The organism is Haloarcula sp. Atlit-7R, from assembly GCF_003666065.1.
Taxonomy (GTDB): Archaea; Halobacteriota; Halobacteria; order Halobacteriales; family Haloarculaceae; genus Haloarcula; species Haloarcula taiwanensis.
The window spans coordinates 115344-228536 of sequence record NZ_QXIK01000006.1; the positions used below are offsets into that span (position 1 = coordinate 115344).

The following is a 113193-nucleotide window of genomic DNA, read 5'->3' on the forward strand; positions in this document are numbered from 1 at the left end:
ACGAACTCAACAGACTGGTGTTCGCGGCGGATTGCGGCGTCGCCATCAACCCCGCGCTGGTCGAAGGCCAGATTGAGGGCGGTGAGCACATGAGCCTCGAATACGCCACGAGTGGCGACCTGACCTTCGACGAGGACGGGAACCCCGAAGTACTCGGCTTTCGACAGTACGGGATGCCGCGGACGACGGACCACCCAGAAATGGAGACCATTCTCGTGGAAACACACGAACCCACGGGTCCGTTCGGCGCGAAGTCTATCGCGGAACTCCCGACAAACGGGGTCCCGCCAGCGCTTTCGAACGCGATCCGCGACGCCGTCGGCGTTCGGCTGACCGAGCTACCGTTCACTGCGGACGACCTGAAGGCGGCACTCGACGACCAGTCTGCCGATGGTAGATAGGTTTGTTTCGGGCAGTTTTCTTCCGTGTAATATCACACACGGAGTGTTTTTTCGGTGTGTCGAGCAAACTATTAAGAGCTGGTCGGGAAAACCTCGACAGTATGGCGTACATCGGTTTTCTGCTGACAGGGGGTCCCTTCGACAGTGAGCGGTGGCGTACCGCCTACGAACTGGGGCGGGCGGCGCTGGACCAGGGTCACGAGGTGAGTTACTTCCACTACCTCGACGGCGCGCTCGTTCCTGTCGCGGACCAGACCCTGCCGGGCTGTTCGGACAGCGGGCTGTACGACGAGATGCCGACAGAGAAGTTTCAGGAACTTATCGCGGACGGCGCGGAGGTTATCTGCTGTGGACTCTGTGTCGACGCACGCGGCATTGACGCGCCCGCCGACTACCCCGATGGCGTCGAAGTCGGACTGCTGCCGGACCTTGCGGACATCATCGGCGAGGTCGACCGGGTGGTCTCGCTATGAAACAGGATGTCGTCGTCCTGCTTACCCGTGCGCCGTGTGGACGTGTCCATATCCCGGAGGGGCTGCGCGCCGCCCGTGGTATCGCGGCCGGCTTCGACATGCACGACGTGACCGTGATATTCACACAGGACGGCGTGTACGGCGCTCGGGAGGCCGTCGACCGCAACGCGCTCAACATGAGCGGGCATGTCGCCGATCTGGAAGAACAGGACGGACAGATGGTCGCGGACGGCGCGGCGATGGCCGAGCGCAGTATCGAAAAGAGCGAAATCGACGACGACGTGGCCGTCTGGTCGGACGACCGCGTTACCGCCCGCATCCGTGACGCCGACCGAACACTGGACTTCTGACAATGCTGTATCTCATCGACAAACCGATGGCGGAAATCGGGCTGCGTACCGCCGCCGGGGACCCCGAGGCACGCGTCGTGCTGATTCAGGACGGCGTCTACCTCACGCCGGATATCGACGCCTCCGTCTCAGCGGTCGCGAGAGACGTAGACGTGCGTGGCGTTTCACTCCCGCCGGACATCGACCGGATATCCTACGACGACGTGGTCGAGTGCCTCGTCGAACAGGAGGTCAAGAGCTTCGTATGAGTCTGTTCGAACGGCTCGACGAACTGGCCGCGCAGGGAGAACCGGCAGCACTCCTGACTATCGTCCGCAAGGACGGCAGCGCACCGCGAGACGTAGGGGACAAGATGATAGTCACAGGCGACGACGAGTACGGGACCATCGGAGGGGGCACGGTCGAGCATCTCGCCGTACAGGACGCCCGGTCAGTGCTTTCAGGAGCCGACGACCCCGGCGTCCGGACGTACGAACTCGAACCCGGCGGCAACACGGGAATGGTCTGTGGCGGCGAGATGGACGTGTTCATCGACCGGGTTCGCGGGCAGGCACGGCTCTATATCGCTGGCTGCGGCCACGTCGGCGTCGAACTGGCCCCGCTGGCCGAGCGACTGGGCTACGCCGTCACCGTGGTCGACGACCGCGAGGCGTACGCCGATCCGGGGCAGTTCCCCGACGAGACGGACGTAATTCACGGCGGCTACGGCGACGTGCTCGGCGACCTCCCAATGGGGACGGAGACGGCGGTGGCTGTCGCGACGCGAAGCGGGACGTTCGATCAGGAGGCCGTCGCAGCGGCGCTGGACGGTGAGGCCGGCTACGTCGGCCTCGTCGCCAGCGAGACAAAGGCCAATCACGTCCTCGACTCACTCGCCGAATCGGGCTACGCCCGTCGGGAACTCAGCCGGGTCCGAACTCCGGTTGGACTCAACCTCGGCGGGAGCGGCCCGGCCGCCGTCGCGCTCTCGATCCTCTCCGAGGTCACCATGGACCGCCACGACGCCACCGGTAAGCGGTCGACACGACTGAACCTCGACGACCTAGTCGTCGTCCGCGGCGGCGGCGACCTCGGGAGCGGCGTGGTCTATCGCCTGCAGCAGGCTGGCTTTCCGGTTATCGTCACAGAGGTCGAACAGCCAACGGTAGTCCGGCGGGCAGTCGCCTTCGGCGCTGCACTGTACGAAGACGAAGTGACGGTCGAGGGACTCACTGGCCGGGCAGCAGCGGACATCGACGAGGCGCTTGAACTGCTTGCCGACGATGTCGTCCCGGTCCTCGTCGACCCTGAGGCGGCCGTCGCCGACGAACTCAACGCTGCAGTCCTCGTCGATGCTATCATGGCGAAAGGGACGTTCGACACCGGCACGCGACGGGGAGACGCCGACGTAGTGATTGGGATGGGACCCGGTTTCGAGGCCGGCGAGGACGTGGACGCGGTCGTCGAGACCGACCGCAGGCACGAGCTCGGCCGGGTGTTCTACGAGGGGGCAGCGAGCGAGTACGACGGCGAGCCCGGCGAGCGGCGCGGCTACACCCACGAGCGGGTGCTCCGTGCACCGACCGACGGTGAGTGGACCCCCACGGTCGCCATCGGCGATACTGTCACAGCCGGCGATGTGGTCGGCACGGTCGGTGAACTGCCGGTCGAGACAGAGATAGACGGGCTGGTTCGCGGCCTCGTTCACGACGGCCTCAGCGTCAGTGAGGGCACTAAGCTCGGCGACGTCGATCCCCGTGGCGAGTCTGTCGACCCAACGAAGATTTCCGACAAGGCACTGTGTCTCGGCGGTGGGGTGCTGGAGGCAGTGCTCCGGTTGCGGTAGCAGGCTCCTACTTGACGTTATGAACGAACTTCTTCGATAGTCGGGTCGTCAATCGTGACGCCGCGTCCGGCCGTAACGCGGCCGACAGCTCGATAGAACACGCCGGCGTCGTCGAACGCCGATTCGACGGCAGCAGTCGCAGCCGGTGGGACGGAGACGAACAGGCCGCCGCTTGTCTCCGCGCTCTCTCCGTCAGTTAGCCCGTATCCGAAAAGCGTCGAGAGACCGGGCGTTCCTGCGATGACCGGGAGGTGCGTCAGTTCGATACCGACATTCGAGCGGGCGGCCATCACGCGGCTCTGGCCGGCGAGGCCGAAGCCGGTAATGTCGGTTGCGGCGGTTGCATATTCGCGGCACGCGACCATTGCGTCCCGGTTCGTAGTCGTCATCCACGCGATGGCTTCCGAAGCAATACTGTCGAGCGGGCGCTCAGCGGCGTCGGTGACTATCTCAACGAACTGCTCGTCGGTTACGCGGGTCGCCCCCATCGCCGGTTGCGTCCCGAGCGGTTTGGTCAGGTAGAGTCGGTCGCCGGGGCTAGCCCCGTGTGAAGTGAGCAGGGCGTCGGGTCGTGCTGTCGCCGAAATCGCTCCGCCGGCGAAGGGCCACGGACTCATGATGGTGTGGCCACCAGCGATGACGCCGTCCATCGTGTCCAGCGCGTCAGCCATGCCGGCGAGGATGGGCGCTGCGCTCTCGGTTACGTCTCGCGGGAGGCCGAGAGTGACCAGACAGTCGATGTTCTCGACCGCACCTGTAGCGAACGCATCGCTAGCGGCATTACAAGCGGCGATACGACCGAAGTCGTACGGGTCGTCGACGATAGGTGTGAAGAAATCCACCGTCGAAACCAACGCGATATCGTCGGTAAGTTTCCGGGCAGCGGCGTCCTCGCCGATGCCGAACAGCAACGAGTCGTTCTCACCGGTGAGGCCGGCATCGGCGAGCAGCGAATCGAGGTCGCTCTGGCCGACTTTGCAGGAACAGCCGTGGAGTTCCGTGTACTCCGTCAGGCGCGTCGTCTCGTCGTCCGCAGTCGGAGCGTCGGTTCCCACACTCAGGCCTCCGATAGCGACGCCATCTCGGTCACCCGGAGTTCGAGTTCGAACTCGTCGGACTCGCCAGCGGTCTCCGCTGTCGTCACGTCGATACCGTGCGTCGTACACATCCTCCGGAGGTTCTCTTCAGCGGGGGGGTAATCGCCCCGCACGACGAGCGTCTCACCGGTATCGAGATCCGAAAGCGCCTGCCGGACGATAAGCGCCGGACGGGGACAGATTTCACCACGAACGTCTACGCGAGCCATACCGGTACGTGTGTCATCATGTCACAAAAACACTATCGCCGCCACATACCGTTGCCCCGGTAAGCTATTTGTGTGTCTTCCGCGGAGCGACCGTATGCATCTGGCTGCTGCGCTGGGCTTGGGGTCCAGCGCCGCTGTCGCTTTTGTCGGGGCCGGCGGAAAGAAAACCGCGATGGGACAGTTGACGGTGGAGGGCACCGACGAGAGGTACGACGTGGGCTACACGACGACAACGGCGATGCCACCGCCGTCTGACCTGCCGCTGACGCTCATCGATCCGGACGCGTGGCGCGCTGACCTCGAAGCACACGACCCACCAATTGCCGTCGCTCGCGAGGAAGTACCCGACCCGGCGCGAGTTGACCGGAAGGTTCGCGGATTGGAGGCGAGTGTAGTAGAACAACTATCCAGTGTTGGACTGTTCGACTGGCTCCTCATCAAGGCTGACGGGGCACGCAGGCGAGAGTTCAAAGCACCTGGAGATGGGGAGCCAGTCGTCCCGAGCACGGCCAGCCACGTCGTCCCGGTCGCCTCGGTCACCGCCGTCGGTGAACCGCTGACGACGGATGTGGTCCATCGGCCGGAGCGGGTCGCGGACATCACCGATATCAATGTTGGCGAGACGATCACGCCAGACGCTGTCGGAACAGTGCTCACACATCCCGACGGTGGCCTCCGAAACGCGCCAGCCGGGGCGTCTGTGATACCGTTAATCAACAAAGCGGATACCGAGCCACAGCAGCGGACCGCCAGAGACGTACTCACGTACTCGCTTTCACAGACGAAGCGGTGTTCTCAGGGCGTCATCACGTCGTTCACCTCCGATATCTGTGAAGTCGTCTCAGAAGCAGATCTGCAAGAGGCAGAGAGCGATGGCTGACTTCGTGGAAACAGCCAGTCTCGGTTCGAGAGGAAGGTAAGCATGAACTGTCAGGACCATCCCGGAGTCGGCGGTGTTATCCTCGCCGCTGGTCGGAGCGCACGGTATGGACCGGGTAACAAATTGCTGGCGACTATCGACGGAACAGCGGTCGTCCGACAGGTGGCCGAAACCGCCAGCCAGTCATCATTGACGGACGTTGTCGCCGTCCTCGGCTACGAGGACGAGGCTGTCGCTGAGGCGCTCGATGGACTCTCGCTGTCCCACCGCCACAACAGCGATTACGCGGCAGGCCAGAGTGCATCAGTTCGACACGGCGTCGAGTTCGCCCGTTCGGCCGACTGGGACGCCGCCCTGTTCCTGCTTGGCGATATGCCGTTCGTACGCGTCGAAACCATCGAGACACTTATCGAAACGTACCGTACAGGCTCGGCAAGCATTGTCGTTCCCAAATACGATGGGCAGCGGGGTAATCCGGTGCTTTTCGACGGCTGCCACTTCGATGCCCTCGCCTCGGTCTCCGGCGACCGCGGTGGCCGAGACGTCATCGAAGCCAACGAGGAGACAGCGTTCATCGATGTTGCGGACCCTGGCATCCACTGGGATATCGACACTGCTGCAGACCGTGCCGAGTTCACCGACCGCCGCGACGGCCTGTGAATTTAAGATGCTGATGATGGAACTCCAGATTGATGAAACGGATACTCAGCACGACCGATGCTCCCGATGCGGTCGGCGCGTACAGTCAGGCAACGACGAACGGCTCGCTCGTGTTCACCGCGGGCCAGGTTCCGATGACGCCCGACGGCGACCTGCTCGACGACGAACCGATAGCGACACAGGCCGAACAGGCGCTATCGAACGTCGAAGCGGTGCTGGCTTCCGAGGGGCTTACAATGAGCGATGTGTTGAAGGTGACCGTCTATCTCGACGATATCGACGATTTCGAGGCGATGAACGACACATATGCCGGCTTCTTCGACGACGCGCCGCCGGCCCGGAGCGCAGTTGAGGTCGCTAACCTGCCAAAGGGTGTCGGCGTCGAAATCGAAGCCATCGCAACGAGCGAGTAAGGGCACCCGCCGAGGGCCACTCAGGGCTTCTGTTCCTGTGCGGACTTGCGCTCGTCTTCGAGGTCCATCTCCAGCCCCATCGTCGAGGCCCGAGAGCGGACGGCGTCGGCGTCGATAGTCGTTACGTCACCGTGTTCCATGAGGACGTTCCCGTCGACCATCGTGAACCGAACGTCGTCGCCGTGTGCCGCAAACACCAGATGGGAGAGCACGTCGTGCAGCGGCGTCGCGCGCGTGAAGTCCGTATCGAGACCGACGATGTCAGCGCGCCATCCCTCCCGAATCGCGCCGAGTTCCTCGAACCCAGCGGCTTTCGCGCCGTTTCGCGTCGCCATCTCGAAGATTTCTGCCGCCGGCGTCACCGTCGGGTCCAGCTGGTCGACTTTCTGGAGGAGACTCGCCTGTCGCATCTCGGTGAATGCGTCGAGCGTGTTGTTACAGGGCGGGCCGTCGTTGCCGATAGCGACGTTGATACCGCGGTCGCGATAGTCCCAGACGGGCGCGATGCCGCTGGCGAGTTTCATGTTTGATGACGGGCAGTGTGTGACGTGGGTTCCCGTCTCAGCGAGGACTTCGCGCTCGCTCTCGTCGGTCCAGACACAGTGCGCAAGGACCACATCCTCGCCGGTGAGTCCCACCTCGTCGAGCCAGTGGATGTTGCGCATCCCGGTATCCTCTTTCACCGTCTCGATTTCGCTCTGATTCTCACTGGCGTGGGTGTGGATGCGGACGCCGTCGTATTTATCCGCCAGTTCGCGCACGCCCCGGAGACAGGCCTCACTGCAGGAGACGGCAAAACGCGGGGTGACGGCGTACCGGATCCGGTCGTTGTAGGCACCGTGATACTGCTGAATGAGTCGCTCGGATTCGTCCAGTGCGGCCTGTGTCTCCTCTAGCAGGCCGTCCGGTGAGCGCTGGTCCATCAGCACCTTACCGAGCACGCCACGAATACCGATCTCGCCCGCTGCTTCGAAAGCGCGGTCCGCGTGTGCGACCGAGAGGTGGTCGATACAGGTCGTGGTCCCGCTTTCGATCATTTCCAGATAGCCAAGTTTCGCCGCGACCTCCATCTCCGCAGCGGTCAGGGAGGCTTCCATCGGCAGAATGTAGTCGAACAGCCAGTCGAGCAGTTCCGTGTCGTCGGCGATGCCGCGGCCGAGACTCTGTACGGAGTGGATATGGCCGCCGACGAGTCCCGGCAACAACACGTCGTAGGACTGGTGTTCGTGATCGGCGTACTGCGATTCGAGTTCGGCCCGTAAACCAACAGCCTCGATACGGTCCCCGGAGACGACGACCGCCCCGTCCTGCAGGACAGTCTCGGAATCTGCAACGACAGTCCCAGTGAGTAGCATACGTTCTGCAAGACGGTCTCTGTATAAAGAAGGTCCTCATATAGGGGCGACCACCGAGTGCAGACAAGCCGGGCACAGACGTGTGGCACTCCGTGTGTCGCGTGTGGTTCGCGGTGGTCTCACGTTTTCGGGCCGTTTCGTGTCCGTTTCTCACGGGTGATGTATCTGGTGAGTCGGGTCTGGGTACGAAACGAATCCACGCTGGCAAGTCGCTGAACGAGTCGAGTGTTTGTCTCGTACTGCTCAGTAAACAGTTCGGGATACTCAGACAGTAGCCTGTCGCCGGTGTCGATTATCTCCTGGGGGTCGGCCTGCATGGGTGTGAGAATCGCGGAGTATAGCTGTTAACTGCTTTGCTCACAGACGTACCACGGCGTGTCTCATACTGTTGGCCATCCCTCTTGCGGGAGATTTGCGGCCTCCGGGGTGGCGCAATACATCACAGGCCGACGGATGAAAGTGTCAGGTATCCATCGACGGCTTTGGCGGCGTGTGTCGCTTGTGGCGCGTGCTGGCACACCACTGAATCGTACGCTCGACGACAGATTCGCTAACACCGACTTTGTCGGCCACCATCGACGCGGAATAGTCTCTATCAATCGCGAAGTGGAGGATGCTATCGAGAGCTTGCTGGTCTATGCCCAGTTCCGCGGCATCGGTTGCACCAGTGTCTTTCACCGGATGTGTGGACTGGTTGAGGAGGTCCGATGGGACCGCAAGTGCAGCAGCCAGGGACTCGATCTCAGTCCGATAGAGATCGCCAAACAGTGAGAGATCCACGCCGTTCTCGCCGTGTTTCGCAACGGAGCCCAGCAGCCGGTCAGTCCGTGAGACCGTCCCGACGACCAGCTCATTTTTGCTGTTTGCGACGTAGTACTTACACGCCATTCGGACGCGCTCGCTGGCGTTTTGCATCGCCACGAGGTCGTCGGTCGGCTCACCGGTCTCACCGACGGCTCGTTGGAACGCCGTAAGCACTGGCTGCAGATGGATTCGGTGACAGTCGATGTCAAGCAGCGACGCGACGGTTTCAGCCGTCCGGGCAGGTCCTTCGTCGCTTAACTGTACCGGCATCACGAGTCCAGTCACGTGTTCGGCCCCGATGCCGTCGACGGCCAATGCCGCCGCAACCGCCGATTCGACACTGCCGTCAAGGGGCACGACAAGTCCATTGGCCTCCGCGTCGATGAGCTTCTTTTCCAGAAACGCTGGGAGAATCCCCTGTATCCGTCTCGTCGCTGCCGTCGACGTCGCCAATCCGTGTTGCTCACGCGGGAGTTTGAGCGTACGAGGGTGCGTTGATTTACTCACTGCTACGCTCCCGCCTCCGACAGACACACGGAGATGCGACTAACGAAACGCCTGCATCCAACCGGCCTAATCATACTGTGACGTAGGTCACTGGTACGGTATAACTGTTGTCGACAAACGTCATGGGTGTCTTCGGAAGCCTCGATATTCCTTATATCCGACGAGAGAATATCCACTAGGATACCGAGAATGCTACTCAGTGTCGAACCCGTCCGGGTATATGAGTTGAGATGCGCTACACGGTACTCAGAGTGTTGTACAGAGTGCAGATCCCGGATCGGGCGAAGAGGGGGCCTTTCGGAGAGGGCGCTCATCTCGGCTCCCGCCAGACCAGTTCTGAAAGCTATAGTAGCCATTGGAAATCAATACACACCTGATCGCACGATGGCAGTGCGAAGTGTGTAAATCGTTTCAGTGTTACTATAGACCAGATCCACTGGCAATGAGCTAAGACAGGTACCGCGCGGTTCGCTACGTCGTGAGTTCGGTCGTTTCGATGGACTTATCGGTAACAACCAGCTCTCGGTTGACAATCCAGTCGACGAGCGTACTGCTGTCAAGTTGGTCCGAGATGACACCACCGTCCGCAGTGTAGCGTCTGATTTTGTAGGAGTCCATCGCGTTCCGGTTCTCGGTGACAGCTTCGACAGCTTCGATTCGCTCGTCAGTCACAGTGTTGCGATACGTGACGCCGGGAACAAAGCTGACGGTCGGGACAGCAGTCGGACAATCCCAGTCGAACTGCTTGTGGTACTGGTCGAACTGCCAGACAAGACGGGCAGCGGAAGGCTCTGTTTCGACCGTCTCAGTAGTTGCCGTCTTCAGTGTCCGGTCCCAGTAGTCCATCACGCAGGATTTGAGATCCGCCCCGAGCTGTCCCTCGATCATCTTTTGTTCGATTGGATACTGCAACTCGATAGCTACGATGGCTTGGCTGTCAAGGTGGGTAAGACACCGCTGGCACTCCATCTCAAACACAGAAAGGCCAAGCGGCCGCTCGGCTGTGAGATGGACGAGTTCGTTCCCGCAGTTTGGACACCACAGGAACAACACATCGTCGTGACTCCCAGTCAGTTCCGCCAGCACAGTCAGGTCATCGAACGCTTTGTCGATGTCCGCATCCTGTGACTGGGCGGACTCGCCTATCGCAGTATTGGAGTCCTCGTCCGCGTACTTCGCGATTTTGCGGTCTTTCAGTATTGTTTTGATAACCGAATCGTACGATGAATGCGACTCCGCGTCCCGTATCTTTCTCAGCTTTTCTTTTGTCCAGTCTTTTACCCGTATGCTCGCCATTTAGCGGAAAAGTATGCCAAACACCCATAGTTCCTTTGTATAATTGTCCTAAAACTTGAGTTACACCTAGGAGTGTCCAGTCGTTTCTCAGACAACAGCGGTGTGCAGCCGAGCAAGAGACTGGGCGTCGATAATGAGATTCAAGGGCGAGAGAACTCAGTCAGCCGACGCCGCTTTCTCGTTCGCAACAGACCACTGTGTCGGGTCGATCTCGCGTCCGTCGAACGCAGTGTATTCCGGGTACGCAGTGAATACTAGATACTCGGTGCCCTGCCGCAAGTACTCGATGAGGGTGTGCAGATTGTCATCATCGAGACCACCCAGCCCGTCAACGAGCATGAGCGGGACAGTGTCGCTAACGTCGAACGACTGGCGGCCGGCCAGCGCTGCTACAAAGCCGATCAGTTCGAGTTCCCCCTCGCTGAGGGCATCTAAGCTCGCTTCCTGGCCGTCGCGAGCGACCACGATATCGAAGTCAGCGGTGAGGCGAGCCGTTTCGAACCCCGTCCCAAATCGGGAGAGGATGTCCTGCATCGCGGTGTCGAACGCTTCCCGTGACTCACGCTTGGTTCGGTCTTTCCGGTTTCGAAGTTCCGCGAGGTCGTCCCGGAGCGATTCAAGCTCAGTCTCGAGCGTGTCGACGCGGGCCGCTCTCGTTTCGAGCTGCGCCAGCTCGTCGGCAGTGTCTTCGAGCTCAGCCTCGCGGTACTTGATCTCACTTTCGACATCCGAAAGCTCCGCCACAGCCGCATCAACGTGGTCGGAAAGCCGCTCTACGTCCTCTTGAGCCTGTTCAAGCCTGTTTCTGGCTGTATCGAGGCTCTGTTTCCGGTCGGCCAGCGTCGTTTTCAACTCAGCGATATCTTCCTCTAGATCGGCCTTTCGCCGGCGAGCCTGACTAATTTCCTCGCGCTGTGTTTCCAGTTCCTCGACAGTATCTCGGTAGGTCTCCTTCTGTGCGCGAAGCGCTGTGAGTTCGCTTCCGATTGTGTCCAGTTGGTCAGCCAAATCTGCTCGTGTGGTCTCACTGCCGCAGGTCCAACAGGCGACGGTGTCCCCGGCGATATCCCGCTCCACCTCGGCCAGCAAGTCGAGCCGGTCTTCGCTGAGTACCATCTCGGTGGCCGAGTACACAGACTGGAGCACCTCAGCGTCGCGCTCCACCTCCGAGAGCCGTTCCCGCGCCTCCGAGAGCCTGTCTTCAATATCATCGTACTCCGGGATTTCGAGGGCGTCGAGGGCGTCTTTGCGGTCAGAGAGACGCTGTTCCGTCCGCTCGATACTTTGCTCCAGTCGTTCGACGCGGTTCTTGGCCTGATTCTGTTCAGTCCGTGCTTGACTGAGCTGTCGGCGCACGGACTCAGAGCTGTCGTCGCTTCCCGCCTCGTCGTCGATTGTCTCGCGTCTGGCCCGCAGGTCTTCGATTTCGTCTTCCAGTCGTGTCACTTTCTCCTGAACGCTTGGAATCCGCTTTTTCGCTTCGCGAGCCTGCGTGAGTTCCGTTTCAATCTGTTCGCGCTCCCGCTGTAACGTCTCGATCTGTGAGTCGATATTCTGGAAGTCGAGCGGCCGCAACAGCACGTCCTCCAAGTTCTCTCCTGCTCGGACGGCACGGCGGACCTCGTTTCGTTCGTCCAGGCACGCAAACAGTTCAGCGCGGATCACGTCGTACTCGTCACTGAGATACGGTTCACCCCGTCGGACCACGGTACCGTTCTCACGGCTGAGCGTCACATCGTAGGCACCGGTTGGCGTTTCGAGATGCACCGCACCGTCATCCGCCCCTTCAGTCAGTTCAGTAGAAGTGCCAAGGGCCGTCTTGATAGATTCGATGAAGCTCGATTTCCCCTGCCAGTTTGAGCCACGGACAACATTCAGTCCCGGTTCTATCGTCGCCGATCCGTCGAGTATCCCCGCGATTCGTTCGATTTCGATGGTCCAGCTCATGAGTTGTGTGCTGACAGGTTCGCGCTCCGGTGTTGCTTGCAGACGTACCCACGCTCAAGTGCGACAGCAAACGGAACACGGGTCGGACAATCCGGGCATCCGAGTTGTATCTGAGCCTCTATCTCCGCGGTGTCACCGCCGTCGATATCGCCCTTCTTCGCGAGCGAAGACAATGCTGTTTCGGCCTTCTGTTCGGCGACAGTTTTGGCCGTTGCCACACTTTCGCGCTCCCAGTTCTTTGTTGCCTCCCGGGGCTCTTTTTCCCCGTCGAGGCACTCGTTGAGATGCGTCCGCATCGTCCCCCACGAGACCATGTCATTGCGGATCGATGCACCCGGAATGCCAGTCGCCTGGAGTCGCTCTATCAGTTCGTCTCGTTGCAGATCGTCTTTGCCCCGTAATGTCTCGTAGTCACTGTCTATGCGGGTATCGAGGGCGTCACGCCCGTGTTCAGTGTAGACTTGTTTAAGAAGTCGTTTGTTGAACCACGCTGTCAACGACCGATACCCCATTTCGGTTCGGTCATCAGCACCAGTCCAGCGTGCGAGCAGCCCATCGTCGAGGGAGTCATAGACGGGGTCTGCCGACGCCAACGCGTACTTGTCGATGACCGCGTCTACTTTGCAACCGGAGTCAGCAGCCATTGTCCAGTTGTTCCGGCCTGCTCAGTAATAGTTTTTGACGGCGCGTGGCCACAGTCTGCTGTGCGTCGACGCTCCATATAAATAGATACACCCTGAGTGTGTGATTTTGACACTGAGATACAAAAATAAAGACGGAGTTTGTCTGCCAGCCACCATAAATGTAATATATGTGTTATGTATTCGGTAATAAATTTTACCTGATGTGTTAGCGGCACTAGTACACGTCCGCAATACGCGATACCGTATTCGTTTTTCAGTCACCTTCCGCAGAAAGGCTGTATTGAAGACAGACCACCACTCACCGGAAATGGATAATGAAAGGGTACTTTGAGTCTTCCAAGATTTCCAGACAGAGACCGGTCTGAGAGGAGAGGTCGACTAGAGCCACTGGTGCGAAAGTTGTCGTATCCATACACATTCTAAACGATAAGAACTATTCATTTACTTGTCAGGAGCCGACTTTTCCAAGAGAGACAGCTGCTAGCAGACGTAGAATCATGGCGGCGTTGTAACCAAGTCAAACGTTTATACCCTCTGTCTCGTAATTGATGTAGTATGCGGAAGTTGGCCGGTGAAACCGGGCCGGCATCAGCGGACAGTGGGACGGTCGCTTCGAGAATCAAGGTACTGTTAGTCGATGACTACGGGGAGTTCCGGCGGACGACAGCGGAGCTGCTGGAACACGAAAACGACCGTATCGATGTCATCGAGGCCGCAAGTGTCGAGGATGCACTCAGCTACTTCGATTCCGAGTCGATCGACTGCATCGTCAGTGACTACGAGATGCCCGAGACTGACGGGATTGAGTTCGTAGAGACGGTGCGACAGTCTAACGGAGACCTCCCGTTTATTCTGTTGACAGGCCAAGGGAGCGAGAAACTCGCCAGCGAAGCGGTTTCCGCTGGCGTCACTGATTACTTCGTCAAAGGTGGCGGTCCGGAGCAATACGCAGTGCTCACGAACAGAATCGAGAACGCGGTCGAGTCATACCGGTTCCGCCGAGAAACTGCGCGGCTATCACGGATTAACTCACTGTTCCGGGAGATTAATCGGCAGGTACTACGGGCCTCTACAGCAGAGGAAATCAAAGAAGCCGTCTGTGAGATTCTTACCAGTTCGGACGCCTACCAGTTCGCCTGGATTGGCGAGAAGGACGAATCGGGTGATATCGTCCCCACTGCGGGCGGTGGGGACGCCTTCGAATACGTCGAAGCAATGCTCTCTAAATACGGCCGCTCGGCGTTCGACGACGGGCCGTTCGGCCACGCTATCGAAACCGGCGAACATCAGGTGATGTCCGACATCCGGGTCGAATCGTCGGGCCAGCCCTGGCGCGAGCTCGCATCGGAGTACGGTTTCCGATCGATGATCGTCCTCCCGATCCAGTACACGGGATCAGTGCCGAGTGTCATTTCGATATACGCGGACACACCATACGCTTTTGACGAGGCGGAGCAGACCGTGCTGTCAGAGCTTGCGGAAATCGTCGCTGACGGGCTCCATTCAACAGCCACGCGTGCCGAGCTCGAAATGCGCGAAGAGGTCCTGCGGACGATTACCGAAGTGTTCACCACGCGAGAAGGGGCGCTACGAGAACAGATAGCTGAACTCATGCAAGTGGGCCGCAGCGTACTGGGAACCGAGTATGCGACGCTGTCGCAGATCAATGGGATGGAATACGGTTTCGAAGTACTTCAGACACCTGACGAAACGATCTTTTCGGGAGGGACCATTCCGTTGTCAGAAACGCCCTGTGCGAAGGTTATTACGAGAGAAGAGACAGTCGTGATGACAGATGTCAATGCCGAATGTGGCGGCAGTGGTCGAGACCACATATGGGACGGCGAAGTCAATCGGTACCTCGGGACGCCACTCACTGTTGGCGAGAGTATCTACGGGACGCTCTGTTTCTACGGATCTGGGGGCAGCGGAACTGGGTTCTCAGACTGGGACGTGACACTCGTAGACCTGCTGAGCAAGTGGGTCGGAAACGAACTACAGACACAGCGGGCGGAGATGGGCTTTACGCAGTTGTACGAAACGGCAACGGACCTCTTGGGTGTGACATCAGAAGAGGAAGCCGCGAAAATCGTCGTCTCCCGGGCGCGCGATATCATCGGGCTCCCCGAGGTTGTGCTGTATACGTTCGACAGCGATACGAACGCTTTCCGCCCGCTTGCGGCCACGGATACCGAAGGGCACAGAGCGATTCCGGCGGACGACGATAGCCCTGTGAGTTCGGCCTTTTTCGCCGAAGAAACGATAGTACGTGACGAGGAGTCGACCGGTGATGCGAATGAACAGGCCATAGCTGACGGGAAAGCCGTGTTCGTCCCGCTGGGGGACCACGGCGTCCTTCGGGCAGGTGACACCACCGGCGGCGTGTTCGATACCCAGACGCACCGGATTACAGAGCTCCTCGGAGCGACGATTCGAACGGCGTTCGATAGGCTAACCTACGAGACGGAACTCGAAGACAGGCAGCGCGATCTTGAGCAACAGACGGTTCAGCTTGAGCAGATGAATCGGTTGACGGAGCTAAGCCAGAAAATTCACGAGCGAGTGCTCAGGGCAGACAGTCGCTCCGAAATAGAGCAAGCGGTGTGTGATCAGTTGGTCGCGTCAGACATCTGTTCGTTTGCCTGGATCGGCGAATACGAATCCGATAACGATCGAGTCACACCACGGACGTGGGCAGGAACCGACCGTGGTTTTTTGCAAGAATCCCGCACGCCCTCGAATGAGACGCCGCCTCCACCAGCAGTCCAGACAGCCCGGACTAATGAACAGACGCTGAACAACAACATCGCGGACGGCCTCAGGGGCAAAGGGTGGCAACGACGGCTACTGGAACGAGGGTTCCAGTCAGTCGTCAGTATTCCACTTAGCTATCAGCAACTCTCCTACGGCATCCTGACCGTATACGCGAAAACGCCGGACACTTTCGATCTGCCGACACAGTCGGTACTCGAAGAGGTGAGTGAGACCGTCGGATACGCCATTAATAGTATTGAAACGAAGCAAGGGCTCGTCGCAGATCGGGCCGTCGAACTCCAGTTGGAAGCAACGGAGTCCGACGATATCATTCATCGGATCGCGGGCATCGCCGATGCAGAGGTCACATTCGAGGGTATCGTTCCACAGGGAGAGACCAGCTGTATCGTGTTTTTCAGCACTGACGCTTCCCCCGATGACCTACAAGCGTGTTTGGACACCCTCCCCCGACTTGAGCGGTTAGAGTGTTTGACTGATACAGAAGACAGGAGGTTGTTCGAGGCAGCAGTATCGGGAACACAGCTTGCACTGACAGTCGCCGAGCAGGGAGGGGCCCCGCAGTTACTCCGGTCCGACGGTGAGACGCTAGAGATACAGCTTGAGGTCCCACAGACTGTCGATATTCGCCAGCTCATAGCCGAATTACGGCGTTCGTGTCCAGATATCGAGCTCGTGAGCCGTCACAAGCGGGAACGTGGTGTCCAGACCCGCGAGTCATTCCACTCGGAGCTGACGGCACAGCTAACCACCCGACAGTTCGAGGTCCTGCTTGCAGCCTACTATAGCGGGTTCTATCAATCTCCCCGAGACAAGACCGGACAGGAGATCGCCGATACACTCGATATATCACAACCAACGTTTAGCCATCATCTTCGGGTCGCTGTCCGGAAACTACTCGAACAATTGTTTAGCGAAGGTGGAACGACCCAGCATTTAGATAGTTAGCGTCTGTAATTTCAGTTTGCTAGTCTGATAGAGTATATGCTGATACGGTAGCACGTCCATACAAGGAATAATGAGTCTGGAGTGGAACGAGACAGAAACTGTCTTCTGGGCAAACCAGTACGAATCACCGAGTGAAGCGATTGTGACCGCGATAGCAGCCAAAGAATCCGTCACAGAAACGAGCCTCCCGCCGTTATATAATCAGATCGACCCGGATGCCCTCGACGCGCTCGTCACAGGGCGGTCCAACGACGATATACAGATCAGTTTCACATACAGTGGGTACACCGTTCGGATCCGAGACAGCGAGACAATCGAAATCACGCCCACGTAGCTGGCTGGCAACTTCCTACTGTTCCTTCAGCGAGTACATAACCAGTGTCGTATATCCCCGATATATTATTAATAGGATACTACGTAATTTCTGTCTGCTCTCGGTAGAATCTGATAGTGCAGTTCTAATATTTATATATGTATTAATAGAAGCAGATCCAGGGTCTGGTAGTGTGAATCAGAGGGGTGTCTCAACCGAGCACAAACTTACCGTACGGCGCTTTCGCCTTCATACTTACATGTTATCTATACTCAATTTTTGTGATTGCGGCGTGTAGTATAGCGAATACGTCCACATCACAGGTACAGAGATTATATGCTGACTGTGGCCAGTCAGTGACGGACAGAATCCTAGTACGTCATACAAGTAGCTATTTCTTACTGAGGAATTAGAGGGTAACGGGGGTGTAACAAAACGGTACCCCGGGTTTCGTGTATATATGTCGCTCTCGCGGCCTGAACATAAACCAATGCAGCAAGAGAGGTTATGAGCGCACCGATGGCAGAAGAAGAACAAGAGCTCTCGCGCGACCAAATATTCGATATCCTCAGCAGTTCTAGGCGTCGATACACACTTTATTATTTGCGCCAACAGATGGAACCAGTACAGCTGACCGATTTAGCTGAGGAATTGGCCGCGTGGGAAAACGATACAACCGTTGAAGAACTCTCCTCGCAGGCCCGAAAGCGGGTGTACGTTTCGCTGTATCAGACCCATGCTCCGAAGCTGCAAGAGGCAGGGCTAATAACTTATGACGCCGATACGGGTGAGATAGCTCTTCGAGAGGATGCGCCGGAAGTTGAACCGTTCATCAGCAATGGCGATGACGAGTCAAAGTGGTATCAGTACTATGGCGCTGTAGCTTTCTTGAATGCCGTTTTGGTTATAGCAGCGATCGTCGGTGTGCCTCTGCTCAGTGCCGTTAATCCGTTAGTCATCGGACTAGTCGTCATCAGTTCATTTCTCGTGCTTTCTATTGCTCACGCGGTCTCCATGCGCCTAAGAAAAAACAATAAAACCTTCGACATCGGTGAGCCGTGAACGGAACTGTAGGCTGATCAAAAAGACACCCCCCCAAGGGTGTGTTATTCTTCGTCGTCGGCCGCACTGTCCGGCAGTAACTGATCAGGCGACCGCTTGTACATCGGAGTGCTCGCGAATTCCGAGATCCGTTCCATTTCGCTGTCGGAGATATGTTCCGGCATACACCGCTACCTGTAACTGTTACAGTTTAGTAATTGAGTTCATATTTGAGGTAGTCAGCTTCTTCTAGACGGTTGTCAGTTGTCGATGTCCAGAGCATATTTGCATCGGGCTTTCGGAAGTTAGTTATAAGTATCTGAATTCTGTGATCACTGTGAGCGCTTGTCCAGATGTTGGCTGGGGGAGTGGTCATACATATATTAGTAAGGCTGTAATATCTGTTCGTCAGTTACGATTTCGGGTGTCAGCCGCGCCTGGTCTGGTAGATATCAGTGACTTTCTCATGACTTGATTTTAATTTGAAGAGGACGGTAGTGCCTCAACAATTCTTCGTGGGGTCGGCGAAGCCATAGCAAAGTGTCTGACGCCAGTAGGCGTAGCTAGGGAGCTAAGACCGGAGTGAGCCGGAAAGGCGGTGTGAACGAAGCCGCTCCAGCTCACTGTCAAAGTGGAGAGAGCGTTCCGAGTCGACAGCGACTATACAGGGCACGAGCGTCCCTGAGGGGGGTGGTAAGGATTGGGCCGGTGTTGTGGGTGTCGGGTAGCTGCCCTCTCCGTTAGATTCTTACACGCAAGGGTGTATTGTTATAGTTGTGTTATTCTGGCATAGCTGAGCTTACCACCACAACGTACTAGAGCGACAGTAGCTGCTCAGATTGATCAAGTGTCAAAGCCAACGAAGGTACCCACTGACAGTATTTGAGAGGACGTTGTTGGTTTGGAGATTCAGGCGTAACGATTACAGTTAAAATAGCCCGCATGAGATTGTCAATTAGGATCCGTAGATACAGAACTATTGGTATGGATGTACAGAGAAGTTTGAGTGATCCTGTGGCTAAGTTCAGTATCCACATACGTCACAGAACAGTGTCATCCACAGTCCAAACCTAGCGAATAGCGAAGTAATTTGATCTTACTGCCGGGGACTATGAGTTTTGTCGAGTGCGAAGTCGCAGGATAGGCTGGTAAGTAACTGGGTTGTAATTTGCATAAGAATTACGTGTATAGAGACGTAATCTTTAATATAGTAATTACACCTTTCCGAGATATGCTCGATGTCAGCGCGGTAGAGAGAGAGTATAAATATCGTCTTAATATGAGATCAGGACTACTGGACCGGAGTCAGGATTCGCGGTTGACACACAAGTGTTTGAGTTTGTCAATATCAGGACATTTGAATGGAGTAACGACTGAATGATGACCTCAGAGGAGTGGGAGGACGTAGCAACAGACCCGGACTGGGAATCGGACCTAGGTTACGAGATGGAAGAACTCACTGTTGTCAAATCTTCTACAGATTCACAGTTGATATTTTTGCCAGAGCACGAGTCACAACTTGGTGAAGAAGAGTTCATTGTTATTCATTCGGACTCACTTCGAGATTTACGCCGATAGCTGAACGGCGCTGGTGACCGAAAGGATGTGCGGTTTGCTTACATGTGATAAGCTCTGATTAGTAGCAGCATTACAATGTGGCATCTGGGAAAGCGTGTGAGTGATGAAAGCAGTAGTCCTCGCAGCTGGGAGGGGAACACGACTCCAGCCACTGACTGATAACCTTCCAAAAGCGTTAGTCAAGGTAAACGGAGAGCCGCTTTTGACACACTGTCTTGACGAACTCGTTTCACTTGATGCGGACGAGTTTGTTATCGTCGTCGGATATCGCCAAGAGCAGATTATCGACTACTACGGGAACTCGTACGATGGAGTCCCGATAACGTATGTTCATCAGGAAGAGCCTGCTGGGCTAGCACACGCTTTATTACAGGCCGAACAAGAAATTGAGAATGATTTTATGCTGATGCTGGGAGACAATGTGTTTCGAGGAAACCTCGACACAGTCGTGCAACGACAACGGGAGCAACGCGTCGACTGCGCATTTCTGGTGGAAGAGGTCCCGGAGAACGAGGCGTCTCGGTATGGCGTTTGCGTGACGAATAAATACGGTGAGATAACCGATGTGGTAGAAAAGCCGGACGACCCTCCATCTAATCTGGTCATGACCGGCTTTTACACGTTTTCTCCAGCAATATTCAAAGCATGTCGCCTGGTTCAGCCCTCTGATCGGGGCGAGTACGAGCTCAGCGATGCCATTGATTTGCTGATGGACAGCGGAAGAACCATCGACGCCGTTCGTCTTAAGGGATGGCGTATCGACGTTGGATATCCTGAAGACAGAGATGCTGCAGAACAGCGTCTTTCAAAGGAAGCAGCCGCGCCGCCCACTAGCGGCGGGAATATCCAACAATAGCTCCACGTCTAAAGCGCTCCCAAATCACCGTTGTGTTGGTCCCGGTGAGCCGATGGCGAATTGTATGTGATTCGACTCATTGTTTTCGGGCGCCAAATTCAATGATCCAATTTCTGTGGCTTCTCAGTAGTGCCCAAGCTAGAACATCGTACACCACAGCTATTCATACGGGAACTGCTATTGGAAGCACCGTTCAGATTATCGGCCAACAGCACGCGCTAGCAGTAATATAACAAAACAGGAGGGGTGTATTAGCGTAGCTATGTGCGCTAGCTGGGTCCGACAGTTTGTGGGTGTGTTCGTCGTCTGGCTATCGACGACGCTGGGAGGTATGATGTTTATTGGTCGTTGGAACCCGTTATTGTATTACTTGCTCAGCTATGCGGGGTTTCTCTTTGCAGTTGAGCTCAGTAAACCAGATGGCCCTAGGCCGAAGAATCACAGGCGACTACGCTGGGTTTCCATGAGTGGGTTTGTGGTGTTTGTTTACGGGGTTGTATCGTGGGTACAGGCAGTTATTGCAACCATGCCGGCGTAGGCCAAACTCACGAATGTCGTTCCTAATAGTGACAGGTAGACTATACTAATATATTGAAGGCGATATCAACTTCATAGAAGGATTACATGGTATCAGTCAGCGTTGTCATCGCGACACTGAAGCCGCGGGATGAGATTGAAGCAATTCAGTGCCTCGAGCAACAGGCATTCGACGACTTCGAGGTTATCGTCTGCGATGAGAGCCCAGTAACCAGAGCACGGAATGAAGGGATCAGACGTGCCTCAAGCGACAAAATCGTGTTTCTCGATGATGATTCACGAGTCCGACCGGGATATCTTCAAAAAGCCAACGAAGTACTCGAAACAGAGGCGGCCTACGCCGGTCGAACCATTCACCCAGCAGATGATGTATTTGCCCGACATTTCACCGGTCATTACGATTGGGGAGACGATGCGTGCTACGTCAGACACTTCTGGGGGTGTAACATGGGCGTTCACAGGGACGTATTCAGGACCGTCGGTGGGTGGGACGAACAGATGGGGTGGGGTCACGAAGAAAAAGAACTTGCCAGGCGAGTCAGCAGCAAGTTTGATATTCTCTACGATCCCGAACTCATTGTCGATCATCCGTACGCGTCTTCTATTACCGAATACTGGCGGAAGCAGTATAAACTCGAAACGAAGAGTCCATACTACTGGTCAAAGTGTAACATCTCGCGGGCTGATCAACTAAAGAATATTTCCTGTGAAGCATTTGACCCACTGAATTACATCAGAATAACGCCAACAGCTACCGTGGTAGAGGCGGGGAGTACCGTTGCGAAGACAGCTGGGCGTCTTCGAGGGTTCCTTAGTCACCCCCAGCAAGAAGCGGATAGGGGCGAGGTACCAGAGATTGATCGGCCTTCACAGTCCGCAGACCCGTCAGAATAATCTTAGACTGATTCCGTCAGTGCTGGATTGGGGCAACCTGACAGCTACTGCAGCGATTCTATCCGTGGACAAAGTCGGAGGAGATTCTGTGTTAGTCACTCGCCGAAGCCATGTTCACCATATCCATCCTCACCGTATCCACGATAGAATAGCTCCCGCTTCACAAGCACTGCAGTGATAAACGAGAGACCAGTCGCGACGAGGGCAAGAACGGTCCGCCGGGTGGCCTGCTCCGACTCCATGGTCTTGGTCTCATCATCTGAAGGCATCAGTACCGTGGAATAGTCCTTCTTGCTCCTGTAGCTACGCTATGTCGGCGGCTATTTTGATCCATCGTTATCAGGAATCCAATGACGGGGCGCGTTTTAGTAAACAGGCCATACTGTCAGTCATGCTGTAGCATATCCTGCTGTTGATCGCCATGTGGTTTGGACAGGGGCCTAGCTACCACGTATATAGAGGGCACAGAAAGTAAACGCCGACTTGCGGCTGTCGTCGTATGTGTACTTGAGAGGGGAGAGTCAAGTCACGACCGAACATCTACGTAGTTGCTGATATGAGTGTTCTGATTGGGAGTCCGGCAAGTCCGAGTTAGTAGTCATATAACCACACCGTGCGTGTTCCAAAACCCCATGAGATGGGTGCGTACTGATACAGAGTTTCAGATATGGACCCAGTCGTATTAAGAGAGCGGCCGGTTGTTGCAGACTGCCAGAGTTAGCAGTACGAGGTTACTACTATTGGGGCTACTGTCCCACTCTCAACCGATGACGTACACTGTCGCAGTCATTGGGACTGGCGCAGATCCGGACGACCCGGATACCGACGGGTTCGCAATGGCATACAGACATGCAGGCGCGTACAGGCGGCTAGGTTCGTGTGAAATTACCGCATGTGCCGACGTCGTCCCGGAAAATGCCAAGAACTTCGGTGAACGATGGAATCTCCCAGACGGAAACATCTACACAGATACTGAAAAGATGCTCGCTGCTGTCGAACCCGACATCGTCAGTGTCTGTGTTCCGCCCCATATCCATGCACCTGTCGTGATGACGTGTGCTGATAGCGGGGTAATGGACGCGATCCACTGCGAAAAGCCAATGGCAACGAGATGGGAGGACTGTCAGACAATGGTGTCGGCCTGTAAGCGGGCCGGCATCCAACTCACGTTCAATCATCAACGGCGATTCGGGAAGCCCTTCCGGAAGGCCAAGTCGCTGCTTGAAAACGGAAAGATAGGCTCATTAGAGCGAATTGAACTTGGTGGAAAAAATCTGTTCGACTACGGGTCACACCTGTTTGACCTCTGTGGGTATTTCACTGATCAAGCAATGTCGAAGTGGGTGATGGCTGGGATCGAATACAGCGAGGAAAACGTACAGTTCGGGGCCCACAACGAGAATCAGGCTATCGCGCAATGGCGGTATACAAACGGTGTCAACGGGCTTGCATCGACAGGGGACGGTGGCATTGTCGACAGTCATATGCGACTGCTTGGTACAGACGGAGTAATAGAAATCGGCGGCGAGGTTCCCCTACGGCTCCGGACCGGGAAAAGCTGGACAACAATCGACACTGATGGAGAGGATGTGCATGGGCCCAACGAAACAATATTCGACGCTGCAAAACAGAAGCTCAGCGCTCGAATACCGGGAGTCACTGTAGAGAACACAAGACCCGAAACCTATATCGACCGTGCCATTGCGGACACCGTCGACGCACTTGCCACAGGCCGTGAACCCGAGCTTTCAGCAGACAATGCACTGCAGGCGACAGAGCTGATATTCGGGTGCTGGGAATCCGCTCGCCGGTGTGGGCGAGTCGATTTCCCGCTGGAGATCGACGATAACCCGCTGGAGTCGATGGTTGAAAGTGGACAAGTCCTCACCGCTGACAATCAGTAAACCCCAGTACACTCGACCAGTTGCAACCAAGAGGGGGTCGTCAGGAGACGCCCTGATAGTTCAGCGGTGTCGCAGTTATCCCGTTCATAACAAACAGAGGGTATCCAAAGTGTGTAGCAACGGAGAGTCTATGCAGGCACAGCAATGTAGAGTATTACGTCGGCAGAACACATTTCAGTTTAGCAGAGTGGCTCGACACAGACGTTACGAGGAGTTTGGACGACGATGCTAGATAAACTAAAACGGCTGATAAAGCGACTGCTCCCTGCCAGTGACGATGTCATGGAACAGGCTGTCAAAAGTGGCGTTTGGGTCGGCGTCATGAACGTCACTGAACGGGGGTTAGAGTTGCTGTTGCTAGTCATCGTCGCTTCACTGTTGTCCCCACGTGCATTCGGGTTGATGGGAATCGCGCTGTTGACGCTATCCTCACTCAAGAAATTCTCGGAGTTGGGCATCAAGTCTGCTCTGATACAGGCCGAGGAGGACAATGTCGACGACGAACTCAACACGGCTTGGACAATTGAGACAGCGAGAGGGACGGTAATTGGCGTAATCCTGTTCCTTGGGGCACCGTTTATAGCTTCGTTATTTAACCAACCTGCGGCGACCGACCTATTTCGGGTCATCGCCCTTTCGCCGTTTATTGTTGGGTTACAAAACCCTGCTGTCGTCTATTTTCAGAAGAGTCTAGATTTCCACAAAGAGTTCGTCTACAGAGTCAGCGGTGCGGTGGCATACTTCGTCGTCACCGTGGGTCTAGCTCTGTATGATCCAACCGTCTATGCACTGGCAATCGGATTCATCGCCGGCGACGCCGCCCGGTTTCTCGTCTCGTATATCGCAGACGGATACCGGCCATGGCCGTCGTTTGACCTCGATGTTGCAAAAAAGCGGTACAGTTTCGGGAAGTGGGTTACGGCCAATTCGATCCTCTATTTCCTGTACAGTAGAGGGGATGATGCGTTTGTCGGCTGGGCGCTCATGGCGAGTGCACTAGGGTTTTATCAGCTTGCCTACCGGCTTTCGAACGCGCCGGCGACCGAAATCACACAGACAATCTCCAGTGTGACGTTTTCGGCCTATTCGAAGGTACAGAACGATGTCGAGAAGCTCCGATCCGGATATCTCCAGACGCTCAGGATGACCACTCTGGCCTCGTTCCCAGCAGCTATGGGTATCGCGGCGGTCGCACCCGCATTCGTCGAAGCATTCTTCACCCCAGAGTGGCGACCGATGATCCCCGTAATGCAGTTGCTAGCTATCTATGGGCTACTGCGTTCGATGGGTGCGACGATGGGGCCAGTCTGGAAAGCGGTCGGACGGCCAGACTATATTGCTAAACTCTCCGCTGTACGTGTGACTCTCATTGCGATATTCATCTATCCAGCCACAATGATGTACGGAATCGAGGGGACCGCGGCCCTCATTACGGGCGTCTACATCTTCCCGATGATGCCGATAGACACCTATCTTATTTCCCGGACAGTTGAGGCGTCTCCAGTTCGAGTGCTCAGGGAGGTCTCGTATCCACTGGCAGCAAGTCTCGGGATGGCAGCTGCGGTGACCTACGTCTATCAGACAGTGACTCTCAACGCGCCGGTATTGGAGTTTATTCTGATGGTTCTGGTCGGTATCGGAGTCTATGTGGCCCTGGCTCTGGCTCTCATGTTTAGTTTCAATTGGGAAGTCAAGCAGAACCTCGAATCCATATTCGATACGTTGGCGTGATCAAAATGAAACAGGTAATCCAGATCAATTGGCTCGGCGAACGGAAAGGTAAAGCGCGATGAAGCGTCGAACAGTACTTGCTGGTGTCCTCCCGTTCTTACAGGGTGGGCGCTGGTTAGATCAGCTGTTGCTCGTTAATCAAGGTGAGATCGTTCAAAAGCGGTTCGTCGGCATTGCAGAGGGGGAGACGACTGAAATCGCCTCCATTGACAATGACGAGACAACCGTTTCGTCAAAGCACGAGGGTCAGCTTGGGCAATTACCCGAAAAAATATCGACGGCGGTCGCAACTTCGCTGCGGGAAACATACGACTCTGTACAATTCCAAGTCACAGTCGACCACGCTGACGGTGCTATCAACATGTTCAGCCGGACCGGATCGGTAGAGTACCGGGCGTCAAGAACGCTGTACAACGGAGTTACAGTGGGCGACCACATTTCGTTTCAAACATCTCTCCTGAACAGAGACACCATCATCTCGTTGTCGTGTCTGGCAAAGGAAGAAGAGTCGCTACAGCGTCGGTGCCGGGTTGACATCGAAGACCCGACCGGATAACGACAGGAGCGTTCGGCGTCACCCCCGGGTCGTGGACACTGCACAGCGAGGACGAGTCGGGGGCGGCCTATCGCATTTGGATTGGGAGCGGGCCCGGGATTACGGTAGCAAAGTGAGCCGGTTTTAGACGGTATAACAATACGTCCGACAGCGGTCCCACAAGTCAGAGATGTACACGCTGGAGTCTTTGAAACGTGGCCTCGATGAACCACACAAGATTTTCCAGGAGGTCAACCGCCTCTACTATCGCCGACTGCGGACGTGGCCGTACAACCGCGACGGCATCGACGTCTTTGCTAGGGACTGGGACCACCTCCTCATTCTGGATGCGTGTCGCTACGACATGTTCAAGGAGCAGAGCTCGCTTCCCGGGACACTGGAGTCAGTAGAATCGAGGGCCTCCGACACAAAGGAATTCCTCAAAGCGAACTTTCACGGGCGCAAGTTCCTCGATACGGTGTACGTAACGGGAAGCCCGATGTTGCACAGGCATCGAGACAAGGTAGAGACGCGGTTTCACGACATCGTCGACGTGTGGAGGGAGGACGGCTGGGACGAGGAGTACCGGACGGTCCTCCCAGAAACGATGACCGAAGCCGCGATACAGGCGAAAGAGCGGTACCCCAACAAGCGACTGCTGGTCCACTACCTCCAGCCACACTACCCGTTCCTCGGGCCGACCGGACAGGAAAATTTCGACCTAGACAGGCTTAATTTCGAGTGGTACAAGCTCCTCAGCGGCGAAATAGACGTCTCCGACGAGGTCGTCAAGCGTGCGTTCAGGGAGAACCTCGACGTGGTGTTGCCCGAGGTTGAGCGGCTCTTCGACGAGTTTTCGGGGAAGACGGTCGTCACCGCTGACCACGGGCAGGTCATCGGTGAGCGGAGTTTTCCGGTGCCGATAAGGGAGTATGGACACCCGGGTGGGGTGTACGCCGACGGGCTGGTCACGGTCCCGTGGCTGACATACGAGCGCGGCGATCGCCCAGAAATCACTTCTGAGAATCTCGCCGGTTCCGACACGTCCGAACAGGACGAAGAGACCGCCCGCGAGCGACTCGGGCATCTCGGCTACGTGAACTGACTCGAGACCAGGTCGCGTCGTCGCCGGACCGGAACCACGCGACTGAGGCCCGGTAAGCGAGTCGGGAACTGAGGTCGCCAGCGTTACACTCTGCCGCATCTTGCTGTTAATACCTTCTTACTTCTGGTCCTGCTCGGCAATATCGGCTGGCGTTCGATAGTTTTACTGTCATTTTTGTTTGTAATTTTCTTTTAATAATGATATGCAAGATAGATTGCATGGGTGGCAAGTACTTCAAAAGCCACCTAACCCGCAACAACGAATAAAATAGTAAATAGGGATTACCGGAGTGTGACCAACGAAGAACAGAATCGCTCGCACGACAGTGAGGAGGTGTCGCGGGAGGACAGGAGTCCGACAGACGCGACCGTCGTAGACCGCCGCACGTGCCTGAAATTAGCAGGTATTGCCACCGCGGCCCTAGCGGGATGTACCGGTAAAGGTGGTCCTACCACGGGCAGTTCGGCGGCACAGTTCGGCTACGGCGGCGAGCCCGCAGTGACGTCCCAGCTCGCCGCGGTCGACGTTTCGGAGGTGGCCGGGGACGCCAGCGTGGCGAAGTCGGTCAGCAGCCTCGACGTGGGTTCTCGGCTCTCGACGACGCTGTCTCCGGGCTCGTCCGATCTCTTCGCGTTTCGGCCCGACACCGAGGACGTGACTGTCACGTTCACGCCCGGCCCCGACACGGGGCCCGCGGCCCTCGGGGTGTTCAACCCCGACGGTGAACTGGTGTCACAGGCGTACGCGAGTTCGGCGGCCCCGGTGTATCTCCCGGAATCACTCTCTACCAGCGCGACACATTATCTGCAAGTCATGGACGTCGGTCGGGGCGGTGGCGATTACTCGCTGGCCCTCTCGACCGGCACCACGACGCAGTCCCAGTCCCCGTACGAGGGGACGGTCCGGTCGATTCCGGGCCGTATCCAGGCCCAGAACTTCGACATCGGCGGCGAAGGCGAGGCGTATCACGACACGTCCGCCGGGAACATCTACGGGTCCGCCAGCCGGGACACCGACGTGGACATCCGACCGACCGGGGACGAGTCCGGGACGTACAACGTCGGCTACTTCCAGGCCGGGGAGTGGCTCGAATACACGACCGACGTCTCGCCGGGGACGTACGACATCAGCCTGCGAGTGGCGTCGGCGCTCTCGGACGGCCAACTCGAACTGTCCCTCGGCGACCGGACCCTCGCGACCGTCACCGTGCCCAACACGGGCGACTGGACCTCGTGGGAGACCGTCACGGTAGAGGACGTCGAGATAACGGCCGAACAGCAATCGACGCTGCGGGTCGAGGCGCTGGATTCCGGCGTGGAGTTCAACTGGGTCGAATTCGAGAAAGTCGACGTACAAGACCCGTACAACGGGACGGCCGCGACGATTCCCGGCCGTATCCAGGCCCAGAACTACGACACTGGTGGGGAGGGCGTCGCCTACTCCGATACGACGGCCGGCAACGAGTACGACACCGGGTATCGCGACAGCGACGTCGACATCCGGGAGACCCAGGATAGCACGGGTGAGTACAACGTCGGCTACTTCGAGGACGGCGAGTGGCTCGAATACTCCGCCGACGTCTCGCCGGGCCAGTATGACATCAGGGTCCGCGTGGCGACGACCCGTGACGACAGACAGCTGCGGTTCACGCTCGGCGAGCGGACGCTCGGAACAGTAGACGTCCCAAACACGGGCGACTGGACGGCGTGGACGACCGCGACCCTAGAGGACGTGACCATCGACGCCGACGGACAGCAGGTCCTCCGGGTCGAGGCCGTCGGCTCCGGCATCGACTTCAACTGGGCCGAGTTCGTCGTCGCCGGCAACCAGCCGTACGACGGCGTCCCGGTTCTGCCGGGCCGAGTGCAGGCCCAGAACTACGACCTCGGCGGCGAGGGCGTGGCGTACCACGACACCACCGCCGGGAGCGAGTACGACCTCGACTACCGCGACTCCGACGTGGACATCCGGCAGACACAGGACGTCTCCGGCGAGTACAACGTCGGCTACTTCGAGGACGGTGAGTGGCTCGAATACACCGTGGAGGTGCCGGCCGGAACCTACGACGTCGACGTCCGCGTGGCGACGACCCGTGACGACAGGCAACTGCGGGTGTCGCTCGACGGCGAACGGGTCGGCACGGTGGCCGTCCCGAACACGGGCGACTGGACCGCCTGGGAGACGGCGACGCTGCCGGACGTGACGGTCGATTCCGGTGGCGAACACGTCATCCAGGTCAAGGCGGTCGGGTCCGGTATCGACTTCAACTGGTTCGAGTTCCGGGAGGCGACCGAAACGGAGACCGAGACCGCGACGCCGACGGAGACCGAGACGGCCACACCGACTGAAACGGCCACGCCGACAGAGACGGAAACGGCGACGCCGACACCGACGGAGACCGAGACCGCGACCGACGACTTCGGCAGCGAAGGCTACGGAATGGGTGGGTACGGGGGTACCCAATAAGACAATGGCAGAACGATACAACACGCCCGCGGAGGGCACGCTAGACTGGCACGTACCGCTCAACGAGAACTTCAAGAAGCTCGACAACCACGTCGAACTCCGGGACGCCGAATCCAACATGGACCAGTATTCGCCCAGCGCCGGTGCGAAGTTCCTGGCGACGGATACGGGGACAGTGTATCTCGGAGACGGCGACACGTGGAACCCCATCGGGGACATCACACCCTCGTCTACGGGGTCGAAGACCGCCGACGACGGGACGATAATTGCCCCGCCCGGCGACCTCCAGTCCGCAATCGACGACGCGTCGAACGGCGCCGAATGGGGCAAGCGGCCGACCCAGACCGTCCGGTTGGTCTCGGGCGAGAACTACACCGTGTCGGACACGATTAAGCTCCGGCGCGGCGTCCGACTGGAGTGCAACGGCGCCAGAATCGTCCCCTCCGGCGACTTCGACGTCATCGAGATGTACCGGGAGAGCCAGCTCATAGAGCCACATATCGACTCCCGGAACCAGGGCTGGAGTTCGACCCAAATCGTCGTCGGTGCCGACGACGCTGCGAAACTCGAAGCCGCAAACCGGGCCTGGGTCCGGGACGCCTACCTCATGGGCGACAAGGGAGAAGGAACGGGTCTCCAGTTCCGCGGCGGAAGCGGTGGCCCCTGCTCGATGCAGTGGGCGACCGGGACTATCAACGGGTTCAAGCGTGCGATAGACCTGTACGCGGCGGGTGGCGACACCAGTGGTCAGGGCGACTGGTCGAACGGCAACCACTTCGAGGGGCTCATCCGGAACTACGAAATCGGGGTCTCGATGCGGTCGGAAGGTGCAGCCGTCACAGGCAACTCCTTCCGCCTGCAGGCCCAGCCGAACCCGCGAGTCAGTAAATGGCTCTGGTACATGGAAGACGACCCCCGCTCCAGCTCTCAGCGCGGCGACTCCTCCTACGTGAAGAAGGGCAACGCCATGCTGGTGAAGTCCTGGGACAACATCAATTACGAGAAGAACCCGTACTACGACAGCAGTGACCGCAAGCCCCCGGTGTGGTACATCGGGAAGGGCAAGCAGTACGCGAACTCGCTGTACGACTTCGGTGGCCTGATGGGCAACCAGTACATCGTCAACAACGCCGACACCCCCGACAGAAACGGTATTCTCACCGGTCACGGCGGGCACGTAACGGGGACGACGGAGTGGAGCCAGCCGCCGAACTACCAGCGTAACGACAGCCGGAACTGGCACCACGAGTCACGGAACGCGTAACGCGTAACTCGTAATTCGTACCGACCGCTGTCCAGAAGCCCCCGGTTTCAGCTGTTCTCGGACTCCGGGTGCCATCTGCGACTATCGTTTCGGTCATATGCGGGGTTGAACCGGAGCTGTGTCGTTCCAGTGACCTCGCCGCCGTGTGCGGTGAAGATTCCGTTTCGGTCGGGATTGTCGGAGTTGTTCACGATGAACTCGTTTCCCAGCAGACCGCTGAAATCGTAGATGGAGTTCCCGTAGCGGGTCCCTCGGCCGAGATACCATATCGGCGCCCGTCGGTCCGAATCAGAGCTATAGGGGTTATTCGCGTTGTAGTTGTTGACGTCCCACGGGTACACGAAGAGGGTGTTGCCCTTCATCAGGTAGTTCTCGCTGTCTCGGTCGCTTCGGGGGTCGTCAGCCATCCACAGGAGCCATTCGCTCCGCTTGCTGTTTGCCTGTACTTGCGCCCTGACCGTGTTCCCGCTGACCGCCGCACCGTCCGACCGCATGCTAATCGCGACACGGTAGTTCCGAATAGTGCCCTCGAAATGGTTGCCGTTCGACCAGTCGCCCTGACCGCTGGTGTCGCCGCCCGCCGCGTAGAACTCCAGTGCGGTGTCGAATCCGTTGAGTATCCCGCTGGCTGCCTGCATCGAACACGGTCCGTCCTGTCCGCGAAACTGCAAGCCGGTGCCCCGTCCCGGCTCACCGAGCAGATAGGCGTCCTGTACCCAGGCTCGGTTCGACGGTTCTAGCTTGTCGGACTCCCTGGTTCCGACAAGGACTTGAATCGACTGCCAGTCCATGTTCCGCGTGTCGATGTGGGGACGGACTAGCTGTGTCTCACGGTGGAGTTCGAAAACGTTGAAATCGCCGGAGGGGACGATTCTGGCGCCGTTGCAATCCAGCCGGACACCGGATTTGAGGGTGATTGTATCGGATATTTCGTACGTTCGCCCGGAAACGAGACTGATAGTCTGTGTGGGTTGCTGACCGAAGTTGGAGTTCGTCGCGGTCGCATCGATTGCCGCCTGAAGCTCGCCCGGCGGAGCAATCACCGTTCCGTCGGCCGTCCGAGTGAAACCGTTCCGAACGACGTTGACCGATGCGCGTCGCTGCCACTCGTTCCCGTCGCCGATGTACACCTGTCCGGTGTCTGTCGCGAGGTACTTCGCACCGGTCTTCGGCGTGTACTGACTGCGGTTCTCCTCTGTGTCCCGGATTTCGACGTCGCCGTCTATCCGCGAAAAGTTCTCGTTGAGCAGTACGTCCCAATCCTGTGCACCCCGGGGCGGTCGGTTGTACGCGTGGTTCGCTGTGTTATCGGCCACAATATCTGTGTGCAGGACTCCCCGGGTGAAAATTATAATACGGCTACCGAAACGCTGTCCCCGCTATAGATATCCCATCTCTTCGAGATGCTCCGCAGTGGCTGCATCTATGTCGTGTTCGCTGCCGGCTGTCTCGCCCTCGAGAATCGAGTCGATTTTCGACCGGGCCTCGGACGTGTCGAATCCGGGGAGCCCGTACGACGCGTGTCCGGGCGTGAACATCTTGTACGATTCGAAGACACGATTGCCGTGTCGGACCTGTTTCCCGAACGGCTTCTGTAGCAACAGGACGAGGTAGATGAGCGAGGCAGTGACCTGTGACCCCTCCACGAATACGTGACCACCGTTCGCATCCCAGAGACTCTGGATGGTCCGCTCAAATCCGCCGGTCAGCTGGAGCAGCCGTTCGAGCGGGTCGGCAAGGGTCCCGTACCGGATGTGCCGGAGGTGATTGTATCCAGTTTCGCGGTCAGCGCCATCGATAACCCCGTCCGTCTGTCCGATGTCGACGGGGCGTGCCATCGCGTCGGCGACGGTCGGCACCAAGTCGACGTGGTGGAAGAGCCCATCGGCCCGTCCGGGTTCGAGGTCGGGATGGATGAACGTCGTCGGGACGTAGACGACTTCGGGCGTGGCAGCGTGTGTGTGGCCGAAGAACCCGTACTCGCCGAGGAGTTCACCGTGATCGCTCGTGTAGACCACTAACGTGTCGTCGGCGAGCCCGCGCTCTTTCAGGACACCGAGGACACGCTGGAATTCCTCGAACGAGCGTTCCACGCCCTGCTCGTAATCGATTCGTGCCTGTTCGGGTTGATTCGAAATCCTGTCGAAGTATTCGGCGGCAGTCTCGTCCGCGTACTCGTACTGGTCCCACTCGAACCCGTTGTACGGCGCATGTCCGCCGGGACGGCGGACGACGTGGACGAACGGCGGCTTCGCTTCCTCGATAGTCGTCCGCGCCGGAGAGCCGAAGATATCTGCGATGCCGTCGTTCATCCCTCCCTCGGACCCCATCGACGTCTTGTGTGTCTCGATGTCGAAGACGGACCGTACGTCAGGGGGTACTGTGTGTTTGAAACTGTGGATTCCGCTCCGCGGCGGTAACAATCCGGTCAGTAGGCTCCCGAACGACGTCGGGGTATGAGTCGACGCTGCGATGGTCTTGTGCGTCGGCCCGAAATCAGACAGCGTGTCCGCAATCGAATCGTATCTAACAGCGTCGTCGACGTAAATGAGGACGTTTTCGACATCCAAGTGCATTCTATCTGTCCCCAAGACTATCGGGAGCAAAGTAAGAGAGGTGTTAATCAACTGTACGGACGGCGCGCGCGAGGGTTCGAGTTCAAGCCACGATTGCAACTGTAGCGAGCCGACCGGCAGTATTACTAGTCAGTTCCTACTTGTGGATGGTATCCGTCCTGACCCGGTGGAGCAGACTGGCTAGCGTGTGTGCCGCCCTGTAGGTGTACTTCCCGCCGTATGCGACGAGAGCGTACACGAGCCGCGATCTATCAAGTGGATGGTATCGGAGCGCTTTGAGGAGGTATTTTTTTGCATCAGCGTAGTAGCCGTTTTTCAGCGCCTCCTGCCCGAGTGATTCGGTCGTCGCGGCCATGAACGCCCGCTCACATCGCCACCCGTACTCCGCGGCGAGGTCCCTATGTTTTTCAATGAACAGCGGGTACGAGATGTCGCGTTTCTCCTCGAAGTTGTCGCTGATGCTGTCTTCTCCGGTCTTGCGGCGCCGAGTGGTGAGCGCCTCGGGGACGGTTTTGAACTCGCAGTGACGGGACAGGCGCAGCAGCCAGTCGCGGTCCTGCCAGCTCGGGAAGTCTGTATCGGGGAGCCCAGCGGCCCGAACGACATCCCGACGTACCATTAGGGTGGTGAATTCACCGAGGGAGCGACCGCGGAGCATCTCTTCGGTGACGTCCCCCTCCAGCGAGAAGGTGACGGTGCGCACGTAATCGTCGTACACGTACTCGGACCCCGTGTAGACGACACCGACCTCCGGGCCGGCCTCGCGGAACGCCGCCACTTGCTTTTCGATTTTTGACGGGGCCCAGTCGTCATCGTCGTCGAGGAAAGCGATGTACTCGCCCGTCGATTCGCGTATCCCCGTGTTTCGGGCCTCGTTTGCACCTCTGTTTTCCTCGTGTCTGATTATCTCGACGGTCAGTTCGTCGAACGAGAGCGGACTGAGCGTGTCCGCCGCCGGGGTCGGTGAGTGGTCGTCGACAACGACGAGTTCGATGTGGCTGTACGTCTGCTCCTGAACGCTCTGGACGGCGTTGCGAAGGTTTTCTGGACGGTCGTACGTCGGGAGGACAACACTGACGAGCGGGTCGTTCATACCTGTTGGACGTGTTCTGCTGTGTCAGGAGACTCGGTCGAGTGTGCCGTCCGGTGCCACGTCGTGGGCCGGCGTCGCTGTGGTTCTCGTAGTATCTTGACGGTGCAGTGGGCGAGTGTCACTGTAGGTACCCTAGGTCTTCGAGGCGCTCTTTCTTGGTCGCGCTGATGGTGGTTTCGTCCGACGTGCCGCGAGCGAGGCGACCGAGTTCGTCTCGGAGGTCTGTCCCGAGGCGCTCACAGATGTCCGGGTGCATCGACGCGATGTCAATCCGTTCGGTAGGGTCCTCATCGCGGTCGTACAGTTCGGTGTCGCCCGGTGCCTCGATGAATTTCCAGTCAGTGGTTTTAATCGCTCGAAGCGGGCGGTCGAACCGCGTCGCGGTCTCATCGAACGACTCCACGGCCTCCCGGAGCGCATCCATCGACGGCTGCGGGACGAGATACTCGGCGATTGCGCTGTCCCGTACGGGGACGGTTCCGTCTCGGGGAACCAAACTGTGCGTCGAAACGTCCGTATCGGCCGGCGGCTCAGCGCCCGCGAGGTCTGTAACGGTTGGATACAGGTCCCGGAGTTCGACGGGTCCCGAAACTTCTCTATCGTTGAATAGTTCCGGGTATCGGATGATGAGCGGGACGTGAATCAGCGTCTCGTAGAGGCAGTACTGGTGGTCCATCAGCCCGTGTTCGCCGATGTTCTCCCCGTGGTCCCCGACCAGAATGATGGCGGTCTCGTCGAGAATACCCTGTTCGGCGAGTGTATCGTACAGCCGTCCGAGTTGCGTGTCAAGATACGCCAGTTCTGCCTCGTACAGGCTTTTGAATAGTTCTATATCCGCGTCAGTTAGCTCCCGGTCGCCGGCGACGTACTGCCAGGGGTCCTGGTCGAGGTTCGAGACGCGTGACGGGTCGGCACCGTCAGGCAGGTACTCGTCGAGAAAGGGTTCGGGCGGCTCGTAAGGAAGGTGGGGTTCGACGTAGTTCAGGAAGTAGAAGAACGGGTCGTCCGCCGTGCCGTTCTGCTCCAGCCATTTGACCGTCCGTGAGGTAGTGTGGCGTGCCCCATCGTCGTGGCGCTCCGCGAGGAACTTCGCGTAGCCGGTAGTAAGCGCGCCTTTGAGGAGGTCGACCGGGCCTTGCCCCCGAAACACGTCCAGAATGGTGTCGCCAGTCGCCGTCGTGTTCCGGTTGCTGATAACGCTCGAAAGCTCGGGGGCGTCCCAGAACAGGTCCCACTTCATCGAGAACTCGTCGAAGCCGGCATCGAAGCCGAACTCCGGACTTATCCAGACGTTGCCCGAGATGCCCGCCGTTCGGTAGCCTGCGTCGGAGAGTCGGGACGCGAGCGGCTCGGAGTCCGGGTCGAAGATGTGGTTCCCGGCGTGGACGCCGTGTGATGACGTGTACTTTCCAGTGAACATCCCGGCGTGGGAAGGGAGCGTCCACGGTGCAGTGGCCGTCGCGTCAGTGAACGTCGTTCCGTCATTTGCAATACGCGACAGCGTCGGCATCAATCCGGATTCGAGACCCGGAAGCACCGTGCGCGCACGTGCTGTATCGAGAACTATCAACAGCACGTTCGGCCGTTGCTTCGGTGACATTGGCACCCAGTTTTTCACCGACGGGTATAGTTATACGAGGTAAAACCGACCAATCTGCTGCTACTTCGCGTACAGTGTTTCATTCACCGATAGAGTCTGCCGGCCACCGGCGGAAGAATCGCTGGACTTCACAGACGTTCGATGCACAGCCGGTGTACGTAGTCATTAACAAACAGTCAACACCGAATCTGACGTAGTAATGAGCGAGTCAACTACTCCGCCTAATATCATCTGGATTACTCTCGACAGTATTCGCTACGACCGCACTACGTTGGATGGGCACACGCGAGCGACGACGCCGAACATGGAGCGTATCGCCAATCAGCCGGGCGGAGTCAGTTTCAGTAGTTGCATTGCCGCCGCGAACTGGTCGCTGCCGTCGGCAGCATCGATACTCACCGGAACCTTTCCCGAACACCACCGGACGGGCTACGGTACGAACAAGCTTCCAGAGGGCGTCAGCACCGTCGCCGAACGCCTTCAGGAGGCCGGGTATCAGACGGTCGGTGTCTCGGCGAACCATTACTTCAGCGAATCTACCGACCTTTCCCGTGGGTTCGAGACGTTCAAACACATCAATCCGAGCGACCTGTTCAGAGAGGTCGGCCCGCTTACGCTGCTCCGGTTCCTCGGTAACGTGCGGTCCCATTCGGGCGGTCTCAGTACGGAGAAGACGAAACACCGGCCCGACTTCTTCGTCAACGAAATCGTAAAGAAGCAGGTCTCGTCCCGAGCCGGGACGGATGACCCGTTCTTTATATCCGCACACTACCACGGCGCACACCTCCCGTACTATCCGCCGCCGGCGTGGCAGGACCAGTTCGCGTCGGACCTCGTCGAATCGCCACGGGCAGCGAGCGAGCGGGCCTTCGAACACACCGCCGACCTGCACCGAGGAATCGCCAACGTCAGCGAGTTCGGCGAAGCGGACTGGAGCGCTTTGAACGTGATGTACGACACACTCGTCGCGTACTCTGATTCGCTGATTGGAGAGCTCTTCGACCATCTGAAGACGCTTGACTTCGAAAACACCGTGTTCGTCGTGACCGCCGACCACGGTGACCTCCTCGGGGAGTGTGGCCTGCTCGGTCACAAATTCGTCCTTCACGACGGGTTGGTTCACGTCCCGGCCGTCGTACACGGGCTCGATTCAGTGGCCGATAAACAGGACGAACTCGTCCAGCATGTCGACATCGTCCGAACGCTTGTCGAGTGTGCTGGCGGCGATACGACCGGTTTCGATGGCATCGACCTCCGGAACGAACGACGGACAGCGGCACTCAGCCAGCGGGCCGCCGACATCCAGGGCCCACTCTCGGCGATACAGGAGCACGACCCGTCGTTCGATACCGAGTACTTCCACGACGCGGCGCTCAGTTCGCTCCGGACCCACGAGTTCAAATATCAGCAGAGTTCGGAAGGTGACGTGCTGTTCGAACTCCCCGATGAACAGTCAGACGTCTCTATGTCGTACCCCGACCGCAGGGACGAACTCAAGGCGGACCTCCAGCGGCGACTGAGCGAAATCGACAGTCAGAAAGTCGACGGGGAAGCGGCCGGGTTCAGCGACGACATCAGAGACCAACTGTCCGACCTGGGATACTTAGTCGAGTAAGACCGCTCCGAGAGCAGCGTGCCGAGCCGGATTATTCGGTGGTCCCCTCATCCACTTGTGGCGATACTCTCCAAGCTGTGTACCCGCCGTTCACGTATATTTTGTTCGCCGTCGAGTCCCGTTCTAATTCATTTAGATGGGACTCGCCATACCGGAAGAGGAACTCCTGCTGTTCCGGGGTGTAGTGGGAAGCAGTGTGTCGTTTGCGGTCGTACGTCTTCGTCACGAGATACGCACTGCCGTACGTATCCGCCGCCCTCACATCCGGTCCGGTGTATCCCAACGCATCCGGAACGTCGTTTTCCGTAGTGATGCCTCTCGGCCACAGGCGGTCGTGGTTGCTCGACAGCACGAACTCCTTCATTTTGTGTGACGTATCCATCGAGTATACGGGCTCTCCGAGGTCGTAGTTCGTCGACAGATACTGCGTCCCGTCGTACTCAGCGTGGGTGAGATGCCGGTTCGGCTCGTATGCCGCTTGGGCACCTAATCCAGCCGCAAGAAGCACGACGAGTGCGGACAAGACTATCAGAGATGACCGCTGTCGCTCGAAGAGATGGAGAATGAACATCCCGATAGCCACTGCGGCAAAGAGGATGGCGTAGCGTGACAGACGGATGTGGCCCTTGACGACGAGGTCACGGAACAAGAAGAGCACTGCCAGCGTTACACCGGCCATGAAATGTGTCGCGCCAAGGCCCCAGTCGTAGCGGTTGTTTCTGCGGAGGAAGGCCACGAGAACGAGTAGGAGAAAGAGGCCGGCGATCAGGAAGTAGAGGAACACGCTGCCGTAGAGGTCGACGAACTTCCAGGCTAACTGCACCGGAGTGAACGAAACCGACGTGGCTTTCGCCAGTTCCTGGGCCGCCGGGCTCGGACCTTTGTCCGGTCCGAACATGTTGTACATGGACACCTTCGTTTGTCGGAAGCCCTGTAACCAGATGAACTGAAGCGGCAGGAAGAGGGCACCCAGACGGAGACTGAGCGTCTCGATTGAGCTATCGAAGAGGCCTCGGTACAGAATTGAATACGCCGCCGTCACCGTAATCATCCCAATCATGAACAGCGTCGTCATCGGGTGCATGTAGATGACCGCGAGACCCAGCGTAACGAGAAGTAGGAGGTACGTCTTCTCGTTCGTCTGGCGGTACCGTTCGAGTACGAACAAAACGACCGGGAGTAGCATGAAGGACAAGATGGCAGGATGTGCCGAGAGGTGGAACGTGGTGTACAGGAGCGGCGCACCGACTGCTAGTCCGACTGCGATGCTCTCCCGCCGCTGACTGAACAGACGGATGACAGCCCCGATGGCCACGATATGTAGTAGAGTAAACGCGAAATTGATGCCGTACTGGGTGCTCGTCAGCGGAAGGCCCAGCATGTTTAGTTCCGCCATCAGAACGTGTTCGCCGGGATACCAGATGCCGGGGAGGCTCCCGGTTTCGACGATACCCTGGACGTCCCCGAGATGCCGAAGTTTGTCAGCCTCACCGCGTCCATAGAGCTTGTACCCTCGGGCAACTGGCAGGAACGTGTATATGAGGTAATTCGCCAGCAAGAGGGCCAGTCCGTGTCGCCAGAACGTGGTGCCAGTCGTAGCGGCGACAAACAGCAGTACGATGCTGCCGGCTAGTATCGCATAGAAGAGGAGCCAGTACGCCGACGGGAGCGACTCGACAATTGACGTTTCGTATCCCGTCGCCAGTTGGGTGCGAAGAAACAGCGCACCCTCTGCGAGGAGGAGGCCCGAGAGAACGACGGCGAGAGTCGCTTGCAGATGGCTATCGGTAAACCCGACCAAGTTGTCGAGACGGCGTTCGAGATTATTTACGATACTCATCGCTGGTGGAGAGAGATGAAGTCACTACCAGTGACACGGTTCACGTCCGCTTGTTCGGGTTTGTAACAATAAGTAAACGCAGCATAACGGGCCGTCGGCGCGGGTCGGACAGGGTCGGCAGTGCCGCGGACGACAGTGTCGTGCATATCGGTGTCAGGCATCGTTTTCGTATTCTCCGGCGTTGTTCTCCCGTCTCTGTCGGCCGTCGAGAGAGCGATACAGCCGAGTGTAGCGGGAGACCATCTGTTCGACGGTGAACACGTTTCGGACACGGTCGCACCCCTGCTCCCCGTAGCGCTCCCGGGTCGCGTGGTCCGCGAGCTCTCGCATCGCCGCTGCCATCTGTGTTGGCTCATCAGGTGGAACCAACCGTCCGGTCTCACCGTCGAGGACGACTTCCCTCACGCCGTCGATGTCCGTGGCGACAACTGGGCACTCCGCAGTCATGGCTTCGAGGATAGTCACCGGCAGTCCCTCGAAGGCCGATGCAGAGACGAAGGCATCGGCAGCCGCGTAATACCCGTGAATCTCCGGGACGCGTCCGGTGACCGTCACAGCCTCGGACAAGCCCGCGCTCTGGACCTTCTCTCGGAGCGATGCTTCGAGCGACCCCCACCCGACGATGAGAAGGTGTGCCGACGGCACGCTGTCGATGACCTCCCCCATCGCCTCGATGAGCGTCGACTGTCGCTTCTGGGGTTCGTATCGGGCCACGTTGAGATAGAGCGGGTCAGAGTCCGAAAGGCCCCACTCTTGGCGGACGGCACGTCCGTCAGCGGCGTCCACGGAGCCGGCGAAGGCGTCCACGTCAATCCCGTTGGGAATCGTGCTCCACTGCCGACCAGTATCGTGGTGAAAGACCTCGCTCTCACCGGTGAAGGCCGTCTGAACGCCCTCCGAGACGGCAACGGTCCGGGAGTCGAGCGGTCGGGTGAGACGTTCCGCCACCCGCTCGATTGGATGGTAGTTCGCCGGGACGTTGTGCTGTGTGCTCACGATGTGGTCGACGTCGGCCACGGAGCCGACGAGTCGTCCGAGCGATTGTGAGTACGGCAAGTGGCAGTGGAGGATATCGAACGATGTCCGGCGGAAGAACCGGAGCATACGCGGGAGCGAGCGTGGGTCGAACTGCGGGAACTCCCCGACCGCTCCGAAGTCGACCACGCGCGCGCCTGCGTCTTCGAAGTCCGTCCGGAGCGTGTCGTCACCGCCGAAGAAACAGACCGTGAAATCGAACGGTTGGTCTCGCGCTTGCTCGACGAGGTTCAGGACGATAGTCGGTGCGCCGTCAGGCGCGAGTTTGTTGATGAGAAAGCAGACGCGAACAGTCTCGTCCGGGGATTGGTGGGAGGCGTCGTCGTAGCTGTCGGTGCCCGCGGTGGGAGCTTCGTGTGTCGTGTCCGAGCGGCTCATTGCTCGTGCTCCGTGTTCGAGCCGGCGGGTATCACCTGCTCTTCGGCCTGGTCGCTGTCGACCTGCTGTTGGGAGGGCGTCGACGTGGAAATAGTACCGAGGGCCTGTGTCGTCTGCTCGACCGTTTCGGACCAGTCGTATTCTCGCATCACTATCTCCCTGCCGGCCTGGCCGAGCTTTCGTAGCGCATCTCTGTCGTCGAGCATCGAAGACATGGCCTCGGCTAGTGCCGTCGTGTCCCCAACCGGTACCGTCTGGCCAGCCTGCTCGATTACCTGTTCCGTCTGTTCCAGTCGGGTGCTGAGAACGGGCGTGGCACACGCCATAGATTCCATGACGCTTCGCGGGAATCCTTCTGTTCTACTGGCAAGTACAAACAGATCCGCGGCGCGGTAGACCGCCGGCATCTCCTGATACGGAACCCGCTCCAGAAACCGTATCGACTCGCGCATATTCTCTCGCTCGACAATCTGTTCTAGCTTGTCCCGAAGCGGTCCGTCACCGCACAAAAACAGTTTGGCCTCGGGGATGTTGTCTTGGACTATCTGAAACGCTTTCAGAACGTCCCGAGGCCGTTTCCCTTCGACCAGACGACCGACGAAAACGACTGCCGGACCAGTCGCATCGGTTATCCGGTCGTACGTTTTGCCGACTGGCGTGAATCGGTCGACGTCAATCCCGTTGTGGATGACGCGGATATCGGACGAGACACCGAGGTCCCGGAGGCGCTCGCGTTCGAGTGCAGTGTAAGAGAAGAGTACGTCCGCCGCGTTGTATGTGAACCGTCCGACAGTGTTGAGGTGGAACCGCGAAAACCATTCGGGGACTCGTTGCGACATGAGTCCGTGACACGTGACGGCGAGCGGGATGTCGGTCACCCGGCTGTAAGCCGCCGTGAGGTTGCTCGAAGAAAACAGGTGTGAGTGAGCGTGTACCACGTCGTACTCCCGAGCGTTGCGGAGGTACTTCACCGTCCCGGCGAACAGCGCGTTACCGAACAGTTCGATACGCGGCGACAGACGGACGAGGGTGTACCCGGCTCTCTGTTCGGTCTGTGGCAGAGACTGGTCGTTCGAGACGGTCAGGACCGTCACATCGTGGCCCATCTCGGCCTGGTCGCGGCTTAGAGCGTGTATGTGATAAGGTGCTCCCCCAACTTTGTCCGGAAAGATATCTTGGGCGACACGTAGGATGCGCATTCTGTGCAGGACGCTTGCTGTCCGATACTTATTGTTAAGCCTGTGCTTTCCAGGGTATCACAGTCCTAACCGCGTAACTGCTCCGGAGCGGAATTCGCGCGTTGACGAGTTTGTCGCCAAATTCCGTCGTAGTCTCCCGACCAGTTTGCGGACCATCCCACAGCGTGCGGTACGGCAAAGATACGAGAGATGCCTCGGGGTAGGAAGATAGTAAAAAAGCCTACTGACCGAGACGATGTCGATATGACAGGGCAGAGGCCGCTGGCGTTCTACGTTCCGTCCCTGACGGTTGGGGGGGCTGAACGGGTGACGGTGACAATCGCAAACGGGTTGGCCGAGCAAGGGTACGACGTCGATCTCCTCGTCTCGTTTTGTGAAGGCGAGTTCAAGAAAGAAGTGCGAAGCGACGTTCGCCTCATCGACCTAGAGACTCCGTCTATCTCGGGAATCGGTATCGGTGCCGCTGTCCCGGCGCTCCGAAGGTATCTCAGGACCGAAACGCCGAGCATGATTTTCTCGCAGATGACATACGCCAACGATGTCTGTCTCGTCGCACACGGATTGGCCGGCTCCGATGCGGTCGCGGTTCCGACGGTCCACAATACCCTCGGCGTGCAGGACTCGCCGAAAGAGAAGTTCGTCGAGTGGCTCGCGGACCGACTTGCCGACCGAGCGGACCAGTTCGTCGCCGTTTCCGAAGGTGCCGCCGAAAGCATCGTCGAACACGTGGGGGTCAGTCGTGAGGACGTGACCGTACTGCACAACCCGATTCCCGTCGAGGAGGTCCGCATGCGGTCCCGGGACCCGGTCGACCACGAATGGGTCGGCGTTCCGGAGTACGAGGTCGTACTCGGCGTCGGCCGCCTCGAGCCACAGAAGAACTTCGGCTCATTCCTCAAAGCGTTCAAACGGGTACACAAAGCGCGCCCACAAACGCGAGCAATCATCGTCGGTCGAGGGTCTGAGCGTGGCGAACTCGGGCAGTTGGCCCGGGATCTCGGAATCAGCGAGAAAGTCTCGTTTCCGGGCTACGTCGACAACCCCTACGGCTACATGGCCGGTGCATCCGTGCTAGCCATGTCGTCGGTACACGAGGGGCTCCCGACAGTGCTCATCGAAGCGCTAGCGTGTGGCTGCCCGGTCGTCTCGACTGACTGCCCTAGCGGTCCCTGCGAAATTTTAGAAGGTGGCGAAATCGGACCACTAGTCCCGATCGGGGACGATAGCGCCCTCGCAGATGGGATACGTACCACTCTGGCCGACCCACCGGACAAAGAGAGATTAGTCCAACGGGCGCGCGATTTCGCCCCCGAAGCCGTACTTCGGGATTACGAGGCGTTCATTCGAGCGCACCTGCCTACCGCAGCCCCGGCTCACAGAACGGCCTGACTCAAGCAGCATAGCGCCCCTCTGGAGCCTCTGTTACGACACGTCGAGCCAGACGTGGAGTTCCCGGTAGCTGTTCTGGGCCGTGGGCTGTTCGGGGACAGGCCCGTCGTAAAGCAGATACGTCAGTCGTAACCGCTCACCGCTCAACAGGGGTTCGACCGTGTGTTCCTGCCGCCACGTCTCTTCGGCGGCGATTTCGTTTCTGAACGAATCCAGTTGCGCACGCTGGATTGCCTCTCCGTCCTCGTTCGTAGCGACGAGCGTAATCACGACGGTGTACTGTTTGGTTTGCATCTCACGGTTCGTGACCGTGAAATACAGTGTCTCCTGGTCGCCAACCGATATCTCGGACGGATAGTTGTCAGCGACGAGCGTCCCGTTGTCCGCCTCGGTGAGGAGACCGAACTCCGTATATCGCTCACCGCGGGGCGGGTCCAGTGCGACAGCGCCGACGCTGAGTACCGCGACGAGGACAGCGATGGCAACAGCGACCGAACTGAGCTGTATCGAGTCGCCGATATTCGGGGTCTTGGCTCGGTACGACGAGCCGCCAAACGTAGTAGGGGAGGTCTCGTCGAGAGTCGATAGTCGGCGATACATCCCGATACTGGCCGCCAAAAGCGCTATCGACGACAGGGCAACCATCACTGGGGCCGCGGCGATATCCCAGACCGTGTATTCGAGATTCACCCCGACGATAATCGCGAAGGCAATGCTGGTAGCGATACCCAGCAGAAGCGCCTCGGAGCCGAACAACTGCTCGCCATCGAGTGACGAGCGCCGGTGTGGGAACATTGCCACCACCACCGAGTACCCCGGTGCGAAGAACAGAAACGGTATCGTCACCACGATTCGGAGCAGTGACTCTGACAGGAAAGTTGCCGCGAGCGCCAGCACGGTAAGCAGAATGACGGCCACCAGATCAGCCACTCGCAACAGAGATGAGGACCATCTACTCATGCGATACTGTCACCACTGGTCAGATATAAGTAGGAACTACATAATCGGACGACGTATCATCTGAAGAACTTCTTACCGATTCGCCAGAAGAATCCTCGCAGGAGCAGCATAGACAGCTTCGGAACGAACGAACTGTATCTGATCCCACTTGATTCGTCGCCGTAAAACGCCTCCATCGGTACGTCCCGTACAGTCAGTCCATTGGCGTCTAACTGAATGAGCATATCGTTCAGGAACCCGTAGTCGTCAAACAAATCGTTCAGCGAGAGTTGTTCGAGCGCCGTTGCGGAAATCGCAGTGTATCCGTTCTGTGGGTCGCGCATCTTCCAGTGTCCGCTCGCGACCTTTGTCAATATCGTGAGGAGTGCGTTTCCGAAAAACCGCCAGTTGGACATCTGGGCACAGTGGCGTCGTGATATCAAGCGGTTGCCCTTCGCATAATCCGCTTCTCCTTCAACGACTGGGTCGAGAATCTCATCGAGGATGTTCGGATCCATCTGACCGTCGCCATCGAGGACTGCAATCGCATCCATGCCGCTCATAAGCGCGAGCTCGTACCCCGTCTGTATAGCAGCCCCGCGACCACCGTTTGTCTGGTGACGGACCGGGACGATCCGTTTGTCGAGGAACGTCTGGCTTTCAGAGATCGTCGTTCCTGCCCCATCGGCAACAACTATTTGTTCCGCAGAATCACCGGTCACACCTGCCTGTTTCACCTCGGTATCCACGTATTCCTTGATCTCAGTCCACGTGCCATCTGTCGAGCAGTCGTCGATAACGAACACTTGGTCAACGTACTCCGGAAGTGAGTCGATGACGTCACTAATAAATCCCTCCTCATTGTATGCGGGAACAACAACACCGATTGTCGAACCGTTATACACGCTATGTCCCCCCCGAGAATGAGCCGTGTCGCTTCGCTTCTGTCAGTTGCACAGCACAGTCGCATTGCTGGAGGGACTCCGCTACGGTTGACACAGAGTTATCGACAGGTGAACTACTCATCTGGGGTCGGCGTGCATGCCAGACCCACGCGCCAACAGCAACCTCTGGTTCAGTGGTAATCATGGTAGGTCGTAGGGCCGGTCACCGGCCACCAATGGGGCCCTCTCTGACGCCATGTTGGAGAAATTGATCTATTGTTATTCCTTACTTTCCAGGGTTAGCAGTCATATACAGTGACGCATCAAATCGATAAATATCTCATTAGGTCAATCCAAGAAGTGCCTGTGTACGTCGATTACTCGGTAACAGCGAGAGGGAGTTATTCGAATTGATCCTGATACGTCGTTCTGATGTCCGCCTGGCGACTAGCGGTTAGGTTCTCGTACGACGCTCCGTAGGTGTCGTTGGCCAGTTCGTCCCACGACTCGATTCGGTCACCAGAATCAGTCTGGAACTGTGAATCGAAGTCCGCTTCGACCTTCTGTTGTGTTTCAATATCCAATCCAGTGAAATTAAACTTATCGCCAGCTTTCACATCAGCTCCATACTCTTGCCGGGCGATCTCCTCACGCGTCCGCACCTCTGCAGCCGCAAGACCGTCCGCGAACGGCTGCCGTTCATGAATCTCTTCGATCTGGCGCTTCGTCTCGTCGCTAACCTCGTTATAGTAGAGTCCGTACTTATCCTGGGTTATTTCGTCAAGCGAGGCGCGATCGCCCTCAGAGATACTGGTACCGCCGCCGGAACTGCTAGACCCGCTACCGTCCTTTGCCCACGATGGTTTGACCGACATGGCTGTTGACACACGCGCGTCCTCTGAGTAGATGCCATAGACATACGTCTGCAAACCCAGTGGTTCTACGGGATAATCTGTCGAGTCAGTTACTGTGTATTCAATCTCGAAGCGAACACGGGTCGACTCACCAGGTGCAAGCGTAACGTTTCTGTTGACTCCATAGGTCTCTGGTCGGTCGTCGTCATCGCTGTCGATGCGATGCTGGATCGATTGGGTCGCAGTTACGTTGCCAGTGTTCGTTACGCTCGCGGAGAACACAGCCGTATCACCGACGTACAGGACGTTCGGTCCGTCCAGATCCGACACCTCGAAATGGCTGTCCTCCACCGTCATCGAAACGGTCTCCTTGTCAGCAGCAGTCCCGAGCGAATGGTTGTGTATCCCGCGGCTCAAATTCGCCGTGTGCACCCCAATAGACACCGACGCCGACTCATTAGCAGCGAGTGAAACGGAGCGTGAGTAGGTGGTGTTCGTAGAATCACTGCGGAGCGTGACATTGTCGGTACCGCCCACATCGCCGACGTTCTCGACGACTACAGAGACATTGGCAGTTTCACCTTTCGTTACGTTAGCCGGTGCGGTCATGTTCTGTAGCCGGAACGTCGCCGGTTGCTGAACACTGAGGGTCCCGGTCGTTGTTGCGTTCTCCGTGGCGATCTTGTATTGATACTCATCTGGGGCCAAATCAGCAGTGTTGACCGTGGCAGTGCTCACCTGACTCTGGCCGCCCGCAAGCGAGTATACGCTCTCGTTCAAGATTTCGGTATCGAAGTATTGGCCGTTTCGGTCAGTATCGACAGCGAATCGGACGGTCTGGACGCCGCGATATGCACCGACATTGGTCAGGTTTGCCCGGATAGAGGCGTTCGTGCCACGGACGATAGTAGCGTTTGCAGTGGTATCGGCGAGTACAAATGTGGGGGGAGTGAGTACAACCAAATTTCCAGTTGTCTCCGGGGACGACGAGTCACCGACAGCAACGGCGTACGTATACTCTCCGGAACTGAGTTGCTCAGGCTCGACAGTCAGGGTCACTTCTGTCGGTTCAGCTGCCGAAAGCTCGACTTGTTTTGTTGTTACTGTTTCGGGAGACTGTTGCTCCTCGTCGCCGCTCAGCCGTAGCGCTACCTGTTTCGTTGTCGTTTCCGACCCTGCGTTCGTAATTCGAAGGCGTACACGCAACGGCTCGTCCGGCCGAATCTCGGCTGAAGACTGCACAGCGGTGATCTCCAGTTCGTCCTCGCCGGCAGTGGTCTCCGAATCTGCGGGCATATCAGCGAAGCCACCGATTCCGAGCCCTAACGTAGCACCTCCAAGGACCACCAGTCCAGCAACGCATCCAATCAGTAATTTTCCATAGCCTATTGACAACATGCGTACACAGGTATGTTATAAATCATTATTGTTACGGCTGTTATACCCGCTGGTAGACACTCTTTGTATTCAACATCGAAGAGCGGATTCCCGCAGTATAGATCTCAGAACAGGTAGCGTTCGTTTACCACCAGACACGTCCGTCAAAGTGACAGCGTCCAGCATAGTCGTAGTGAGTTGATACCGATCGTTGCTGTCTCAATTAAACGACTGCCGCATCTGGCTCCGCGGAAAACACGCCACTCGTGATACAATCCCTGATATAGTGTAACAGAGTATCACATACGCAAGAGCGTTATATTTGTTGTACATTCCTCCGATGGAAGAGAAGCACGGAGAAAGTTCTAAGCTGATGCGCTCGCACATTCTTGCTAACGCAAGTCCAAGATGTGACGGTTATGCCATGTTCTTCCGTTCGATTGTTTCCCAAATATCGACACCTTTCTCCGTGATATCGTACACGCGCCCTTTTTTTCGATCTTCTGAGACTAGTAAATCAACAAGTTCCGACTCACGAAGCTCTTGTAACGCACGTGAGACATGTGCAATACTCATGTCTCGATCGTCCGCGATCAACGACGGTGTCGCGGGGCCTTCTGACAATCGACGGAGAGTCTCGACTCGATACCGTGAACTGATCACGTAGCTCACTTCATCCCACTGATCAAAGTCTGCCATCGTATCTATTCGTATGCACGAGTGTCCCAGCTACCGTCTTTGGATACAGACTCGTGTACAGGGATATTCCATGTGCCTGTGGTTAATTGTTTCGCTCGTGTCGCTTGGTGTCGCTTCGTAACCATACACCATTCCGGTTGATTACCCTGCATACTGAGTATATGGTGAGTAATACCGTTCTTCAATCTAATTTGTGGATGGTGCGTTTCAACCACTCATTCGACCGTCGGAAGGTTCCTGATCAAATATGGTTACTTCAAAACCGGTAAGGTTGCAATTCCTGAGGACTTTCCCTAGAAGGAGTTCGCCAGAGGCTTCGTATATCGAGGAGGATTTCAGCGATATACCTAGCCGCTCAATTGGGGGTCATAAGATTCCGTTACTTGTACAGCCCACAGGAACACTGGGTATACGCTACGATTTATCTCAGACAATGGGAGGAAGAGAATTGCGGATAACCGCGATGTTATCGCGTTTCAGCGATTGTTACGGTCGTCCTGTTTATCCATCACATCTCACCGCCCACCGAAGCTCTAGCTTACCGAGGATCGTCAAAAATTGACTCAGAGAGCACCGTTACCCCTAGAATACCAATGCAACTACTGACTACCCTTATCGGTAACCAGCAAAAAATTATCTAATATATTACATAACAAAGTATTAAGTGGCAAGGTGATGTTGATTTGAAATGCTGGCTGACAGCGTAACGATCCGTCGATACAGCCGGGGGGCTGTGTGAGCGCGATTCCAGACGGGTGGACGATGTCGCAGCACACAGGAAGTGGGTAAATATGGGAGTCAAAGACACCGCACAAACGGAAGCAGAACCGGAGAGTAAACTAAGCGACGAGTCCGTCCCAGCGCCGAAGGGGAAGGAAAGCAGTGCCGACCAAGCGGCGACGCAGGAGCAGGACGATCCCGATATATCTCTGGATGTCATCTTTGAAGTACTGAAAAACAGCCGGCGCAGAGAGGTCCTCCACTTTCTTCGGGAACGAGACGAACAGGTCTCTCTTGGGGAGCTTGCAGAACACGTCGCGGCTATCGAGAACGAGACCACGACTGATGCGTTGACGTCAAGTGAGCGCAAGCGCGTGTATGTCGGTCTTTACCAGTGCCATCTCCCAAAAATGGACGATATCGGCGTCGTTGATTTTAACCAAGACCGTGGGCATATCACCCTTACGCAAAAGGCCGACGACTTCGAAACGTACCTCGACCGCTCTGAGGATGGCGAGAGCGATCGACAGTGGCATCAGTATTACGCAGCCGTTTCGATGCTGGGCGCAATGGTCCTGGCTGCCTCTGTCGCCTTCTCACTCCCCGGGAACATGGTATTGGGACTGTTCTCCCTAGTCGTAGGTGTTGCAGGCGCGTGTTCCGTGTATCACTGGTCCGTAGAGCGGGAAATGCCGGAAAGCGAGTAGCCGGATCAGAAGCGTTTGGTTCCGCGGCGAAGTTTTTACGCAGTACGCGTGGTGAGTCGGCTATGCAGAACGGTACACTTCATCGCCGGCAACATACGTTCGTACTATGGATGGTTCCGGGTTAGGATCAACAATAATAATATCTGCTCTTGCCCCACACTCCAACCGCCCACGGTCGTATAACCCGGCAGCAGCAGCTGGTGCAGTAGAAACACGTAACATCCGGTCTATCAGAGAGTCATTGTTTTCAATGAAAACAGAGCTAAGCAATGATTGCGGCCGAAAGTCGCTGCAAAGGATGTCTACGACGCCGTCTTTGATTGCCTGAGACGCGTCGGGTCCGTCCCACAGACTCCCACCGCGAACCACATTCGGCGCGCCCATCGCCACGGTCAGGTTTAGCTTGGTCGCACGCTGTGCAACACGGTGAGAGAGCGGATACTCGCTGATGTCCACCCCGATGGCAGCAGCGTTATTTACACTCGCAACAGTTTCATCGTCGTGTGAGGCAACCGGTATATTTCTACTGCTCGCTAAATCTGTGATCTCTCGTGCGCGCGCAACTATTTCTGTGTCTGAAACATTGCTGCGGCGTGTCTCAAGGGTCTGAATGCCTGCCTCAAATTCCTTATCGGGGCAGTCATAGCGTTGTGCGATTGTATTTTCGCCAGCGAACTGACCCTGTCCGGGGATGTGTGAGACAAGAGAGACGAGGTCCCCCCCTGATCGGATTCCCTGCGAGACAGCGTCGACTGCCGCTTCATTTGTTAGCTCACACCGCATATGCAGCCTGTTGTCGACACGAGCACCGGTTTTGCGGTCAAAATCCCGTATCTGTTCGGCGAGGCGACGGGCTAATTCGATACTCCGGTTATCATCTGGAACATCTTCGAACGAGATAGCATGATACTTTGTCGTAATACCTGCACTAGCGTTGGCAATATCACAGCGATCCAGAGCGATAGTCGTGTCGACACGCTCCCCGGCTCTCGGAAAGAGATGCCGTTCAATGTCATCACCGTGAAGGTCAATCAGTCCAGGCAGGACATAGTTACCCGTCGCATCAATATCGGGGGTGTCGTGAGGTTCTGCGTCCACTGAGACAATTTTACCGTCAGAAAACGTCACCGTCCCGTTCTCTATTTTCGCCGTAGGCGTAACAACAGTTCCTCCTGATATCAATGTCTGGTTTGCATTATTACTCATGTTCTATGACTCCCTGTATGATAATCAATGTGGTAACACTTCACTGTCTAAAAGGATGAATATATGCTCACTACGGCTACGCTCTGGCCAGATATAGAGTCTATATTTATATAGAATAGGTTGCTGTAGCTGTAGTTTTACCAGATGGGATACTCGGAGACAAGCCAGTCAGTTGCACTCTTTAATCGTAAAAACGAGGCAGACCACTCCAGCAATCGATCATTACTTGAGTTGAGACCCCGCCCGCAAGATTCGAGACCCAAATGGTATTCTGGACAGTTGCCCACATGTCAAGAGTTTATAGTTTACAAGTCAGATTTATATAATATCATAATAGAGTTCACAAAATGCGCGTAATTCTGTCGAATTCATATCCATTAGGTTACACCTACTCGCATAATACCGTATTAACTGGCCGGAAAAGAGTATTTGACCGGTGATTTCTCACTATTTTTCCGATGATAGGAGAGAGTATAATAGCGCCTATATAAAAAACAAGGTCAGTTGCATCAATATCGCGGTTCCAAATAGTGACCACCCACTCACCGCGATATCAGACGCTATCAAGCAACGTCGTCGAGAACTCATCGTCCACGCGAAGTTGTGTGAGGTCCTCTGTGTTGCTATCACTGACATCAGTACCTCACAAAGCCGGTTAGTTAGAACGTCTGCTTGCTGAAGATGTGTCCAAACACCAGCAGCAAGCAGACAGTGAAATCCACGAAGACCAGCTCCTTAACTTCCTCGTCAACCGCCTTGACGAGGAAGTTTCTCTGAATCTCGCCAACAACGCTGAAATCGATGCAGAGGATATCTACGAGGTCCTCGTCGGCGCAACCGCCGACGGGACCTCGATCTCGACGCTATGCGACTCCAGTGAAGACTCGCCATCGCCGAACACGATCCTCTACCACCTGCGGACGAAGTTCGAGCCGGAACGGCTCGAACGAGTCGCTAACACGCTTCTTCGACAAGATATCGTTGAACTGCTTCCCGAGCAGGTGGAGGTCTGCGCAGACCTCCACCTGCGGCCCTACTACGGGGATGAAGACGACACGGAGAACCTCTATCACTCGGAGGCCAAGCGTGGAACCACCGCGTTCCACGCCTACGCCACACTCTACGCGCGTGTGAAGAACAAACGGCACACGCTGGCGGTACGCCGTCTCGAAGACGGCGACACCGCCAGTAGCGTCCTCGCCGAGTTCTTCGGAGTGCTCGACGGCCTTGACACCGAGGTCAAGGCCGTCTACCTTGATCGCGGCTTCTACGACAGCAAATGTCTCACGCTACTACAGGCACACAACTACGCCTACGTAATGCCGATCATTCGGTGGGGTGAGACGATTCAGCAGGAACTCTCGGAAGGATGGAGCCGCGTCATTCAACACGACCTGACAGGGAAACTCGACGGTCACAGCTGGACCGTCGAGTTTCCCGTCTACATCGACTGTACGTACCTGAATGGACGGTATGATGAGAACGGCGTGGCGCGTCACGGCTACGCCGCTGACGCGCCGTTCATCGAGACTCCACGCGACGCCCGATACCACTACAGCAAACGCTTCGGTATCGAGTCGAGCTATCGCTTGTCCGAGCAAGCGATAGCGACGACAACGACGCGAGATGCGACGGTGAGACTGCTGTACGTCGTGGTGAGTCTGCTGTTGCAGAACGCGTGGCGGTATCTCCACTACGAATATGTGGCGACGCCCCGCCGAGGCGGGCGTCGCCTCTGGTGGTGGCCGTACAAGGAGTTCGTGAATATGGTTCGACGAGCCGCGTGGACGGCCCTCGCGGTGCGTCGGGCCGTCCCCGCAAACCGGCCACCTGACGACCGGTTCCAGCGGTAGTCTTCGACCGAGCAAGCCTCTTCAGAAGTGGCAACGCTGTCGCGTCGGCGGCTAAGCGCCGCCGACAGCGACAGCTCCGCCTTCAATAAGCGCTGCTCAACCGCTACCGGCGACTCACCACAGCAGAACAGGTGACTCAGGTCAGGCTAACTGGCGATGCTTTGTGAGGTACTGGACACGGCGATTGCATGTTCAGAACCCGAAGGTTTTAGCGACCAGCGTTTGGAACAATTCCTATGAAAGACTGGATTGATACATATAACGAGCGTGACTGGCAAACCACCACAGATGGGACCATTCGATACGCACTACTCGGCCTCGGGTGGTGGACGATCGACTTGGCGCTCCCCGCGATTCAGAACTCTGAGTTAGGTGAGGTCACGACGTTCGTCAGTAGCTCAGGCAAAAAAGCTGAACGGCTCGCGGACGAGAACGGCGTCAACCACGGGATCAGTTACGAAGAGTTCCACAACGGGGAAGCTGCCAACGCATTTGATGCGGTCTACATTGGAACACCGAACGCCTTGCATCTGGAATACGCTGAGACAGCCGCAGAATTAGGCAAAGCGATCCTGTGTGAGAAACCAATGGAAGCGTCGGTCGGACGGGCAGAGGAAATGGTCGAGGTCTGTGAAGACGCCGCTGTGCCGCTGATGGTTGCCTATCGGATGCAGACTGACCCCGCTGTCAGGCGCGCAAAGGAGCTCATCGAAGACGGATTTATCGGGGAACCAGTATCCGTATACGGAAACAACAGCCAGCCACTGCTTGAGATGAATCCGGACAAAGACCAGTGGCGTCTCGATCCGGATCTGTCAGGATATGGCACCTCAGTGATGGACTTGGGGATTTACTCGATTAACACGACTCGGTTCTTGCTTGACCGGGAACCACTGGCGGTGCAATCGCAGATGGATTCGTATGAGGAGGCGTTTGAAGACGTGCCCGATGAACGCTCTGGGGCCTTGCTTGCGCTGGAGGACGGTGTCAAGATGGTCACGACCGACAGCCAGAACGCCCACAGTGATACACAGCTGAAAATAACTGGCACCGACGGACAAGTCGACATCCGTCCAGCGTTCCACGGGAAGGCAAAACTCCATCTGTCTCGAAACGAGACCGCAATAACTGTCGAACACGAGAGTTTTGACGCGGAGGACGAAATGCGTGAAGAGTTCGATTACTTCGCTGACCGCGTTCTGACCGATGCCGACATTGGTCCGGACGGCCGCCATGGTCTCCAAGATATGCGAGTCATCCGGGCAATTCACGAAGCTGCAGAGAGCGGTGACGTTGTCGAGTTGTAACTAACTCGTTCGAGTTTTCTACTCCTACCGCTTGTTCATTGGCTCGTGACCCGTTCCCGTGTCAATAACGGCTCGTCTAATTCCAGTCCGGAGTAGATATAGCGCTATCGCAGTATGGTATTTCGAATAAACTTCCGGCTGAGAGGTTTTATACCACCCACTGATCCGGAATTGAATATCAATTTTTGGAGACCCAGTCAACTGAGAGCTGTGGCGAAGGTTGACAAGATATCGGACTCCCCGTCGGGTAAAAAGCTATCACCTAGTGATGGGCTAATAATATAATAACATCTGTACAGGCGTTATATTTCGCCAGCGACCCGACACGCTATCGGCGGATAGTGGTCTGGGGAAGTTTTGCTCTTGGTGATAGCCTACTGAATAGACAGGGCAGCTTCTATACAGATTTAAAATTGGTTATATTTTCAGCTGCAGATATCTCGTTTGAATCTGATAATATATGGAAGTATAAGCACGATATTTCATCATTGAAACCGAATCTACAGATTAAAGTGGGCCGATTTACCCCACATTCTCCAGATACATATATGAACAACGTGTTTGTAATTCTAACACAGAGAATATTGACTTATACTCATTGCAGTGATGGCACGATCAGTCGCTTGCACTGCAAGCAAGTCAGAAGCCATTCTTGATTAGGCCATTACCTTTCGTGAACTAACTGGCACTGACAGTCCGAACTGACTGTCCGGGAGTCATTGGGAACTTCTCTGGTGGGACCGTTCAGTGACTAACTGCGTTATTGAGAGGAGTTGCTCAGAGGACTGCTGTGACGAGCACTAATCAAGAGTTGCAATCGGATCTGCTATTACATCTCCGCCATAGACAGCCATGTAATGCGAAAGTCATATAGGGAGTATTAGGCCAACCTAAATCATGGACGAAACAGGAGATACTGGGAGCTTCACCCGGCGCCACTACCTCTCCGGCAGTGGCTTGCTCCTCGACACTTCGATCGTTGCTGGCTGTTCCGGCAACGGTGCTGAATCAGCGAGGACAGCTACATCAAGCAATACCGGCACGGACGGAGCAGCGCCATCAGATAGCGGCTCATACACTGCGTCGGTTTCCCCTGTCGGAGAAGTCGAGTTCGACTCCGTCCCGGAGAATGTCTTCACGATGTACAATCAGTACGCAGACATGCTAGTGGCACTTAATTGCGATGACGCGATCAATTCGATGTTCGTTCCAGATATGGCCGGTCCATCGATGAGCCACTACTACGAGCGACTTTCGGGTGTCTCTTTTGACTGGGAAGACCTTCCAAATCCTTACGATAATTTCAGTAAGGAGTTTTTTTACAGCCTCGATAGCGACATTCACTTCCTTGACCCCGCATGGGCGATTACCCAGGAGAACTGGGATATGGGCGATATCGAAGAGGTTATCCACAACATCGGACCCCTTTTCGGAAATTTCTATAGCGGAACACACGGTGATCCGCAGGAACCATACAGTGAGGACTACCAGTATTACACGCTGTGGGAGATCTTCGGTCGTGTCGCCACCGTGTTTCGATAGCGAGAGCGTTACGAACAGCTCAGATCCGTTCACGAAGGACTCATACAAACCATCCAGACGAACCTTCCACCGCAGGAAGAACGGCCGACAGCAGTTCGGGTTACACTTGGCGACGGCCAGTTTTGGACGTATCACCTCAACCATCCGGGATTCTGGCTCGCCGACACGCGTCCGCTCGCAGCCAACGACGCTTTCGAGGATGAGACGTGGGACGGTCTCTGGGGTTCGGTTGGCTACGAAACGATGCTGGAGGCAGACCCTGACGTAATCCTCCATCTCTGGGGAATGACACCGCGCTACGACATGGACGACGTCCGGAGGAGACTTGCCACACACAGCGTTGGCAAAGAGCTCACGGCAGTCAAAGACAACCGCGTGTACGCGCACGGGATGAGATACCAGGGTCCGATCATGAATCTCTTCCAGATCGAAATGACTGCCAAACAACTGTATCCGGATGTCTTTGGCGAGTGGCCTACCTACGAAAATGAGGACCACTATCCGGAGATTCCACCGGATGAACAGCTTTTCAGCCGCGACCGCGTTGCTATGATCATTACAGACGAATAATGAAGTCGAGGCGCCTCTGAAAGCTATGGCGCATTCCAATCGTATCGCATGACGAGGTCGTCCTCGTCGATTTCGCTGGCGAGTTTGTCCACGAGCTCGTCCTGTTCGAGATCGCCGAACTGCTCCAGTTCGTAGGGCTTGACCGTCACTGGCGAGGACTCACCCTCGGCGATGCGCTCCTGTAGCTTGGCGACGCCGTAGATGAGTGCCTCGGGGCGTGGTGGGCAGCCCGGGACATGGATATCGACCGGAATGACTTGCTCTGCACCCTTGATCACGTTGTATCCCTCCTGGAACGGGCCACCGGATATGGTACACGACCCCATCGAGACGACGAACTTCGGTTCGGGCATCTGGTCATAGACGCGCTTCATCCGCGGTGCGAACTTCGAAACGATGGTCCCCGGGACGATAATCAGGTCTGCCTGTCTCGGCGATGCCCGGGGGACTCCAGCAGCAAATCGGTCGAGGTCGTGTTTTGTAGCGAGAGTGCCCATCATTTCAATGGTGCAACAGGCAATTCCGAACTGCAGCACAAACATCGAAGAGCCTCGAACCCAGTTCATGAACGCGTCGAATTTCGTGAGAATGAACGGAGACGAGCCAAGGACCTCCCGAAGTGTAGAATTAAATCGGTTCTTCGTGGTTCTGCCGCGGGATATTCGCTGGTCAGACTGTGCGTCGTCCATATTTCGCCGATCACTGCTCATGAACAGAGAAAAATAGCTACTGAGAATGAATACGCAAACTGTCGTATGCACTAGTGTCTTTATACGGGAGCCGTCTCAGAACTCGCCTATGAGATATCTCCGCTTGGAGATCAAGTATGCATCGGAGTATCAGCGTCCGATGCACCGTTTCATGACTGAAAGCGAGGCAATCAAGCGCGAATGGCTCGTTACATGGAAAGTGGGCGTCGAGGACAAGATCGCCTATACATTGTTCTATGTCGTTGGAGACCAGGAGGCCTACGAATCGGCGCTTTCTACGGTTGAAAGCATGGAAAGCTACGATATTACACCCGTTCGGGACGAGGCGTTCTACGCGTTCGTCCGTGGCAGAGAGACTGACCAATCACGGCAGTTCTACACGGCGTTCGAGCAACCAACGCTAATGGTCGTTCCACCGGTTGCCTACCGACCGAACGGGACTGTGTTGTTTGATGTCGTTGGGGAACCTGCTGTTCTCGAAGACGTCCGGAGCGAACTCCCCAACGGAATTACCGTAAATGTCCGAAAAGTCGGTGAATACGATGCCAGTCCCGGAACATTCGAAACCGACCTTACTGCACGCCAGCGCGAGGCTCTCGCTACAGCACGGGAAGCCGGTTACTACGATGTCCCACGAAATGGAAGCGTTGAGGACGTCGCCGAGGAGCTCGGTTGTGCGCCCAGTACCGCGTCGAACCATCTCAGGAAAGCGGAGGCACAGCTTGTCGAACGTGTGTTCCGATGACAACTGTAACAGAGACAGTGCCGTTACACATGAGGAGTTATCGCAGCAAAAGCAGGGGTGTCCCTGATAGACACCACCGTGTCCGGAGTTCTACGCGTTATATGTTAAAGTAGGCGGTGGTGCAGAAGTCCTCACAAGGAAGCGGTAGGACGAATCTGATGTGTCTACGACCAGCTCCGTCCTACCAGATAACGCTACGGTCGAACAGGTCTTCAAAACACTGGACACCGAGACAACGGCACTGTTCGAACAGCTTGATCTGTCGTTTCTTACCGACTATCCCGTGTTCGCCCCCGATCTGAGGGGGCGAACACGGGTTCACGAGCCACCAGAACTGTTGAAAGGCGTCATTCACTGCTTCTACAGCGATATCTACGGTCCGCGTCCGATGGCACGAGAACTTCACAACGAGGATGTCTGGCGGCAGTGTGGCTTCGAGAGTCCGCCGTCCCGGCGGACACTCTCGCGGTTCATCGCTGACTTCGAACTTGTCGCAGAGGACGTGTTCATCGACCTAGTCCACGAGCTTGCCGAGCGGCACCTGCTCGGCAAGCTCTTCCGTATCGACGGGACAGACATTCCCGTCGATCACCGTGACGAGGACGCTGAGTGGAACTACGACCACGCTGAAGACGACTACTATTACGGCTACGGCTGTTGTGTCGTGACCGCCGCTAACAACATCCCCGTCGCAGCAGCGTTCACTCCAGCGAAGAAAGTTGATCAGGAGACGGCGATGCGCGTCACGCGTGACGCGCTCGCCGTCGAAACCCCACGCTGGATGGTCGGTGATTCGGAGTTCGACATGCTGGAGTGGCACGACCACCTGCTGGCGCAGGCGGTCGTGCCGATTGCTCCGTACAACCCGCGGAACACGAACGATCCGCTCGATATTGACTACCGCGTTGAGGAACGGATCAAAGAGCACAGCGACACGGTGCGTCTCTGGCAGAAACAGCTCAAAGAGACATATTCGTACCGCTCACAGGTTGAAACAGCAATCGGCGTCTGTAAGGATCTCGGCCTCGGGACCCCGCGGGTCCGAGGCCGAGTGAGAGTCAAAGCACACGTCTTCCTCGCTCTTTGTCTCCGCTTGGCCGTTGCACTCGCTAATCACTATCGAGGAAACGATGTCGCTAGCCCCACAATCACGCTATGAGAACACTTCTGCCCCACCGCCTGTTAAAGTATAGAAACTCCGGTCGTCGGTGACAACACCACTCTGTCCGCTGTTCTATATCCTGAAAATGGCCCCGTATCGTTTAGATTCGACACCACAATGTCCGCCGTTCCTAAGTGGACTGGAAATCCGAGAGCGTCGCTTCACTGTCGACGAGGTTAGTGACGGATTTGTGAATTCCAACGTCGTCGACGGTCTTCTCAAGTGCTGCGAGGATCATTTCCGGGTCCATCTCGAGAGAATACTCGCGATACGTTCCCCCACGTCGTCCCTCGTTTCGCTCGATTGCTGAGATAATGCCTAACATCGACAGCTCACCGAGATGGTCACGCATTCGGCGTGGAACGAGTGGATCGATTCCCGCCTTTTCGGCGAAGTTCGTGTATCGAGGTCTGATGTCCCGTGTCCGGGCCGGCGTCTTCCCCTCCTGGTCGAGCGTAACCATTGCGTACACGACCAGATGACCGTGTTGGGTCAGTCCCGAGATCCCTTCCTGGATCCGACCGCGTTCCAGAACGTCGCGTGCCTCTCGAACAAGGTCTTCCGAGATCGTGTCGGTGGCTTTGTCGCGAGCCAGATCACCCGTTTTCATCAACAAGTCGAGTGACTGTCGCGCGTCACCCGCATCTTTCGCGCCGTATGCAGCACACAGTTCGATGACACCATCTTCGAGAACGCCATCGTGAAACGCTACGTCAGCGCGTTGTCGCAGGATCTGGATCAACTCCTTTGCGTCGTATGCGGGAAACTGGATTTCCTCTTCACAGAGCGAACTCTTGACTTTTGGGGAGAGATCATCGCGAAAAGAAAAGTCGTTCGAGATACCGATGATACCGATCTTTGCAGAACTTAGATTATCATTCGCTCGCGCACGCGGGAGTTGATAGAGAATGCTATCATCTTCAATGTGATCGACTTCGTCAAGAACGATGTAGATAGTACCGCCACAGGAGTCGAGTTCGGTCCACAGCATATCATACACCGTCGCACGAGGATATCCAGTCGTACTGATCTGACTCGTTTCGTCCCTGAATTCGTTGACGAGTCGGGTAGCGATCTGATAGCTGCTGGAAAGGCCATCACAGTTTAACATCTTCACCGTGAGATCGATATCCTCGTATTTCGCCGCGTCTTCTTCGAGATGGTCGATTAGATACCGCGTGCCAGCGGTCTTTCCAACCCCCGTTTTACCGTATAAAAAAATGTTGTTTGGCTGTTCACCGTTGATTACGGGCTGGAGAGCCGCTCGATACCGATTTAGTTCAGTGTCACGCCCAACAAGGTTCTCAGGCTGATAGTCCTCTCGAAGGGCATCCCGATCTAGGTAAATTTCGGTGTCGCGTTCGAACATCCCCATAGTCGTTGCTTGATGTATTGTAAGGAAGTTATATAAAACCACCCCTGTCCGGAGTGTCCGGAGTGTCCGCTGTTCTTTTCTTTATAAGTAATACGGGGCACCCTCCCACCCCACTATGTCCGCAGTAACTAGGAGAGAAGGGGAGAGGGGGTAGAACCTGATCATAAATAGAGGAAAAGTTTATATCCTCTTACGTAGAACTAAACCGTACCGCAATTTTACAGTCGTATTACAAACCACTACAGTGTTATGTGGTAGGCTGTCTAGACTAGACAAACTACATTCCAACTCAAAAATTGCCGTCTCTGCTTCCCCCTTCCCGCTCTTTTCGAAGAACAGCGGACAAAGTGGGGTGGGAGTCTTCGCTCCGGCCATTTGTCGAATTCATACTTGTTAGCCCCTCTCTGCACACCTCATAGCGGTAACGCAGTTCTGGGACACACCATTGTGTCCGCTGTTCTCCCGTCCGGCCGCCAGAACAGCGGACATCGTGGTGTGGCTACACCGGAATTACACCACAATGTCCGCAGTAATGTGGCGGTATAGAGCTCCTGACACAGCATTACTGCAGACACTGTGGTGTACTCTGTGTCCTGCTGTTTACTTGGCAACTCGTAGTGGCCGGTGCAGCGCTCTCGAACATCCACCCTGCCCACTACTGGACCCAGATCGTCACTGAATACTACTTGCTTTACCGTTCGGTAATAGACTGTTTGCCCGTCATCACGATACCCAACTACCCAACTGATGGATTCTGCTGCCTCCAGGCACTGTCTAGTTCTGAATGACCTCAGCTGGCGTTTTACCGTCGAGTGCTTGGTTTGGCCGTTCGTGGTTGTAGTGGTGTCTGAAGCGCCGTAACCACTGTTTCGCGCTGGATTGACTGCCCCGCCAAAACGAGTGAAAGCGGTCGATTCGCATGGTCACAGTCTGGAACCACTTTTCGATGTGGTTCCGGATTCGGTAGTCGAGCCGACCGCTCAGATCGTGGCGTGAGAGGGCAGTCAGATAGCCGCCAGCATCGACGAGAAACACTGAATCGGCGACATCGTGTTTCTCAATGAGTCGATGCAGGAACGCCGCCGCGGGGTCAGTCCCGCGGCGGCTGAACATGTCGATTTCGAGCAATAATTTCGACTCTGTGTCGACAGCGGCGTAGAGCCACTTTTTCTCGCCGTCAACCTCGATTTGTTTCTCATCGACTGCGACCCGCGACGGCGACGCCGTCGCGGGTCGCTCTGGGCTTCAGACAACGTATGAACCCAGTTCCAGACCGCACCGTGAGAGCGATCGACACCCAGCAGGTCTAAGATAGCGACCGTCTCCCTGATCGACAGCCCCGCCGAGTGGAGACGCACCCCAAATCGCCGGACGGGTGTCGGAGTGCGCTCGTTCTCCCAAACATCTTGACTGTCCTCGTCTAACGTTTCGTTGAGCAGGTCTGCGAGTGTCATGAACACCTCTCGCTACGGCCTGCTCACTTCTCAACCCCTCAACTAGACAGTGCCCGTTAGTCCCTTCTATCAGAGAGATTAACCGAGCGTCGAGATTCAGTACCAGAGAGTCGATATATGGTAATAAATCTACGAGAAAAAGAGTCGTCTATGCGTTCTTATTTTTACTACGGCATATATGTGTGTGTGTATTTTCGTTTTTTGTACTTTTCCTGAAATACGGAATCTATATTTGCCTCTCTCAATTTTGTATCCCAGTATCTCTGCACAGAGTGTAACGGTAATGGCATCTGGAAAATGGCTAATCTACGGCGGTTCCAGATGCCACCTGTTCGGACCAGCTTAGTCATCCTCGGCCGTCGGAGCAATCGGCTCCGTCAAGTCGGTTCCGGATAGCGCGGACGGGCACGCCGAGTGGGTACAGATCGCGTTGATTCTGTACCGTGTCGAACTGGAGAAGAGTCTCCGTGAGACGGAAGCCAATCTCAACGAGATGCCCGGTATTCCCGCCGTGTTCGGCTCTGAGGAGACACCGCATATAGCTCGCTGTGCCGGTGGGAACAAGAGTACCGGATGCGTGAGCTCCGCCGCCTGACTCCCTTCTCCGGACGTATCTAGGAGAGGAATCGACGTCGCCACCGAAACAATGGAGTGAAATAAAATTTTTTGACTTTTCAGCAGATATTGTGAGTGGCGGCTGCTGTGTCTTCTGAGGTCGAAAAAGCCGTTTTTAGCGGCGTAAAATTGTGGATTAGTAACCCTACGACGACGCTATCTTGCGTGCAACAAAATAAGTTCGCGACTCATGTTCGGGAAACCCCTCACCCGGCGGAGGCTCACAAAATACGGGCGAGTTCCCTTGCTGTCAGACTAGGATTGCTCTAGCGGTTCGACCCACCCGGGAGCGCAATCGTGTGTGCCGCCGTAGATCGAGTGGTCGGGATACTGGTCGTCGGCAGCCTCGACAGAGACGATCACGTTGCCGCCGGAACACGAAACTTCTGTAACGGTTTCGACGACTACATCGAGTGGGCCGTCTCCCTCGGTCCAGTCGGCTCGAACGTGGTCGCCTCGGTCGAAGTCATACTCCTCGAAGGAAGGTGCTGTCGTACTCATGCTCTCCTCCGGCTCCGAGGGAGACACAAAATGGCTCGGATACCAGCCAGAGTGCTGATACTGCTTGCCGAGAGAAGAAGAACTGATGACCGAATTGCGGGTCCGGAAACCCGATGGCTGGACAATCGTCTCGTCTCCCGACGCAGTTGCGACAACCTCGGTTGTCGGTGGGAAGGTTGACGGTCAGCTGTGCCTGACTCTTGCCGGCGAACGGGAGGGCGGTCCCCGCATCATCGAAGCCGGTATTCTTGATGTCGGCCCCGAGAGAGCGGTCCCGCTATCTGTGGGACAGCGTCCTCTGGGGCAATCGTTCCGTCACTGCATGGTTGTGTGTATCAAACCTGCCCTCCCTGTGGACCGTCACCCGTCCTCCGTCGGCGTTGCCGTGACGACAAAGGGGTCAGTCTTCAAACCGGTCGCGTCCGGATTGGCTCTAGCGACTCGGTCATGTGTATTGCCGTCTCCTCCATGAAGTCCAGACACTCGTATGACACTTCCTCGTCCTCGGGGCTCATCTGAAGGGTAAATCTGGTTTCGAAGTACAGCGTCCGGCCGTCAACCTCATAGGGGAGATAGGTCCCCCAGAACGTTTTGCTTCGGGCAGTCTCTGTGAATAGAGACGCGGTGACCGCCTCCCCGTTGAACTCGGTCTGGGTCAACTCTTCCCAAGTCTCGGAAAAAATTGCTTGGTCCTGTGTCGTTCCGCGCCCGAATTGCTGGAGGTTGAGTTGGAGGAAGACCCCATCCTGACTGTTTGGTCCGAGCGTGACTATGAATAACCCCTGAGCGTTCTCGTCGAACCTCGGCGTCGCTTCCGACTGGTCGCCGAACACATCTGGGTAGTCACAGGTATACGCGAACGGGCGCTCGCCGGGCTCAAACCGCCGGTAGTCCGATCCGAGGTCTTGACAGACCCGGACACTGCTCCCGTCGCTTCCATCACTTCCGCCGCTACTGTCCGACCCGCCATTTCCGTTCCCGTTCCCACTTGCTCCATCAGCGTTGTTGTCCGTCCCGCCGTTGCTCTCCCCGTCGTCGCCTGCTTGGTCGTCGCCGGAACACCCGGCGAGCCCCCATCGTGACCGCCGTCCCGAGCGAGACAAGCACCCGTCGCCTCCCGTGTCGGTTCCGGCTGGTTCTGTTGTTGCTATCTTACTATATAATTGACAATACTGAAGGAGGGAGAATAAGCCTGTTCACCATCCGTTCTATGATCACCCCGTTTTGCCAGGAAGCAACTCTACTCTAACAGAACACTGTTGTTTAGCCGGAAATAAACCTACCATCGAATAGATTCCGGCTGTTGCCACAGATAGTCGAGCGCAACAGACACTGGCAGGGAGACACGGCCGGTGCGCAGAAAGCAGATTGGTCCGCTTATTCGACGACGATAGCGCCTTTCATACCGACGCCCTCATGCGGGACACAGACGTACAGCACCGTCTTGGCTTCGTCGAAGGTCTGTGTATACGTCGCGCCTTCCTGTGACTTTTGCTCACTCGCGAAATCGGTACCGTGCTGTGCGACGACGTTGTGAGTACTTCCTTGGCCCGTCCACTCCCAGGTGACTGTCGTCCCGCTGTCGACGCGAATCGCTGCCGGACCAAAGCCGAAGTACGCGCCGTTTGCCTCAACACCGACGTTGACTGTGACGGAGTCAGAACCAGTCTTGTCGACGATGCTGTTGTAGTTGTCCGTCTCCGAGAGGAACTCGTCGACAGATGGTGACCCTCCGGTTTCCACAGGCGTGTCAGCCGGTGTCGATTTCGGAGACGGCGTGTCGTCACTCGACTCGGCCACGTCTTGGGCTGTGGAATCGCCGCCACATCCGGCGACAGCACCGGCAACTGCGACCCCCGCAGTGCGCAGGAGTGCCCGTCTGCTGTATGAACTAGTCATTATCAACAGTGTGCACAAGCGAGACCAACTCAATATATGTTTGGGTGAATGAATTATACAATGAGGTTGCAACAGAATTTCGTATTAGTATATACAACAGTGCTGGACAAATTTGAGACGTTTTGGCAGTTATTCCGGAGCTTTCACTCCCTCAGCGAAATCGAAAAGAACTCGAATATCCCGCAATCGCGTCTTGGTCACGATTTTGATAGCAGATAGTGGGATTTTTCGGCAATATCTCCGCAGGCGGAACAAGGAACGGTGAAGAGAAAGTCTAGATAGCGAATTTTAGTATCTCCCCAATATATAAGTGATGTCTGATATCATAATGTGTTACGTCATGTCATACGAAGACATCCGTGACAAAATCAGCGAAACGAGCAGGCGGAAGTTCATCGCTGCTCTGAGCATCACAGCGGGTGCATCACTGGCTGGCTGTAGTATGGGTGGCAGCGATGACGATACGCCGACGTCAGAACCCAAAGCCGCACCAAGCCAGACTCCAGACGAACCAGCGGAACCGCCCGAGCCGCCCGAACCGGACGACCGAATCACGTCCGCGCGACGCATCGGACCCCGCGACGTGAGCGACTTCGGGTTCGAGGACCTGTGGGCCTACCGGAAGCGCCAGGCCGTCGAGGCACTGGTCTCCGACCCGCGTGTCAACGACGTCGCCAGCGACTGGGTCGCCTCCTTCGAAGCATACGACCCGCTGACGAACCGCCTCGACGCGGTCAGCATTCAGGGGACCACCGGGATGGCCGTCGATGGCGGTCCAGACGACACACCGTTCGAGGTCACAGCGAAGAACCGACAGGTCGCTTACGGACTGGTCGACCGAGTGACCGACGAACTCGTCGGGTTGAAAATCAACGACCCGATCGACGTGACTTGGACGCGAGGTGACTGGAACGACACCCAGCGGGCCCGCCACGAGAAGATGCTGGACAAAGAAGAAATCTGGCAACACCTCGAGGGCAAGGAGTGGTACCCGATGGTCAAGGCCGCAGAAATCATCACCAGCTACGGCGATCACGCCCACGGTGAAGCCTCCAACCTCGCGTACTTCGTGATGGACGGGGGTGAACTGAAGGTTGTCAGCGGCTTCATGGACGTGACTGGTGTGGAAGCCGAGTTGCTCGACGTACACATCGTCAACGACTTTGCCGAACACCCGGCCTACAGGATAGCCCAGAACACCGGGACCGTAGGCGAGTCTGTGCTGGGCGAGGTTCCGGAACCGCCGGTGATGCAACGGCCACAGATTACGGCTCCAAACGGCTACCACCGCATCGAAGAGCCACCGAACGAATTCGAACAGGACGGCTGGTCAATAAACTGGAGTGGTCCCCGGACGGTCGGAGCCGAAGTCAGCGCAGACTTCAACGGGAAGCCGGTCTTCTCGCTGACTGCCCCCTACAGCACGTCCACCTGCTACGACATGCCCAAACGAAACGGCCGGAACACCCGCGAGTGGATGTTCCCCGACAACGAGCCGGTCATCAGCGGCGAACTCCTCTACTGGGATATTCACAGTCTCAGTCTCGGCGGTCCCGGAATCCTCGGCAAGACCGAATACCCATCGACACAGAGCCGTCCAGCGGGGTTCAATATCCGTACGCACTACCACACGGGTGCAGTCCAGAACGCGCGTGATTTCCACTCTGGACATCGTTTCGCACCGTACAACTACTACATCAACTACCAGTTCTACGAGGACGGCGTCTTCATGCCGGTGTTCCAACGGCACGGTCCCGGCTACGTCAACGAGTTCTACGAGTACCGCGAGCGCGAGAACGACGGCCCCGCGCAGTACTATTTGGAAAACTGGCTGACGAAGCCGACGCCAGGGACCACAGATGGCGTCGAAACGAAAATATTTGACGGCAACGAGTGGCAAGCTCCCGAAACCGAGTTTTACTTGGGCAGTAACGAGGTGAGCGAAGAGCATCTACTCCGGTTTACAAACCCCGACGGTCCGGAAACCATCGACATCCCACTAGACAATTTGAAGGAAGTCGTTGTTGTCAGGCCGAAAGACGACGAAATCGGTGAGGTGATCCGAGCTAATCCGCAGAACCCGATGCCGGAACTCAACTTCTACCACCCCGCACAGTATGTCGATAACGAACCGATTCAGGGCGAGGAAGTCTTCTTCTGGCTCCTGATGGAAGCTCCCACTGACGAAGTGCCACACGCTTCAGGAATTACGACCTACACACAGATAGGCGAGTTCAACCTCAGCGGTTACTGACCATCGCCCAGGTCCATCGTTATGGATTTCGTCTGGGTATACTCCCGAAGCGTCTCCATTGCCCCTTCTCGACCGATGCCGGATTGTTTGTAGCCGCCGAAGGGCTGGCCTGCCGGCAGACGGTTGAACGTGTTGACCCAGATGTTGCCGGCCATGATGTCATCGGCGATGCGGTGGGCGAACGAGAGGTTGTCGGTCACCACCCCGGCAGCAAGGCCGTAATCGACGTTGTTCGCGCGTGCGATCATCTCGTCGTAGTCGTCCCACTCAAGCATGACCTCGACGGGGCCGAAAATCTCCTGTGTCGCAACGGTGCTATCGGCGCCGACATCCGCGATAACAGTTGGTTCGACGAAACAGCCTTCAGCGAGGATCCCCTCCTCAACAGTGCCACCGCCCCGAAGAATGCTTGCATCTGAGTCTCTGGCGAGGCCGATGTAGTGCAGCGTCTTTTCGACTTCTGCACGGCTGACTTGTGGGCCGATGTCAGTGGATTCCTCAAGCGGGTCGCCCATTCGGAGTTGGCCAACGGCGTCAAGAAACGCATCGACGAACTCGTCTGCGATGCTCTCGTGGATGAACAATCGTGTCCCGGCACTACAGCACTCGCCGCCGTTGAAAAACATCGCGTCAACAGCGATGTCTGCTGCCTCTGTCGGGTCTGCGTCCGGCGCAATGATGAGTGGACTCTTCCCGCCGAGTTCGAGCGTGATGTCACTAATCGTGTTCGCGGCGGCTTTCATCACGCCCTGTCCCACTTCCGTCGAGCCGGTGAAAGCCACCTTTGGAACGCGCTCATGAGAAACCAGCGGCGCACCGGTCTCGGGTCCGAATCCGGTGACGACGTTGACGACGCCGTCTGGTAACACGTCCGCAATCTCGCGCATGTACGTAAGCAGTGAAATCGGTGTCTGCTCGGCTGGTTTGAGAACCACCGTGTTGCCGGCGGCGAGTGCCGGCGCGAGTTTCCAGGTGGCGAGCAACAGCGGGAAGTTCCAAGGGACGACCTGTCCAACGACGCCGTAGGGTTCCCGTCGTGTCTGGATGTGCAACTCCTTATGTGGGACGGTTTTTCCTTCGATATTTCGGGCGGCACTGGCGAAGTATCGGAAGTGGTCGACGGCGAGTTCGATATCTTGGCGAGCTTCAGTAATGGGTTTCCCGTTGTCGAGTACCTCGATAAGCGCGAAGTCCTCGGCGCACGCTTCGAGTCGGTCGGCCATTGTCAGGAGCAACTGCTGTCTCTCCGCCGGCGTGGTCTCTGACCAGTGTTGCTCGTATGCTTCCCAAGCGGCATCGACCGCTCTGTTGACTTCCTCTTTGGTCCCCTCATAGACGCTCACCAGCGACTCACCCGTCGTCGGATCTATGGACTGAAACGTGTCGTCGCCACGTCCGGTAATCCACTTGCCATTGACGAAGTGTTTGAGCGGTCCTGACGGGAGTAGCGATTCAGCAAGCTCCGCGTGCCGGGCCTTGATTCGCAGTGTGTCGATCTCTGAATGAGATGCCATCCTAACCCTACTGATACACCTTGTTCAATGGTGTCTCTACACACACTGCGTAAGCAACTGAAATAAGAGTTCACCTAAATCAAGGCCGAGGTCCTACACGTAATCAGCGCATAGATTCCGGCCCCGGCAGAACCACAAGCGAATGGGGTGGGGTAGTTTACTGATTTACCGAGACGCGGTCAGTCTCCTCATGCTCGCCAGTTTCCTGCTCTGCGTCCCCAAGATACTCCTCGCCGCCCATATCTCGTAGCAGGTCGTTGAAGACGGCTGCTGCCGTCTCGACCTTGTGGACTGTCGGGAACGCCGTCTTGTCTATCTGTGCGATGAAGTCGCCGTACTCCCTGACGAAGTCGTGACGCCACGCCTCACTCTGTTCTGGTGATGCAAATTGCGCGATGAACTGCCACTCGTGGTAGTCGTCCGCGCTGGCAAAGAGCATCACGTGCGGGTCGTCGAGCAATCGTTTGTAGCACCGCTCCCAGTTCTCATCAAAATTCGAATAATGAAAGGCAACTTGAAAAATATAGTATTCGAAGATGTTTTGATTTGGGATTGCTCGCATCGAGAATACATCCTCGTCGCGCATCTCGTTCAGGATCTCGTTCACGCGATTGTGAGAGAGTGAGATATCGAACTCTTCTTCCAAGATGTCACGAAGTTTACTGGCAGGCTTCTCAGGATATTTCACCCTTGCCTTGAGAATAGCCACATCGCGGGGTGAGAGGTCGAACTCGAAATCGTTCCCGTTGCTCATTGTATTCTGTTGGTTCCAGCATGCGGTCGCAATCGCAATAAGTGTTGTTTAACGATACCATGGTGGTAAATATGGGTGATCCGACATATATTGAATCCTTGTTTTCGCAGTTATCGGTCCTCTATTGACGAGATTCGGATATTCAATATCGTCGAACGAATCACTCGTCACCCTAGGAACGGTAATTATACAATTCACTAACTTCCCCCTCAATATGATAAACTCATCTATATGCCTGTATAGTAGTGAATTATAATATAATTTCAATTAACTATTTATTACAGCGTAGTGAATGCTGTCACTGGTGTTTCATGACCACAGACAGTGATGATTCCGCAGAGACGGATAGTGCAATCAAACAACGCCATCGGGACGCCGCTGCAGATACGATACCGGACACCCTCTCGCACTACATCGGTGGCGAGTTCGTCGCTGGCAATAGCCACAAGACAATTGAGACCCGCGATCCGACGACAGATGAGGTACTCGGTGAAGTGCCAGCAGGCAACGCTGCCGACATAGACGACGCAGTAAAGGCCGCACAGCAAGCCTTCGACGGGGGGTGGAAGGACGCCTCGCCGGGAGAGCGTCAGCGCGTCCTCTCGGAGATGGCCCACGCCGTCGAAGAAAACCAGAAGGCCCTCGCCACGCTCGAAGTGCTGGATACGGGCAAGACGATCACCGAAGCGATGGGCGACATGGGACTGGTCATCGACCACCTCACATACTACGCCGCAGCCGCCCGCAACGTCAACGGAGAGACTCGCCAGACGAACGACCTCTTCGACCGGGAGAAACAGGTCTTCACTGTCAAGGAACCATACGGCGTCGTCGGCGCAATCGTACCCTGGAACTTCCCGCTGCTCATCGCCATCTGGAAGCTCGGTCCTGCTCTCGCCGCCGGCAACACAGTGGTTCTCAAACCCTCTGAAGAGACGCCGCTATCCATTCTCAAACTGATGGAACTCGTCGACAACACCGTTCCAGACGGCGTCATCAACGTCGTCACCGGGTACGGTGAGGACGCCGGTGCCCATCTCTCGACCCACGAGGACGTGCCCAAGATCTCCTTTACCGGTTCGACGGAAGTCGGCAAAGAAATTATCCGCAACTCCGCAGAGGACATCAAGAAGACGACGCTCGAACTCGGCGGGAAGAGTCCCGTCATCGTCTACCCTGACGCCGACCTCGAAGAGGCAGTCGAGGCGGCGATGATGGCCATCTTCTTCAATAAAGGCGAGTGCTGTGCCGCAGGGTCCCGATTGTTCGTTCACGAGGATATTGAAGAGCAGTTCCTCGAGACGTTCACCAATGCCGCGTCCGGCATGACCGTCGGTGACCCACTCCTCAAAGAGACGGACATGGGGCCGAAAGTCTCCGACGAACAGGTCCAGCGGACGAACGGGTTCGTGGAGGCCGCCCGCGAGAGCGGTGCAACCATCCGAACCGGCGGCAGCGCACCCGACGACGAGTCGCTCGCCGGCGGTGCGTTCTACGAACCGACCGTTATCGACGATATCGACCACGACCACCCCTCGGTGCAGGAAGAAATCTTCGGTCCCGTCATGGAGACGTTCTCCTGGAGTGACGAGGACGACGTGGTCGAACTGGCCAACGATGTCGACTACGGCCTCGCCGCTGGCGTCATCTCCGGCGACGTGACTAAGGCCCTCCAAACAGCTCGGCGTCTCGAAGCGGGCGTCGTCTGGGTGAACCACTACAACGACGTGTCGGCGGGCCAGCCCTTCGGCGGCTACAAACAGTCCGGCACCGGCCGGGAGAACGCTGCTGAAGCTATCGACGAATTTACACAGACGAAAGCCATCAACGTTAATCTCGGATAGCGCTGACATCCGTCTGTGTCACACGCCTATAATATGGGTTTCGTTCGTTGGCCACGATGAACCAAACAATTATCAGTACCTCACAAAGCATCGGCAGTTAGCATGGTCTGAGTCACCGGGTTTGTTGTGCTCAGTCGTCGATAGCCCTCGAGGAGCGTTGATCGAAGACACGAACTGTCGCTGTTGGCGGCGTTTAGCCGCCGACGCGACAGCGTTTCCACTCAGGCAGACGCTGCTCGGTCGGTGACTACTAGTGGCACCGATCCTCTGGGGACGATTTACGGGGACGGCCCGACGCACCGCGAGGGCCGTTCACGCTGCTTGGCGGATCATATTGCTGAACTCCTTGTCCGGCAACCGCCAGAGGCGATGTCTGCCTCGGCGGGGCGTCGCCACGTATTCGTGGTGAGGATACCGTCACCCGTTCTGTAACAGCAGACTCACCACAATGTACAGTAGCCTCACCGTCGTGTCTCGTGTCGCTATCGCTTGTTCAACAACCTATCGGTCGACGCGATGCCGAAGCGTTTGTTGTAGTGGTATCGAGCGTCGCGTTGAGTCTCGATGAACGACACCTGCTTTCTGATTCGATCCTTGTTCCCCGCTGGCGGGACAGACCCTTGCACGGTCCACGACAGGAGTCTCACGATTGCACCGCTCCGATTGAGTCCGCTCCGGTCCCACACTGGTTGACCGCCGAAATCGCACACCGCAGGGGAACCTATTCAAAACCTAACCTCTTAGAAATTTTCCACTATTCTGCGGCCTATCGTGACCCTCTCTGCTAACTGACTCGGGCCATGTATTCAGTACGGATCGGACCACCTCACTAGAGGATGCCAGGAGTCAACTGCTGAATACAGAGAACGGAGGATGAGTTTCCCAGAGGAGTCCGTCCACTTCGGGACGGACGAGCGGAGCGGGCGATAGGTACGTTGGATGCCTATTTGGCTGTGTGCGCTTTCTGATCTCTTCCGGCTCCGAGGGAGACACAAATCCGCTTGTACGCCAGCCAGAGCGCTGATGGGTTTCTCCGAGACAAAAAGAGCTGATGACTGAATTGCGGGTCCGGAAACCCGATGGCTGGACGACCGTCTCGTTTCCCAACGTAGTTGCGTCGATTTCGGTTGTCGAAGGGAAGGTCGACGGCCTGCTGTGCCTGACCCTCACCGGTGAACGGGAGGACGGTCCTCGCATCGTCGAAACCGGCATTCTCGACGTCGACGAAAATGATGAGCACTTGCTGGAGAATACAGTGTCCCGGACCGAGAACGGGACGAGTGTCGTTTTGGATCGGCTACTACCGGATTGACTGCAACTTCAACTGAGGACTACCGCTCCCATGGAAAGAATCCATTCCGCTCGCGATAGGCACTGATCTGGTCCTGAAACTCTTGTTCCTGAAAGTCTGGCTCATCGCCGTGGATATCCTCCGGTGAGACGCCGTCGGGGAGATGCTCATAGCCTGTGACGTCCTCCGTATTGTCTTCCTGTTCGGGCTCGTGTCGGTGCTGTCCGCACTCCCTGCAGGTCCAGATCAGCCGGTCAAGATGTGGGTGGCACTCGAAGCCGTCCAGCCCGTGAGATTCGTGTCCTGTCACGGCGCCACACTGGCGACAGTAGAACCCGATTCCGACTATCTCCGGTTCGGCTCTTGCCTGATGGCGCTGCACGACACCGGGAACAAGCCAGTACGTGCCATCGTCCTCCCGGAACTCGTCTGTGAACTGCTGGAACTCCGAGCGGTCGGTGACCGGCGACCCGTCCTCGAGATAGATCCGTGGCTGGACGTCGTCCCCATCCCCGTCCCAGTTGGTCTGCTCGTCGGCTGTCTCCAAGAGCGCCTGTCCGGGTTCCGCGTCGATCGTGGTTTCGGTCGGCAGGTCGGGCCAGCCCTTCGTGAGAGTGGCGGCTGGCTCGGTCCCAAATGCTGCTCGACACTTCACCGTTCCATGGGAGACATCCTCGCCGCTCGCGATGCTATCAGACACGGAGAAGGCCGCAGCGCCGAGGGCTCGTGCATGGAAATCGGTGTTCGCTTCGACGAGTGCGAGTACTACCCGCCCGAACGTCCACGCCCCAAGTGGACTACTACCTTGATCGTCGGACGAAGTCTCGGAGACGCCGGTTTGAGCGCAGAACGGACACTGGCGTTCATCCCGTGAGATATCCTGTCCACAGGTTCTGCAGGTACGAGTCTCATCCTCTGTACGGTCGGGATAGCCGGTGGATTCGAGGACTCGTTCCCGTCCGGTCTCCCCCGTTTCAGGATCGGAACTCGCTGCGCCGAGGATATCAGCGGGATCGTACTCAGGATTCCGGTCAGTCACACGCTTGGTTGCGGTCGGCATCGTATTTAAACTCCAGCCCCGAGGGAAGCACAAACCGACAGAGAGCGAGAGTCTTGTTGATCAAGTGAAACAGCTGTTGACCTGATGGTGTTGCCACTGGTTCCCATGCAAGATGTAGAGAGTGCATGCAGCAGGCAGACAACTTCGGGGAAACACTATTTCATAATATTTGAGGGTTACTTGTGTCAACCAGAACCAATCTGTTGAATGTAGGGAAATCAGGCTAATATTGGCAGGAATTCAAAACCGGATCTATCAAAGCATCAATTCAGCGATTTCCACGCGGTAGCGGCCGTGCTGATAACCTCTAATGCATCTTGACTTCCGTTTGCTTCTCCTTTTTCAAAATCCTCCTCAGTCTGTCCCATCTGGTTGGTTACATGCGCGAAGCAAACCACCGGGCGTTCTCGAACGGCCGCGAACGTATACAGTGCTGCAGCTTCCATTTCGACGGCAAGGATTCCTTCTGACCGAGCACGTTCGATTGCGGCCTCCGTTTCCCGGAATGGGGCATCAGTTGTCCACGTTGCTCCCGTATACACGGGACGGGACACTGTTTCACATGCTTCTTCGACCGAAGCACGAAGCTCGTCATCAAGAGTCGCATAGCGACTCGTCGAACAGTAGTGGTGACTCGTTCCTTCATCGCGGAGCGCGCGGTCGATGAGAAGGAAGTAAGGCGGATCGTCCTTGGGCACAATCTGTCCTGAGGAGGTTACGCTTATGAGAAACTGGCAGCCGGCGGCGAACAGTTGCTCCGCAAGTAGCACAGCGAACGACGCTCCAACGGCGCAGCCCACGATGCCGAATTCCTGATCATTTCGCTCGAACCGATAAAGGTCGGTGTGGTAGCCGGGCCACGCTCCATCTATGTGTGCTTCGCCGGTGGCCGTCAGCTGGCGGACGATGTCTCCATCTGGATCGAGGATACAGATTTCCGGAGCTGAGTGTTCTGGGAGATCCTTCTGGCGTCGGGCGTTCTCCAGCGGTGCTTCCGGCGTGAATACAGAGGATTCGTCGAATTCTTTGGCCTCGAAAAGCGGAGAGGAATCCGGATCGGTCGAGTCAGTCATGTAGTTCGTGTTCACGGAACCCGGGCAAGGATATTGTGGTCACTCAGGCAACGTCCCGACAATCGCTGTAATCGCGGCTTTCGATGGGTCTGTGCTCTCGAAGACTTGCTCGTCGGAGATACCCAAGAAGAACTCCTGCTCACCCTCGACGTATTCCAGAATTGTGTCCGCCAATGCCTCAGAATCCCGGTGGACCATCCGCTGGAAGTAGGAACCTTCTCGCTCCAGATTCGATTGAATGTACTCGGAACGTGTGTTCAACACGAGTGCGACGAGAGTCCCCCCAGGAGCGAGTACGCGTGTCGCTTCTGCAAGGACTGCATCGATATCGGGAATGAATTCGAGTGTCGAGACGGAGACGACAGTATCAACGGACGCTGTTGTGACAGGGAGCGTGGTCGCATCGCCGAGTACAAATGATGCAGAAACTCGCTCCCGTGCTGCCCGGATCATCGCCTCCGAGCGATCCACCCCGATTATTTTGTCGTCGGGAAAGCGTTCTTCGAGCGAGCCGATGCCGCAGCCAACGTCCAAAACTCGGTCGTCCGCTCTGACGTGCTGTTTCACGTACGTGGCCTCGCGATCCATGACCGCCGTCCCAAACTCGCTCTCACAGAATCGAATGAAGCTCTCGACGTCGCTCATCTCCTCGCCTCTTCGAGAACGCGTCCGAGTCGATCTTTGACGTACTGGACGTCTTCGCTCGTCGTCTCACGACCCAGCGAGAACCGAACCGCGCCAAATGCTAGATTTGTATCGATGTCCATCTCCATCAGAACCCGCGAGGGAGACCGATCACCGGAGTGGCACGCAGATCCGCTCGACACTGCGATGTCGTGGTCAGCGAATGCCTGAACGAGATCAGCCCCCGAAAATTCAGGAAACTCCATCATCGCATAGCCCGGAAGTCGTCGGTCGGGATGACCGACGAGGGTTGCATCGGTTTCAGTTTGGAGTGTGGCGACCAGTTCATCACGGAGTTCACTCAGTCGTTCTCTCCGGTCCGCCATGTCATCCACAGCGAGCGTAGCAGCTTTCCCCATCCCAACAATCCCTGGGACGTTCTCGGTTCCGCTACGGAGGCCCCGTTCTTGACCGCCGCCGTGAATTATCGGCTCCAGTTCGACGCCGTCACGGACGTACACTGCCCCCACACCCTTTGGTCCGTAGAACTTGTGCGCACTGAGGCTCGCCAAGTCAAGTCCGAGCTCATCGACCTCGATTGGAATCTTCCCGGCTGACTGGATCGTGTCCGAATGGAACAAGACGTCGTGTTTGTCGGTGAGTTCGCCGATGGCTTCCAGCGGCTGGATAACCCCGGTTTCGTTGTTGGCGTGCATAACGGAGACGATGGCTGTGTCTGGTTGAATCGCGCCTGCGACATCGGCTGGATCGACACGGCCGTCCCGCCCGGGAGTCACCCGGGTTACGTCGATACCGTGGTCTTCCAACCAGTTTGCCGTCTCGACCACCGCCGAGTGTTCAATAGTCGTGGTGACGGCATGTTTCCCGTCAGAGGATTCAACGGCCCCTTTGAGCGCGAGGTTGTCTGCTTCGCTTCCTCCGCCCGTGAACACGATGTTCCGGCCACTCGTACCGAGGAGATCAGCGACTGCTGCTCGTGCGTTGCGGACCGCGTCAGCTTTCGGAGGTCGCATAGACCGCCGATGGATTGCAGTAGTGGTCGTCGAGATACGGCTGCATCACGGCGACTACCTCCTCGTTCGGTTCCGTCGTCGCGGCGTGGTCCAAGTAGATCATTAGTAGTGGTTAAGACGCAGCATCAGTTCTTGAGCGCTTCAATCTAAAACTGAGGCGACTCTCTGCCATAATTCGTGGGCTGGGTTCCCTCTTTGGGAGAATCAGCACCGCGACTCAAGCCATCCTGTAACGTAGTTTCCGTATGAACCTCGGAATTATCTTGGAGACGGTGGTCTACTCGGCTACTCTTGATTTGTTTCCACGCGTCCAACCTGTCTTCAAGGGCCTTTGCGTCCTCTCCCTGTCCCTGAAGCTGACGTGCTGTTTCGGTCGAAGCGACTCCCGCGTCACAGACCATGACCAATCCCTCATCGCTCGGAAGATCGTCCAGCGCCGCTAATGCCTCTTCGACATCTCCCGAGAGAAGAACCTCTCTAATTGGTCGATCCTCACTTCCACTAATGTGCTCTTCTTCGTAGTCCTCTTCTGACCGGATATCGACCACACAGACATCCTTATTATTCTCCAACTTTTTTCGAAGCGTTTCGGAATAATCGAAGTCATCTACGAAATGTACCCTTTTAAAAGATAAGAGGGTGGTGACTTCGTTCAATAGGCGAATGACGGCTGTACTCCTCATCTACTGATTCTGCGATGAACACGAATCGTATGGGGCGTTCTAAGACATCCCCATCGGGTAGAAATGTTCACCCCGGTGATTTGGGAGACTAGTCGGCAGCGTGTTCGGACTGTTGAGGCTTAGCTACGCCCAGCGGATCAGCTGTCGAAGTCGCAGTGACCAATCGCAAGAATTGGCCTGCGTTCGTGAGGAGTTTGTTCTCGGCCTTCCGAAGGTGTTCTTCGAAAGTCGAACGAGCGACGGCTGTCTGTTCGGCCAGTTCCCGAAGAGAGGTCTTTCGTGGTTGTTCGTAGTAGCCGCGTTCCAGTGCTAACTGGAGTGCCGCTAGCTGTCGGTCAGTGAGGTCCTCAAACAGTTCACTTGCCGGAGCCAGCATACTGTGGGGGATCTGCGTCTCCGAAATCGAGGTCTTCGAGAGCAGTTCGATCTGCCTGTCGGATCGCAGATCATCGAGTAACTCCCGGATGTCTTCACCGTCGAATGCGACTACCGTGTAGTGTTCCCAGCCTTGGCGGTAGATCGTCGGTGACTGATACAGACAGTTGTGCTCCTCGAACCGGTCGATGATGGACTCTTCCAGCGAACAGAGACACGACTGCGTGACGACGTGATACCCGTCTTCGTCCTCCGATTTATGGAGGACGGTCCCTAACTGACTGATCTCATCGAGTAGCTCATCAGTCGGTGTCGTCTCGGAGGTAATTTCGAGCACTTGGCAGTCGCTCAGCGGCCACTCACGTATCGTCAAATCCGGGTGGTGCTCTGAGATTTCTCGGTACGGACACTCGTGTTTGACCCGTATCGAGGCCTCGTACAGACTCATACAACTAACTTTGGGCTGGTCATAATTAATGGTGCCGGTCATGTCCGGCAGCACCTATATACAAATATACCTTCTATTCAGGAATACCGATGCAGGAGATCACGCCGGAAGAACTCAGCGAACAATTGCGAAATGGTGATGACGAGCCGCTCGTCCTCGATATTCGCCACGAAGCGGATTTCGAGGACTGGCATATCCCAGGCAGCACCAACGTCGATGTCTACGACGAATTAACAGACGACCCTGAGCGAGCCAAGGAAGACCTCTCAGACTTGCCCCGTGACGAGCGAATCGTCACTGTCTGTGCCGCTGGTATCGTCTCTCAAACCGCGACAGAAGTCCTCCAAGAGCTGGACTACGATGCTGTGACGCTCACCGATGGGATGAACGGCTGGAGCCGTGTCCACCGGCACGCGGAGGTGCCTGCCGATATCGATGGCACGCTCGTTCAGGTCGCAAGACCCGGGAAAGGCTGCCTCTCACACGTCCTCATATCGGATGGTGAAGCAGCCGTCTTCGACCCGTCACACTATCTCGACGAATACGAGGCGATCCTCGACGAGTACGACGCCGAACTCGTCGGGGTCTTCGACACGCACGCCCACGCCGACCACGTCTCGGGTGCGGCGGAGCTCGCCGACCGTCACGGCGTCCCCTACTACCTCCATCCGAAGGATGCTCTCGCAATTGACGCGACACCAGTCGAGGACGGACAAACTGTAACAGTCGCCAGTCTCGATATCGAGGCCATCCACACGCCGGGACATAGCATGGGGAGCGTCTCGTTCGACATCGACGGTGCCGCCCTGATCACGGGCGATACACTCTTCCACGAGAGCGTGGGGCGCGTCGAACTCGGTGTCGAAGCGGGAATTGAAGATTCCGACGTAAAGCAGAACGCGGCGACGCTCTACGAGAGCCTCCGACGATTACTGGACCGTCCAGACGACGCATTAGTCCTGCCAGCACACGACCCTGGCTCGCCCGAACCACCGGTGACCGCGACCCTTGCGGAGGTCAAGGAACGGAACGACGACCTCGGCCGCGACCGAGAGGAGTTCGTCCGCGAACTCGCAGCTGACATCCCGGATCACCCGCCGAACTTCGAGCGCGTCAAGCGGACGAACGTCGGACAAGAATCGGTCCCTGCCGACGAACTGGCCGAGTTAGAACTGGGCCCCAACAACTGCGCTGCTGAATGAACCCATGAGTACGGGAACTGAAATCAAACAAGGAATCCGCGAGCACTTCGGACAGTTCTCACTCCACGTCCTGCTGGTGTTCGCCACAGGCCTGACCATCGGGTCCGAACGGACCGTCGTCCCTGTTCTGGGCGAAGAGGTACTCGGCGTCAAATCGTTCCTAGTTATCGGTTCGTTCGTCGTCTCGTTCGGAATCGTGAAGTCGATCCTCAATCTCTACGCTGGCAAATGGGGTGAGGAGTACGGCCGCAAGCCAGTCCTCGTCGCCGGGTGGGCGACGGCACTCCCGCTGCCGCTCATTCTCATCTTCGCGCCCAGTTGGGGCTGGATCACCGTCGGGAACATCCTACTTGGCATCAACCAAGCGTTGACGTGGAGTATGGCAATCAACGCGAAGATCGACCTCGCAGGACCCGACCAGCGTGGCCTCGCGGTCGGCATCGACGAGTCGTTCGGCTACACTGGCGTTGCCGTCGGGGCATGGATTACGGGCGCTATCGCCGGTCAGTGGAGCCTCCGGCCCGAACCGTTCTACTTCCTGGCTGTCGTCGTCGTGCTGGCGTTCCTCATCTCGATCTTCCTGATCAAGGAAACCGTTCAGTACGCCCAAGCCGAGGGAGACGACGACCACCACGACGCAAACTTGCCGTTCAACGAGGTGGTGAAGCGCGCGACCTACGGTGACAAGACGCTGTTCGCTGCGGCGCAGGCCGGTCACATCGAGAACTTCGTGGACACGCTGTTCTGGATTGCCGTCCCGCTGTATCTGGTAAGCCAGGGTCTTGGTATCGCGGCTGTCGGTGTCGTCGTCGGTGTCCACAGCGCGATGTACTTCCTCCAGATTGCGACTGGTGGACTTGCTGACCGTATTGGTCGCCGCCCGCCGGTCATCTGGGGGATGTTCCTCGCAGGTGCCGGCGTCCTCGGAATGGTACTCGTCGAGGGGTACCTCGCGTGGGCAGTCTTGGCCGCGATGTCCGGTCTCGGTATGGCCTTGCTGTATCCGAACCTGATGACTGTGCCGAGCGATGCCGCCCACCCAACGTGGCGGTCTGCAGGGATGGGGGTCTACCGAATGTGGCGTGACTCCGGCTATGCCGTCGGAGCTGTCCTGATCGGACTCTCAATGGAGTTCATCAGCGCCGAAGCCGCATTCTACATGACTGCGATCCTGATGTTCGTGTCTGGTGCAGTCGTGTACGTCTGGATGGAAGAAACCCATCCTGAGTTCGGAGCTCACAAGCCACCTTCACCTGCTCCCACGGAAGCGGCTCCAACTATCTCTCAAGACTAGCTCGGCAATACGGGTCGTCGTGTTTCCAGTCTACATTCGCTTTTTGTTCCGATTGGGATTGAATCGGAGGCGACTCTGTGCTGAGTGTGCACTGTGCATCTTGCACAGCCCGATCTACCAACCTCGAGACAGATACCAGTGTTTTGCTGTCTTCGGTTAGAGCCGGGACCAAGACAGGACGAGTTGGCTACTCGCCGTCCGTGCTGTCCGTCACTTCTGCGATGAACGTGTCCGTTGATCTGTCCAGATCGTACTGGTTGATGAGTTCGAGGGCAGCCAGCGCTGCGCCTGTGTCTACGAGGTCTGCGGCGAGCAACCGTTTGAGACGAAGAGTGCCTTTGTGGGCACGGTCGGAATCTGAACCTCGCATCTGGGAAAATTCCATCAAGAGTCGTCGCCAAGCAGTCGCCGAGCCGGTCACCGTGAGATTCCAGTCCGGGGCTTCATATCTAGAGGACGACTGCCGGCGGTAGTGGCCTTCAAGTCTGTCGAGCAAGTCGTCGATGATCGTGCCCTTCTCAACGGTCCGTCCGTGTATGGCGTAGTCTGGGTCGACGAGATTGCGCCACTCGTCGTAGGAGGCGATATCGTACTCGACAGCTAGCTCGACCTCGACTGTTTCGAGACAATCGGCCTTCCCGGGTTCATTCACGCGCCGAAGTCGATCTGCGGTCCCTTCGGCGCGGACTGTAAGGTCTGGGAACTGCGCTTCGCTGGATGCTGGGTGCTGTTCTCCGGTCTGATCGCTGTTGGTGGTCTTCGATGCCATGGGTACTGTCGGGACGCTCTCACTGGACCGCCCCGCATCCGACTGGGGGTGCAAAAAATTGCTATCGGCTTACGAGATCAATCGCTGAATATAGTTTCTTCACCTAGTCAAGTGAGTGAAACAGCTGTAGCGTGTACCTCCGCACATGGTGGTATCACGTCTCTGAGAGACCTCATCCCACGGCAAATTTAGAGGCAAATTATTTTAGCGACTACCCCGAACCTGTACATATGTCCCACGAAGTCGAAGACGAAACGACAGTGAACGAGAGCTATTCTGTGACGGTCCCAGCAGCGGTACGGAGAGAGGCTGGTGTTGAAGCTGGTGACAAAATCCGCTGGCATGTCGACGATGACGGGAAGCTTTCAATCAAACTCGTCAAGCAACACTATGGAGCGTTCTCACAACTAGAGCCAGTCGACGTAGGCGAACCAACTGATGCCGCTGACGACCACGATCTCATTGCTGGAGACTACTGATGGCCGCGGTTGTTGTCGACGCAAACGTCCTCATCGCTACTCGTCTCTCTCGTGATCAGAATCACGAACGTGGCAAAGCAATTACGCAGGCGGTAGACCAAGGAGTCCTCCCAACAGCGTACATCCTGTGTGACGTGCTCGAAGAGGTCATCAATTATCTTCAGGCAAGGGCTGGGCACAATGTTGCGACTGAAACGCTTGATGCTATCATCGAGAGCAGCGGGTTCTCACTCATACAGAGTTCAAAATCTGATTTCGACACTGGCCGGTCGCTGTTCCGACGCTACGAGTCCCTTTCACTGACTGATGCCATTATTGTCGCAACGATGCAACGAGAAGAGATCGAATATCTCTACAGCTTTGACGACGGATTTGACGGTGTTTCCTCACTCACTCGCCTCACGACACCTGATAACCCGTTTGAGCAGTAGCACCTCTGTCCCGACTACAGGAAAGCTCAGTATACCAATGAGCGCTTATTCGGTCGCTGAAGAAGTGTGATAGGACGCCCCGGAATCAAACGAGGTCAGCTCCTCGATGCGCTCTTCAAGCTCCACAATCTCGTCTTGGAGCTGCTGGACTTCGTCATTGTCAGCATCGCTGGCGACAAGGCGATCTTTCAGCCCCTGAAGCCGGGTCTCTTTGGTCTCCTCGTCAACATCGGCTTTGCGGACGTACTCGGTACTCTCAATGTCATACAGATCCGCCTCTGACAGCTCGGTCACCTCAAGAGCATCGTCCACCTTGTCTCGGTCAACGCTCGTCACGCGCTCACGGTCAATCCCGGCGGCTTCCAGCGCGTTCAGCACAGTCTCCTCGTCTTTGAGCGAGCGTTGACGGCGTGCGGTCCGCTGGACGGAGCCAAACTGCCCGCTGACTGGTTGGTCGTGATGGAGCCGACTCAGGATGACGTCAGCGACCTCTTTCCGGAGGTCGTTGGCACTGCGCTGGACATCCGACAACATCGTGTACAGGTCCACGAGCGTATCCGTCTCGATATCGCCAAACGTGTCGACGTCGTGGCGCTCAAGGGCGTCGGTCAGCAGGAGTGCGTCGCTGTACACTTGCAGATCCGGTTCAGTCCGCTCGGTTTCTTCATCCCCATCACCGGTCGTGGCGATCTGTATCGTGGTTTCGAGGTCGCTTTGTCGGATGATACCGGCGTCTTCGTCAATCTCTATTCGTGGATGAAGCGACCAGACCGTAGCGAACGGCTCGGCATCGGGTGGCAATCGGTCAAGAGCGAACTCTTGATTTGGTTCGTCATGCACCCGCCAAAACAGCGTTTCGAACTGCTCGCGTTGGAGTGGTCGTGTCTCATCCTTTTCGACGTAGTCGATGATGATTCGGTGTTCTTGGGTCTCACTGATCCGGAACGGCGTATGCGAGAGCGGCGTCACCAGCACTGCATCAGATGGGAGTTCATCAGCCTCCTCCAACAGCGTGTGCCAGTTGACACTGAACGACATATTCGATCCAGCACTGCCATCATCAAATGACTACTGCTCACGCGTGCAGACACACCACCGTTTCCGGTGAAAACCACCAGATAGCAGTAGTGTTTACACTCGAAACACGGTGTGGTGTATCTGGGATGTGACCATCCTCAGCGCAGGAATGATCTACACTTTGAGTGGCTCCATCGGCTCGACCTCGAAGGTCAACAGGTGGGACCGGAGTTGGGCGTAGGCCCCGTCGCCATCAGTCGTGACACAGAACCGATTTGACCTTGCCGCACGAGGATTGCCGTCGTTCTCTTGCCACTCTTCCAGCGTGAACTCAAGCGCCTCCAATTCGCTGTCAGCCCCCTCAAAGACGGCCGCGACCGACGGGGTCCCGTGGTTGTCAGCGACGTATGCGACCTTGACAGCGTCGTGGCCGGTGTCAAGTCTCTGCCAGCCATCGAGTTTGTCTGGCGGCTCCTCGGCGAACTGCTCGATTTCGCGCTGGGTCAGTTCGGCTTCTGCGGCGTCGCGCCATGCTTGCTTGATGTCCTCGGCTTGGGACCGCTCGATCTCCTGAAGGACGTCGGTGTCGATACACTCTCTGGCCCACGCAAGCACGGTCTTGGCTTTCTCGTGCCTCTCCTCGGGTTCGCCGTCCAGCTGTCCGAAGTTCATCTCTTGGGGAGACATCAAGAGAACTGACGACCGCCAGTAGCCAGGGTCAGCGTCGCATTCCTCGTCGGCATTGGGAGCCCACGACTCCATCGAGGTCCGGACTTCCTCGTGGTGCCCGAAGCCGGTTCGGACGCCGCCGGCGCGCAGGATTCGCTCCGCGAGGTCGATAGTTCGCTCGCGCTCGTCAGCGGGCGCTTCATCGGGGCGAGTGACGTCGGCGTAGAACGGTAAGCCGACTTTGCTGATGATCGTCTCTTTGTAGTTTGGGATAAGCAGCGGTTCCTCGACGAAGATCGGGTCGAACGGTGGTTCGGTTGTCGGCAACATACTGGAAAGCCTCCAGCCACCGAGGCGGCACAAAATCGCTCGTAAGAGTACGATCTAATAGGCCGCGAATGCAGTGAGTAGTGCTTGATTATGAGCCATTCAGTCCGTCAGTATTCTGACCTCACACTGATTTCCTGCTGGAACCAACCCAAGGACCACACACCACTATTTCCGGAGCTTTTCGATCCGACCAAGATCATTCAGCTAGTACTCTACTCGTCTAGTTGACGGGCTAATAGAGAAGAAACCATCCCCCTCATCCGTCTTTAGCTAAGCGAAGAATCACGTGTCAGCGGTGGCTTATCGAGGCTACTTTTCGAGAGGAATGAGGAGGAGAAGTCTGTGCACAACCCTCGCTCCTCATCGAGAATCATGCGTCGGCTCACTACGCTTTTTCCATCTGAGTTCCTCGAAGAGCACGCCGAGGAACTCGGCGTGGTCGAACGTGAGGGCAAGCTTCAGGTACCAGTCCTCGTGTGGGCGCTCGTGTTCGGCTTCGCCGCAGGCGAAAGCCGAACACTCGCTGGCTTCAGACGCAGTTACAACTCGACAGCTGACGAGACGATCTCTCCCGGCGGCTTCTACCAACGGTTGACGCCATCACTCGTAGAGTACCTCCGCGACCTCGTCGAGCGGGGTCTCGACGAGGTCGCTGTTCCCGACGCTGTTGACGCTGATATCGACCGATTCAGGGACGTGATGATCGCTGATGGAACGGTGTTGCGGTTGCACGAGTTTCTCTCTGATGAGTTCCAAGCTCGCCACGAGGAGCAGGCTGGAGCGAAGCTCCACCTGCTCCACAACGCCACCGACCAGACGATTGAACAGATCGATGTGACTGATGAGAAAACGCACGACAGCGCGCTGTTCAAGACAGGATCGTGGCTGCAAGGACGACTGGTTCTGTTTGATCGAGCGTACTTCAAATACCGTCGCTTTGCGTTGATCGACGAGAACGCCGGCTACTTTGTGAGTCGGCTGAAGCAGAACGCAAACCCGGTGATAACGGCGGAATTACGGGAATGGCGCGGCCGCGCCATTCCCTTGGAGGGCAAGCAGATCCACGATGTGGTCGATGATCTCTCGCGGAAGTACATTGACGTAGAGGTCGGAGCCGAGTTCAAGCGGGGTCAGTACGAGGGAACTCAATCGCTGGATACGAAGCGGTTCCGCGTCGTCGGCGTCCGAATCGCGGACGCCGACGACTACCATCTCTACATCACGAATCTCCCGAGAGAGGAGTTCCTGCCGGCGGATCTAGCAACGGTGTATCGGTGTCGATGGGAGGTAGAAACGCTGCTCCGTGAATTGAAGACGCAGTACGAGCTAGACGAGTTCGACACGAGCAACCCGGATGTCGTGAAAATTCTGCTGTACGCAGCGTTGCTGTCGCTGTTGGTGAGCCGTGATCTGTTGGATCTGGTCACCGAGCAAGCCGATGATGAGATCGTGTTCCCGCCAGAACGCTGGGCGGCGACCTTCCGGTCGCACGCCCAGCTCATCCTCCACGAACTCGGTGAATTCCTTGGCTACTCACCACCACCGCTGTTGGAGCGGTTGATCGAAGATGCACAGAAGATCCATCAACAACGACCGATCTTACAGGAGACGCTCGCTACCGCTACGCAACCGAGGTGTAAGTCTTAGCTAAAGACGAATGCCTCGATCCTGCTGCGAAGGACAGCCTCTACGATGACTCAATCTTTTTTCCACCGTACGACGCACACGGACTCCGTGACATCCTCTCTCGCCGTGCGAGTAAGGCGTTCCGGGACACGTCACTAGTGTACGAGACACCTGCCGGCGAAGAATTCGAGATCAGCGCCAATCTTGACGACAACGACGATAACTCGCTTGCCGACAGTTTCGAGGCTATCGATGCTGACCGGAGCGAGTGTACGCTCTTGCGTATCCACTCGAACGTACTATCTGAAGACGTGATTCCGCTCTGTGCTGCGTACGCTGCACAGGACAAGGGGAGTGCCCGCCAAGCAATCAAGTATCTCCGAAAAGCTGCCGCCATCGCCGAATCTGAGGGTGATTCCCGTGTCGGAGAAGAACACGTCCGAACCGCTCAGGGTGAGGCTGAGCGAGAACTAATCATAGAGGGCATGGAACAACTCACGACACAGGGCCACCTCGCGCTGGCAGCGGTGACAATTCTCGAACTCGGGGGCCACTCCGAGATTCGGACACGTGACGTCTACGACATCTACAAGTCGCTATCAGATCACATCGACGCCGACCGACTAGCCCAGCGACGGATGCGCGACCACCTTATCGAACTCGATATGCTGAGTATCATTCGTGCACGGAAATCTGCCTCCGGATCTGTGGGCGGCGAGGCATATACATTCGAACTTCGCGTTGAGCCATCGACGGCTATCGACGTGCTTGAGGCCGTTTCCCGGTTCGAATCCGTCGACTTCGACGATTTAGCAAAGGAGTGGCTGAACGAACAACAGACGCTAGGGTAGCAGTCGCTGTTCAGATATCGGTAGTCATCTGTGCTATGGTGCCGTCTCCTGTGACAGTTTCGCGCTCACTGGTACTCCCTCGTCCTACGGGGAGTCACAAAATTCTCTGAGACGACACGTTCGGCTCTAGCCGTGAACTTCACTGGGAGTGAGTCCTGCCCGGTATTCCACCCTGTCTCGCTCGTGTTGGCTCCGGTACGCGAGCGTCTGTCCGTTCTCGTACTCAACGACAATCGCATCCTCAAGGCCATTCACAGTCGCTCTCGAACCGTCAGCAGCCCAGACGAGGTCCATCGGTTCCGCTGTTAGCGGGCTCCGGTCTGTCTCCACGGTCGGCCACACACCCCGCGATTTCCAGTATGACCGGATGTGCCGCAAGCTCTGTTGAACCGTCTCCCGTATCGAGAGGTGGTCCGCACTCGCGTAGCCGTGTGGCGAAAAATACTCGCCGTGAAGCGCCGCCAGATGAATCCCGTTCCAGTCGACGCCAACGATATCGGCTGGTTCTTCACCGGTCACACGCGGCTGTGTTAGCTCCTCAATCACTGGATACTGCTTCGTCGGACTCGCTCCCAGCAGCTGCACTCGCTGTCCCCGCCAGTCCACAATATTCGTGTACTCGTCGGCTGTCTGGTCGGAGTAGCCCATCGGGTAGCCTAAGACAATGTCGTCGTCGATCACGTCGATTGCGTCGCGGCACTTCGGGACGATGATAACCTCTGTCCCCGGAAACTTTCGTTTCAGCTCCCGTGCGGCTTGGTTGTACCGGCGCGCCTCCTGTCGGTCGTATGCATCGCCAAGCATCCCGACCGATGGCTCGCATCGCTCGAAGCGCTCAATGTACCGGTCCAAGTCAGGATTCCGAAAGTCGTTGTCTAGAATCTCAATCGGGACGTCGACGTTCCGCAGTTTGGACTGGTAGGTGTAGTCCTCGCGAACGCCGACAGCAAACCCAAGCCGGTAAGCATCAATTACGAACGGTTCCCGGTGAAGGAACCCGATGTACTCAGCCTGCTGTGCATCGCCGACAGCCGCCGCTGACCAAGAGTGTCGCGCCTCAGAAGGCATGAATAACACCGAGCGCGCCCACCGGCGCGCCCAGCTGGCAGGCGCGGCACAAAACGACCCCGCGACTTAAATACGGAGACGGGAAGAAATGTCGAGAAGAATGAAGGAAAGGGGTTACAGCTCTACCATCAATATTATTTTGTTTCTATGAACTCACGAGCTCTGCGGGTACCCAACTCTCGCAATTCGTTAATGAAATCAGGACCTCTGTCAACCTTTGTCGAGCAGTGGTACTGTTTGCCCATCTGAATCCGGTGAACATCAGTCTTTGTGAACTCTTCAGCAGGGAGCTTCCCGTTCTCAACCCATTCATTGACCTGCTCAATGAAGCCAAGTTCCTGATTGAGGGAGATGTTGCCCGACAATTCGTTGCGCCGGTCTGCGATGACCTCGCTCGTTGTCGGTTCGCCTTCGAACGTCTGTGGGTTGACTTGGATGACCCAGAGTTCCTCGGGCTTGCGGTCGGGCGAGAGATTCATCAGGTCGCCCACCGGTGGATTCTGCGAAAACAGGCCGTCCCAGTGGTAGTGGCCGTTGATTTTGACCGCTTCGAACATGTTAGGCACGGCCGCGGAGGCGAGTACCGCTTCGACTGTCACGTCCTCGTTGACGAATGTCTCGAAAACGCCGGCGTTGACGTTGACGGTGCCGACGACCAGTTCCGGCGTGTCTCGCTGGCAGATATCAGGGATTTCCTCGAAATCGATATGGCGTTCGAGAATGGTCCTGATGCGCTGTTTGCCGACTTCCGGTATCGGAATCTGAGACGGGCTGACGCTTGGAATGGCGAATCCGGCACTGTCCATCCGAGAGATGTTCGTCACTAGCGTGTTCATCCACCGGTCCTGTGCACCGCTGACGGTGATATCGTCCCAGATACTGTCCAGTAACTCCACCGCCGCTTCCGGGCCACCAGTGAGGAGTCCGTACCACGTCGCAAGAGCGTTGAACGCGCCGCCGGAGGTCCCGCTGATGCCGACGAGGTCGTAGCTCTCATCGTCCCACTCTGATAGTATCTCCTGCAGGACACCCGCGGTAAACGCCGTGTGGCTCCCGCCGCCCTGACAGGCGATGGCGACGCGTGTCGGGGCTGTGTCATCACTCATACGTGTTCACGTACCCACCGTCGAACAGCAGGTCCCCGCCGCTGAGATGCTTGGCGTGGCTGGAGAAGCCGAATATAAGGAGGTTCGCCACCTCCGCCGGTGTCATCATCTCTTTCGTCCGGGCCTGGCCCAACATTACGTCCTCGATGACCTCGCGTTTCGAGAGACCGCGTTCCTCGGCTGTGTCCTCGATTTGATTGACCATCAGCGGCGTGAGTACGTAGCCAACGCTGACCGAGAAGCCCCGAAGCGTCCCCTCGCCCTCGGCAGCGATGGCACGTGTCAGTCCCGTCAGGCCGTGTTTCGCCGTAATGTAGGCCGGCTTGTCCTTCGTCGCGTAGTGGCCGTGAACCGAGGACATGTTCGCTATCGCACCGACGCCGTCGTCGGTGTCCTCAATGTGCGGCATGGCTGCCTGGGCCATCTTGAACGGTGACCGGAGCATGATATCCAGCAGGAGGTCGTACTTCTCCATCGGGAACTCAGCAATGCTGGCAATGTGTTGCATCCCCGCGATGTTGGCCACGAACCGCAGGGATCCCTCCTCGGCTGCTGCTTCGACGACCGCCTCAACATCGTCGTCGTCAGTCAGGTCTGTTTCGACACCGTGGAAGGCCCCATCGGCGTCAAACGATTGGATGCGGTCGCCGGTCGCTTCGAGACCGTCTTCGTCGATATCGGCCCCGACGACGGTGAGGCCGTTCGCGGCCAGACTCACCGCGGTCGCACGACCGATACCGGAGGCAGCACCGGTGACGATAGCGACGTTGTCCCTCGAAAAATACGGATCGTCTATGTACAGGAAGTCGTCTGGAGTCAGTTCGGGGGCAGTCAGATCCATTTCAGCCTCAGACATTGGCGTTCACGTCATAACTAACGAACCGGGAAACGCATAACTGCATCTCACGTTCAGGTAACGCACTCGCGGCGGTATCGATTCGCTTGCGAGAAGTAGATTACTTATAGGTTAGCGAGATACTATACGTTAGGCGGTAGTATTTAGAAACGTAACCAAGCGAGGTACATACCCGATGTCCACGAAATCAAGCGATACCCACGACCGATTCCCTACGACGGGTCCAGCAACCGACGATTACGACCGGTACACGTCCGTGAAGGTCGACGGCGACGTGATACTCTACGACGAAGACCACGAAGACGCCTGGATTCAGTCGGCCACGACGCTCGCCCTGGAAGATTGGCGGTAATACCCCGTCGAACCATCCGAGAAACCGTATTTTCCTGCTAACGCAAATGTGACCGCTATGGTTCCGATCTCCGTCCACTAGGCGTGACCTGATACACCCGTTTTCGGGCGTCGTATATACAAGCTTGTGCAGTCACGAGCCCCGCGTCTGTCAGCTGATCGAGCGCGCCTCGGACCGTTCGCCGCGGCATCAGCGTCTCGGTCGCCAATTGTTTCTGCGTCAGTCCTCCCTCGTTGGCGAGCGTCATGAAGACGAGTTTCGCGCTGGGCGGACACGCGCGCAGTCGTTCGGCGTGGGTGTCTGAGAGTGTGTCCGGTCGCATTATTAGACGAGGAGTTCGAGTGCGAGGACGATTGCACCGACGATTCCGAAGACGACGCCAAGGCCCGTTTCCATCAGATCACTCGGGATGTACTTCCCGACGCGGGTTCCGATAGCGCCGCCGACAAGCACACCGGGAATCGACCACGCGACGACATACCAGACCGGCGTAGCCGTAAGCGCGTGGACGAGCGCCCCGGCAATAGCGGTCACCCCGAGGACGAACACGCTGGTTGCGACAGCGACGCGTGGTGGGACCCGACACCGGACGATGAGCTGGGTCGTCACAATTTCGGGGAGACCGGCGCTAATGAGGCCGGTAATAAATCCGCCGACCGTCGACAATGCCACACCTGGCGTCCGCCAGCAGGTGTCGTACGTGAACGTCTCGCCGTCCGTGGCCTCGACCGTAGTCGTGCCACGGCCGGTGTTTTTCGCTTTCAGGTACTCCCCCTCACACTCACCGGGTTCGCAGTTTTCGGGGGCCTCGTAGTAGACGAGGAACCCACCGAGTAGGAGCAAGCCTGCGCCGAATATGAGCTTCAGAATCGTCGGATCGACATAGTGGGCCGCGAACGCGCCGACGATGATGGCCGGCACTGACCCCAGCAGGAGCCACTTCGCCGTCTGGAAGTCAACGACCTGCTGTTTTACATAGGAGCGCAGACCGTTCCCCATTCCGAACACCTCCGTCAGGAGGCCAGCGCCAATGGCCTGTGACGGTGTGAGACCGACAACGAGCATGAAAAACGGGCTAAAAAACAGCGCCCCGGAGACACCGGACGACAGGGCCACCGTCGCAAAAACGACTGACGCGGGAAACACCCACCAGTGAGCGAGGAACTGTGCCATCGGAAACCCGCTGACTGGCGGGAGCTGCCCCGAGACAACAGCCATCGCTCCGGCCCCAATGATGCTGAGGGCGATGAACCGATTTCCGGAGACTGGCACCTCCATCAATATCAGGCGAACAACGTCGCGATAGTTTCGTCGTCGGGCGTCCAGCCGACGAACCCCCCACCCTCGAACGGGAGTTCGACCGCGGCCACGTAGTTACACAGGCCGACGTAAAAATCCACAATGAGCCCGATGGCAACGATCTCTGCCGGCGTGTATGCTCTTTCGAGTGCCGAATGAATCTGATCAGTCACGTCGCCGGTCGCGACCGCTTCGGCGTACTGGAGCAGGACGAATTCCTCGTCGGAAAAGCCCGAAAGATCTCCGCCACCAATGGCCCGCATCTCCTCGGTCGTCACGTCCTTGTCGCGAGCGATGTCGACGTGCTGGTGCCACTCGTACCGGGCCCCGCGTGCGCGGGAGACGGCGAGGATGACTAGTTCCTTCTTGCGGGGGGTCAACTGGTCGTACAACGTGTTCAGGTACTCCAGCGTGGCTTCGAGGATTTCGGGGTTGTGCGCCCATACTCGGAAGATGTGTCTGTCCCCGAGGTAGTCATCTGTGAACAGGTAATGGTACTCGTCGGGGATCTCGTCCAGTTCGAGGAGGTCGAGTCGCGTCATGAGTGGTGCAACGAGCGACGGTTCAATAACGGTAGCTCACCCGAGCGTAACGAGGTATGGCGGCTGTGAAGGGCGAGCCACCCGGCAGTGGCGGAACTCAAAACCGGCCCTCCGCCGACTCGTCGGGCGCGTGAAGATTCGCCTTGCCCCACTGTTCCATCGCCGAGATTATCGGTTCCAGGTCGGCCCCGCGCTCGGTCAGGGAGTACTCGACGCGGAACGGCTGGTCGTTGATGACTGTCCGCTCGACAAGTCCCTTCTCCTGTAAGTCTTCAAGGCTGTCCGAGAGGACTTTGCTCGACACACCGTCGACGTGATCCTCCAGTTTGCTGAACCCTGTCGGCCCGTTGTGCAGCAGTCGGTGGACGATGACGGGATGCCACTTGCGGCAGATGAGCGTGGCCGTCGACGTGACCGGACACCAGTCCTCGCCGGCACACCATACCGCCATCTGCTCGGGTGAATCACTCATACATAGTGCGTTGGAGCGCCGGTTACTAATAGTTACCCACGGTAATCGGATAACTGAACATTACCAGAAAGGCAGCGATGGCCCATTCCTCACTTCGGGCTATCGTTCGTCCCCGGAATCCCACGGCCATCGTAGAACTCGCCACCCCACTGGCCGATCCAGATATCCTGGTTCGCGAGGTATAGCGCGCCCTCGGTATCGAACAACCGATCGATGACGGTCCATTCGTCCGCCTCGGTGTCGTACTCGATTTCGGCGTTGTACACCGCGGCCTGACCGAACTCGCCACCGGCCTCTGCGGGCAGTGGTAGCGTGTGTTCAGCTGACTCACTCCGGGACTGCGGTCGCTCGGCACGCTGGAGGCGCCCGCGGTTGAACGTCTGGTTGAAGTAGCGGGCGTAGATGGACTTGACATCCATACCCAAGACCGCATCGGCGGCGTTGACGCCGCCGGTTACGTCGCCCGCGTCACGGGCCGTGATGGCGTAGGTCGAATCGTCCGGCCCTGACGCGAACGTACCGGCGTCCTCGTCCCAGAGTTCATCAATCATATATCCAAGCACATCCCCGGCGGTGTCGGTGTAGTCGACACCATTGAGTTCGGAGGCCCAGACGAGGCCCTGGCCCACCACGCCCTGGGTCGCGGCTTGGTTCGCCGCACCGTTCTCCACCATGCCGTTGCCCGCGAGCGAACTCTCGACGGCGTCGCCAAGGTCGGTGGCGTAGGACGCGGCTTGGTCGGCCATTTCGTCGCTCCCAGCGTGGGTACCGTACCAGGCGATCGCTCCGAGCATCTGGCCGAGGTCGCGTGTAGAGCCCATCTCGACGATGTCCGCCGGAGCGAACAGCGACATCGTTGTTTCGGCCAGCCCATCGGTGAGTTGCTGTATCTTCTTCGGGGGAATGAGGGGCTCCGGGTTCTCGTAACCGAACCAGCCGCCCTTGGCGAGGCTGGTCATGTCTGACATAAACCACAGCATCGCCGAGTGATGGTTCGGGCGGGCAGTGTCGTCGACGACTTTGCCTTTCGCGGGTCGGAACCCGGAAATCAACTCCATGCTCTCGCCTTTCGTCAGCGCACCGTTGCCCTCCGGCCCGCCGCCGATGAGCGTCGCGTTGATACCAATCTGTGCCAACGTCGACAGCACCTCTGAGCGGAACTCCGCTGCGAGGCTGTCCGGCAAAATATCAAAGTGGTTCTCGAAGTTCTTCGCCCAAGTGACGCCCTTGAGGTGGGTCCAGCCAGCCGAGGACGGGCTGACGACGCCCGATGATTTGGACTTGTCCCAAGCAAGTGTCGCTGCGTCCGGGCGGCCGTTCTCACCTGAGAGGACCGGTTGCTCGGTGAAGGATGGGTCACCCTCGGTGAACGCCGCCATGTTCAGGTTCGGGTTCTTCACCGGTGGTTTGTCCGTGTTCGCAGCCTCCAGCATCGCTGGGAATCGCTCGTCGAACGCCTGCTGTTGCTCCTCGTTGTGGGGGAACAGCACACCGTTCCCGCTCATGGCGATGTTCGTGCTCATGTTGTACAGCGAGTACCAGTAAGAGTCCCACGTCGCGTCGCTCCATTCGTAAGCCGCTGTTTCCTGGCCATCTGTTTCTGTCTCGCTGTCGCCGCCACCAGACGTGTCAGTGCTATCTATTTCAGCCGTCTCCGGCGTTTCCGCACCGCCGTCTTCGCCCCCGCTGCAGCCGGCAAGGGCGGTCAGTCCGAGGGTCGCTCCGTAGGTCAGTATCGAACGCCTGTCGTGACTCGTCATACTGGTGTCGAGTCGGGACTACTGTCTCAACCCCGTGTTACCTGTGTGTTATTAAGACGCGTGCCCAACAGAATTATATACGAAAACCAGTCATTTATTGAACAGCTCAGCAAGTCCCCGCTCGGGGTTAAAAATCAGGCCTCTGTCGATGAACTGTCGAATTCCGCCGGGAGGTGCGCAGATATTTGGGCCGTCTGGCAGAGCGCCTGGCGGGTGGTTCGCTCATCGACGGCGTGGGCGGTTTCGGTTCCGAGCGCGAACTCCACGGTTGAGAGGCCGTCGTTTCGGAGCGCCTTGGCGTCCCCGCCGCCGGTCGCGCTCCGGGCGAACGTCCGCTCGCCGGTGACCGCCTCACTCACGGTCTGGACAGCCTCGACCAGTGGCCGCCCTGGGAGTTCGTATGTTCCCTCGCTCCAATCGGTGGACTGTATCTCGACGCCCTGTCGCTCGGCCACGAACGCACGGATTCGCTCCAGCACTGACGCCGTCGGGACGCTCGCCGTGAGGCGGATGTCGATGTCCGCCGTAGCCACCGTCGGTGCACTGTTTACCGCCTCCCCATCGTGCATTGTCCCCAGATTCACGGTGGGGTGCTGGAGCATGGACCTGGCCGCATCCTCGCCCACAGTCGGCGCGTAGTAGGCGACCGACTCGGTGAGTATCCGTTCGACGGTGGGGTGCAGGTCGAACTCGACGGCCTGGAGCTCCGATCGGAGGCTGTCAACGGTGTCGTACAGCCGGTCGTGGCGTTCACGCCGAGCATCGGCCGCGACCCGTGTGCACCTTCGCCCGTCGCAGCGAGCGTGAGCCAGATGCTTCCCTTGTCGGCGACGGCGACCGACGGCCGGGCGGACGTGCCAGTCATCTCGCCGATGAGACACGCCGACGGTGATGACGGAAACGTGTCCAGACCATCCCGGAGTGTCTCGCCGCCACTCGTCTCCTCGTCGCTGCTGAATACGAACCCGAGCGGCACCGCTGGGGTGGTGTCAGTCTCGGCAACGGCCCGGACGACCGCCAGCATCGCGGCGACCGCCCCCTTCATGTCCGTCGCCCTGCGACCATAGATTTCGCTGCCGTCCCGCTCGCCTAGCGGACCGCGTGTCTAGGCCTCGCGGCTGAACGGGACCGTGTCGATGTGACCGTTGAACACTAGCTCCGGCGCTGGCTGCTCCGGGAACCACGCAACGAGCCCGGGGTCGGCCGACGCTGCGCTGAGTCGTTCTGTTTCGAGCCCGGCCTTTGTCACCACCGTCTCGATGTACTCGATTATCTCCGTCGTCGCTCTAGGGGGATTCTGCGTATCAAACGCGAGCAGGTCCAGCGTCGTCTCGACGACGCGCTCGCAGTTGGCCTCGACTTGTGCTGGGAGCGATGGCTGTGACATGAAAAAGCTCGACTGTGATTGCCGGTGTTACAGCGGAATGTACGTGACAGTCGCGCCCAGCACGACGCCGTAGACCAGATAGAAGAACGCGAACATCCCGACCATCTTCGGCTCTGGCTCCATCGCGAGGACGATGCGCATCCAGAATATCGCACCAACCACGGTCAGTGCCAGCCCATAGATGACGGCCCACAGCAGGCTCGTGGTCAGTACCCCGGCCCCAACGCCGAGACCCAGCGCCGTCACGCCGACAGCGAATGCGCCGCCAGCACCAATGCCGTACAGCATGTGTAACACCATCCCCTGCATCATGTACGACTCGGGCCCCTCGTCACCCACGTATTTCGCCCACAGCGCCGCCGTGGGCGGTGGAGAGTCGTCTCCGAGTCCCATCATGAACATCGTCATGACAATCGTAGCAACCAGTCCGCCGACCAATCCGCTGAGTATGCTTACCATATGTATCGTGTTGTTCCGCAACGGCCTTCGGGTTACGTCTGGTAACCCTGTTTCTGTTGGTGAGTAATAAACCGGTTGTAACCGGACCGACAGTCGGTTTCGGTGAGGTAACCCGCTATTGCCAGACAAACCATCCAAATCTGGTCGTAGCCAAGCGGTTATTTGGCTACTCCCGCTAATCGAGGTATGGATATGCAGGACGTGCTGCCGCGGGACGCAATTCCGGGCATCGACAACCCCACCTTCGACACGAGCTACTTCGGGGACCCGGACGACGAGGTCATCGTCGTCGAGGCCGACCCGCCGCGGGCGTATCCGGTCAGAGTGCTCAGCTACCACGAAATCGTCAACGACGTGCTCGAAGCGACTGAGAGTTCGGGGGACGACGAGCGCCCAGTCGCGGTAACATGGTGTCCCATCTGTGCCAGCGCCGTCGTCTACGATCGGACGGTCGATGGACAGACGCTGACGTTCGGTACCTCGGGCAAACTAGCCGACGACGCGCTGGTGATGTATGACCGCGAGATGGAATCGGAGTGGAAGCAACCGCTCGGCAGGGCCATCAGCGGCCCACTCGACGGCCGGGAACTGTCCGTGGTGCCGTCGTCTATACTGACCTGGGCGCAGTTCCGGACGGCGTACCCCGATGGAGTCGTCTTGCAACCAGTTCACGGCGGCCCGGACGATGCCCGCGGGAACTCGCCGCGCGAGGCCTACGACATGACTCCGTATGACCGGTACGACGCCGACCCCGAGTTCGGCCTCCGCGCGATGCGCGGGGAGGGACCACAGCGCACCTGGGACCGTACAGACATAGACGCGAAGACGACAGTCATCGGCATCGTCCACGGGGATGACGCCGTTGCATACCCGGTCCTGCAGATTCGGGCGGCCGAGGGCGTGATAACAGATACCGTTGGCGGCCTAGAGATCGTGGTCGTCGCCAGTTCGGACACGGCGATGCGCGCCTTTGAGAACCCGGGCTACGAGTTCGAACTGCGTGACGAGACACTGTACGGCGACGGAGTAACCTGGGACCTCCCGACAGGACAGAGCAACGACGGCCGCCACCTGGCCCGGGTTCCCTCACGACGGCTGTACGCCTTCGCTTGGCAAGACGACCACGGCACAGAGAGTTTCTACAGCCTCAACTGAACAGATCGCTTGCTGCCGACTGAGAGAGTGCTTCAGCCCTGTGCGGTCGCGACCAGCGACACGTAGCTGATGTCGCCGGCCTCGACGGCGGCTTCGATGGCCTCGATTGCCGATAGTGCCCGCTGACCGCGTTCGCCCATCATGCCGAGCAGCCCTTCGTAATCCACACGGTCGGTCACCCAGTCCTGCATCGCGAGGAGGTCGTCGTGGTGGTCCGCTGTGTCCGCGACTGTGAACCCCGCGGCTTCGACGCGGCCAGTCAGCCGGTCGCGGCTTCGTGCGCCGGTGAGACAGAGCGCATCGGCGGCGGCATCGGGTACGTCCGGTCTGTCGCCATCGACGACGACATCCGAAAGAGCGAGACGGCCGCCGTCCGCGAGTACGCGGTTGGCCTCCGTCAGTGCCGCGTCGAGGTCAGTGAGACAGAGGACGCACTCGGCTAGCAGGACATCGACACTGCCACCTTTGATGGGGAGGGCCATTGCGTCACCCTGTACGGCTCGGTCGGTACTCGGTTTCGGGTCGATGCCGAGGGCGTCTGCGCCGCGGTCCCGGGCCACCGAGAGCGCGTCGCCAGCGCCACAGCCGACGTCCAGCAGCCGCGTCTCCGGGCCGACACCAGCCCGGTCGAGCAACGCTGCCGTCGCCTCGGTCCCGCCCGGGTGGAGCGGCCCCGCAAGCATGGTGTCGAGCATCCCCCACGGGTTCGAGAGTGCGGCGTCCAGCAGCCCCGCCATCACTCGCCCCCACAGTCGTCCGGCGTGCAGCCGCCGTCCGTGGCCGTGCCGTCGCCCTGATAGCCCGCAGCCGAGTCGGCGGCGGGGCGGTCCCCGTCGACGGTGTTCCGGCCGCCCCAGTCGTTCCGGTTCCGGAGAGCGTACTCGCCGGCCTCTGTCGTCATGTTGTAGCCACAGAAGGGCACCAGGTCACCGTCGGTCGTCGGCACCGAGATGCAGCAGTTACTCAGCCGATTCACGTCGGCCGCGTCGGCGTCCATGAATCCCGTGAACGAGACGGGTACAACCTCGTCAAACAGGCCTTCGACGCCGCCGGGCACGTCGACGCCACAACAGCCGGCGGTCTTGCAGGCCCACTCCTCGCCGGCGGCGGTGCCGGCCAGTAGCTCCATGTAATCCCCCTCGTCGACCATCCCCGAGAGCATGTCCCAGAGCTGGTCGTCGACGTACTGGGTGAGCGGGACGAACGATTCGGCCTCCGAGCTGGAGTCGCCACAGCAACAGTCAGCCGTACCGTCCAAGTCGTCGGCACCGCAGCCCGCTGCAGCCGCCGCATCCGTGTCTTCCGGGATGAACGCCGTCCCGATCTGGCAGTACGCCGAACAGCAGGGCGCGGGCAGCATGTCTCGCGGATCGAGATCGTCCATCTGCTCAGCCAGCAGCCGCGTGGCGTCGTCAATGGTGAAGCGGCCGTCATTCGAGGCGTAGCGGCCGAAGTGGGCGACCGGCTGGAAGTTCACCGACCTAATCACGTCTCTGTTGTCGAGCGCGAACCGGACGATGTCACCCATCTCGTGGTCGTTCACGTCGGGAACCACTGTCGGGACGAGCACGACGGGCAGATCCGCCTCGCGGCAGGCGTCGATGGCTGCGTACTTTTCGTCGACGAGGTCGACCTCACGTATCTGCTCGTAGGTCTCGCTCGTCAGGCCGTCGAACTGGAGATAGACCGCGGTGACGCCGGCGTCGGCGAGTCGCTGGGCGTAGCCCTCCTCGGTCGCCAGCCGAATCCCGTTCGTGTTCACCTCGACGTGGTCGATACCCCTGTCCCTGGCGCGTTCGACCAGTTCGGGGAGGTCGTCCCGGACCGTGGGTTCGCCGCCGGAGAACTGTATCGGCCGGCCGCCCGCGTCTTCGACGGTGTCCAGCAGTGCTTCGATTTCCTTGGTCGAGCGATGCGCACCACCGGGCCCCGAGCTCGCGAAACAGTACGAACACGAGAGGTTGCAGTCGTCGGTGACCTCTACGACGGCGAGACAGGCGTGGTCGTCGTCGACCGCCAGGTCGCCGCCGTCGTACTCCGGGTCCGGGCCGAAGTCGGCGGCCCAGTCCCAGTGGTCGAAGGAGCCCCAGACCTTCCGGCTGGTCGTCCCGTGGTCAGCGCATTCCCGAGTCAGGAACACGCCGCCGTCCTGTTCCTCATACTGGCCGGGGACCTGTTCGAGGCAGTCAGGACAGAGGCTCGTCGTCGTCGCGAGGGTGTCACTGTCATTCATACTCAGGGGGAGGAGTGAATTTCAATAAGCGTACCGGGGTTGTGCATCGGAGCGACAGAGCGGTGTGTCGGTCGTGGCCCATCGACTTTCGCTGAGACGTGTCCGACCTGCCAGCCCGCGCAACCCTTTTTCGGGGTGCTCCCCGAGCCATTGTATGGCAGGCCAGACTGCGGCGACCGATCCGGCGGACGACCTCGACACGTCGCCGACCACCCTCGCCCAGGACCTGCTGGTCGCCTGCAAGCGTGGCGACCCGACACAGAGATTGCGGGCGGCGCTCGCCGCGCTCAACGATGGCGACCTCCGACCACTACGAACGGACCGCCGGACTGCGCTCGCGTTCTGGCTCAACTGCTACAACGCCGGGACGCAGTTGCTCCTCGCCGAAGAGCCTGCACTGTACGACAGTTCGCTTCGCTTCGTCCGGTTTTTCTGGGCGCCTGCGATTACGGTCGCGGGCACCTCGTTGAGTCTCAACCGCATCGAGAACGGCCTGCTTCGCGGCGGCCGCTCGCAGTACGGCCTCGGCTACCTGCCGAAACTGTTAGTCACGACGTTCGAACACCGCCACCGGTTGCCAGACTGTGACCCGCGGATTCACTTCGCGCTGAACTGCGGCGCGGAGAGTTGCCCCGCTATCAGGGCGTACGACTCTGAACAAATCGACGAGCAACTGGACCTGGCGACACGGAGCTACCTAGATGCGACGGTGGCGTATGACGCCACCGAGAACGTCGTCCGCATCCCCCGCGTGTTTCGCTGGTTCCGCGGCGATTTCGGGGGAAAGGCGGGAATCCGGGCGTTCCTGCGGGAGTACGACGCGATTCCCGACGGTGCGGCGCCGAAACTCCGACACCTGTCCTGGGACTGGTCGAAAGCGTCCGGGAAGTTCGTCGAGTAGCGGGCCGTGCGGTTTAGGCCGTCCAGCCGCTACGCACTCGTATGCCAGATTCAGTCCCGGACTTCTCGCTCACGAACGTCGCCACCGGCCCGGATCCGTTCTCGCTCGCCGCGCTCCCGGACGGCGTTGAGTTCGCTGTCCTGTTTTTCCAGCGGGACCACTACTGCACGAACTGCCGAAAGCAGGTCCAGCAACTCGCTGAGCGTATCGACGACTTTCACGAGCGCGACGCCGAAGTCGTCTCTATTGTCCCGGAGCCGGTCAAGCGCGTCGAGTCCTGGCAGGAGTCCTATCACCTCCCGTTCCCGCTGCTCGCGGACCCCGACATCAAGGCGGGGGAGGCCTACGACCAGCCCGTCCGCTTTGGCATCCTCGGTCGGTTCTCGGATTTCTTCGGCCGAATGCCCGAAATCGTCATCGTCGACAGACGCGGGACGGAACCCGAAATCGCGTGGGTCCAGAAAGGCTCCTCGACGTTCGACCGACCAGATATCGACGAGATTCTGGCGGAACTCGACGCCCTCCGCACGGACTCGTAGCCGGATTCGGTCGCACAGAGCCATCGAACCGCCGGAATTTGGTTCCGGAAGCGCATTTCCGCAGACCTTTCATATTGCTGGACGGTGACGAGGGGATCATGGACGAAGTAGACTTTCTGGTTATCGGCTCAGGTTCGGGACTGGACGTGGCAAACGCCGCCGCGAACCGCGGGCAGTCGGTCGCAGTCGTCGAGAAAGGTCCCCTCGGCGGGACGTGTCTCAACCGGGGGTGTATCCCGTCGAAGATGCTGCTGTACCACGCCGACGTGCTGGAGACCATCGAGCGCGCTGGCGAGTTCGACATCGACGCCGAGGTCAACGGCGTCGACTTCGCCGACATCGTTCGCAAAGTCAACGAGGACGTGGAGTCGGACTCGGAGTCGATTCGGGAGGGGCTTCGCTCCTCGTCCCGCCACGACCTCTACGAGGGCGAGGGCCGGTTCGTGGACGACCGGACGGTCGAAGTCGTCAGCGGGCCGGACGAGGGTGCACAGATTCGGGCCGAGACGGTGCTCATCGCGGCCGGGGCACGACCCTCGATTCCGAGCATCGATGGCCTCGGGGACGTTGATTTCCTGACGAGCACAGAGGCCCTCCAACTGGAGACGCCGCCGGATCACCTCGTCGTCGTTGGCGGCGGGTACATCGCGGCCGAACTCGGCCACTTCTTTGGGACCTTCGGGAGCGACGTGACTATTATCGGTCGGCGGCCGAACCTCCTGCCCGAGGCAGACGAGGAGATAGCCGAGGCCTTCACCGAGCGGTATGCCGACCGCTTCACCGTCCACACCGGCCACGCGGCCACCGCTGTCTCGGAGAGCGACGGCACGGTCACCGTTGAGGCGAAGCCGTACGAGTACGGCGAGGACGCCGGGGTCCAAGACGAGGGTGGCGTGACAGTGACGGGTGACGAACTGCTCGTCGCCGCCGGACGGACACCAAACACGGACCTCCTAAACCTCAACGTGACGGGCGTCGAGACGGACGACCGCGGGTTCGTCGACACCGACGAGTACCTGCGGACGACCGCCGACGACATCTGGGCGCTGGGCGACATCGTCGGCGAGTACCTGTTGAAACACAGCGCGAACCACGAGGCACAGGCCATCGCCCGCAACCTCTTCGGCGACGACCTCGCACCGGTGGATTACACCGCGATGCCGTTTGCCGTCTTCGCCTCCCCCGAGGTGGCGGGCGTCGGCGCGCGCGAAGAGGAACTCCGTGCCGCCGGGCGGGAGTACGCGACACGAACGTACCAGTTCGACAAGACCGCCCGCGGGAATGCGATGAACGCCGACGGCTTCCTGAAGGCGATTATCGACCTCGACGGGGAGATACTGGGCTGTCACATCATGGGGCCGGAAGCGTCCGACCTCATCCAGGAAGTCGTCGTGGCGATGACCGCCGGCTCCGGCACGGTACAGGACATCCGCAACTCCGTCCACATCCACCCCGCGCTCTCGGAAGTCGTCCAGCGAGGATTCGCCGGACAGTTCAGTCGCGGTGACAGCGGCCACTCGCACTGAGCAGGCCACTCATCTGAACGCCACTGCGCACTTCCGACGCACGGCCTCCCTGCCTATTAGTGCGGGACGCACGTTGAGGCGGACGTAATGTTAGTTGTCCACGCGGAGTTCCCCATCGACCCCGAAAAACGGGACGAAGCACTCGACCTGATCCGAGAACTGGCCGAACAGTCGCGCACGGAGGACGGCGTCATCGACTATCAGGTCGCGACAGATATCGACGACCCAAACCTGTTCCGCTTCACCGAGCAGTACGAAGACGAGGCAGCGTTCGGTGCCCACGCCGAAACCGACCACTTCGGGACGTTCGAGTCTGCACTTCCGGACCTGCTCGCCGGCGAACCGGATGTCACCCGGTTCGATGTCGACTCCGCGTCCGAAGTCGAACTGTAACGCCGGCCCGACGAGATAGTCAGGCGAGACCGCTCGCCCTGTCTGACTCAGGGTTCGTGCGGTCGTCGTTTATAAATACTTGGGGCGAGTCCAGCCTCGCTGCACGCACCCCTTGGTAATATATCGTTGGGGTAGTATTACGTTGAGTAATGACGAAAGCAGCCATCATCATCCTCGCAGGCACAGAAAGACACGAGAACCTCGGTCGACTCGCGAACGGCCTCGAAGCGGCAAAGGAGTTCGCAGAGAACGATGAGGACGACCTCCAGCTCATCTTCGACGGGGCCGGGACGCAGTGGATTCCGGAACTCGAAGACGAGGACAGCGACTACCACGAACTGTACCAGACCGTCAAGGACGACACGGCCGTCTGTGACTACTGTTCCGGAGCGTTCGGCGTTGAAGACGCTGTCGCCGACTCCGGACTCGTCACTCTGGACGAGCACGACGGCCACCCGAGCATCCGCTCGCTCGTCGACGACTACGAAGTCATCACGTTCTAACCGGCAGCAGGCCGGTCACGTTCGACCCTACTGTGGTGAAACACGACGCGGCTTTATCCATGGCCGTGTAAGTACTTCACAGGAACCACTGCCCAGCCCGGGTTTGATCTCGGGCCGCTGTGAGCTTTCCACAGGATCAGATACTATATGATTTTGCCAGCCTCATGGACGATTGTCGTGATAGTAACGGGGATCGTCATCGCCGCCGGGGCGACAAACGGGCTTGCTGGCTTCGGCTTCGCTGTTGTCGGGACGATGGCGCTTGCGACCATCATTGACCCAGCGACCGCCGTCGTGTTCATGATTCTCCCCATCCTCGCAGTCAACGTTTCACTAGTTAGAGATCTCTCACGGCGTGAGCTTCGTACCTGTAGCCAGCGGTTTGGACCCCTCATCGCTGCAGCGCTGGTCGGAACTGTTGTCGGGATGGCTGTACTCGACAGGCTCCCGGAAGCGCCACTCCGTGTCGGACTCGGTTTACTGACGTTGGGGTTTGTGGCGACCGCCCAGAAGCGGGTGCCGCTTCCCGGATGGGTGTCAGTGGGCAACAGCGACCTCGGGAAGACACCGTTCGCGATGATCAGCATCGGTGGCGTTTCGGGGGCACTGTTCGGCGGAACGAACGTCGGCGTCCAGCTCGTCGCGTATCTCCGGAGCTTCGACCTCTCGCACAGCCTGTTCGTCGGTATCGTCGCGCTGGTGTTTCTGGGGCTCAGCATCACGCGGGTCGCCTTTGCCGGCGTTTTCGGGCTGTATCCCAGCGCGGCTGTCGCCGGAGCGTCCGTCCTTGCGACCGTACCGGCCGTTGCCGGTGTCGCAGTCGGGAAGCAACTCAGGACCGCTGTCAGTGACCGTGCTCGTCGCGCCGCCGTTTTGACATTACTATCGATTATCGGTCTTAGACTAACCGCCGGTGGCCTTGGTATCGCGTAAGAGCCAGTAATTATTGCCCTCATCTCTGACACACACTGAACGCGGGAGGGTCAGTATTGTGCAGTTCTCAGCCGTCTATCACCTGCTTTGTTGAAAGTAGCGTATCACCGAAACGCAGGGGCTTTGCCAGGGTTGCATCTTATATTAGGCTAAAGAACGTAACCGGGCCAATGAAAAATACGTCTACGACGCTTTCTCGACGGCAGTACTTGGCGGGAGCCGGGACGGTTGCAACGCTCGGTCTCGGTGGCTGTCTCGGCCTCGGTGGCGGCGATGAGATAACCGTCGCATATATGCCGATCTTCCCGGATCTACAGTGGTTCGTGATGGAAGAACAGGGGTATCTGGACGAGATTGACGCGACCATCGACGGTCGGGAGTTCACTGACGGACCGGCCATCGTCCAGGCCTACGGCAGCGGCGAACTGGACGTGGCGATGTTCGGCATCGTCCCGTCGATGATCGTCATCGACAGGGGGCTCCCGGCGAAGGTGACGGCGGCAAACATCAAGGAGCCGATGGCGATTATGGTCCATGACGACCTCCAGTCGCTCTGGGACGAGCACGGCAGCGATGCGTTCGCAGTCTGGGAAGAAGAGCGGGGCCAGAAGTTCCGGTTCGGAACCTTCCCGCAGGGGTCCGTGCCGGATGTGCTGCTTCGGTACTGGCTCCAACAAGAGGGCGTTGACGAGTCGACCGTTGAAATTATCGAAATTAGCGGCGCAAACGCGGTGTGGCAGGCCATCGCCAACGGCGAAGTCGACGGCTCCTCTATCATGGAACCGGTCCCGACCCGCGCCGCACAGGAAGACGTGCCCGTTCGGACGTTCAGAACTGCCGCAGAGGTGATGCCCGGCCAACCGGCCGCAGTGACACTGATGAGCGACGAAGTCCGCGACTCGGACGTTTCATCACAGTTCCTCGAACAGCACGTCCGTGCGACGGAGTTCATCCGGAACAACACCGAAGCGACGGCCGATATCGTCGAATCCGGCATCGGGATGGCCGCCGACCAGGCACAGTCGGCGCTCGAAGGCCCTCTCTCGAATTTCGTCACCGACCCGCGCGAAATCGAGAACGGGACGGAGGTCTTCTCAGAGTTCGCCAACGAGAACGGCCAGATCGATGAACGGCTTTCGCTCGACCAGATTTTCGACTACAGCGTCTACGACAACCTATGACCGGACGACACGGAGGGCGCGACGATGGCAATTGAAGTCGGTGACGATAGCGAGTACGCCGACGGGGTCGACTCACCGATGTTCGATATCGACACGCAGCGGGCGCTCCGCGGGGGAGCCGGCATCCTCGGGTTCCTCGTGCTCTGGTGGCTCGTGGCGCTGACCCAGCCGAGCTACATCCTGCCGACGCCGGCGGCCGTCGCGGAGACGTTCGTGGCCGAGGCTGCGTCCGGCGACATGGCGACCGCACTCCTCAGTAGTATCATCCACTGGCTTCCCGGCGCAGTCATCGGGACAGGCCTCGGTGTCGCTTCGGGAGTTGCGCTTGGCTGGAGTCCATATCTCGACGATATCTCCGCCCCAGTCGTGCGCCTCCTGCGACCGGTGCCGCCGCTTGCGCTTATCGGCTTCGCAATTGCCTGGCTGGGGATCAACCACGCTGGGGCCGCGTTCATCATTGCTATCGGCGCGTTCTGGATCAACTTCTACGGTGCCTACGGCGGTGTCGAGGGCGTCTCGGACGATCTGCTAGACGTTGCCCGAAGCCTCGGGGTCCAGGGAGACGTGGAGCTGATCCGGTCGGTCGTCATTCCGGCATCGCTTCCCGAAATCATGACTGGCATTCGGACAGGAATCGGTCGCTGCTGGATGCTCGTCGTCGCTTCTGAAATTTTCGGTGTCGCTGGCATCGGCCGTGAAATCCTTCGAGCCTCGAACAACCTTCGGGTTGATGTCGTCATCACCTACATCCTCGTATTGAGTGCGATGTTCCTGCTAGTCGACACCGCCTTTCGGGCTGTCCAACGGAGGGCGCTCGCGTGGCGATGACCGACGAAACGATGCAGCCGCGGGTCCTCGTCGACGGTATCGGCCGGCGGTACGACACGCCACAAGGCAGTGTCCAGGCGCTACAGGACGTCTCCTTCGATGTTAGTGCCGGTGAGTTCGTCTGTATCGTCGGCCCCTCCGGCAGCGGGAAGACAACGCTGTTTCGCATCATCGCGGGGCTCGAACCCGCGACGGCCGGGACAGTGTATCTCGGCGGTGATCCAGTTGAAGGGCCTGGGCCAGAACTCGGACTCGTGTTTCAGGAGTACCACCTGTTCCCGTGGCGCACCGTCTCTGGAAACGTTGGCTTCGGGCTGGAAAAACAGGGTGTCAACAGCGAGCGGCGACAGCAACGCGTCGATGAGTTGCTTGAACTGGTCGGCCTCGACGGCTTCGCGGACAGCTATCCCCGCGACCTCTCGGGCGGGATGAAACAGCGGGTCGCCTTGGCTCGCGCGCTCGCCGTCGATCCCGACCTCCTGCTGATGGACGAGCCCTTCGGGGCCGTCGACGCTCAGACCAAGCGCATGCTACAGGACGAGCTCCTCGACATCTGGTCGGAGACAGGGAAGACGATTCTGTTCGTCACTCACGATGTTGAGGAAGCTGTCAAACTCGCCGACAGGGTCATCGTCATGGCGTCGGAGCCGGGCCGCATCCGGGAAATCGTCGAGGTCGACATGGACCGGCCGCGGTCGCGGTCCGACGCTGATTTCGGGGACCACTACGAGCGGATTCTCGGCCTCATCCAGTAGTGATTACTCGTCGGCCGCGGCCCACTCTAGCAGTGGTTCGAGCCGGGTCCGAACCGCGTCACCGTCGTCTGTCAGCGCGTACTCGACCCGCGGGGGTATCTCGTCGTATTGCGTTCGGGAGACCAGCCCGACCGATTCGAACTCCTCCAGCCGCTTCGAGATGGTCGACGTGCTCGCCCCCGAGAGGTGGGCCTCGATCTCGCTGAAGCGGAGCGAGTCGTGAGCCCCGATAATGCTTATCAACTGCATCGCGTACTTCTGGCTGAGCGTGTCGATGACGCCCGTCAGCGGGCAGTAAGACGTCCCGTCGACATCACAGGTCGGCTCGTCGTTTCTGGTAGTATCCGCCATAGCTTCGTGGCCTCGAACCTCCTCCATAGCTTTGGACTCCACAGTACAATTACTTCGGGAACAAAACCTGTGTCAATGCAAGAGTCACGCTCCTACGACCTAGCCCTGAGGTCGCCGCCGTCGGGACGACCGAGGCCGAGTACATGGCCGAACACGGGACCTGTTCGTGTCGCACCGTCCAGATGGCGGACGTTCCACGGGCGAAGGCGGCCGCGAACACCGACGGCCTCGTGCAGGTCGTCAAACATCACGAGACTGACGAAATCGTGGGCGCACACATGGTCGGCCCCCGGGCCGCCGACATGATCATGGAAGCGACGCTGGCCGTCCGGTTCGGCCTCACCGTCGACGACATCATCGACACCGTCCACCCGTTCCCCACGTTTAGCGAGGCGTTCAAACACGCCTGCCAGGCCTTCCGCCGAGACACCTCGACGATGAGTTGCTGCGTCGAGTGAAACGGGGATGGTGTCCCAATTTCTGGTTGAAGCGGGAGTAGCTCCAAACCGGGCGGCTGCGTAGGTCCGTCCACAAGCTATGGACTCGACACTGTTCCACACAGCCGACGGAGAGCCGGTTCCCGCTGTGACAGCCGCAGAGATGCGCGCGGTCGACAGGGTTGCCGTCGAGACGTTCGGCCTGGGCCTGCTCCAGATGATGGAGAACGCGGGCCGGAATCTGGCTGCAGCGGTCCGTGAGGTCCGGTCTGGTCCGGTAACAGTTCTCGCTGGTAGCGGCGGCAACGGCGGTGGCGGCCTCTGCTGTGCCCGACACCTCGCAAACCGCGAGCTGTCGGTGTCGATCGTTCTCGACCGCGACCCGGCAGAGTTGGAAGGCGCGGCCAGGACCCAGTACGAGACGCTCTCGACGATGGACGTGCCAATCGAGGTCGGCACAGCGGCACTCGAAAGCGCTGACCCCGCGGCACTCGTCGACGCGCTCGTCGGGTACGGTCTCGACGGCGCGCTGCGCGGTCAGGCTGCGGACCTCGCTCGTGCGACTGCGAAGCGTGACTGCCCGGTAGTGTCGCTGGACGTCCCCTCCGGCATGAACGCGACGACCGGCGCGGTAGTGGGGCCGGCCGTCGACCCCGACCAAGTGGTCACGCTCGCGCTTCCCAAAACTGGCCTCACCGAGACGGGGGCGGCGCTTCGCCTCGCCGACATCTCGATTCCGGCTGGCGTGTACGAGCAGTTGGATAGCCCCTACACGTCGCCGTTCGACGACTCGTACACGGTGGAGATACGACGTCAGTGACACGGCGGTCCGGACTCTTCGGGCGTTACAGCTATCGACAGAAAGTCCTGCCAGCGGACCGAAACAGCAGCCATGACCGACCCGATGCTGTTTCCGAATGCGGTCGCGTCGGCCTCCTTGGCCACGAGCAGGCTCGTGAGGCTGGCTTCGACCCCGTCTCGGAGACCGTCACAGCCGGCTCCCGGTCAGGGTACTACCCCGGCGGCGACGACACCGATGTGACACTGGTCGCCGACAGAGAGAGCGGTCGTGTACTCGGCGGGTCAATTGTCGGCGAGGACCGGGCCGCGATCCGCATCGAGATGCTCGCGACGGCTATCGAGGCGGACATGACCGTGGACGAACTCGAACGGCTGGACCTGGCGTACGCGCCGCCGTTCACCCCCGTCTGGGACCCGGTGCTGGTGGCCGCGAAGGTCCTCAGCGGCAAACTGGACTGAACGAGGTCGCGGCGGAAAAACGACGGCAACAGTCACTCACTGCTGGACGATGGCCCGTTCGATTTCGTCCTGTGCGTCGGCAACGGTCGTCTCCGTTCCGTTCCTGATTGCGGGTGCGACGAACCGGAGCTGGTCGTCGGCGAACACGGCCAGCGTCAGCCGCGGGAACTGGATGCCGGTGACGGTCTCCCCGGTCATCGACGAATCGACACAGCGGTTCCGAAAGCCGACGAGTTCGACGCCGCTCTCGTCGGCCCACTCCTCGAACGCCTCGTACCGGTCCAGCAGGAAGCGGCCAGTCTCGGTCTCCGCGGCTACCGTCGACGGACAGACGCAATCGCCGGTCACGTAGAGTTCGGTGTCGGCCACCTCATCGGCGAGGTCTCGGAGCCGTTCGATGACCGCCTCCTGTTGTGGTCTGGCCGTCTCAGGAGCGAGTGAGCGGACGAACAGTTCGAGACGCAGGTCTGCCGTCGTCGCGTTCAGAACTGCTTCGGGGGCCTGCATCGTCACCCACCACCAGTACGGGCTACTCTTTCGCGTCGTCGACGCATGTGTAAATAAATCCCGCCCCTGCTAATAATCGTGCGGTTAACCCGGCGTAACAGGGTGCGATCGGTGTAAGCAACCTATTTCATGGTGTGTTCGGAAACAGTTGGTATTCGCGCAGGCACTCTCCGCTCTCATGTCTCTCTCACCACACACAGTTCTTGTCACCCTCTGCGACCGCTACGACGCCACGGAGGAACCGGTCGCCCCCGACACGGTCGCGGACCTGTGTGGCGAGTCACCGGCGGACGTGATACGGGTGCTTCGGTCGCTCTGTGGGACCGAGTTCGTCGTCGAAACCGACGACGGCTACCGGCCCACGATTACTGCGAGGGAGTTTCTCCGGCTCAACGTCGAACTGGAGGACGTGGTGGCTGTCGACGTGGTCGACGGGTGAACGCCTCCAAGTTTCAAGGCCCGGGCTCCTGTAGGGCCTGCAACAGCTGTGGTATGAGACTGACAAACATATGACCGAAAACGATACATCGACGACGGAGTTCGATACCGAGACGGACGACCGGACGCGTCGGGAGATTGACCTCGGAGCGCGGGAGTACTCGATATACAAGTGCCAGAACTGTGCCAACGTCGTGCTCTCGATGCAGGATTGTGACGGCGGGATGACCTGCCACGGTGACGAGATGAAGCGCGTGACGCAGTCGAACTTGGAGATTCGGCCGCCGGACATCCGACAGGTCCTGCTCGACGCCTTCGGCCTGCCGAAGCCGGGGCTTGACATCTGCCTCTGTGTCATCGGCGATGGGCCGCTCTCGTCGAAGGAATTAGCTGCCCAACTCGATTACGAAGGGGGGACCATCAGGAAGTACCTCAACGAACTGGTCGAGTTCGGACTGCTGGAGAAATCCCAACTCAACCGCGAGTCCGGCGGGTTCGTGAACGTCTACCACTCCATCGACCTCGACGAGATGCGCACGGAGACGCTGATCGGCTTCTACATCTGGGCCGGCGAGGCGGCATCGCTCATCGAGGAGGCAAACCTCACGAAGGAGGACTACCTAGACGCCGACTATGACAGCGGCCTCGACGAGATATTCTGGGAGCGGTTTCGCGGTAGCGGCGGGAGCGAGTGAGTACCCGCCAGTCCTGATATATATAGCTACCGGTGACTAGACTCGCGTCCGCGGGTCCGAGATGTCTTAAGGAGCGTATCGATCCACAGTCGGGATACAGCATGAGCTCCGAATCACGCGCTGTCAGCTGGGACCAGTCGAGCACCGTCTCGCGGCCGTACTTTGCCGATATCGACGCCACCTTCGGCCATATCCACGAACTGCTGGGTCGGAAGTGGCATCTTCGAATCGTCTATCACCTGCTGGAGGACGGCCCCCTGGGGTTCAGTGACCTCAAGAGCCGCCTCGACGGCGTCTCCTCAAAGATGCTCTCCGAGAGCCTCTCTTCGCTCGAAGACGAGGCGCTCGTGACCCGAGAGATCGTCAGCGACCAGCCCGTCAGGGTGGAGTACTCGCTAACCGAGCGCGGTTCGGCGCTGGAGCCAGTCGTCGAGGAACTGCTCCGGTGGGACGCCGAACATTCGCCAGCGGAGGAAAAGCGATGACGCATTACGACGTGCTCGTCATCGGTGGTGGCACGGGGAACAACGTGGCCGCGGCAGCCGCCGACGCGGGCCTCGAAACGGCGCTCGTCGAACCCGGTCCTCTTGGAGGAACCTGTCTCAACCGCGGCTGTAACCCCTCGAAGATGCTCATCCAAGCTGCGACCGCGGCGAACCGCGTCCGCGAGGCCGACCAGTTTTTCATCGACGCCTCGCTGGACGACATCGACTACGCCGCCGTCATCGACGACATGGACGAGACGCTGTCCCCGCTCGCGGAAGGCATGGAAGAGCGCTACGCAGAGAAAGACCACCTGACGCTGTACGAGCACGAGGCGGTGTTCGTTGACGAGCGGACCGTCGAAGTCGACGGCGAGCGTCTCAGCGCGGACCAGGTCGTAGTCGCCGCCGGCAGCCGACCGGTCGTCCCGCCCATCGACGGCCTAGACTCGGTCGACTACATGACCAGCGCCGACGCCCTGTATCGGCGCGACCAGCCCGACTCGCTCGTTATCATGGGTGGCGGCTACATCGCCGTCGAACTGGGCTACTTCTTCGAGTCTATGGGGACCGACGTGACGCTGGTCGAAATGATGGACACGCTCGTTCCACGGGAAGACCGGGCGCTCTCAGCGGCCTACACGGACATCGCCCGGGACCGCCACGAGGTGTTCACCGGCCATCGTGTGACGGCCGTCGAGGAAGCCGACGGTGGCGTTCGGGTCCACGCAGAGACGGAGGACGGCGACGAAGTAGCGGTCACCGGCGACGACGTGCTGGTGGCGTTGGGTCGCCGCCCGAACACAGACACGCTCAATGTGGACGCCGCCGGCATCGAAACCGACGACAACGGCTTCATCGTCACCGACGACACGCTGGCCACGTCGGCCGAGGGCGTCTGGGCACAGGGGGACATCGCCGACAACGCGATGTTCAAACACGCCGGGGACTACGAGACGCAGGTCACAATCGAGAACGTCGTTCACGATGGGACCCGCGAGGCCGACTTCTCCGCGATGCCTCACGCCATCTTCACCGAGCCACAGATGGCCGGTGTCGGAGCGACCGAAACAGAGCTAGAGGAGGTCGGTCGAGAATATGTCACCGGCCGGGCGGAGTTGCCGGACACGCCGATGGGACGGGCGAAAAAACTCGACCACGGGTTCGTCAAGGTCCACACCGCACCTGATGGCGAGATTCTGGGCTGTCACGTGCTGGGTTACGAGGCCTCGACGATGATTCACGAGGTCGTTGTCGCAATGCGGCGCGGAACGGGAACTGTCGCCGACATCACCGAAATCATGCACGCACACCCAACGCTCAACAAAGTCGTTGAGTACGCCTTCAGAGACGTCCCAGTGTAGCCACGCCGCTCCTACCTTCTCAACCGAAAGGTTGCTTTACGCGCTCGTGGTGATTTCATCGGACACCAAGTACACTCCCACAGCCTTTGCATCGCCAGACATCGCGTTTTCCAGTTCCGATACGAATCTGTGGCGGGCCGTCTGCAGTCTCCTCAACAGCCATCTCGTCTACTTCTTCGTGCTCGACTTCAGCAACGGTGTCGAAGTGCTTGTCACAGTTCTCACAGTGTGGCATGTGTAGACATATCTGGGCAGGATAATAAATGACTGCTGATTTTAACCTCTTCGACAGCGCTGTACAGTCAGTGTCCACAATTAGCTGAAATCCACGGTGAATCGGAAACTAACATATATCCGATAACCGTGTATTCCTCCGCTATATGCAATTCTATGATGAGTGTGGTTCAATTATGCATACGGAGGGCGACACATGGGTGTGCCGCTCCTGTGAGAACGAGGAGCAGCGGGACTCACAAGCAGAAGCAGTGATGGCGACACAGGACGGACAACAGGACGACGGGGCACCCGCCGTAGCCGACGCGACCCAGGGCACCACCGAGACGATGCAGGAACCCTGTCCGGCAGACGACTGCGACAGCAACCGGGCCTCCTACGAGATGCTACCGAAGCCGGGTGGCTCCTACGAGGTTCGGCTGTTCACCTGTGTCAAGTGCGGCCACAAGTGGCGTGAGTCCTGACGGCACATTTCACGAATTCCGGAGGTGGCTTTTTTGTCGAGTACGGAATCTTGACACCTCGGTAAATGGATCTTGTCCGATACGACTATCGAAGACCTGCCTGGGGAACCTATCGAGGGAGGGTACCAGTACCGACTCTGTTGGGAGAGCAGGTCGAAACCGGACTAGATCAGTAGGCGCTTCGTGTCCGCTCATTATTGGGGCTTGGCTCCGCCGGCGTACTTCCCTCGAACGTTCCCACGATGTTGCCGGAGCCGGTTCCAGAGCGTGTTCGACGAGCCGGTACTGACGCCGACGGTGCCGATTCGGGAGAGTCGCCAGTCGACCGCTGTCGTTGCCCGGAGGTCGCTTGCTGGCGAGAAAAAGAAGTACACTCCTCGGTCGGGCCAGTCCAACCGCCCGTTGACATCTCCGAGGTAGTACGGCCCTCCAATCTGGTCAC

General features: G+C 58.1%; 109 protein-coding genes and 6 pseudogenes (2 of these 115 running past the window's edge). 57 read left to right on the plus strand and 58 right to left on the minus strand.

The features are described from left to right. From D3D01_RS13700 to yqeB, 5 genes are all read left to right on the plus strand, one after another. Positions 1–401, plus strand: the 3' portion of a protein-coding gene (locus D3D01_RS13700; protein ID WP_121512557.1) for a xanthine dehydrogenase family protein molybdopterin-binding subunit. The gene continues 2080 nt to the left of window position 1, outside the view; only the last 401 of its 2481 coding nucleotides appear in the window; the start codon falls outside the window, past its left edge; it ends in the stop codon at positions 399–401. Positions 402–502: 101 nt separating this feature from the next. Beyond that, positions 503–874, plus strand: coding sequence for a DsrE/DsrF/TusD sulfur relay family protein (locus tag D3D01_RS13705; protein WP_101351691.1), 372 nt, complete (start codon positions 503–505; stop codon positions 872–874). After that, on the plus strand, positions 871–1224 hold the full coding sequence (locus D3D01_RS13710; RefSeq protein ID WP_101351690.1) for a DsrE family protein: 354 nt from the start codon (positions 871–873) through the stop codon (positions 1222–1224). The genes D3D01_RS13705 and D3D01_RS13710 overlap by 4 nt, the downstream gene beginning before the upstream one ends. A 2-nt stretch (positions 1225–1226) precedes the next feature. Beyond that, complete coding sequence (locus D3D01_RS13715; RefSeq protein WP_101351689.1) at positions 1227–1472, plus strand: DsrH/TusB family sulfur metabolism protein; 246 nt, start codon at positions 1227–1229, stop codon at positions 1470–1472. Then, a complete protein-coding gene (yqeB, locus tag D3D01_RS13720; protein WP_121512558.1) occupies positions 1469–3049 on the plus strand; it encodes a selenium-dependent molybdenum cofactor biosynthesis protein YqeB in 1581 nt (526 codons plus the stop codon). Before D3D01_RS13715 ends, yqeB begins: the two co-directional genes overlap by 4 nt. Before the next feature lie 17 nt (positions 3050–3066). On the opposite strand, the gene selD is transcribed toward yqeB, so the two are convergent. Then, positions 3067–4104 (minus strand): selenide, water dikinase SelD, encoded by a 1038-nt coding sequence (selD, locus tag D3D01_RS13725; RefSeq protein WP_101351687.1) that lies wholly within the window; start codon positions 4102–4104, stop codon positions 3067–3069. Between the two features lie 2 nt (positions 4105–4106). Continuing rightward, positions 4107–4355, minus strand: a complete 249-nt coding sequence (locus D3D01_RS13730; protein WP_011222658.1) for a sulfurtransferase TusA family protein — start codon at positions 4353–4355, stop codon at positions 4107–4109. Between the two features lie 94 nt (positions 4356–4449). On the opposite strand from D3D01_RS13730, the gene yqeC reads away from it, so the two are divergent. From yqeC to D3D01_RS13745, 3 genes are read left to right on the plus strand one after another with little or no spacing between them, the layout of a single operon-like run. After that, positions 4450–5235, plus strand: coding sequence for a selenium cofactor biosynthesis protein YqeC (yqeC, locus tag D3D01_RS13735; RefSeq protein ID WP_121512559.1), 786 nt, complete (start codon positions 4450–4452; stop codon positions 5233–5235). A gap of 42 nt (positions 5236–5277) precedes the next feature. Beyond that, the gene (locus D3D01_RS13740; RefSeq protein ID WP_101351685.1) at positions 5278–5895 is read left to right on the plus strand and encodes a nucleotidyltransferase family protein; all 618 of its coding nucleotides are present in this window, start codon (positions 5278–5280) and stop codon (positions 5893–5895) included. A gap of 32 nt (positions 5896–5927) precedes the next feature. Beyond that, positions 5928–6308 (plus strand): Rid family detoxifying hydrolase, encoded by a 381-nt coding sequence (locus D3D01_RS13745; protein ID WP_121512560.1) that lies wholly within the window; start codon positions 5928–5930, stop codon positions 6306–6308. Positions 6309–6328: 20 nt separating this feature from the next. Here D3D01_RS13745 and D3D01_RS13750 read toward each other — a convergent pair whose 3' ends face one another. The 6 genes from D3D01_RS13750 to rdfA all read right to left on the minus strand — a co-directional run bounded on the left by D3D01_RS13750 (position 6329) and on the right by rdfA (position 12861). Continuing rightward, complete coding sequence (locus D3D01_RS13750) at positions 6329–7663, minus strand: 5'-deoxyadenosine deaminase (RefSeq protein WP_121512561.1); 1335 nt, start codon at positions 7661–7663, stop codon at positions 6329–6331. A 119-nt stretch (positions 7664–7782) separates the two neighbouring features. Beyond that, positions 7783–7980 carry a 30S ribosomal protein S17 gene (locus tag D3D01_RS13755; protein ID WP_101351682.1) on the minus strand — a complete coding sequence of 66 codons (198 nt, stop codon included), beginning with the start codon at positions 7978–7980 and terminating at the stop codon, positions 7783–7785. A gap of 145 nt (positions 7981–8125) precedes the next feature. Further along, on the minus strand, positions 8126–8974 hold the full coding sequence (nadE, locus tag D3D01_RS13760; RefSeq protein ID WP_199725396.1) for an NAD(+) synthase: 849 nt from the start codon (positions 8972–8974) through the stop codon (positions 8126–8128). A gap of 471 nt (positions 8975–9445) precedes the next feature. Further along, positions 9446–10270 (minus strand): hypothetical protein, encoded by an 825-nt coding sequence (locus tag D3D01_RS13765; RefSeq protein ID WP_121512563.1) that lies wholly within the window; start codon positions 10268–10270, stop codon positions 9446–9448. 156 nt (positions 10271–10426) lie between these two features. Next, positions 10427–12217, minus strand: a complete 1791-nt coding sequence (locus D3D01_RS13770) for an archaea-specific SMC-related protein (protein ID WP_121512564.1) — start codon at positions 12215–12217, stop codon at positions 10427–10429. Further along, positions 12214–12861, minus strand: a complete 648-nt coding sequence (rdfA, locus tag D3D01_RS13775; RefSeq protein ID WP_101351678.1) for a rod-determining factor RdfA — start codon at positions 12859–12861, stop codon at positions 12214–12216. The genes D3D01_RS13770 and rdfA overlap by 4 nt, the downstream gene beginning before the upstream one ends. 555 nt (positions 12862–13416) lie before the next feature. Between rdfA and D3D01_RS13780 the strand changes: the two genes are divergently transcribed. From D3D01_RS13780 to D3D01_RS13810, 6 genes are all read left to right on the plus strand, one after another. Next, on the plus strand, positions 13417–16581 hold the full coding sequence (locus tag D3D01_RS13780) for a GAF domain-containing protein (RefSeq protein ID WP_121512565.1): 3165 nt from the start codon (positions 13417–13419) through the stop codon (positions 16579–16581). A gap of 70 nt (positions 16582–16651) precedes the next feature. Beyond that, positions 16652–16915: a HalOD1 output domain-containing protein gene (locus tag D3D01_RS13785; protein WP_101351676.1), complete on the plus strand. Its 264-nt coding sequence runs from the start codon at positions 16652–16654 to the stop codon at positions 16913–16915. Positions 16916–17413: 498 nt separating this feature from the next. Continuing rightward, positions 17414–17956, plus strand: a complete 543-nt coding sequence (locus D3D01_RS13790) for a hypothetical protein (protein ID WP_121512566.1) — start codon at positions 17414–17416, stop codon at positions 17954–17956. 1359 nt (positions 17957–19315) lie between these two features. Then, positions 19316–19513, plus strand: a complete 198-nt coding sequence (locus tag D3D01_RS13795) for a hypothetical protein (RefSeq protein ID WP_077067820.1) — start codon at positions 19316–19318, stop codon at positions 19511–19513. Positions 19514–19616: 103 nt separating this feature from the next. After that, positions 19617–20369 carry a UTP--glucose-1-phosphate uridylyltransferase AglF gene (gene aglF, locus D3D01_RS13800; RefSeq protein ID WP_121512567.1) on the plus strand — a complete coding sequence of 251 codons (753 nt, stop codon included), beginning with the start codon at positions 19617–19619 and terminating at the stop codon, positions 20367–20369. A gap of 624 nt (positions 20370–20993) precedes the next feature. After that, positions 20994–21800 carry a glycosyltransferase family 2 protein gene (locus D3D01_RS13810; RefSeq protein ID WP_121512568.1) on the plus strand — a complete coding sequence of 269 codons (807 nt, stop codon included), beginning with the start codon at positions 20994–20996 and terminating at the stop codon, positions 21798–21800. A gap of 95 nt (positions 21801–21895) precedes the next feature. Here D3D01_RS13810 and D3D01_RS24115 read toward each other — a convergent pair whose 3' ends face one another. Continuing rightward, positions 21896–22069: a hypothetical protein gene (locus D3D01_RS24115; protein ID WP_199725397.1), complete on the minus strand. Its 174-nt coding sequence runs from the start codon at positions 22067–22069 to the stop codon at positions 21896–21898. Positions 22070–22567: 498 nt separating this feature from the next. Between D3D01_RS24115 and D3D01_RS13815 the strand changes: the two genes are divergently transcribed. The 6 genes from D3D01_RS13815 (at position 22568) to D3D01_RS13840 (ending at position 30805) form a co-directional block, all read left to right on the plus strand. Next, entirely contained in the window at positions 22568–23704 is a 1137-nt protein-coding gene (locus D3D01_RS13815; protein ID WP_121512569.1) for a Gfo/Idh/MocA family protein, read from the plus strand. 225 nt (positions 23705–23929) lie between these two features. After that, on the plus strand, positions 23930–25435 hold the full coding sequence (locus tag D3D01_RS13820; RefSeq protein ID WP_121512570.1) for a lipopolysaccharide biosynthesis protein: 1506 nt from the start codon (positions 23930–23932) through the stop codon (positions 25433–25435). 58 nt (positions 25436–25493) lie between these two features. Beyond that, the gene (locus tag D3D01_RS13825) at positions 25494–25991 is read left to right on the plus strand and encodes a hypothetical protein (RefSeq protein WP_121512571.1); all 498 of its coding nucleotides are present in this window, start codon (positions 25494–25496) and stop codon (positions 25989–25991) included. A gap of 169 nt (positions 25992–26160) precedes the next feature. Beyond that, positions 26161–27075 carry a hypothetical protein gene (locus D3D01_RS13830; protein WP_121512572.1) on the plus strand — a complete coding sequence of 305 codons (915 nt, stop codon included), beginning with the start codon at positions 26161–26163 and terminating at the stop codon, positions 27073–27075. Between the two features lie 291 nt (positions 27076–27366). After that, positions 27367–29541, plus strand: coding sequence for a carbohydrate-binding domain-containing protein (locus tag D3D01_RS13835; RefSeq protein ID WP_121512573.1), 2175 nt, complete (start codon positions 27367–27369; stop codon positions 29539–29541). 4 nt (positions 29542–29545) lie between these two features. Continuing rightward, positions 29546–30805: a hypothetical protein gene (locus tag D3D01_RS13840; protein WP_101351666.1), complete on the plus strand. Its 1260-nt coding sequence runs from the start codon at positions 29546–29548 to the stop codon at positions 30803–30805. Positions 30806–30852: 47 nt separating this feature from the next. Here the strand turns inward: D3D01_RS13840 and D3D01_RS13845 are convergent, their stop codons facing one another. From D3D01_RS13845 to D3D01_RS13860, 4 genes are all read right to left on the minus strand, one after another. Next, the gene (locus D3D01_RS13845) at positions 30853–32121 is read right to left on the minus strand and encodes a hypothetical protein (protein WP_101351665.1); all 1269 of its coding nucleotides are present in this window, start codon (positions 32119–32121) and stop codon (positions 30853–30855) included. A 63-nt stretch (positions 32122–32184) separates the two neighbouring features. Further along, entirely contained in the window at positions 32185–33381 is a 1197-nt protein-coding gene (locus tag D3D01_RS13850) for a sulfatase-like hydrolase/transferase (RefSeq protein WP_121512574.1), read from the minus strand. Between the two features lie 136 nt (positions 33382–33517). Further along, on the minus strand, positions 33518–34474 hold the full coding sequence (locus tag D3D01_RS13855; protein ID WP_121512575.1) for a glycosyltransferase family A protein: 957 nt from the start codon (positions 34472–34474) through the stop codon (positions 33518–33520). A 118-nt stretch (positions 34475–34592) separates the two neighbouring features. After that, positions 34593–36074, minus strand: coding sequence for a sulfatase-like hydrolase/transferase (locus tag D3D01_RS13860; RefSeq protein ID WP_121512576.1), 1482 nt, complete (start codon positions 36072–36074; stop codon positions 34593–34595). 199 nt (positions 36075–36273) lie between these two features. On the opposite strand from D3D01_RS13860, the gene D3D01_RS13865 reads away from it, so the two are divergent. After that, positions 36274–37689: a sulfatase gene (locus tag D3D01_RS13865; RefSeq protein ID WP_121512577.1), complete on the plus strand. Its 1416-nt coding sequence runs from the start codon at positions 36274–36276 to the stop codon at positions 37687–37689. 31 nt (positions 37690–37720) lie between these two features. Here D3D01_RS13865 and D3D01_RS13870 read toward each other — a convergent pair whose 3' ends face one another. The 3 genes from D3D01_RS13870 to D3D01_RS13880 all read right to left on the minus strand — a co-directional run bounded on the left by D3D01_RS13870 (position 37721) and on the right by D3D01_RS13880 (position 42141). Then, positions 37721–39529 carry a hypothetical protein gene (locus D3D01_RS13870; RefSeq protein WP_121512578.1) on the minus strand — a complete coding sequence of 603 codons (1809 nt, stop codon included), beginning with the start codon at positions 39527–39529 and terminating at the stop codon, positions 37721–37723. 153 nt (positions 39530–39682) lie between these two features. After that, on the minus strand, positions 39683–40942 hold the full coding sequence (locus D3D01_RS13875; protein WP_121512579.1) for a glycosyltransferase: 1260 nt from the start codon (positions 40940–40942) through the stop codon (positions 39683–39685). Continuing rightward, positions 40939–42141 (minus strand): glycosyltransferase family 4 protein, encoded by a 1203-nt coding sequence (locus D3D01_RS13880; protein WP_101351658.1) that lies wholly within the window; start codon positions 42139–42141, stop codon positions 40939–40941. The genes D3D01_RS13875 and D3D01_RS13880 overlap by 4 nt, the downstream gene beginning before the upstream one ends. A gap of 243 nt (positions 42142–42384) precedes the next feature. On the opposite strand from D3D01_RS13880, the gene D3D01_RS13885 reads away from it, so the two are divergent. After that, positions 42385–43530 carry a glycosyltransferase gene (locus D3D01_RS13885; RefSeq protein ID WP_121512580.1) on the plus strand — a complete coding sequence of 382 codons (1146 nt, stop codon included), beginning with the start codon at positions 42385–42387 and terminating at the stop codon, positions 43528–43530. Between the two features lie 33 nt (positions 43531–43563). Here D3D01_RS13885 and D3D01_RS13890 read toward each other — a convergent pair whose 3' ends face one another. From D3D01_RS13890 to D3D01_RS13905, 4 genes are all read right to left on the minus strand, one after another. After that, entirely contained in the window at positions 43564–44490 is a 927-nt protein-coding gene (locus D3D01_RS13890) for a DUF1616 domain-containing protein (protein WP_121512581.1), read from the minus strand. 56 nt (positions 44491–44546) lie between these two features. Then, positions 44547–45374: a glycosyltransferase family 2 protein gene (locus tag D3D01_RS13895; protein WP_121512582.1), complete on the minus strand. Its 828-nt coding sequence runs from the start codon at positions 45372–45374 to the stop codon at positions 44547–44549. A gap of 380 nt (positions 45375–45754) precedes the next feature. Next, a complete protein-coding gene (locus tag D3D01_RS13900; RefSeq protein WP_121512583.1) occupies positions 45755–47503 on the minus strand; it encodes a hypothetical protein in 1749 nt (582 codons plus the stop codon). Positions 47504–48001: 498 nt separating this feature from the next. Next, entirely contained in the window at positions 48002–48283 is a 282-nt protein-coding gene (locus D3D01_RS13905; protein ID WP_053968835.1) for a winged helix-turn-helix domain-containing protein, read from the minus strand. Between the two features lie 791 nt (positions 48284–49074). On the opposite strand from D3D01_RS13905, the gene D3D01_RS13910 reads away from it, so the two are divergent. Continuing rightward, entirely contained in the window at positions 49075–49710 is a 636-nt protein-coding gene (locus D3D01_RS13910; RefSeq protein ID WP_121512584.1) for a hypothetical protein, read from the plus strand. A gap of 60 nt (positions 49711–49770) precedes the next feature. Here D3D01_RS13910 and D3D01_RS13915 read toward each other — a convergent pair whose 3' ends face one another. Beyond that, positions 49771–50916 (minus strand): alpha-D-ribose 1-methylphosphonate 5-triphosphate diphosphatase, encoded by a 1146-nt coding sequence (locus tag D3D01_RS13915; RefSeq protein WP_101351652.1) that lies wholly within the window; start codon positions 50914–50916, stop codon positions 49771–49773. A 683-nt stretch (positions 50917–51599) separates the two neighbouring features. Between D3D01_RS13915 and D3D01_RS13920 the strand changes: the two genes are divergently transcribed. The 3 genes and pseudogenes from D3D01_RS13920 (at position 51600) to D3D01_RS13930 (ending at position 56188) form a co-directional block, all read left to right on the plus strand. After that, the gene (locus D3D01_RS13920; RefSeq protein ID WP_121512585.1) at positions 51600–52769 is read left to right on the plus strand and encodes an ISH3 family transposase; all 1170 of its coding nucleotides are present in this window, start codon (positions 51600–51602) and stop codon (positions 52767–52769) included. Positions 52770–53005: 236 nt separating this feature from the next. Next, positions 53006–54076: a D-xylose 1-dehydrogenase Gfo6 gene (gene gfo6 / locus D3D01_RS13925; RefSeq protein WP_121512586.1), complete on the plus strand. Its 1071-nt coding sequence runs from the start codon at positions 53006–53008 to the stop codon at positions 54074–54076. A gap of 897 nt (positions 54077–54973) precedes the next feature. Beyond that, a pseudogene (locus D3D01_RS13930) lies at positions 54974–56188 on the plus strand (ABC transporter substrate-binding protein). 23 nt (positions 56189–56211) lie between these two features. Here D3D01_RS13930 and D3D01_RS13935 read toward each other — a convergent pair. Beyond that, complete coding sequence (locus D3D01_RS13935; protein ID WP_101351649.1) at positions 56212–56898, minus strand: NADH-quinone oxidoreductase subunit B; 687 nt, start codon at positions 56896–56898, stop codon at positions 56212–56214. Between the two features lie 88 nt (positions 56899–56986). Here D3D01_RS13935 and D3D01_RS13940 point away from each other — a divergent pair, with 88 nt between their 5' ends. Both D3D01_RS13940 and D3D01_RS13945 read left to right on the plus strand, forming a co-directional pair. Continuing rightward, on the plus strand, positions 56987–57643 hold the full coding sequence (locus D3D01_RS13940) for a helix-turn-helix domain-containing protein (RefSeq protein WP_233563362.1): 657 nt from the start codon (positions 56987–56989) through the stop codon (positions 57641–57643). 160 nt (positions 57644–57803) lie between these two features. Continuing rightward, positions 57804–58802, plus strand: coding sequence for a transposase (locus D3D01_RS13945; protein WP_121512587.1), 999 nt, complete (start codon positions 57804–57806; stop codon positions 58800–58802). Between the two features lie 133 nt (positions 58803–58935). On the opposite strand, the gene D3D01_RS13950 is transcribed toward D3D01_RS13945, so the two are convergent. Continuing rightward, a complete protein-coding gene (locus D3D01_RS13950) occupies positions 58936–60180 on the minus strand; it encodes a Cdc6/Cdc18 family protein (RefSeq protein ID WP_101351648.1) in 1245 nt (414 codons plus the stop codon). A gap of 774 nt (positions 60181–60954) precedes the next feature. Next, a pseudogene (locus D3D01_RS13955) lies at positions 60955–61634 on the minus strand (IS6 family transposase). A gap of 367 nt (positions 61635–62001) precedes the next feature. Between D3D01_RS13955 and D3D01_RS13960 the strand changes: the two are divergent. Further along, positions 62002–62228, plus strand: a pseudogene (locus D3D01_RS13960) (IS5/IS1182 family transposase); the annotation flags it as partial. 276 nt (positions 62229–62504) lie between these two features. Here D3D01_RS13960 and D3D01_RS13965 read toward each other — a convergent pair. The 3 genes from D3D01_RS13965 to D3D01_RS13975 all read right to left on the minus strand — a co-directional run bounded on the left by D3D01_RS13965 (position 62505) and on the right by D3D01_RS13975 (position 64649). Beyond that, positions 62505–62750 (minus strand): hypothetical protein, encoded by a 246-nt coding sequence (locus tag D3D01_RS13965; protein WP_121512588.1) that lies wholly within the window; start codon positions 62748–62750, stop codon positions 62505–62507. Positions 62751–63157: 407 nt separating this feature from the next. Beyond that, complete coding sequence (locus D3D01_RS13970; protein WP_233563363.1) at positions 63158–63853, minus strand: hypothetical protein; 696 nt, start codon at positions 63851–63853, stop codon at positions 63158–63160. Between the two features lie 274 nt (positions 63854–64127). Continuing rightward, on the minus strand, positions 64128–64649 hold the full coding sequence (locus D3D01_RS13975; RefSeq protein WP_121512589.1) for a halocyanin domain-containing protein: 522 nt from the start codon (positions 64647–64649) through the stop codon (positions 64128–64130). Between the two features lie 340 nt (positions 64650–64989). Between D3D01_RS13975 and D3D01_RS13980 the strand changes: the two genes are divergently transcribed. Beyond that, positions 64990–66903 carry a hypothetical protein gene (locus D3D01_RS13980; RefSeq protein ID WP_233563365.1) on the plus strand — a complete coding sequence of 638 codons (1914 nt, stop codon included), beginning with the start codon at positions 64990–64992 and terminating at the stop codon, positions 66901–66903. Here the strand turns inward: D3D01_RS13980 and D3D01_RS13985 are convergent. Together D3D01_RS13985 and D3D01_RS13990 are read right to left on the minus strand one after the other, a co-directional pair. Further along, positions 66897–68417, minus strand: coding sequence for an aldehyde dehydrogenase (locus tag D3D01_RS13985; RefSeq protein WP_121512591.1), 1521 nt, complete (start codon positions 68415–68417; stop codon positions 66897–66899). The genes D3D01_RS13980 and D3D01_RS13985 overlap by 7 nt on opposite strands. 157 nt (positions 68418–68574) lie before the next feature. Next, the gene (locus D3D01_RS13990) at positions 68575–69171 is read right to left on the minus strand and encodes a helix-turn-helix domain-containing protein (RefSeq protein WP_121512592.1); all 597 of its coding nucleotides are present in this window, start codon (positions 69169–69171) and stop codon (positions 68575–68577) included. Between the two features lie 311 nt (positions 69172–69482). Between D3D01_RS13990 and D3D01_RS13995 the strand changes: the two genes are divergently transcribed. Beyond that, positions 69483–71015, plus strand: coding sequence for an aldehyde dehydrogenase (locus tag D3D01_RS13995; protein ID WP_121512593.1), 1533 nt, complete (start codon positions 69483–69485; stop codon positions 71013–71015). Between the two features lie 312 nt (positions 71016–71327). On the opposite strand, the pseudogene D3D01_RS14000 reads toward D3D01_RS13995, so the two are convergent. Beyond that, positions 71328–71584, minus strand: a pseudogene (locus D3D01_RS14000) (ISH3 family transposase); the annotation flags it as partial. A gap of 482 nt (positions 71585–72066) precedes the next feature. Between D3D01_RS14000 and D3D01_RS14005 the strand changes: the two are divergent. Continuing rightward, positions 72067–72327: a hypothetical protein gene (locus D3D01_RS14005; RefSeq protein WP_121512594.1), complete on the plus strand. Its 261-nt coding sequence runs from the start codon at positions 72067–72069 to the stop codon at positions 72325–72327. 19 nt (positions 72328–72346) lie between these two features. Here the strand turns inward: D3D01_RS14005 and D3D01_RS14010 are convergent, their stop codons facing one another. The 7 genes from D3D01_RS14010 to D3D01_RS14035 form a co-directional block, all read right to left on the minus strand. Continuing rightward, on the minus strand, positions 72347–73366 hold the full coding sequence (locus D3D01_RS14010) for a hypothetical protein (RefSeq protein WP_121512595.1): 1020 nt from the start codon (positions 73364–73366) through the stop codon (positions 72347–72349). Between the two features lie 263 nt (positions 73367–73629). Further along, complete coding sequence (locus D3D01_RS14015; protein ID WP_121512662.1) at positions 73630–74439, minus strand: nucleoside phosphorylase; 810 nt, start codon at positions 74437–74439, stop codon at positions 73630–73632. Positions 74440–74478: 39 nt separating this feature from the next. After that, on the minus strand, positions 74479–75084 hold the full coding sequence (locus D3D01_RS14020) for a class I SAM-dependent methyltransferase (RefSeq protein ID WP_121512596.1): 606 nt from the start codon (positions 75082–75084) through the stop codon (positions 74479–74481). Then, on the minus strand, positions 75081–76097 hold the full coding sequence (locus tag D3D01_RS14025) for a cysteine desulfurase family protein (protein ID WP_121512597.1): 1017 nt from the start codon (positions 76095–76097) through the stop codon (positions 75081–75083). Before D3D01_RS14025 ends, D3D01_RS14020 begins: the two co-directional genes overlap by 4 nt. Further along, on the minus strand, positions 76078–76200 hold the full coding sequence (locus D3D01_RS24535; RefSeq protein ID WP_233563367.1) for an aminotransferase class V-fold PLP-dependent enzyme: 123 nt from the start codon (positions 76198–76200) through the stop codon (positions 76078–76080). The genes D3D01_RS14025 and D3D01_RS24535 overlap by 20 nt, the downstream gene beginning before the upstream one ends. A gap of 43 nt (positions 76201–76243) precedes the next feature. Further along, positions 76244–76753: a rhodanese-like domain-containing protein gene (locus tag D3D01_RS14030; protein ID WP_158600463.1), complete on the minus strand. Its 510-nt coding sequence runs from the start codon at positions 76751–76753 to the stop codon at positions 76244–76246. Positions 76754–76868: 115 nt separating this feature from the next. Further along, entirely contained in the window at positions 76869–77603 is a 735-nt protein-coding gene (locus D3D01_RS14035) for a helix-turn-helix domain-containing protein (RefSeq protein WP_121512599.1), read from the minus strand. Between the two features lie 89 nt (positions 77604–77692). On the opposite strand from D3D01_RS14035, the gene D3D01_RS14040 reads away from it, so the two are divergent. Together D3D01_RS14040 and D3D01_RS14045 are read left to right on the plus strand one after the other, a co-directional pair. After that, positions 77693–78805, plus strand: coding sequence for an MBL fold metallo-hydrolase (locus D3D01_RS14040; protein WP_121512600.1), 1113 nt, complete (start codon positions 77693–77695; stop codon positions 78803–78805). Positions 78806–78809: 4 nt separating this feature from the next. Then, positions 78810–80099 (plus strand): MFS transporter, encoded by a 1290-nt coding sequence (locus D3D01_RS14045; protein ID WP_121512601.1) that lies wholly within the window; start codon positions 78810–78812, stop codon positions 80097–80099. Positions 80100–80286: 187 nt separating this feature from the next. Here the strand turns inward: D3D01_RS14045 and D3D01_RS14050 are convergent, their stop codons facing one another. Beyond that, complete coding sequence (locus D3D01_RS14050) at positions 80287–80868, minus strand: hypothetical protein (protein ID WP_121512602.1); 582 nt, start codon at positions 80866–80868, stop codon at positions 80287–80289. 230 nt (positions 80869–81098) lie between these two features. Here D3D01_RS14050 and D3D01_RS14055 point away from each other — a divergent pair, with 230 nt between their 5' ends. Both D3D01_RS14055 and D3D01_RS14060 read left to right on the plus strand, forming a co-directional pair. Further along, on the plus strand, positions 81099–81347 hold the full coding sequence (locus D3D01_RS14055) for an AbrB/MazE/SpoVT family DNA-binding domain-containing protein (RefSeq protein WP_004966486.1): 249 nt from the start codon (positions 81099–81101) through the stop codon (positions 81345–81347). Then, positions 81347–81778 (plus strand): type II toxin-antitoxin system VapC family toxin, encoded by a 432-nt coding sequence (locus D3D01_RS14060; protein WP_121512603.1) that lies wholly within the window; start codon positions 81347–81349, stop codon positions 81776–81778. Before D3D01_RS14055 ends, D3D01_RS14060 begins: the two co-directional genes overlap by 1 nt. Positions 81779–81823: 45 nt before the next feature. Here the strand turns inward: D3D01_RS14060 and D3D01_RS14065 are convergent, their stop codons facing one another. Then, complete coding sequence (locus tag D3D01_RS14065; RefSeq protein ID WP_121512604.1) at positions 81824–82816, minus strand: hypothetical protein; 993 nt, start codon at positions 82814–82816, stop codon at positions 81824–81826. Between the two features lie 153 nt (positions 82817–82969). Next, entirely contained in the window at positions 82970–83794 is an 825-nt protein-coding gene (locus tag D3D01_RS14070) for a hypothetical protein (protein WP_121512605.1), read from the minus strand. 372 nt (positions 83795–84166) lie between these two features. Between D3D01_RS14070 and D3D01_RS14075 the strand changes: the two genes are divergently transcribed. Together D3D01_RS14075 and D3D01_RS14080 are read left to right on the plus strand one after the other, a co-directional pair. Beyond that, a complete protein-coding gene (locus D3D01_RS14075) occupies positions 84167–85441 on the plus strand; it encodes an IS4 family transposase (RefSeq protein ID WP_121512606.1) in 1275 nt (424 codons plus the stop codon). Between the two features lie 137 nt (positions 85442–85578). Beyond that, positions 85579–86271 (plus strand): Cdc6/Cdc18 family protein, encoded by a 693-nt coding sequence (locus tag D3D01_RS14080; protein ID WP_233563369.1) that lies wholly within the window; start codon positions 85579–85581, stop codon positions 86269–86271. Positions 86272–86397: 126 nt separating this feature from the next. Here D3D01_RS14080 and D3D01_RS14085 read toward each other — a convergent pair whose 3' ends face one another. The 3 genes from D3D01_RS14085 to D3D01_RS14095 all read right to left on the minus strand — a co-directional run bounded on the left by D3D01_RS14085 (position 86398) and on the right by D3D01_RS14095 (position 89301). Then, complete coding sequence (locus tag D3D01_RS14085; protein ID WP_121512607.1) at positions 86398–87339, minus strand: DUF6610 family protein; 942 nt, start codon at positions 87337–87339, stop codon at positions 86398–86400. A 134-nt stretch (positions 87340–87473) separates the two neighbouring features. Further along, complete coding sequence (locus D3D01_RS14090) at positions 87474–88445, minus strand: patatin-like phospholipase family protein (RefSeq protein ID WP_121512608.1); 972 nt, start codon at positions 88443–88445, stop codon at positions 87474–87476. Continuing rightward, a complete protein-coding gene (locus D3D01_RS14095; RefSeq protein WP_121512609.1) occupies positions 88438–89301 on the minus strand; it encodes an SDR family oxidoreductase in 864 nt (287 codons plus the stop codon). Before D3D01_RS14095 ends, D3D01_RS14090 begins: the two co-directional genes overlap by 8 nt. A gap of 175 nt (positions 89302–89476) precedes the next feature. Here D3D01_RS14095 and D3D01_RS24120 point away from each other — a divergent pair, with 175 nt between their 5' ends. After that, positions 89477–89653: a hypothetical protein gene (locus D3D01_RS24120; protein WP_199725399.1), complete on the plus strand. Its 177-nt coding sequence runs from the start codon at positions 89477–89479 to the stop codon at positions 89651–89653. A gap of 55 nt (positions 89654–89708) precedes the next feature. Here D3D01_RS24120 and D3D01_RS14100 read toward each other — a convergent pair whose 3' ends face one another. The 9 genes from D3D01_RS14100 to D3D01_RS14130 form a co-directional block, all read right to left on the minus strand. After that, positions 89709–89975: a MarR family transcriptional regulator gene (locus D3D01_RS14100; RefSeq protein ID WP_121512610.1), complete on the minus strand. Its 267-nt coding sequence runs from the start codon at positions 89973–89975 to the stop codon at positions 89709–89711. 2 nt (positions 89976–89977) lie between these two features. After that, the gene (locus D3D01_RS14105) at positions 89978–90931 is read right to left on the minus strand and encodes a sulfite exporter TauE/SafE family protein (protein WP_121512611.1); all 954 of its coding nucleotides are present in this window, start codon (positions 90929–90931) and stop codon (positions 89978–89980) included. A gap of 5 nt (positions 90932–90936) precedes the next feature. After that, positions 90937–91494, minus strand: coding sequence for a carboxymuconolactone decarboxylase family protein (locus tag D3D01_RS14110; RefSeq protein ID WP_121512612.1), 558 nt, complete (start codon positions 91492–91494; stop codon positions 90937–90939). A gap of 97 nt (positions 91495–91591) precedes the next feature. Continuing rightward, on the minus strand, positions 91592–91966 hold the full coding sequence (locus tag D3D01_RS14115; protein ID WP_121512613.1) for a helix-turn-helix domain-containing protein: 375 nt from the start codon (positions 91964–91966) through the stop codon (positions 91592–91594). An 89-nt stretch (positions 91967–92055) separates the two neighbouring features. Next, positions 92056–93726, minus strand: a complete 1671-nt coding sequence (locus D3D01_RS14120) for a plasmid stabilization protein (protein WP_121512614.1) — start codon at positions 93724–93726, stop codon at positions 92056–92058. 134 nt (positions 93727–93860) lie between these two features. Continuing rightward, entirely contained in the window at positions 93861–94328 is a 468-nt protein-coding gene (locus D3D01_RS24125) for a peptidase dimerization domain-containing protein (protein WP_199725404.1), read from the minus strand. Continuing rightward, on the minus strand, positions 94307–94771 hold the full coding sequence (locus D3D01_RS25000; protein WP_199725402.1) for a M20/M25/M40 family metallo-hydrolase: 465 nt from the start codon (positions 94769–94771) through the stop codon (positions 94307–94309). The genes D3D01_RS24125 and D3D01_RS25000 overlap by 22 nt, the downstream gene beginning before the upstream one ends. Before the next feature lie 60 nt (positions 94772–94831). Continuing rightward, a complete protein-coding gene (locus D3D01_RS24135; protein WP_199725400.1) occupies positions 94832–95113 on the minus strand; it encodes a hypothetical protein in 282 nt (93 codons plus the stop codon). 27 nt (positions 95114–95140) lie between these two features. Continuing rightward, on the minus strand, positions 95141–95572 hold the full coding sequence (locus tag D3D01_RS14130) for a hypothetical protein (protein WP_121512615.1): 432 nt from the start codon (positions 95570–95572) through the stop codon (positions 95141–95143). A 186-nt stretch (positions 95573–95758) separates the two neighbouring features. Between D3D01_RS14130 and D3D01_RS14135 the strand changes: the two genes are divergently transcribed. Next, entirely contained in the window at positions 95759–96727 is a 969-nt protein-coding gene (locus D3D01_RS14135) for a DUF3179 domain-containing protein (RefSeq protein ID WP_121512616.1), read from the plus strand. Between the two features lie 32 nt (positions 96728–96759). Here D3D01_RS14135 and D3D01_RS14140 read toward each other — a convergent pair whose 3' ends face one another. Next, on the minus strand, positions 96760–97464 hold the full coding sequence (locus D3D01_RS14140; RefSeq protein ID WP_121512617.1) for a class I SAM-dependent methyltransferase: 705 nt from the start codon (positions 97462–97464) through the stop codon (positions 96760–96762). After that, positions 97464–98960 (minus strand): radical SAM protein, encoded by a 1497-nt coding sequence (locus tag D3D01_RS14145; RefSeq protein ID WP_121512618.1) that lies wholly within the window; start codon positions 98958–98960, stop codon positions 97464–97466. Before D3D01_RS14145 ends, D3D01_RS14140 begins: the two co-directional genes overlap by 1 nt. Before the next feature lie 154 nt (positions 98961–99114). Here D3D01_RS14145 and D3D01_RS14150 point away from each other — a divergent pair, with 154 nt between their 5' ends. From D3D01_RS14150 to D3D01_RS14190, 9 genes are all read left to right on the plus strand, one after another. Further along, complete coding sequence (locus D3D01_RS14150; RefSeq protein ID WP_121512619.1) at positions 99115–99861, plus strand: DUF547 domain-containing protein; 747 nt, start codon at positions 99115–99117, stop codon at positions 99859–99861. 41 nt (positions 99862–99902) lie between these two features. Then, positions 99903–100400: a peroxiredoxin gene (locus D3D01_RS14155; protein WP_121512620.1), complete on the plus strand. Its 498-nt coding sequence runs from the start codon at positions 99903–99905 to the stop codon at positions 100398–100400. A gap of 98 nt (positions 100401–100498) precedes the next feature. Further along, positions 100499–101926, plus strand: coding sequence for a dihydrolipoyl dehydrogenase (locus tag D3D01_RS14160; protein ID WP_121512621.1), 1428 nt, complete (start codon positions 100499–100501; stop codon positions 101924–101926). Positions 101927–102013: 87 nt separating this feature from the next. Next, positions 102014–102319 (plus strand): putative quinol monooxygenase, encoded by a 306-nt coding sequence (locus D3D01_RS14165; protein ID WP_121512622.1) that lies wholly within the window; start codon positions 102014–102016, stop codon positions 102317–102319. Positions 102320–102468: 149 nt separating this feature from the next. After that, a complete protein-coding gene (locus D3D01_RS14170; RefSeq protein WP_121512623.1) occupies positions 102469–102822 on the plus strand; it encodes a DsrE family protein in 354 nt (117 codons plus the stop codon). Positions 102823–102969: 147 nt separating this feature from the next. Continuing rightward, positions 102970–103755 carry a sulfite exporter TauE/SafE family protein gene (locus D3D01_RS14175; protein WP_121512624.1) on the plus strand — a complete coding sequence of 262 codons (786 nt, stop codon included), beginning with the start codon at positions 102970–102972 and terminating at the stop codon, positions 103753–103755. 170 nt (positions 103756–103925) lie between these two features. Then, entirely contained in the window at positions 103926–104936 is a 1011-nt protein-coding gene (locus D3D01_RS14180; protein ID WP_121512625.1) for an ABC transporter substrate-binding protein, read from the plus strand. Between the two features lie 78 nt (positions 104937–105014). Then, the gene (locus D3D01_RS14185) at positions 105015–105764 is read left to right on the plus strand and encodes an ABC transporter permease (protein ID WP_394343399.1); all 750 of its coding nucleotides are present in this window, start codon (positions 105015–105017) and stop codon (positions 105762–105764) included. Next, positions 105761–106519, plus strand: a complete 759-nt coding sequence (locus tag D3D01_RS14190; protein ID WP_121512663.1) for an ABC transporter ATP-binding protein — start codon at positions 105761–105763, stop codon at positions 106517–106519. The genes D3D01_RS14185 and D3D01_RS14190 overlap by 4 nt, the downstream gene beginning before the upstream one ends. A gap of 3 nt (positions 106520–106522) precedes the next feature. On the opposite strand, the gene D3D01_RS14195 is transcribed toward D3D01_RS14190, so the two are convergent. After that, a complete protein-coding gene (locus D3D01_RS14195; protein WP_121512664.1) occupies positions 106523–106870 on the minus strand; it encodes a helix-turn-helix domain-containing protein in 348 nt (115 codons plus the stop codon). A 98-nt stretch (positions 106871–106968) separates the two neighbouring features. Here D3D01_RS14195 and D3D01_RS14200 point away from each other — a divergent pair. From D3D01_RS14200 to D3D01_RS14210, 3 genes and pseudogenes are all read left to right on the plus strand, one after another. After that, positions 106969–107328: pseudogene (locus tag D3D01_RS14200) on the plus strand (mercuric reductase); the annotation flags it as partial. Positions 107329–107407: 79 nt separating this feature from the next. Beyond that, on the plus strand, positions 107408–108127 hold the full coding sequence (locus tag D3D01_RS14205; protein WP_121512627.1) for an NAD(P)H-hydrate epimerase: 720 nt from the start codon (positions 107408–107410) through the stop codon (positions 108125–108127). Between the two features lie 95 nt (positions 108128–108222). Further along, positions 108223–108567: pseudogene (locus tag D3D01_RS14210) on the plus strand (pyridine nucleotide-disulfide oxidoreductase); the annotation flags it as partial. Between the two features lie 36 nt (positions 108568–108603). Here D3D01_RS14210 and D3D01_RS14215 read toward each other — a convergent pair. Continuing rightward, positions 108604–109074: an HTH domain-containing protein gene (locus tag D3D01_RS14215; RefSeq protein ID WP_004966389.1), complete on the minus strand. Its 471-nt coding sequence runs from the start codon at positions 109072–109074 to the stop codon at positions 108604–108606. A 178-nt stretch (positions 109075–109252) separates the two neighbouring features. Between D3D01_RS14215 and D3D01_RS14220 the strand changes: the two genes are divergently transcribed. The 4 genes from D3D01_RS14220 to D3D01_RS14235 all read left to right on the plus strand — a co-directional run bounded on the left by D3D01_RS14220 (position 109253) and on the right by D3D01_RS14235 (position 112053). After that, positions 109253–109513 (plus strand): hypothetical protein, encoded by a 261-nt coding sequence (locus tag D3D01_RS14220; RefSeq protein ID WP_121512628.1) that lies wholly within the window; start codon positions 109253–109255, stop codon positions 109511–109513. A gap of 70 nt (positions 109514–109583) precedes the next feature. After that, a complete protein-coding gene (locus D3D01_RS14225) occupies positions 109584–110207 on the plus strand; it encodes an ArsR family transcriptional regulator (RefSeq protein WP_121512629.1) in 624 nt (207 codons plus the stop codon). A gap of 101 nt (positions 110208–110308) precedes the next feature. Further along, positions 110309–110692 (plus strand): helix-turn-helix domain-containing protein, encoded by a 384-nt coding sequence (locus tag D3D01_RS14230; protein ID WP_121512630.1) that lies wholly within the window; start codon positions 110309–110311, stop codon positions 110690–110692. Continuing rightward, complete coding sequence (locus tag D3D01_RS14235; RefSeq protein ID WP_121512631.1) at positions 110689–112053, plus strand: NAD(P)/FAD-dependent oxidoreductase; 1365 nt, start codon at positions 110689–110691, stop codon at positions 112051–112053. Before D3D01_RS14230 ends, D3D01_RS14235 begins: the two co-directional genes overlap by 4 nt. A 55-nt stretch (positions 112054–112108) precedes the next feature. On the opposite strand, the gene D3D01_RS14240 is transcribed toward D3D01_RS14235, so the two are convergent. Next, on the minus strand, positions 112109–112288 hold the full coding sequence (locus D3D01_RS14240) for a hypothetical protein (protein WP_121512632.1): 180 nt from the start codon (positions 112286–112288) through the stop codon (positions 112109–112111). A gap of 145 nt (positions 112289–112433) precedes the next feature. Between D3D01_RS14240 and D3D01_RS14245 the strand changes: the two genes are divergently transcribed. Then, the gene (locus D3D01_RS14245; protein WP_121512633.1) at positions 112434–112751 is read left to right on the plus strand and encodes an RPA12/RPB9/RPC11 RNA polymerase family protein; all 318 of its coding nucleotides are present in this window, start codon (positions 112434–112436) and stop codon (positions 112749–112751) included. Between the two features lie 194 nt (positions 112752–112945). Here D3D01_RS14245 and D3D01_RS14250 read toward each other — a convergent pair whose 3' ends face one another. Further along, a protein-coding gene (locus D3D01_RS14250) for a hypothetical protein (protein WP_121512634.1) crosses the window boundary here: on the minus strand, positions 112946–113193 show its 3' portion. Its footprint extends 67 nt past the window's final position; the window shows 248 of its 315 coding nt (coding positions 68–315); the start codon falls outside the window, past its right edge; its stop codon occupies positions 112946–112948.

Excerpts from the sequence above, each read along its gene's own strand:
- D3D01_RS13705 (WP_101351691.1), top strand. The coding sequence starts at position 503 with ATGGCGTACATCGGTTTTCTGCTGACAGGGGGTCCCTTCGACAGTGAG.
- D3D01_RS13710 (WP_101351690.1), top strand. The coding sequence starts at position 871 with ATGAAACAGGATGTCGTCGTCCTGCTTACCCGTGCGCCGTGTGGACGT.
- D3D01_RS13715 (WP_101351689.1), top strand. The coding sequence starts at position 1,227 with ATGCTGTATCTCATCGACAAACCGATGGCGGAAATCGGGCTGCGTACC.
- yqeB (WP_121512558.1), top strand. The coding sequence starts at position 1,469 with ATGAGTCTGTTCGAACGGCTCGACGAACTGGCCGCGCAGGGAGAACCG.
- D3D01_RS13730 (WP_011222658.1), bottom strand. The coding sequence starts at position 4,355 with ATGGCTCGCGTAGACGTTCGTGGTGAAATCTGTCCCCGTCCGGCGCTT.
- yqeC (WP_121512559.1), top strand. The coding sequence starts at position 4,450 with ATGCATCTGGCTGCTGCGCTGGGCTTGGGGTCCAGCGCCGCTGTCGCT.
- D3D01_RS13740 (WP_101351685.1), top strand. The coding sequence starts at position 5,278 with ATGAACTGTCAGGACCATCCCGGAGTCGGCGGTGTTATCCTCGCCGCT.
- D3D01_RS13745 (WP_121512560.1), top strand. The coding sequence starts at position 5,928 with ATGAAACGGATACTCAGCACGACCGATGCTCCCGATGCGGTCGGCGCG.
- D3D01_RS13750 (WP_121512561.1), bottom strand. The coding sequence starts at position 7,663 with ATGCTACTCACTGGGACTGTCGTTGCAGATTCCGAGACTGTCCTGCAG.
- D3D01_RS13755 (WP_101351682.1), bottom strand. The coding sequence starts at position 7,980 with ATGCAGGCCGACCCCCAGGAGATAATCGACACCGGCGACAGGCTACTG.
- D3D01_RS13765 (WP_121512563.1), bottom strand. The coding sequence starts at position 10,270 with ATGGCGAGCATACGGGTAAAAGACTGGACAAAAGAAAAGCTGAGAAAG.
- D3D01_RS13770 (WP_121512564.1), bottom strand. The coding sequence starts at position 12,217 with ATGAGCTGGACCATCGAAATCGAACGAATCGCGGGGATACTCGACGGA.
- rdfA (WP_101351678.1), bottom strand. The coding sequence starts at position 12,861 with ATGGCTGCTGACTCCGGTTGCAAAGTAGACGCGGTCATCGACAAGTAC.
- D3D01_RS13780 (WP_121512565.1), top strand. The coding sequence starts at position 13,417 with ATGCGGAAGTTGGCCGGTGAAACCGGGCCGGCATCAGCGGACAGTGGG.
- D3D01_RS13785 (WP_101351676.1), top strand. The coding sequence starts at position 16,652 with ATGAGTCTGGAGTGGAACGAGACAGAAACTGTCTTCTGGGCAAACCAG.
- D3D01_RS13790 (WP_121512566.1), top strand. The coding sequence starts at position 17,414 with ATGGCAGAAGAAGAACAAGAGCTCTCGCGCGACCAAATATTCGATATC.
- D3D01_RS13795 (WP_077067820.1), top strand. The coding sequence starts at position 19,316 with ATGACCTCAGAGGAGTGGGAGGACGTAGCAACAGACCCGGACTGGGAA.
- aglF (WP_121512567.1), top strand. The coding sequence starts at position 19,617 with ATGAAAGCAGTAGTCCTCGCAGCTGGGAGGGGAACACGACTCCAGCCA.
- D3D01_RS13810 (WP_121512568.1), top strand. The coding sequence starts at position 20,994 with ATGGTATCAGTCAGCGTTGTCATCGCGACACTGAAGCCGCGGGATGAG.
- D3D01_RS24115 (WP_199725397.1), bottom strand. The coding sequence starts at position 22,069 with ATGCCTTCAGATGATGAGACCAAGACCATGGAGTCGGAGCAGGCCACC.
- D3D01_RS13815 (WP_121512569.1), top strand. The coding sequence starts at position 22,568 with ATGACGTACACTGTCGCAGTCATTGGGACTGGCGCAGATCCGGACGAC.
- D3D01_RS13820 (WP_121512570.1), top strand. The coding sequence starts at position 23,930 with ATGCTAGATAAACTAAAACGGCTGATAAAGCGACTGCTCCCTGCCAGT.
- D3D01_RS13825 (WP_121512571.1), top strand. The coding sequence starts at position 25,494 with ATGAAGCGTCGAACAGTACTTGCTGGTGTCCTCCCGTTCTTACAGGGT.
- D3D01_RS13830 (WP_121512572.1), top strand. The coding sequence starts at position 26,161 with ATGTACACGCTGGAGTCTTTGAAACGTGGCCTCGATGAACCACACAAG.
- D3D01_RS13840 (WP_101351666.1), top strand. The coding sequence starts at position 29,546 with ATGGCAGAACGATACAACACGCCCGCGGAGGGCACGCTAGACTGGCAC.
- D3D01_RS13850 (WP_121512574.1), bottom strand. The coding sequence starts at position 33,381 with ATGCACTTGGATGTCGAAAACGTCCTCATTTACGTCGACGACGCTGTT.
- D3D01_RS13855 (WP_121512575.1), bottom strand. The coding sequence starts at position 34,474 with ATGAACGACCCGCTCGTCAGTGTTGTCCTCCCGACGTACGACCGTCCA.
- D3D01_RS13860 (WP_121512576.1), bottom strand. The coding sequence starts at position 36,074 with ATGTCACCGAAGCAACGGCCGAACGTGCTGTTGATAGTTCTCGATACA.
- D3D01_RS13865 (WP_121512577.1), top strand. The coding sequence starts at position 36,274 with ATGAGCGAGTCAACTACTCCGCCTAATATCATCTGGATTACTCTCGAC.
- D3D01_RS13870 (WP_121512578.1), bottom strand. The coding sequence starts at position 39,529 with ATGAGTATCGTAAATAATCTCGAACGCCGTCTCGACAACTTGGTCGGG.
- D3D01_RS13875 (WP_121512579.1), bottom strand. The coding sequence starts at position 40,942 with ATGAGCCGCTCGGACACGACACACGAAGCTCCCACCGCGGGCACCGAC.
- D3D01_RS13880 (WP_101351658.1), bottom strand. The coding sequence starts at position 42,141 with ATGCGCATCCTACGTGTCGCCCAAGATATCTTTCCGGACAAAGTTGGG.
- D3D01_RS13885 (WP_121512580.1), top strand. The coding sequence starts at position 42,385 with ATGACAGGGCAGAGGCCGCTGGCGTTCTACGTTCCGTCCCTGACGGTT.
- D3D01_RS13890 (WP_121512581.1), bottom strand. The coding sequence starts at position 44,490 with ATGAGTAGATGGTCCTCATCTCTGTTGCGAGTGGCTGATCTGGTGGCC.
- D3D01_RS13900 (WP_121512583.1), bottom strand. The coding sequence starts at position 47,503 with ATGCCCGCAGATTCGGAGACCACTGCCGGCGAGGACGAACTGGAGATC.
- D3D01_RS13905 (WP_053968835.1), bottom strand. The coding sequence starts at position 48,283 with ATGGCAGACTTTGATCAGTGGGATGAAGTGAGCTACGTGATCAGTTCA.
- D3D01_RS13910 (WP_121512584.1), top strand. The coding sequence starts at position 49,075 with ATGGGAGTCAAAGACACCGCACAAACGGAAGCAGAACCGGAGAGTAAA.
- D3D01_RS13915 (WP_101351652.1), bottom strand. The coding sequence starts at position 50,916 with ATGAGTAATAATGCAAACCAGACATTGATATCAGGAGGAACTGTTGTT.
- gfo6 (WP_121512586.1), top strand. The coding sequence starts at position 53,006 with ATGAAAGACTGGATTGATACATATAACGAGCGTGACTGGCAAACCACC.
- D3D01_RS13935 (WP_101351649.1), bottom strand. The coding sequence starts at position 56,898 with ATGAGCAGTGATCGGCGAAATATGGACGACGCACAGTCTGACCAGCGA.
- D3D01_RS13940 (WP_233563362.1), top strand. The coding sequence starts at position 56,987 with ATGAGATATCTCCGCTTGGAGATCAAGTATGCATCGGAGTATCAGCGT.
- D3D01_RS13950 (WP_101351648.1), bottom strand. The coding sequence starts at position 60,180 with ATGGGGATGTTCGAACGCGACACCGAAATTTACCTAGATCGGGATGCC.
- D3D01_RS13965 (WP_121512588.1), bottom strand. The coding sequence starts at position 62,750 with ATGAGTACGACAGCACCTTCCTTCGAGGAGTATGACTTCGACCGAGGC.
- D3D01_RS13975 (WP_121512589.1), bottom strand. The coding sequence starts at position 64,649 with ATGACTAGTTCATACAGCAGACGGGCACTCCTGCGCACTGCGGGGGTC.
- D3D01_RS13980 (WP_233563365.1), top strand. The coding sequence starts at position 64,990 with ATGTCATACGAAGACATCCGTGACAAAATCAGCGAAACGAGCAGGCGG.
- D3D01_RS13985 (WP_121512591.1), bottom strand. The coding sequence starts at position 68,417 with ATGGCATCTCATTCAGAGATCGACACACTGCGAATCAAGGCCCGGCAC.
- D3D01_RS13990 (WP_121512592.1), bottom strand. The coding sequence starts at position 69,171 with ATGAGCAACGGGAACGATTTCGAGTTCGACCTCTCACCCCGCGATGTG.
- D3D01_RS13995 (WP_121512593.1), top strand. The coding sequence starts at position 69,483 with ATGACCACAGACAGTGATGATTCCGCAGAGACGGATAGTGCAATCAAA.
- D3D01_RS14005 (WP_121512594.1), top strand. The coding sequence starts at position 72,067 with ATGACTGAATTGCGGGTCCGGAAACCCGATGGCTGGACGACCGTCTCG.
- D3D01_RS14010 (WP_121512595.1), bottom strand. The coding sequence starts at position 73,366 with ATGCCGACCGCAACCAAGCGTGTGACTGACCGGAATCCTGAGTACGAT.
- D3D01_RS14015 (WP_121512662.1), bottom strand. The coding sequence starts at position 74,439 with ATGACTGACTCGACCGATCCGGATTCCTCTCCGCTTTTCGAGGCCAAA.
- D3D01_RS14020 (WP_121512596.1), bottom strand. The coding sequence starts at position 75,084 with ATGAGCGACGTCGAGAGCTTCATTCGATTCTGTGAGAGCGAGTTTGGG.
- D3D01_RS14025 (WP_121512597.1), bottom strand. The coding sequence starts at position 76,097 with ATGCGACCTCCGAAAGCTGACGCGGTCCGCAACGCACGAGCAGCAGTC.
- D3D01_RS24535 (WP_233563367.1), bottom strand. The coding sequence starts at position 76,200 with ATGATCTACTTGGACCACGCCGCGACGACGGAACCGAACGAGGAGGTA.
- D3D01_RS14035 (WP_121512599.1), bottom strand. The coding sequence starts at position 77,603 with ATGAGTCTGTACGAGGCCTCGATACGGGTCAAACACGAGTGTCCGTAC.
- D3D01_RS14040 (WP_121512600.1), top strand. The coding sequence starts at position 77,693 with ATGCAGGAGATCACGCCGGAAGAACTCAGCGAACAATTGCGAAATGGT.
- D3D01_RS14045 (WP_121512601.1), top strand. The coding sequence starts at position 78,810 with ATGAGTACGGGAACTGAAATCAAACAAGGAATCCGCGAGCACTTCGGA.
- D3D01_RS14050 (WP_121512602.1), bottom strand. The coding sequence starts at position 80,868 with ATGGCATCGAAGACCACCAACAGCGATCAGACCGGAGAACAGCACCCA.
- D3D01_RS14055 (WP_004966486.1), top strand. The coding sequence starts at position 81,099 with ATGTCCCACGAAGTCGAAGACGAAACGACAGTGAACGAGAGCTATTCT.
- D3D01_RS14060 (WP_121512603.1), top strand. The coding sequence starts at position 81,347 with ATGGCCGCGGTTGTTGTCGACGCAAACGTCCTCATCGCTACTCGTCTC.
- D3D01_RS14065 (WP_121512604.1), bottom strand. The coding sequence starts at position 82,816 with ATGTCGTTCAGTGTCAACTGGCACACGCTGTTGGAGGAGGCTGATGAA.
- D3D01_RS14070 (WP_121512605.1), bottom strand. The coding sequence starts at position 83,794 with ATGTTGCCGACAACCGAACCACCGTTCGACCCGATCTTCGTCGAGGAA.
- D3D01_RS14075 (WP_121512606.1), top strand. The coding sequence starts at position 84,167 with ATGCGTCGGCTCACTACGCTTTTTCCATCTGAGTTCCTCGAAGAGCAC.
- D3D01_RS14085 (WP_121512607.1), bottom strand. The coding sequence starts at position 87,339 with ATGCCTTCTGAGGCGCGACACTCTTGGTCAGCGGCGGCTGTCGGCGAT.
- D3D01_RS14090 (WP_121512608.1), bottom strand. The coding sequence starts at position 88,445 with ATGAGTGATGACACAGCCCCGACACGCGTCGCCATCGCCTGTCAGGGC.
- D3D01_RS14095 (WP_121512609.1), bottom strand. The coding sequence starts at position 89,301 with ATGTCTGAGGCTGAAATGGATCTGACTGCCCCCGAACTGACTCCAGAC.
- D3D01_RS24120 (WP_199725399.1), top strand. The coding sequence starts at position 89,477 with ATGTCCACGAAATCAAGCGATACCCACGACCGATTCCCTACGACGGGT.
- D3D01_RS14100 (WP_121512610.1), bottom strand. The coding sequence starts at position 89,975 with ATGCGACCGGACACACTCTCAGACACCCACGCCGAACGACTGCGCGCG.
- D3D01_RS14105 (WP_121512611.1), bottom strand. The coding sequence starts at position 90,931 with ATGGAGGTGCCAGTCTCCGGAAATCGGTTCATCGCCCTCAGCATCATT.
- D3D01_RS14110 (WP_121512612.1), bottom strand. The coding sequence starts at position 91,494 with ATGACGCGACTCGACCTCCTCGAACTGGACGAGATCCCCGACGAGTAC.
- D3D01_RS14115 (WP_121512613.1), bottom strand. The coding sequence starts at position 91,966 with ATGAGTGATTCACCCGAGCAGATGGCGGTATGGTGTGCCGGCGAGGAC.
- D3D01_RS14120 (WP_121512614.1), bottom strand. The coding sequence starts at position 93,726 with ATGACGAGTCACGACAGGCGTTCGATACTGACCTACGGAGCGACCCTC.
- D3D01_RS24125 (WP_199725404.1), bottom strand. The coding sequence starts at position 94,328 with ATGCTCCAGCACCCCACCGTGAATCTGGGGACAATGCACGATGGGGAG.
- D3D01_RS25000 (WP_199725402.1), bottom strand. The coding sequence starts at position 94,771 with ATGAAGGGGGCGGTCGCCGCGATGCTGGCGGTCGTCCGGGCCGTTGCC.
- D3D01_RS24135 (WP_199725400.1), bottom strand. The coding sequence starts at position 95,113 with ATGTCACAGCCATCGCTCCCAGCACAAGTCGAGGCCAACTGCGAGCGC.
- D3D01_RS14130 (WP_121512615.1), bottom strand. The coding sequence starts at position 95,572 with ATGGTAAGCATACTCAGCGGATTGGTCGGCGGACTGGTTGCTACGATT.
- D3D01_RS14135 (WP_121512616.1), top strand. The coding sequence starts at position 95,759 with ATGGATATGCAGGACGTGCTGCCGCGGGACGCAATTCCGGGCATCGAC.
- D3D01_RS14140 (WP_121512617.1), bottom strand. The coding sequence starts at position 97,464 with ATGGCGGGGCTGCTGGACGCCGCACTCTCGAACCCGTGGGGGATGCTC.
- D3D01_RS14145 (WP_121512618.1), bottom strand. The coding sequence starts at position 98,960 with ATGAATGACAGTGACACCCTCGCGACGACGACGAGCCTCTGTCCTGAC.
- D3D01_RS14150 (WP_121512619.1), top strand. The coding sequence starts at position 99,115 with ATGGCAGGCCAGACTGCGGCGACCGATCCGGCGGACGACCTCGACACG.
- D3D01_RS14155 (WP_121512620.1), top strand. The coding sequence starts at position 99,903 with ATGCCAGATTCAGTCCCGGACTTCTCGCTCACGAACGTCGCCACCGGC.
- D3D01_RS14160 (WP_121512621.1), top strand. The coding sequence starts at position 100,499 with ATGGACGAAGTAGACTTTCTGGTTATCGGCTCAGGTTCGGGACTGGAC.
- D3D01_RS14165 (WP_121512622.1), top strand. The coding sequence starts at position 102,014 with ATGTTAGTTGTCCACGCGGAGTTCCCCATCGACCCCGAAAAACGGGAC.
- D3D01_RS14170 (WP_121512623.1), top strand. The coding sequence starts at position 102,469 with ATGACGAAAGCAGCCATCATCATCCTCGCAGGCACAGAAAGACACGAG.
- D3D01_RS14175 (WP_121512624.1), top strand. The coding sequence starts at position 102,970 with ATGATTTTGCCAGCCTCATGGACGATTGTCGTGATAGTAACGGGGATC.
- D3D01_RS14180 (WP_121512625.1), top strand. The coding sequence starts at position 103,926 with ATGAAAAATACGTCTACGACGCTTTCTCGACGGCAGTACTTGGCGGGA.
- D3D01_RS14185 (WP_394343399.1), top strand. The coding sequence starts at position 105,015 with ATGTTCGATATCGACACGCAGCGGGCGCTCCGCGGGGGAGCCGGCATC.
- D3D01_RS14190 (WP_121512663.1), top strand. The coding sequence starts at position 105,761 with ATGACCGACGAAACGATGCAGCCGCGGGTCCTCGTCGACGGTATCGGC.
- D3D01_RS14195 (WP_121512664.1), bottom strand. The coding sequence starts at position 106,870 with ATGGCGGATACTACCAGAAACGACGAGCCGACCTGTGATGTCGACGGG.
- D3D01_RS14205 (WP_121512627.1), top strand. The coding sequence starts at position 107,408 with ATGGACTCGACACTGTTCCACACAGCCGACGGAGAGCCGGTTCCCGCT.
- D3D01_RS14215 (WP_004966389.1), bottom strand. The coding sequence starts at position 109,074 with ATGCAGGCCCCCGAAGCAGTTCTGAACGCGACGACGGCAGACCTGCGT.
- D3D01_RS14220 (WP_121512628.1), top strand. The coding sequence starts at position 109,253 with ATGTCTCTCTCACCACACACAGTTCTTGTCACCCTCTGCGACCGCTAC.
- D3D01_RS14225 (WP_121512629.1), top strand. The coding sequence starts at position 109,584 with ATGACCGAAAACGATACATCGACGACGGAGTTCGATACCGAGACGGAC.
- D3D01_RS14230 (WP_121512630.1), top strand. The coding sequence starts at position 110,309 with ATGAGCTCCGAATCACGCGCTGTCAGCTGGGACCAGTCGAGCACCGTC.
- D3D01_RS14235 (WP_121512631.1), top strand. The coding sequence starts at position 110,689 with ATGACGCATTACGACGTGCTCGTCATCGGTGGTGGCACGGGGAACAAC.
- D3D01_RS14240 (WP_121512632.1), bottom strand. The coding sequence starts at position 112,288 with ATGCCACACTGTGAGAACTGTGACAAGCACTTCGACACCGTTGCTGAA.
- D3D01_RS14245 (WP_121512633.1), top strand. The coding sequence starts at position 112,434 with ATGCAATTCTATGATGAGTGTGGTTCAATTATGCATACGGAGGGCGAC.